Origin of the sequence: Hymenobacter aquaticus, from assembly GCF_004765605.1 — a bacterium.
Taxonomy (GTDB): Bacteria; Bacteroidota; Bacteroidia; order Cytophagales; family Hymenobacteraceae; genus Hymenobacter; species Hymenobacter aquaticus.
The window spans coordinates 1-114,685 of record NZ_SRLC01000003.1 but is presented as its reverse complement, the minus strand read 5'-3'; the positions used below and the strand labels follow the sequence as shown (position 1 = coordinate 114,685).

The 114,685-nt window shown below is 61.0% G+C and carries 101 protein-coding genes and 2 tRNA genes (1 of these 103 cut by a window edge); 64 read left to right on the top strand and 39 right to left on the bottom strand.

Annotated features, from left to right (window positions below; genetic code table 11):
• From E5K00_RS20295 to mazG, 5 genes are all read right to left on the bottom strand, one after another.
• A protein-coding gene (locus tag E5K00_RS20295; RefSeq protein ID WP_245328370.1) for an energy transducer TonB crosses the window boundary here: on the bottom strand, positions 1-795 show its 5' portion. It extends 33 nt beyond the left edge of the window; the window shows 795 of its 828 coding nt (coding positions 1-795); its start codon is at positions 793-795; the stop codon falls past the left edge of the window.
• On the bottom strand, positions 792-1,253 hold the full coding sequence (locus tag E5K00_RS20290) for an ExbD/TolR family protein (RefSeq protein WP_317128887.1): 462 nt from the start codon (positions 1,251-1,253) through the stop codon (positions 792-794). Before E5K00_RS20290 ends, E5K00_RS20295 begins: the two co-directional genes overlap by 4 nt.
• Before the next feature lie 73 nt (positions 1,254-1,326).
• The gene (locus E5K00_RS20285; RefSeq protein ID WP_135465143.1) at positions 1,327-1,950 is read right to left on the bottom strand and encodes an ExbD/TolR family protein; all 624 of its coding nucleotides are present in this window, start codon (positions 1,948-1,950) and stop codon (positions 1,327-1,329) included.
• A 68-nt stretch (positions 1,951-2,018) separates the two neighbouring features.
• Positions 2,019-2,891, bottom strand: a complete 873-nt coding sequence (locus E5K00_RS20280; RefSeq protein ID WP_245328368.1) for a MotA/TolQ/ExbB proton channel family protein — start codon at positions 2,889-2,891, stop codon at positions 2,019-2,021.
• A gap of 263 nt (positions 2,892-3,154) precedes the next feature.
• The gene (mazG, locus tag E5K00_RS20275) at positions 3,155-4,000 is read right to left on the bottom strand and encodes a nucleoside triphosphate pyrophosphohydrolase (RefSeq protein WP_135465142.1); all 846 of its coding nucleotides are present in this window, start codon (positions 3,998-4,000) and stop codon (positions 3,155-3,157) included.
• Positions 4,001-4,144: 144 nt separating this feature from the next.
• Between mazG and glmM the strand changes: the two genes are divergently transcribed.
• The 4 genes from glmM (at position 4,145) to E5K00_RS20260 (ending at position 8,342) form a co-directional block, all read left to right on the top strand.
• A complete protein-coding gene (gene glmM, locus E5K00_RS20270) occupies positions 4,145-5,539 on the top strand; it encodes a phosphoglucosamine mutase (RefSeq protein ID WP_135465141.1) in 1,395 nt (464 codons plus the stop codon).
• Positions 5,540-5,697: 158 nt separating this feature from the next.
• Positions 5,698-6,840 (top strand): cysteine desulfurase family protein, encoded by a 1,143-nt coding sequence (locus tag E5K00_RS20265; RefSeq protein ID WP_135465588.1) that lies wholly within the window; start codon positions 5,698-5,700, stop codon positions 6,838-6,840.
• Between the two features lie 265 nt (positions 6,841-7,105).
• Complete coding sequence (locus tag E5K00_RS22905) at positions 7,106-7,774, top strand: hypothetical protein (RefSeq protein WP_167856971.1); 669 nt, start codon at positions 7,106-7,108, stop codon at positions 7,772-7,774.
• Between the two features lie 46 nt (positions 7,775-7,820).
• Positions 7,821-8,342 carry a PRC-barrel domain-containing protein gene (locus E5K00_RS20260; protein WP_167856970.1) on the top strand — a complete coding sequence of 174 codons (522 nt, stop codon included), beginning with the start codon at positions 7,821-7,823 and terminating at the stop codon, positions 8,340-8,342.
• Positions 8,343-8,605: 263 nt separating this feature from the next.
• Here E5K00_RS20260 and hemH read toward each other — a convergent pair whose 3' ends face one another.
• Entirely contained in the window at positions 8,606-9,649 is a 1,044-nt protein-coding gene (gene hemH, locus E5K00_RS20255; protein WP_135465139.1) for a ferrochelatase, read from the bottom strand.
• Between the two features lie 75 nt (positions 9,650-9,724).
• Here hemH and E5K00_RS20250 point away from each other — a divergent pair, with 75 nt between their 5' ends.
• Positions 9,725-10,744 carry an AraC family transcriptional regulator gene (locus E5K00_RS20250; RefSeq protein WP_135465138.1) on the top strand — a complete coding sequence of 340 codons (1,020 nt, stop codon included), beginning with the start codon at positions 9,725-9,727 and terminating at the stop codon, positions 10,742-10,744.
• Here E5K00_RS20250 and E5K00_RS20245 read toward each other — a convergent pair.
• Positions 10,701-11,399 carry a metal-dependent hydrolase gene (locus E5K00_RS20245; protein ID WP_135465137.1) on the bottom strand — a complete coding sequence of 233 codons (699 nt, stop codon included), beginning with the start codon at positions 11,397-11,399 and terminating at the stop codon, positions 10,701-10,703. The two genes, E5K00_RS20250 and E5K00_RS20245, sit on opposite strands and share 44 nt — an antisense overlap.
• A gap of 208 nt (positions 11,400-11,607) precedes the next feature.
• Between E5K00_RS20245 and era the strand changes: the two genes are divergently transcribed.
• From era to E5K00_RS20230, 3 genes are all read left to right on the top strand, one after another.
• Entirely contained in the window at positions 11,608-12,507 is a 900-nt protein-coding gene (gene era / locus E5K00_RS20240; RefSeq protein WP_135465136.1) for a GTPase Era, read from the top strand.
• 169 nt (positions 12,508-12,676) lie between these two features.
• Positions 12,677-13,999 (top strand): ribosome biogenesis GTPase Der, encoded by a 1,323-nt coding sequence (gene der / locus E5K00_RS20235; RefSeq protein ID WP_135465135.1) that lies wholly within the window; start codon positions 12,677-12,679, stop codon positions 13,997-13,999.
• A gap of 170 nt (positions 14,000-14,169) precedes the next feature.
• On the top strand, positions 14,170-14,448 hold the full coding sequence (locus E5K00_RS20230) for a hypothetical protein (protein WP_135465134.1): 279 nt from the start codon (positions 14,170-14,172) through the stop codon (positions 14,446-14,448).
• A gap of 211 nt (positions 14,449-14,659) precedes the next feature.
• Here E5K00_RS20230 and E5K00_RS20225 read toward each other — a convergent pair whose 3' ends face one another.
• A complete protein-coding gene (locus E5K00_RS20225; protein ID WP_135465133.1) occupies positions 14,660-15,226 on the bottom strand; it encodes a hypothetical protein in 567 nt (188 codons plus the stop codon).
• Between the two features lie 187 nt (positions 15,227-15,413).
• Between E5K00_RS20225 and E5K00_RS20220 the strand changes: the two genes are divergently transcribed.
• From E5K00_RS20220 to E5K00_RS20200, 5 genes are all read left to right on the top strand, one after another.
• Positions 15,414-16,505 carry a hypothetical protein gene (locus E5K00_RS20220; RefSeq protein ID WP_135465132.1) on the top strand — a complete coding sequence of 364 codons (1,092 nt, stop codon included), beginning with the start codon at positions 15,414-15,416 and terminating at the stop codon, positions 16,503-16,505.
• 49 nt (positions 16,506-16,554) lie between these two features.
• Positions 16,555-17,649 carry a hypothetical protein gene (locus E5K00_RS20215; RefSeq protein ID WP_167856969.1) on the top strand — a complete coding sequence of 365 codons (1,095 nt, stop codon included), beginning with the start codon at positions 16,555-16,557 and terminating at the stop codon, positions 17,647-17,649.
• Positions 17,650-18,018: 369 nt separating this feature from the next.
• On the top strand, positions 18,019-18,717 hold the full coding sequence (locus tag E5K00_RS22900; RefSeq protein WP_167856968.1) for a hypothetical protein: 699 nt from the start codon (positions 18,019-18,021) through the stop codon (positions 18,715-18,717).
• A gap of 86 nt (positions 18,718-18,803) precedes the next feature.
• On the top strand, positions 18,804-19,037 hold the full coding sequence (locus tag E5K00_RS20205) for a DUF433 domain-containing protein (RefSeq protein ID WP_135465130.1): 234 nt from the start codon (positions 18,804-18,806) through the stop codon (positions 19,035-19,037).
• Between the two features lie 3 nt (positions 19,038-19,040).
• Positions 19,041-19,382: a DUF5615 family PIN-like protein gene (locus tag E5K00_RS20200; protein ID WP_135465129.1), complete on the top strand. Its 342-nt coding sequence runs from the start codon at positions 19,041-19,043 to the stop codon at positions 19,380-19,382.
• Positions 19,383-19,884: 502 nt separating this feature from the next.
• Here the strand turns inward: E5K00_RS20200 and murQ are convergent.
• From murQ to E5K00_RS20185, 3 genes are all read right to left on the bottom strand, one after another.
• Positions 19,885-20,688, bottom strand: a complete 804-nt coding sequence (murQ, locus tag E5K00_RS20195; protein WP_135465128.1) for an N-acetylmuramic acid 6-phosphate etherase — start codon at positions 20,686-20,688, stop codon at positions 19,885-19,887.
• A 134-nt stretch (positions 20,689-20,822) separates the two neighbouring features.
• Entirely contained in the window at positions 20,823-21,029 is a 207-nt protein-coding gene (locus tag E5K00_RS20190) for a cytochrome b5 domain-containing protein (RefSeq protein ID WP_245328404.1), read from the bottom strand.
• Positions 21,030-21,210: 181 nt separating this feature from the next.
• Positions 21,211-22,359 (bottom strand): formimidoylglutamase, encoded by a 1,149-nt coding sequence (locus E5K00_RS20185; protein ID WP_135465126.1) that lies wholly within the window; start codon positions 22,357-22,359, stop codon positions 21,211-21,213.
• Positions 22,360-22,592: 233 nt separating this feature from the next.
• Between E5K00_RS20185 and E5K00_RS20180 the strand changes: the two genes are divergently transcribed.
• The 6 genes from E5K00_RS20180 (at position 22,593) to E5K00_RS20155 (ending at position 31,335) form a co-directional block, all read left to right on the top strand.
• Entirely contained in the window at positions 22,593-24,371 is a 1,779-nt protein-coding gene (locus E5K00_RS20180) for an AMP-dependent synthetase/ligase (protein WP_135465125.1), read from the top strand.
• A 145-nt stretch (positions 24,372-24,516) separates the two neighbouring features.
• Positions 24,517-24,993, top strand: coding sequence for a MarR family winged helix-turn-helix transcriptional regulator (locus E5K00_RS20175; protein WP_135465124.1), 477 nt, complete (start codon positions 24,517-24,519; stop codon positions 24,991-24,993).
• A gap of 145 nt (positions 24,994-25,138) precedes the next feature.
• Positions 25,139-27,547, top strand: a complete 2,409-nt coding sequence (locus E5K00_RS20170; protein WP_135465123.1) for a 3-hydroxyacyl-CoA dehydrogenase/enoyl-CoA hydratase family protein — start codon at positions 25,139-25,141, stop codon at positions 27,545-27,547.
• Positions 27,548-27,741: 194 nt separating this feature from the next.
• On the top strand, positions 27,742-28,920 hold the full coding sequence (locus E5K00_RS20165; protein ID WP_135465122.1) for an acetyl-CoA C-acyltransferase: 1,179 nt from the start codon (positions 27,742-27,744) through the stop codon (positions 28,918-28,920).
• Positions 28,921-29,031: 111 nt separating this feature from the next.
• Positions 29,032-29,355, top strand: coding sequence for a 50S ribosome-binding protein YggL (locus E5K00_RS20160; protein ID WP_135465121.1), 324 nt, complete (start codon positions 29,032-29,034; stop codon positions 29,353-29,355).
• Between the two features lie 192 nt (positions 29,356-29,547).
• Positions 29,548-31,335, top strand: a complete 1,788-nt coding sequence (locus E5K00_RS20155; protein WP_135465120.1) for an acyl-CoA dehydrogenase family protein — start codon at positions 29,548-29,550, stop codon at positions 31,333-31,335.
• A 79-nt stretch (positions 31,336-31,414) separates the two neighbouring features.
• On the opposite strand, the gene E5K00_RS20150 is transcribed toward E5K00_RS20155, so the two are convergent.
• The 6 genes from E5K00_RS20150 to mutY form a co-directional block, all read right to left on the bottom strand.
• A complete protein-coding gene (locus E5K00_RS20150; protein WP_135465119.1) occupies positions 31,415-31,732 on the bottom strand; it encodes a hypothetical protein in 318 nt (105 codons plus the stop codon).
• Entirely contained in the window at positions 31,732-33,030 is a 1,299-nt protein-coding gene (locus E5K00_RS20145) for a hypothetical protein (protein ID WP_135465118.1), read from the bottom strand. Before E5K00_RS20145 ends, E5K00_RS20150 begins: the two co-directional genes overlap by 1 nt.
• An 876-nt stretch (positions 33,031-33,906) precedes the next feature.
• Complete coding sequence (recG, locus tag E5K00_RS20135; protein ID WP_135465116.1) at positions 33,907-36,000, bottom strand: ATP-dependent DNA helicase RecG; 2,094 nt, start codon at positions 35,998-36,000, stop codon at positions 33,907-33,909.
• A 107-nt stretch (positions 36,001-36,107) separates the two neighbouring features.
• Positions 36,108-36,704 carry a gliding motility lipoprotein GldD gene (gldD, locus tag E5K00_RS20130; RefSeq protein WP_135465115.1) on the bottom strand — a complete coding sequence of 199 codons (597 nt, stop codon included), beginning with the start codon at positions 36,702-36,704 and terminating at the stop codon, positions 36,108-36,110.
• A gap of 163 nt (positions 36,705-36,867) precedes the next feature.
• A complete protein-coding gene (locus E5K00_RS20125) occupies positions 36,868-37,299 on the bottom strand; it encodes a single-stranded DNA-binding protein (protein WP_135465114.1) in 432 nt (143 codons plus the stop codon).
• A gap of 95 nt (positions 37,300-37,394) precedes the next feature.
• Complete coding sequence (gene mutY, locus E5K00_RS20120; protein ID WP_245328367.1) at positions 37,395-38,435, bottom strand: A/G-specific adenine glycosylase; 1,041 nt, start codon at positions 38,433-38,435, stop codon at positions 37,395-37,397.
• 93 nt (positions 38,436-38,528) lie between these two features.
• Here mutY and E5K00_RS20115 point away from each other — a divergent pair, with 93 nt between their 5' ends.
• From E5K00_RS20115 to E5K00_RS20105, 3 genes are all read left to right on the top strand, one after another.
• Positions 38,529-38,987, top strand: coding sequence for an HU family DNA-binding protein (locus E5K00_RS20115; RefSeq protein ID WP_262710100.1), 459 nt, complete (start codon positions 38,529-38,531; stop codon positions 38,985-38,987).
• A 113-nt stretch (positions 38,988-39,100) separates the two neighbouring features.
• Entirely contained in the window at positions 39,101-39,961 is an 861-nt protein-coding gene (locus E5K00_RS20110; RefSeq protein ID WP_167856967.1) for a tetratricopeptide repeat protein, read from the top strand.
• A gap of 326 nt (positions 39,962-40,287) precedes the next feature.
• Positions 40,288-41,898, top strand: a complete 1,611-nt coding sequence (locus E5K00_RS20105; protein WP_167856966.1) for an Rne/Rng family ribonuclease — start codon at positions 40,288-40,290, stop codon at positions 41,896-41,898.
• Positions 41,899-42,076: 178 nt separating this feature from the next.
• Here the strand turns inward: E5K00_RS20105 and E5K00_RS20100 are convergent, their stop codons facing one another.
• Positions 42,077-42,772, bottom strand: coding sequence for a porin family protein (locus tag E5K00_RS20100; RefSeq protein ID WP_135465111.1), 696 nt, complete (start codon positions 42,770-42,772; stop codon positions 42,077-42,079).
• An 84-nt stretch (positions 42,773-42,856) separates the two neighbouring features.
• On the opposite strand from E5K00_RS20100, the gene gldB reads away from it, so the two are divergent.
• Both gldB and E5K00_RS20090 read left to right on the top strand, forming a co-directional pair.
• A complete protein-coding gene (gene gldB / locus E5K00_RS20095; RefSeq protein WP_245328366.1) occupies positions 42,857-43,873 on the top strand; it encodes a gliding motility lipoprotein GldB in 1,017 nt (338 codons plus the stop codon).
• Positions 43,874-43,978: 105 nt separating this feature from the next.
• On the top strand, positions 43,979-45,181 hold the full coding sequence (locus E5K00_RS20090) for a glycosyltransferase family 4 protein (RefSeq protein WP_135465110.1): 1,203 nt from the start codon (positions 43,979-43,981) through the stop codon (positions 45,179-45,181).
• Between the two features lie 50 nt (positions 45,182-45,231).
• Here the strand turns inward: E5K00_RS20090 and nth are convergent, their stop codons facing one another.
• The 5 genes from nth to E5K00_RS20065 all read right to left on the bottom strand — a co-directional run bounded on the left by nth (position 45,232) and on the right by E5K00_RS20065 (position 48,289).
• The gene (gene nth / locus E5K00_RS20085) at positions 45,232-45,921 is read right to left on the bottom strand and encodes an endonuclease III (RefSeq protein WP_135465109.1); all 690 of its coding nucleotides are present in this window, start codon (positions 45,919-45,921) and stop codon (positions 45,232-45,234) included.
• A 163-nt stretch (positions 45,922-46,084) separates the two neighbouring features.
• Positions 46,085-46,315, bottom strand: coding sequence for an anti-sigma factor (locus E5K00_RS20080; RefSeq protein ID WP_135465108.1), 231 nt, complete (start codon positions 46,313-46,315; stop codon positions 46,085-46,087).
• Positions 46,254-46,889, bottom strand: a complete 636-nt coding sequence (locus tag E5K00_RS20075) for an RNA polymerase sigma factor (protein ID WP_135465107.1) — start codon at positions 46,887-46,889, stop codon at positions 46,254-46,256. Before E5K00_RS20075 ends, E5K00_RS20080 begins: the two co-directional genes overlap by 62 nt.
• A 311-nt stretch (positions 46,890-47,200) precedes the next feature.
• A complete protein-coding gene (locus E5K00_RS20070; protein WP_135465106.1) occupies positions 47,201-47,776 on the bottom strand; it encodes a DUF6799 domain-containing protein in 576 nt (191 codons plus the stop codon).
• Between the two features lie 81 nt (positions 47,777-47,857).
• Positions 47,858-48,289 carry a hypothetical protein gene (locus E5K00_RS20065; protein WP_135465105.1) on the bottom strand — a complete coding sequence of 144 codons (432 nt, stop codon included), beginning with the start codon at positions 48,287-48,289 and terminating at the stop codon, positions 47,858-47,860.
• Positions 48,290-48,548: 259 nt separating this feature from the next.
• Here E5K00_RS20065 and E5K00_RS20060 point away from each other — a divergent pair, with 259 nt between their 5' ends.
• The 7 genes from E5K00_RS20060 to E5K00_RS20030 all read left to right on the top strand — a co-directional run bounded on the left by E5K00_RS20060 (position 48,549) and on the right by E5K00_RS20030 (position 58,579).
• A complete protein-coding gene (locus E5K00_RS20060; RefSeq protein WP_135465104.1) occupies positions 48,549-49,850 on the top strand; it encodes an MFS transporter in 1,302 nt (433 codons plus the stop codon).
• Between the two features lie 119 nt (positions 49,851-49,969).
• Positions 49,970-50,551 (top strand): RNA polymerase sigma-70 factor, encoded by a 582-nt coding sequence (locus tag E5K00_RS20055; protein WP_135465103.1) that lies wholly within the window; start codon positions 49,970-49,972, stop codon positions 50,549-50,551.
• Between the two features lie 211 nt (positions 50,552-50,762).
• Positions 50,763-51,491, top strand: coding sequence for a head GIN domain-containing protein (locus tag E5K00_RS20050; RefSeq protein ID WP_135465102.1), 729 nt, complete (start codon positions 50,763-50,765; stop codon positions 51,489-51,491).
• 226 nt (positions 51,492-51,717) lie between these two features.
• Complete coding sequence (locus E5K00_RS20045) at positions 51,718-54,084, top strand: TonB-dependent receptor (protein ID WP_135465101.1); 2,367 nt, start codon at positions 51,718-51,720, stop codon at positions 54,082-54,084.
• Between the two features lie 95 nt (positions 54,085-54,179).
• A complete protein-coding gene (locus E5K00_RS20040) occupies positions 54,180-55,022 on the top strand; it encodes a DUF4249 domain-containing protein (protein ID WP_135465100.1) in 843 nt (280 codons plus the stop codon).
• Positions 55,023-55,192: 170 nt separating this feature from the next.
• On the top strand, positions 55,193-56,293 hold the full coding sequence (locus tag E5K00_RS20035) for a FecR family protein (protein ID WP_135465099.1): 1,101 nt from the start codon (positions 55,193-55,195) through the stop codon (positions 56,291-56,293).
• 114 nt (positions 56,294-56,407) lie between these two features.
• Positions 56,408-58,579, top strand: a complete 2,172-nt coding sequence (locus E5K00_RS20030; protein ID WP_135465098.1) for an STN domain-containing protein — start codon at positions 56,408-56,410, stop codon at positions 58,577-58,579.
• Positions 58,580-58,628: 49 nt separating this feature from the next.
• On the opposite strand, the gene E5K00_RS20025 is transcribed toward E5K00_RS20030, so the two are convergent.
• Both E5K00_RS20025 and E5K00_RS20020 read right to left on the bottom strand, forming a co-directional pair.
• A complete protein-coding gene (locus E5K00_RS20025; RefSeq protein ID WP_135465097.1) occupies positions 58,629-59,177 on the bottom strand; it encodes a hypothetical protein in 549 nt (182 codons plus the stop codon).
• 83 nt (positions 59,178-59,260) lie between these two features.
• Positions 59,261-60,757: an alpha/beta hydrolase family protein gene (locus tag E5K00_RS20020; protein ID WP_135465096.1), complete on the bottom strand. Its 1,497-nt coding sequence runs from the start codon at positions 60,755-60,757 to the stop codon at positions 59,261-59,263.
• Positions 60,758-61,072: 315 nt separating this feature from the next.
• On the opposite strand from E5K00_RS20020, the gene uvrA reads away from it, so the two are divergent.
• On the top strand, positions 61,073-63,910 hold the full coding sequence (uvrA, locus tag E5K00_RS20015) for an excinuclease ABC subunit UvrA (RefSeq protein WP_135465095.1): 2,838 nt from the start codon (positions 61,073-61,075) through the stop codon (positions 63,908-63,910).
• A gap of 145 nt (positions 63,911-64,055) precedes the next feature.
• Positions 64,056-64,403, top strand: coding sequence for a DUF2251 domain-containing protein (locus E5K00_RS20010; protein WP_262710104.1), 348 nt, complete (start codon positions 64,056-64,058; stop codon positions 64,401-64,403).
• Positions 64,404-64,505: 102 nt separating this feature from the next.
• Here the strand turns inward: E5K00_RS20010 and E5K00_RS20005 are convergent, their stop codons facing one another.
• Both E5K00_RS20005 and E5K00_RS20000 read right to left on the bottom strand, forming a co-directional pair.
• On the bottom strand, positions 64,506-65,654 hold the full coding sequence (locus E5K00_RS20005; protein ID WP_135465093.1) for a PepSY-associated TM helix domain-containing protein: 1,149 nt from the start codon (positions 65,652-65,654) through the stop codon (positions 64,506-64,508).
• Between the two features lie 149 nt (positions 65,655-65,803).
• A complete protein-coding gene (locus E5K00_RS20000; protein ID WP_135465092.1) occupies positions 65,804-68,275 on the bottom strand; it encodes a TonB-dependent receptor in 2,472 nt (823 codons plus the stop codon).
• Between the two features lie 180 nt (positions 68,276-68,455).
• Here E5K00_RS20000 and E5K00_RS19995 point away from each other — a divergent pair, with 180 nt between their 5' ends.
• From E5K00_RS19995 to E5K00_RS19950, 10 genes are all read left to right on the top strand, one after another.
• Positions 68,456-69,259, top strand: a complete 804-nt coding sequence (locus tag E5K00_RS19995; RefSeq protein ID WP_135465091.1) for a tryptophan-rich sensory protein — start codon at positions 68,456-68,458, stop codon at positions 69,257-69,259.
• Between the two features lie 72 nt (positions 69,260-69,331).
• Positions 69,332-70,096: a triose-phosphate isomerase gene (tpiA, locus tag E5K00_RS19990; RefSeq protein ID WP_135465090.1), complete on the top strand. Its 765-nt coding sequence runs from the start codon at positions 69,332-69,334 to the stop codon at positions 70,094-70,096.
• A 273-nt stretch (positions 70,097-70,369) separates the two neighbouring features.
• On the top strand, positions 70,370-70,750 hold the full coding sequence (locus E5K00_RS19985) for a DUF6150 family protein (RefSeq protein WP_245328365.1): 381 nt from the start codon (positions 70,370-70,372) through the stop codon (positions 70,748-70,750).
• A gap of 459 nt (positions 70,751-71,209) precedes the next feature.
• Complete coding sequence (gene prmA, locus E5K00_RS19980) at positions 71,210-72,040, top strand: 50S ribosomal protein L11 methyltransferase (protein ID WP_135465089.1); 831 nt, start codon at positions 71,210-71,212, stop codon at positions 72,038-72,040.
• A 152-nt stretch (positions 72,041-72,192) separates the two neighbouring features.
• Entirely contained in the window at positions 72,193-77,436 is a 5,244-nt protein-coding gene (locus E5K00_RS19975; RefSeq protein ID WP_135465088.1) for a hypothetical protein, read from the top strand.
• A gap of 246 nt (positions 77,437-77,682) precedes the next feature.
• Complete coding sequence (plsY, locus tag E5K00_RS19970) at positions 77,683-78,321, top strand: glycerol-3-phosphate 1-O-acyltransferase PlsY (RefSeq protein ID WP_135465087.1); 639 nt, start codon at positions 77,683-77,685, stop codon at positions 78,319-78,321.
• A gap of 540 nt (positions 78,322-78,861) precedes the next feature.
• The gene (locus E5K00_RS19965) at positions 78,862-79,533 is read left to right on the top strand and encodes a hypothetical protein (RefSeq protein WP_135465086.1); all 672 of its coding nucleotides are present in this window, start codon (positions 78,862-78,864) and stop codon (positions 79,531-79,533) included.
• Positions 79,534-79,777: 244 nt separating this feature from the next.
• Positions 79,778-80,206: a hypothetical protein gene (locus E5K00_RS19960; protein WP_135465085.1), complete on the top strand. Its 429-nt coding sequence runs from the start codon at positions 79,778-79,780 to the stop codon at positions 80,204-80,206.
• 81 nt (positions 80,207-80,287) lie between these two features.
• A complete protein-coding gene (locus tag E5K00_RS19955; protein ID WP_135465084.1) occupies positions 80,288-80,701 on the top strand; it encodes a SpoIIAA family protein in 414 nt (137 codons plus the stop codon).
• Between the two features lie 247 nt (positions 80,702-80,948).
• Positions 80,949-82,313, top strand: a complete 1,365-nt coding sequence (locus tag E5K00_RS19950; RefSeq protein WP_135465083.1) for a dipeptidase — start codon at positions 80,949-80,951, stop codon at positions 82,311-82,313.
• 107 nt (positions 82,314-82,420) lie between these two features.
• On the opposite strand, the gene E5K00_RS19945 is transcribed toward E5K00_RS19950, so the two are convergent.
• The 3 genes from E5K00_RS19945 to E5K00_RS19935 form a co-directional block, all read right to left on the bottom strand.
• Positions 82,421-83,014, bottom strand: coding sequence for a porin family protein (locus E5K00_RS19945; protein WP_167856965.1), 594 nt, complete (start codon positions 83,012-83,014; stop codon positions 82,421-82,423).
• 110 nt (positions 83,015-83,124) lie between these two features.
• On the bottom strand, positions 83,125-83,817 hold the full coding sequence (locus E5K00_RS19940) for a porin family protein (protein WP_135465081.1): 693 nt from the start codon (positions 83,815-83,817) through the stop codon (positions 83,125-83,127).
• Positions 83,818-83,960: 143 nt separating this feature from the next.
• On the bottom strand, positions 83,961-84,578 hold the full coding sequence (locus E5K00_RS19935; protein WP_135465080.1) for a porin family protein: 618 nt from the start codon (positions 84,576-84,578) through the stop codon (positions 83,961-83,963).
• A 47-nt stretch (positions 84,579-84,625) separates the two neighbouring features.
• Between E5K00_RS19935 and E5K00_RS19930 the strand changes: the two genes are divergently transcribed.
• The 3 genes from E5K00_RS19930 (at position 84,626) to E5K00_RS19920 (ending at position 86,985) form a co-directional block, all read left to right on the top strand.
• Positions 84,626-84,898, top strand: coding sequence for a hypothetical protein (locus E5K00_RS19930; RefSeq protein WP_135465079.1), 273 nt, complete (start codon positions 84,626-84,628; stop codon positions 84,896-84,898).
• A 129-nt stretch (positions 84,899-85,027) separates the two neighbouring features.
• Positions 85,028-86,131 (top strand): acyloxyacyl hydrolase, encoded by a 1,104-nt coding sequence (locus tag E5K00_RS19925; RefSeq protein ID WP_167856964.1) that lies wholly within the window; start codon positions 85,028-85,030, stop codon positions 86,129-86,131.
• Positions 86,132-86,289: 158 nt separating this feature from the next.
• Positions 86,290-86,985 (top strand): DUF2306 domain-containing protein, encoded by a 696-nt coding sequence (locus E5K00_RS19920; protein ID WP_135465077.1) that lies wholly within the window; start codon positions 86,290-86,292, stop codon positions 86,983-86,985.
• A 53-nt stretch (positions 86,986-87,038) separates the two neighbouring features.
• Here the strand turns inward: E5K00_RS19920 and E5K00_RS19915 are convergent, their stop codons facing one another.
• A complete protein-coding gene (locus tag E5K00_RS19915) occupies positions 87,039-88,076 on the bottom strand; it encodes a quinone-dependent dihydroorotate dehydrogenase (protein WP_135465076.1) in 1,038 nt (345 codons plus the stop codon).
• A 233-nt stretch (positions 88,077-88,309) separates the two neighbouring features.
• Between E5K00_RS19915 and E5K00_RS19910 the strand changes: the two genes are divergently transcribed.
• Positions 88,310-88,385, top strand: a tRNA-Lys gene (locus E5K00_RS19910).
• 94 nt (positions 88,386-88,479) lie between these two features.
• Here the strand turns inward: E5K00_RS19910 and E5K00_RS19905 are convergent.
• From E5K00_RS19905 to E5K00_RS19890, 4 genes are all read right to left on the bottom strand, one after another.
• Positions 88,480-90,018, bottom strand: a complete 1,539-nt coding sequence (locus E5K00_RS19905) for a YifB family Mg chelatase-like AAA ATPase (protein WP_135465075.1) — start codon at positions 90,016-90,018, stop codon at positions 88,480-88,482.
• 126 nt (positions 90,019-90,144) lie between these two features.
• Positions 90,145-90,741 carry a D-sedoheptulose 7-phosphate isomerase gene (lpcA, locus tag E5K00_RS19900; protein ID WP_135465074.1) on the bottom strand — a complete coding sequence of 199 codons (597 nt, stop codon included), beginning with the start codon at positions 90,739-90,741 and terminating at the stop codon, positions 90,145-90,147.
• A gap of 9 nt (positions 90,742-90,750) precedes the next feature.
• Entirely contained in the window at positions 90,751-91,314 is a 564-nt protein-coding gene (locus E5K00_RS19895) for a hypothetical protein (protein WP_135465073.1), read from the bottom strand.
• Positions 91,315-91,504: 190 nt separating this feature from the next.
• The gene (locus E5K00_RS19890) at positions 91,505-93,343 is read right to left on the bottom strand and encodes an ABC transporter ATP-binding protein (RefSeq protein ID WP_135465072.1); all 1,839 of its coding nucleotides are present in this window, start codon (positions 93,341-93,343) and stop codon (positions 91,505-91,507) included.
• A gap of 130 nt (positions 93,344-93,473) precedes the next feature.
• Between E5K00_RS19890 and E5K00_RS19885 the strand changes: the two genes are divergently transcribed.
• Positions 93,474-93,920: a QcrA and Rieske domain-containing protein gene (locus tag E5K00_RS19885; protein ID WP_135465071.1), complete on the top strand. Its 447-nt coding sequence runs from the start codon at positions 93,474-93,476 to the stop codon at positions 93,918-93,920.
• A gap of 83 nt (positions 93,921-94,003) precedes the next feature.
• Here E5K00_RS19885 and E5K00_RS19880 read toward each other — a convergent pair whose 3' ends face one another.
• Complete coding sequence (locus E5K00_RS19880; protein ID WP_135465070.1) at positions 94,004-95,893, bottom strand: hypothetical protein; 1,890 nt, start codon at positions 95,891-95,893, stop codon at positions 94,004-94,006.
• 158 nt (positions 95,894-96,051) lie between these two features.
• Here E5K00_RS19880 and E5K00_RS19875 point away from each other — a divergent pair, with 158 nt between their 5' ends.
• The 4 genes from E5K00_RS19875 to E5K00_RS19860 all read left to right on the top strand — a co-directional run bounded on the left by E5K00_RS19875 (position 96,052) and on the right by E5K00_RS19860 (position 99,820).
• Positions 96,052-97,050, top strand: coding sequence for a GNAT family N-acetyltransferase (locus E5K00_RS19875; RefSeq protein ID WP_167856963.1), 999 nt, complete (start codon positions 96,052-96,054; stop codon positions 97,048-97,050).
• Positions 97,038-97,721 (top strand): uracil phosphoribosyltransferase, encoded by a 684-nt coding sequence (upp, locus tag E5K00_RS19870; RefSeq protein ID WP_135465068.1) that lies wholly within the window; start codon positions 97,038-97,040, stop codon positions 97,719-97,721. Before E5K00_RS19875 ends, upp begins: the two co-directional genes overlap by 13 nt.
• Before the next feature lie 133 nt (positions 97,722-97,854).
• The gene (locus E5K00_RS19865) at positions 97,855-98,262 is read left to right on the top strand and encodes a hypothetical protein (RefSeq protein ID WP_245328364.1); all 408 of its coding nucleotides are present in this window, start codon (positions 97,855-97,857) and stop codon (positions 98,260-98,262) included.
• A gap of 202 nt (positions 98,263-98,464) precedes the next feature.
• Positions 98,465-99,820, top strand: a complete 1,356-nt coding sequence (locus E5K00_RS19860; RefSeq protein ID WP_135465067.1) for a T9SS type A sorting domain-containing protein — start codon at positions 98,465-98,467, stop codon at positions 99,818-99,820.
• Positions 99,821-99,912: 92 nt separating this feature from the next.
• On the opposite strand, the gene E5K00_RS19855 is transcribed toward E5K00_RS19860, so the two are convergent.
• Positions 99,913-101,328 (bottom strand): DEAD/DEAH box helicase, encoded by a 1,416-nt coding sequence (locus E5K00_RS19855; protein WP_135465066.1) that lies wholly within the window; start codon positions 101,326-101,328, stop codon positions 99,913-99,915.
• Positions 101,329-101,493: 165 nt separating this feature from the next.
• On the opposite strand from E5K00_RS19855, the gene E5K00_RS19850 reads away from it, so the two are divergent.
• From E5K00_RS19850 to E5K00_RS19840, 3 genes are all read left to right on the top strand, one after another.
• A tRNA-His gene (locus tag E5K00_RS19850) sits at positions 101,494-101,567 on the top strand.
• A 102-nt stretch (positions 101,568-101,669) separates the two neighbouring features.
• Positions 101,670-102,605, top strand: coding sequence for a PfkB family carbohydrate kinase (locus E5K00_RS19845; protein ID WP_135465065.1), 936 nt, complete (start codon positions 101,670-101,672; stop codon positions 102,603-102,605).
• Positions 102,606-102,751: 146 nt separating this feature from the next.
• Positions 102,752-102,991: a hypothetical protein gene (locus tag E5K00_RS19840; protein WP_135465064.1), complete on the top strand. Its 240-nt coding sequence runs from the start codon at positions 102,752-102,754 to the stop codon at positions 102,989-102,991.
• A gap of 82 nt (positions 102,992-103,073) precedes the next feature.
• On the opposite strand, the gene E5K00_RS19835 is transcribed toward E5K00_RS19840, so the two are convergent.
• Both E5K00_RS19835 and E5K00_RS19830 read right to left on the bottom strand, forming a co-directional pair.
• Positions 103,074-103,886, bottom strand: a complete 813-nt coding sequence (locus E5K00_RS19835; protein ID WP_135465063.1) for a hypothetical protein — start codon at positions 103,884-103,886, stop codon at positions 103,074-103,076.
• Between the two features lie 24 nt (positions 103,887-103,910).
• Complete coding sequence (locus E5K00_RS19830) at positions 103,911-105,644, bottom strand: M61 family metallopeptidase (protein WP_135465062.1); 1,734 nt, start codon at positions 105,642-105,644, stop codon at positions 103,911-103,913.
• A 241-nt stretch (positions 105,645-105,885) separates the two neighbouring features.
• Between E5K00_RS19830 and rpmH the strand changes: the two genes are divergently transcribed.
• The 9 genes from rpmH (at position 105,886) to E5K00_RS19785 (ending at position 114,239) form a co-directional block, all read left to right on the top strand.
• Positions 105,886-106,044, top strand: coding sequence for a 50S ribosomal protein L34 (gene rpmH, locus E5K00_RS19825; protein WP_100338753.1), 159 nt, complete (start codon positions 105,886-105,888; stop codon positions 106,042-106,044).
• 40 nt (positions 106,045-106,084) lie between these two features.
• Positions 106,085-106,501, top strand: coding sequence for a ribonuclease P protein component (locus E5K00_RS19820; RefSeq protein ID WP_135465583.1), 417 nt, complete (start codon positions 106,085-106,087; stop codon positions 106,499-106,501).
• A gap of 28 nt (positions 106,502-106,529) precedes the next feature.
• Positions 106,530-108,236: a S41 family peptidase gene (locus tag E5K00_RS19815; protein WP_135465061.1), complete on the top strand. Its 1,707-nt coding sequence runs from the start codon at positions 106,530-106,532 to the stop codon at positions 108,234-108,236.
• A 77-nt stretch (positions 108,237-108,313) separates the two neighbouring features.
• Positions 108,314-108,847 (top strand): hypothetical protein, encoded by a 534-nt coding sequence (locus tag E5K00_RS19810; RefSeq protein WP_135465060.1) that lies wholly within the window; start codon positions 108,314-108,316, stop codon positions 108,845-108,847.
• Positions 108,825-109,511 carry a tRNA (adenosine(37)-N6)-threonylcarbamoyltransferase complex dimerization subunit type 1 TsaB gene (tsaB, locus tag E5K00_RS19805; RefSeq protein ID WP_167856962.1) on the top strand — a complete coding sequence of 229 codons (687 nt, stop codon included), beginning with the start codon at positions 108,825-108,827 and terminating at the stop codon, positions 109,509-109,511. Before E5K00_RS19810 ends, tsaB begins: the two co-directional genes overlap by 23 nt.
• Before the next feature lie 21 nt (positions 109,512-109,532).
• Positions 109,533-110,048 (top strand): DUF2480 family protein, encoded by a 516-nt coding sequence (locus tag E5K00_RS19800; RefSeq protein ID WP_135465058.1) that lies wholly within the window; start codon positions 109,533-109,535, stop codon positions 110,046-110,048.
• Between the two features lie 140 nt (positions 110,049-110,188).
• Positions 110,189-111,502 carry an APC family permease gene (locus E5K00_RS19795; RefSeq protein WP_135465057.1) on the top strand — a complete coding sequence of 438 codons (1,314 nt, stop codon included), beginning with the start codon at positions 110,189-110,191 and terminating at the stop codon, positions 111,500-111,502.
• A 72-nt stretch (positions 111,503-111,574) separates the two neighbouring features.
• Positions 111,575-112,864: a hypothetical protein gene (locus tag E5K00_RS19790; RefSeq protein WP_135465056.1), complete on the top strand. Its 1,290-nt coding sequence runs from the start codon at positions 111,575-111,577 to the stop codon at positions 112,862-112,864.
• Positions 112,865-112,976: 112 nt separating this feature from the next.
• Positions 112,977-114,239 carry a serine hydrolase gene (locus E5K00_RS19785; RefSeq protein WP_135465055.1) on the top strand — a complete coding sequence of 421 codons (1,263 nt, stop codon included), beginning with the start codon at positions 112,977-112,979 and terminating at the stop codon, positions 114,237-114,239.
• Positions 114,240-114,685 lie beyond the last annotated feature (446 nt).

Sequence of the window (114,685 nt, the reverse complement as noted above, 5' to 3'; positions counted from 1 at the left end):
CGAAACACTTACCGGCCGACCATTCTGCTTACCAGGGGTCCAGTTCGGCATGGCTTTGATGACGCGCATAGCCTCTTCGTCGCAGCCGGCACCGATGCCTTTGGTTACTTTCACATCCGTGATACCGCCCGTTGGGCCTACTACGAAGCTAATGAACACTTTGCCTTCCACCTGGTTGCGCAGGGCCAGCGGGGGGTACTTAATGGTTTTGCCCAGGTAAGCGAGCAAACCTTCCATACCGCCGGGAGGAGTAGGCATCTGTTCTACGTACGTGTAGACCTTATTCTCTACTACCTCTTCTACTACCTTATTGCCTTCACCTTCCAGGCCGGTCAGGTCAGCGGCATTATCCGTGTTGCCTTTTACGGTCACGGTAGCTACCACTTTGTCCTTCAGCTCTTCCTGGTCCGGAATTTCTTCTACCTTCTTAATCTCTTCGTCCTTCTTAACGACGGGCGGCGTGAATTTGATGGTAGACAGCTTCGGCGGCGGTGGTGGCGGGGCCTCCGGTGGCGGGGGCGGTGGTGGGGGCTTGGTTTCGTCCAGGGGCGGTGCTTGCATCAGCTCGTTCACCTTGAGCATCTTGTCGTCCTTCACCACCTCGTCCTTGGCAAACATCCGCGCGATGAGCGGGAAGCTTACCATCAGAGCGAGCAGCGCAATGGCAATGAGAAGAGCCCGGGTAACGTGCTTGTTGTACAACCGCCGGAGGACGTAAGCTCCGTAGGCTTTATTGCGGCCTTCAAAGACGATGTCGTTGAAAGACGCTTGAGCCAATTGCGTGTTATCCATCATAGCCCTGAAGTTTTAATCAGGTCCTCATCAGCCTTCGAGATGTCAACCAGAGCGTACTTTTTCTGGTCGGTGATGTTCATCTCGTCGAGGATGTCAACCATGTTCTTGTAATTGGACTTATCAGCGGCCTTGATCAGCACTACCACTTTGGGGTTAGCAGCGCGGCGCTCCAGTATCGTTTTGCGGATACCGTTGGCGTCGTAGCTCGAGGCTTTCAGCTCCGGTTTTACGTCCTTGTCCAACAAGCCATCATAATAATAGATCTTGTTGTTCTCGTCGAGCAAAACCGTGAAGGCGTCAGAGGCTTTAATCTGCGTCTGCTCCTCCGGATTCTTCTCCTTCACCGGCATCGTAAGTTGCATTACGGTCGGCTTGCTGAAGGTCGTCGTCAGCATAAAGAAGGTCAGCAGCAAAAAGGCCAAGTCCACCATTGGTGTCATGTCGATTTTGGTCGACATTTTTTTGGCCCGCTTCTTTCCTCCTTTACCGGAGTCGGCTTGTTGTTGTATTTCTGCCATTTCTCTGCGTCGGTTATTTCCCGGCTACTGGCTTGGACTCCAAGTCGGTAATCAGGTTGAAACGGTTGATGTTCTTCTCCTGCAGCAGTTTGATGACTTTCTTCACGGTTGGTACGTCCGCGTTGCCGTCGCCTTTGATGGCCACGAAAGCGGGCTTGCCGAACTCCTTGCGGCTGGCGGCCTGCGCTTCTACCACCCAGTCGATAAACTGGTTGTTCAAGGAGTCGGCAGGGATGCCGGGCTGCTTGATGGCTTTGCGCTGCTCGTTGTCGCGGTTCAGGAAGTCGGGAAGCTGTTGTACCGGTACGCCAAAGCTCGACAGGTTGGAGAAGGTCTTCGCCTGAGCAGCCGTGAAGCTTACTCCGTACTTAGCACCTACCCGGGTCAACAGGTCCAGCTTGGGTTTGGCGTCATCCATGCCGAAGAATACCCGCTTGTCCTTGTCTACCGAGATGGTAATAACGTGGCTTTCGGGCAGGCGAATCTCCGAAGTAGATGAGGGCGTATCCACCACTACAGCTTCCTCGGGGGCAAACTTGGTGGTGAGCATGAAGAAGGTCACCAGCAGGAATGCCAAGTCCACCATCGGAGTCATATCCAACGACGGGGACGTTCTATGAGGTTTTACTTTTGGCATTGCGAGCGTGGTTAAAGAGCTTTATTCAGAAACGTTTAGAAACGCTGCTTTAGTGCGGTAACCGCAGACTAGGCAGTATAAGTTTCTTTTTCGCCGTGCTGCGAAGCAAACGTCTGGATAATGCTGAAGCCAGCTTCGTCGATGCTGTAGGTCAGCTCGTCAATCTTGCTGGTGAAGAAGTTGTAGGCGATGATAGCCAGGGCTGAGGTCAAGATACCCAGAGCCGTGTTGATCAGAGCTTCCGAAATACCGTTGGCCAGACCTACGGCGTCGGGAGCACCGGCGTTTGCCAGAGCCGAGAAGGCGTTGATCATACCGAATACCGTACCGAGCAGACCGATCAGGGTAGCTACCGAAGCGATGGTCGACAGGATAACCAGGTTTTTCTCCAACATAGGCAGTTCCAGAGCCGTCGATTCCTCGATTTCTTTCTGGATAGCGGCAATTTTGGAGTCTTTGTCCATGCTACGGTCACGAGCCATCTCCTGGTATTTGCCCAGGCCAGCTTTCACCACGCTGGCTACCGAGCCTTTCTGCTGGTCGCAGGCGGCCAGAGCGCCGGTGATGTCGTTCACGTTCAGTTTCTGACGCACGTTGCGGATGAAGGCTTCGATGCTCTTGGTGCCTTTAGCCTTGCTGATGGTCAGGAAACGCTCGATCGAGAAGGTGATTACCAACAGGAACAGGGTCAGCAGGATGGGTACGATAACACCACCCTTGTAGATGATGCCGAGGTAGTTACCGGGCAGGGGGTTGTTTTCAGGATTGCCGCCTTGGAAGTTACCGGGGCTACCAAACACAAATTTGTAGATGATAATCGATACGATCAACGCCAGTGGAATCACGATGGCGGCAAACGCGGAACCGCCTTTCGCTTCACCCTTGGGAGCAGCGGGAGCGGTGGGCCGCACGTTTTTATTCATGGCATTCTTTTGTTCCATTGTTCCGGAGAATTAGTGGGTTGGTGGTGAAAGGTTGAACTTGAAGGTAAAAGGTGAAGAAATTAACTGCGGCTACCCCAAAGACAGCAGCGCCCCGCTCACCCGCACACTGGCCCGTTTCGAAAACGGAAAGTGTGGGTCTGCTCGTGCGCGGGGCCGTTAGGAATTCAGAGTATCCTTGGCAAACCTAAATAAAAACCTACGTGCTGCCAAATGGAAAATGCGTTTAAACGCTTTAAAACGGGTAGGGCCTTAAAAAAAGGCTATTTCGGTTCGTCGTTTTCTTGCTGACTTAAGTTCAGTTTTTTGGCCTTTTCCCAGTAGGTGTCCATTTGGGCCAGGTTCAAATCGGCTAGTTTGTGCCCGTCGCGGGCCGACTCCGTTTCGAGGTATTGGAAGCGCTGAATGAACTTCCGGTTGGTGCGTTCCAAGGCTTCTTCCGGGTTGATGCCGGCGAAGCGGGCGAAGTTGACCAGCGAAAAAAGCAGGTCGCCAAATTCAGCCGCCGCCCGTTCCTGATGGCGCTGCCCAGGGTCAGTGTGTGCATACTCAACTCCGAATTCTCCTAACTCTTCCTGCACTTTCGCCCAAACCTGCTCGGGCTTTTCCCAATCGAAGCCCGCGCCCCGGGCCTTTTCCTGAATCCGCATTGCCTTAACTAGGGCCGGTAGCGACGTTGGTACGCCGCCCAGCACGGAGGAGTTGCCTTTTTCCTGCAATTTCAGCTGCTCCCAGTTGCGCTTCACGTCCTCTTCGCTCGTCACGGTGGTGTCGCCATAGATGTGGGGGTGCCGGAAGATGAGTTTCTCGCACTGGGCATTCAGGACGTCCGCAATATCAAAATGGCCCGTCTCGGAGGCTATTTTGGCGTAGAACGTGAGGTGCAGCATCACGTCGCCGAGCTCTTTCTTCACATCTGCCAGATCATCCCGCAGGATGGCGTCGGAGAGTTCGTACGTTTCTTCGATAGTGAGATGACGTAAACTCTGCATAGTTTGTTTCCGGTCCCAGGGGCATTCGGCCCGCAGGCGGTCCAGCACGTCGAGGAGGCGGCCGAAGGCGGCCAGCTGTTCGGCGCGCCGGTTGGGCATTGTGGGTTGTGTTTCCATTCGGTCAAATATACGGCACCCACGCCGGCGGGGCTGTACGTATGTAAGGCTACTGGCCCCGGCAGAGCCCGGGCTACTCGGAAATACTTTCGTAGAAAAGCAGGGCCGTTTCTCTACTTTTGCACCTCAAATCAAACATTGCTTGTGGCACTGATCAAATCAATTTCCGGCATTCGGGGCACTATCGGCGGCGCCGCAGGCGAGGGCCTGACCCCCATTGACATCGTGAAGTACGCAGCGGCTTTTGGCACCTGGGTACTGGAGAAAACCCAGAACAACACCATCGTAATCGGGCGCGACGCGCGCATTTCGGGCGAGATGGTCAGTAAGCTGGTAGAAGGCACGCTGCGCGGGCTGGGCATCAACGTCATCGACCTGGGCCTGAGCACTACGCCCACGGTGGAAATAGCCGTGCCGGCCAAGAAAGCGGGCGGCGGCATTATCCTCACGGCCTCGCACAACCCCAAGCAGTGGAACGCGCTGAAGCTGCTCAACGATAAGGGCGAGTTTATTTCCGACGAGGAAGGGCAGGCCGTGCTGGCGCTGGGCGACAACGAGTCGTTCGATTTCGCCCCGGTGAACAAGCTGGGCCAGTATACGGCCGATAACAGCTTCTTCGAAAAGCACATCAAAGCCATTCTGGCGCTGCCCCTGGTAGACGTGGAGGCCATCAAGGCCAAAAACTTCCGGGTGGTGATTGACTGCGTCAACTCGACCGGGGGCATCGTGGTGCCCATGCTGCTCGAAGCCCTGGGTGTGGAGAAGGTAGAAAAGCTGTTTTGCGAACCGACCGGCGACTTTGCCCACAACCCCGAGCCGCTGCCAGAAAACCTGCGCGACATTGCCCGGGTGCTGGAAAAAGGCTCCTTTGACCTAGGTATCGTGGTGGACCCCGACGTGGACCGCCTGGCCCTAGTGAACGAGGACGGCACCATGTTCGGTGAGGAATATACCCTGGTAGCCGTGGCCGACTACGTGCTGCAGCAGAACGGGGGCGGCAACACGGTCAGCAACCTGAGCAGCACCCGCGCCCTGCGCGACGTGACCGAGAAGCACGGCGGCCAGTACGCCGCCGCGGCGGTAGGCGAGGTAAACGTGGTGACCAAGATGAAGGAAACCGCTGCTATTATCGGCGGCGAGGGCAACGGCGGCATCATCTACCCCGAGCTGCACTACGGCCGCGACTCGTTGGTGGGCATCGCGCTTTTCCTGAGCCACCTGGCCAAGTCGAACCTGACCATGACGCGCCTGCGGGCTTCGTACCCGGGCTATTTCATCTCGAAAAACAAGATTGAGCTGACGCCCGAAATCGACACCGACCAAGTGCTGGTGCAGATGAAGGAGCGCTACGCCAAGCAGCCCGTAAACACGATTGACGGCGTGAAAATCGAGTTCGACAAGGAGTGGGTGCACCTGCGCAAGTCGAACACCGAGCCCATCATCCGCATCTACGCCGAGTCGGACTCCAATGCCACGGCCGACCATCTGGCCAACAAGATCATTGCTGACATTAAGGAGATTATCTCGGTAAAGAGCTAGCGAGCTTTTTCGGCTCCCTGGATAAAGGATTCCGGCTGGCAAGCTGGAATCCTTTATTTTTGTGCGGCTATATCACCCTGTTAGCCATCCACCTCTCTATCTCCGTTGCGCGTATGCCTCACCACCCCGATTCGCACGCATCTTCCACGGCCACACCCATGGCCGTGTACTTCGACAATGCGGCGACCACGCCTCTCGATCCGGACGTTCTGGATGCGATGCTGCCCTTCATGCGCGAGCATTTCGGCAATCCCAGTAGCATTCACGGCCACGGCCGTAAGGTGCGGGCCGCCATCGAGAATGCCCGCAAGACCATTGCGCACCTGATTAATGCCGCGCCGGCCGAAATCTCCTTTACCTCCGGCGGTACTGAGGGCGACAACTACGCCGCTTTTGGCAGCATCCGGACGCTGGGGCTGCGCCACGCCGTTACCTCCAAGCTGGAGCACCACGCGGTGCTGCACACCTTGCAGGCCCTGGAAAAAACCGGCGACATTACGCTCAGCTACGTGCAACACGACGAGCAGGGCCGCCTGGATCTGGCGCACCTGGATGAGTTGCTGAAAGCCAACGGCCGCTCGTTCGTGAGCCTGATGCACGCCAACAACGAAATCGGCAACCTGAACGACATTGCCACCATCGGCGACATCTGCCAGGAGCACAAGGCCATTTTTCACACCGATACGGTGCAGACGATGGGCCACTACCAGCACGACGTGCAGCAGCTCAAAAACCACTTTCTGGTGGGCTCGGCGCACAAATTTCACGGCCCGAAAGGCGTGGGGTTTCTGTACCGGCGGCCGGGGGAGCAGGTGAGCCCCCTGATTCATGGTGGCTCGCAGGAGCGCAACGTGCGGGCCGGGACCGAAAACGTGTACGGCATCGTGGGCTTGGCCAAGGCGCTGGAAATTGCCTGTCGGGACATGGATGCCCACCACCGGCACATTCAGACGCTGAAAGACCGGTTTATTGCCCGCCTGACGGCCGAAATCGACGACGTGCAGTTCAACGGCCTTTCGGCCCTGGCCGACCAGAGCCTGTACACGGTGCTGAGCGTGAGCTTGCCGCCGTCGGCCAACAGTGAGATGCTGCTCTTCAACCTAGACATCAACCGGGTATCGGTATCGGGGGGCTCGGCTTGCAGCAGTGGCGCCGATGCCGGCTCGCACGTGCTCAGGGCGCTGGGCTGCGACCCGCAGCGCGGCGCCATCCGCTTCTCGATGAGCAAGTACAACACGGCCGAGGAGGTAGACTACGCCGTGGAGCAGTTGGCCAAAATGTACCGCAAAGTACCCGCGTAAGCTACCGGGTGCAGCTACGCATCAGTATCACGGCTCCGGCCCGGCGTATTTCTCCTCCGGAGAAGCGCCGGGCCGGAGCCGTATCGTTACCGGCTTGTCCTGGCAGTACGAAATGCTTATCAGGCCTGAGGCTTCGGAATATCTTGTGGCACTGCTCCAGCTGGGTGCTTGGTTCGGCAGTCAGCGGCTAGCGGCTCCTATATAGCCTGGGCCTATCTATTTTGCTTTCCTTGCGTACTCACTGGCAAAATAGCTTCTGACTGGTATGGCCGACATTAACATTCAGCGTAAAAAATCTTCTCCCAGCCCCTGGATTCTGGTCTTGCTGGCACTTCTGGTGCTGGGCCTCGTTGGTTATTTTCTGTTTCGGTCGGCCCCGGACGATGAGGCCGGCCGGCCGGCCGCACCAGCCAGTAGCGCAGCTCCCGCCACCGATGCCGAGGCCGATGCTATGGCCCGGGCCACGCCGCCCCCGGCCGATGGAGCCGGCAACAATGCCGCCGTGGCCGATATGGCGGCCGAAGAGGCACCCGCTACGCCCGATGAGTTGGCCAGCTTTGCCACCACCGAAGCCGACAGCCCCGACTACGCCCGCCGGGGCTTACAGATGCTGAGCGCCACCCTGGGTGAGCTGGCCGACCGCGCCGATCTGCGCGACGCGACGGTGAGTGAGCGGCGCAACGACCTGACCAGTGCCATCAGCCGCAGCTCCGAGCCCAATGCCAGCCTGCGGCCCGGCTTTGTGGCGGTGGTGGGCCTGCTGCAGGCCATGCAGCAAAAGGCCTATCCGACCCTGGAAAAACCGGTGGCGGAGCTCAGTGAGCAGGCCCAGCAGCTCTCGGGCCGCGCCACCACGGCCGAGCAGCCCGCTTTACAGGCGTTTTTTACCAAAGCGGCCGAAATCGTGCGCACCCTCAACGAGCCCGCCTCCTAAGCCGGCCAGGGCATCCGCTTATTTACCCTGCTTTCTTTTCCGCATTATGGAACCCACCTCTTCGCCTATTCCTTCCGCCGAAGGAATGCACCTGCGCCGCTTGCGCGACCTGACTGAGTTTGAAGTAGCCGATGGCAGCCCCGACGTGCGGGGCTGGGCCGTGCGCGGCGGCGACGGCCACAAGTTCGGCGACGTCTATGAGCTAATCGTTGAGGAAGAGGCGCTGAAAGTGCGCTACCTCGACGTAGAGCTGGATCCGTCCCTGAACGTGAGCCGGCACGAGCGTCACATTCTGATTCCGGTGGGCGTGGCGGCTCTCGACGAAGACGGCGACAACGTATTCGTGCCCTCTCTGAACAAGGAGCTGGTGCTGGAATACCCGCCCTACCAGGAAATCCAGATTACCCGCGAATACGAGGAAGCCATGCTGCGTAGCCTCAAGCTGCCCCTGCCCGAAGCCCGCAGTGCCAGCTTCTACGACCAGGACTCGTATAACGAGCAGAGTTTTTACCAGAACCGTCGCCCGGAAGCTACCGACGGACTCCGTCGGCGCAGTTCCGCCGGTTAGCGCCGGCATCAGTACCTGGCTGTTGAAGGCAATGTGCAGGAAGTACAGCCCGTCCGGCTGATCAGAGGTCTACCCCCAGGAGGAAAGCGCTCCGACCAGTATGGCTTGGGCGCCGTGGCCATAATGCCGCTCTGGGCCAAGTCCGGAAACAATAGGCGCAGTAAAAAACGCATCCTAGTGGGTGGCAAAAGCCGGGAAGATTTGGCTTTTACCACCCACTAGGATGCGTTAATTGGCCCGTTAGGGCGGCGGCCAACTGGAATTTAGTTGCGGTGAATCATGTTCACAACGCCCTCTACCCACTGCGGGTGCGAATTCAGGCTAGGCACCAGCTGCCAATGTTCCCCGCCGGCTTCCTCAAACATTTCCTTGAACTCCAGGCCCACCTCGATGGTCGTTTCGAGACAGTCGGCCACGAACGCCGGGCTGAAGGTCAACACGTTCTTGATGCCTTTGGCGGGCATCTCTTTTAGGACTTCATCGGTGTAGGGCTGTAGCCACGGGTCGCGCAGGCGGCTTTGCAGGCGGCTCTGGAAAGAAGTGGTGTACTGCTCGGGCGCCAGGCCCAGGCCGGCGGCCAGCTGCCGGGAAGTTTCGTAGCACTGGGCCCGGTAGCAGTAGCGGTTGTTCTTGTTGTAGCTGTTGCAGCAGGTGCCCAGCTTGCAGTAGTTGTTGTGGCTGCCCTTGAGCACGTGCCGCTCCGGAATACCGTGGTAGCTGAATACGACATGGTCGTACTCGCGCTTGGCCATTTCCGCCTTGCCCAGGGTCACGAAGGTGCCGATAAAGCCCGGGTCGTCGGTGAAGGTGCTGATAAAGCTGATGCTGGGCACCACCCACCACTTGCTCACGATGTCCATTACCTTTTCCTGCACCGAGCCCGTGCTGGCCGCTGCGTACTGCGGAAACAACGGCAGCACGATAATCCGGTCGACGGCGGCTGCGCGCAGCTCGTCTAAGGCCTTTTCGATGCTAGGATTCTGGTAGCGCATGCCGAAAGCCACCACGTAGTCTTTGCCCAGCTTCTCCTGCACCAGCTTCTGCAAATCGAGGCCGTGGTAGAGCAGGGGAGAGCCCCGCTCGGTCCAGAGCTGCTGGTAGATCTTGGCTGACTTCGGGGCCCGCAGCGGTACTACCAGGCCCTGAAACAGCGGGTAGCGCACGGCGGCGGGCATGTCGATAACCCGGCCGTCGGTCAGGAATTCGTTGAGGTAGCGGCGCACGTCGGGCGTTTGGGGCGAGTCGGGCGTACCCAGGTTGACAAGCAACACGCCGATGCGGCGCTGCGGAGAGGCGGGAGTTGGCATAGAAAAAGAACGGTCGTCCGTCATAGACAAAGGTAGGGCCTGTAGGGTTTGGGATGGAGGCCGTATTTTTCGCACATGACAAAAGTCACCTTTCCCCAAGCTGTCGATACGCTGTCGGTGGGCCTGCTCAACGTGATGCTCTGGGCCACCACCCAGGCCGGGGCCGACTATGCCGAGTTGTGTCAAAAGCTGGACCTGACGCCGGCCCAGCTCACCGACCCCGACGCCCGGGTACCCATTGCCACCATTCAGCAGCTCTGGGCCGAAGCCGTGCGCGTCACTCAGGACCCGCACTTGTCGTTGCACCTGGGCGAGAAAGTAGGCCTCGGCGACATTGGCATTCTGGGCTACGTCATGTCGCACTGTCCCACGCTGGGCGCGGCCCTGAACCAGCTGGTGCGCTACCAGGACGTGGCTTGCTCCGGCGTCAAGCTCACCGTGCGGCGCGAAGTGGAGCTCTGCTGGCTGGACATGGCCATAACCAGCGCGGCCATTATCTACCCGGAGTACGTCATCAACTCCGAGTTTTCGACCTACCTCACCGCCTTCCGGGCCCTTACCGGTCAGCCGCTGGCCCCGCGGGAGCTGCACTTGGCCTACCCCGAGCCCGCCGACACGCAGGAGCACGAGCGGGTGTTTGCCCCGGCCCGGCTGGTTTTCGGCACCGCCCAGAGCAGCATTAGCTTCGACGTGGCCCTGCTCGACTTGCCCATTATCAATGCCAATCCGGTGCTGTTTCCGCTGTTTGAGCAGCACGCGGCGGCCTTGCTGAGCCGTCTGCGCCAGCCCAGCCTGCCCGACCAGGTAAAGCACGAAATTGTGGACCTGCTCAAAGGCGCCGAGCCTACCTTGGCTACCGTGGCCGACCGGCTCACGATGGGCGTACGCACGTTGCAGCTCAAGCTCAAGGAAACCGGCCATACGTATCAGCAGCTGCTCGATTCGGTGCGGCACGAGCTGGCCTGCCGCCACCTGCGCGACGCCCAGTTCAGCACCACCGACATTGCCTTTCTGCTCGGCTATTCCGAGCCCAGCGCGTTTGTGCGCTCCTTTAAGAAATGGACGGGACAGACGCCGGGCGCGTTTCGGAAGTAGCCGGCCCAGCGGGGCGGCTGGCGCGGTTCCGGTCGGCCCACCAAGCCCACAGCACCGGCAGCCACATGAGCTGCCCCAGCCAGCCCAGCTCGGTGACGCTGGTGGGCGTGGGGCTGAAAAAGTTGCTGAAGTGTACCAGCAAGAGAAACGCCACCAACGACCACAGCGCGTAGCGGCCGGTCTTGTTCAGGGCCTGGGTGCGCTTCAAATACAGGTAGAGCCCCGCCCCGAAAATCGGCACTTCTACCACCTGGCTCAGCAGCAGATTATTCCACAGCCCCAGCCCAACCAAAGGCGAGTTGCCGGGAAACAAGGGCAAATCGGGGCCGTGCACGACCACGTCAAGCAACCAGTGGCTGAACACGGCCAAGCCCAGCAGCAGGGCCGCCGGCTTGTCGCGCCGCCGCATCCAGTAGCCCAGTCCCAGCAGCACGCTCCACACCCCGCTCATCAGCAAGCTGTGGGAAATGGGGTAGTGGGAAAACGTAACGGCCTGCCCGGCGCTGGGCAGCAGCTCTACCCGCTCGGCACCCACTAGCAGCAGCGTGGGCCAGAGCAGATCGGCCAGCTGCACGGCCATAAACAGGATTCCCAGGGAAAGTTGGGGCTTGGCGGCTTTGGCCCCGAAGGCCAGCCCATAATGACCAATGAACATCGGAGTAGAGAGTAAAAGGTGAAGTAGCCTGAGTACCTCACAAAGGTCCGGTTCAACACCGCCCGCCTTGCTGACCGTTTCCGCATTCCGATTGACCAAAAACGAAAATCTGTAGTCGATCTACTCGCCTCAGCTACTTGATTTTACCAGATACCGTGCGCGTCTGCCGGTAAAGCGGTACCTTTGCAGACTTATTTAGAAAACCTCCGTGAATCCCGAACCTAAACCGCACCGCGCTGGCTTTGTGAGCATTATCGGCAAGCCCAACGTGGGCAAGTCGACGCTGATGAACGCCCTGATGGGCGAGCGGCTCAGCATTGTCACCAGCAAGGCCCAGACCACGCGCCACCGCATCCTGGGCATCCTCAACGGCGACGACTTCCAGCTGGTCTACTCCGACACGCCCGGCATTATTCAGCCCAAATACGAGCTGCACAACGCCATGATGTCGTTCGTGTACAGCTCCCTGGAAGACGCCGACGTCGTATTGTTCGTCACCGATATCTACGAAAAGCACGACGAGGAGCCCGTGGTGGAGCGCCTGCGCAAAATGGTGAACACGCCGATTCTGCTGCTGGTCAACAAAATCGACCAGGCTGACCAGGCCGAGGTGGAAGCCAAAGTAGAGTACTGGCGCGAGCAGCTGCCCAACGCGGCCCGCGTGCTGCCCATTTCGGCCCTTGAGAAGTTCGGCACCGGCGAGTTGCTCGACCTCGTGCTGGGCTACCTGCCCGAGCACCCGGCGTACTACCCCAAGGATGAGCTCACCGACAAGCCCGAGCGGTTCTTCGCCGCCGAGATGATTCGGGAGAAGATCTTCAAGCTCTACAAGAAGGAAGTTCCCTACAGCTGCGAAGTCGGCATCGAGGAGTTCAAGGAGGAAGAAGATATCATCCGCATCCGGGCCACCATCTACGTGGAGCGGGCCAGCCAGAAAGGCATCATCATCGGCAACAAGGGCGAGGCCCTGAAGAAAGTGGGCACCTGGGCCCGCGAGGAAATGGAGAAGTTCTTCCAGAAGAAAGTCTTCCTCGAAACCCACGTCAAAGTCAACGAAAACTGGCGCACCGACCCCAAAGCCCTGAACCGCTTCGGCTACAGCCAATAGGTGAGTTGGTGACTTAGTGATTTAGTGAGTTTGATGTTCTGCTTGCGCAATCTGAACGACAACTCACTAAATCACTAAGTCACTGAATCACACTCTTTCCGACCTCACATTCACTTAACTACTCCGGGCACTGCCGAAACTGGTCGGGCCGGCGGCTGGAGTCAGACGCATGAAGAATACCATTGCAATTGTGGGCCGCCCCAACGTGGGCAAATCCACCCTGTTCAACCGCCTCGTGGGTCACCGCAAGGCTATTATGGACAACCAGAGCGGCGTCACCCGCGACCGGCACTACGGCTACGGCGAGTGGATCGGCAAGCACTTTACCGTGATTGACACCGGCGGCTACGTGCACGGCTCCGACGACGTGTTCGAAGAAGGCATCCGCCGCCAGGTGAAGCTGGCCATCGACGAGGCCGACGTGGTCTTGTTCATGGTCGACGTGGACGCCGGCATGCACGGCCTCGATGAGGAGTTTGCCAACGTGCTGCGCCGCTACCAGGGCAAAAAGCCGATTTATCTGGTCGGCAACAAGGCCGATACCAACGCCCGGGCCCACGCGGCCGGCGAGTTCTACGCCCTGGGCGTCGGCGACGGCGACATCTTCACCATCAGCTCCCAAAGCGGCTCCGGCACCGGCGACTTGCTCGACGCCGTGGTGTCGCACTTCGAGGATCCGTGGGAAGAAGTTACCGAAACCGAGCTGCCCAAGATTGCCGTGGTCGGCCGCCCCAACGTGGGCAAGTCGAGCCTGGTAAACCTGCTGCTGGGCGAGGAGCGCACCATCGTCACCGACATTGCCGGCACCACCCGCGACGCCATCAAGACGCGCTACAACGCCTTCGGCAACGAGTTCATCCTGATTGACACGGCCGGTTTGCGCCGCAAGACCAAGGTGAAAGAGGACATCGAATTCTACTCCGTGCTCCGCTCGATTCGGGCCATGGAAGAGTCCGACGTCTGCATCGTGATGCTCGACGCCACCCGCGGCGTGGAGGCCCAGGACGTGAACATCATTGCCCTGGCCGACAAAAACCGCAAGGGCATCGTGATTCTGGTGAACAAGTGGGACCTGGTCGAGGACAAGGAAACCAACACGACCAAGAAAATCGAGGAGCAGATTTACGAGAAGATAGCGCCCATTGCCTATCCGCCCATCATCTTCACCTCGGTGCTCACCAAGCAGCGCGTGCACAAGGCCATTGAAACGGCCATTACGGTGTATGAGAACAAGACCAAGAAAATCCCGACTTCCCAGCTCAACGAGGTGATGCTGCGCGTGATTGAGGAGCACCAGCCGCCGTCCACGAAGGGCAAGATGGTGCGCATCAAGTACGTCACCCAGCTGCCCACGCACAACCCGGTGTTTGCCTTCTTCTGCAACCTGCCCCAATACGTGAGCGAGTCGTATACCCGCTACCTGGAAAACCGCCTGCGCGAAAACTTCGACTTCGGCGGGGTGCCCATCGGCATCATCTTCCGCAAGAAGTAAGCGGGGCCACCGACCCCCGGAAAAAAGGAAAAATATTTTTTTACTGTCGGGTTACCTTCTGCCCAAGCCGGTATAAAGCCCTGAATTTCGCGCCGCGCTGCGTATCGTGCGGGGTAAAATTCACCCTCAACTGACTTGAATTTTTCAACAACACTCACATTCCTCTCAAGATGAAAAAGGTTCTGTTCCTCGCTCTGGCTGCTGCTTCGTTCACCTTCGCTTCGTGCGACAGCAAGAAAGAAAACGCTATGGAAAACCAGGCTGACGCCGTAGAAGAAGCTGGCGAAGCCAAAGCTGACGCTATGGAAGATGCTGGCAACGAAGCCGGTGCTGACTCGGTAGAAGCTGCTACCGAAGCTAAAGCTGACGCTATGGAAGACAAGGCTGACGCTATGCCCAGCCAGGCTACCCCCGCTCCCGCCGGTGGTGCTACCACGACCCAGCAGTAATTGCTCGGCCTACAAAGGCCAAAAAGAGGCTCCCCAATCCGGGGAGCCTCTTTTTTTTGCGCGTTGTGTTCCTGGGGAAGGAAGAACATATTCAGAACGTCATTCCGAGCCCCGCGAGGAATCTCGCTTGGCTGACGTTGCCAGAGTAACAGATTACCATTGCCCGCGAGATTCCTCGGCTTTGCTCGGAATGACGTTCATAGTATCTCGCTTAGCCCAGGCGGTAGCGGATCAGCTTGTCGACCATCTTGAAGAGCTTGCGGGGCTCGTAGGTGCGCCAGGGTAGCTCGTCGAGTTGTCCACCGAAGTTGACGTAGTTATCCACATTGAACTGGTGCATTTCCCGGATGACGTGCTCCTGGAAGTTGATGCCGGCAATCCAGCCGTCTTCCACGTCCTCGAACCACTCTTCGTAATAGGAGTCGTCGGAGCCGTGGAAGTTGAAGACGTTTTCGCCGACGAGGATGAATTTGCGGATGCCTTCGTGGACCATCAAATCAATGATGTTGCGCTTCAGGCTCATGATGTCGTTTTCGATGGCGTCGTTCCACTCCCCGATAAACTCGATGATACCGATGCCCTCGTCGTAGTCGACGAAGAGGATTTTGAGGAACAGCGTGTCGGAGTCGAGGCTGTCCCACTGGGGGTGGATGTAGTACCCGTAGATGGTATTGGTAAAGGTATCGAGGCTGTTTTCGGCTTCGAACAGGGGGGAGCGGGGGTCTTCGGAAGCGGAATACTGGTCAATCCAGTTGTAGTGGGGCTCGATGGTATGCACGGGCGGGCAGCGGTTGGTAGTACAACAGATCAACAACGGGCGGCGGAAAAAGCTCCGGGGCCGGCCGGGAATATGCCCGGGCGCTACGCCCAGGCGGGGCGGGCCTATGGCGTAGGAAATGTACGGGCGCGGGGTTATTTTCGCTGCTTCATCGTGGTTTCTTAGGCGTTAGCACGGCGGTTTGGTTATGATAAAATACTACGGGCTCCTGGGCGTGGCGGCCCTGCTGGGCGGTAATCCGGCCGCGGCGCAGAGCGTCGGCATGGGCACGACCCAGCCCAACGGGCGGGCTATTCTGGATATTTCCTCGCCCACCGGCAACCAGGGCCTGCTGATTCCGCGCCTGGACTCGGTGCAGCGCGTGGCTATTGCCAGTCCGCCCGACGGGCTGATGGTGTTCCAGAAAGACGGGCGGCCGGGGCTGTGGTACGCTTTCGGGGGACAGTGGCTGTACCTGCCCCCGGCCGGCAAGCGGCCCGACAACCTGGGCTCCCACGCGGCCAGCCAGAACCTGAACCTGGGCACCAACAAGCTGCTGGGCAACGGCGGCACGGTGGGCGTGGGCGTGAACAGCAAGGGCGGAATAGATATGGGCAGCGCCACCAGCAACTTCATCGTGGGCTCGGGCGGCGAGTCGCTGACGACGGGCAGCACCAACGGGCTGGTGGGCGACCAGGCGGGCTGGCAGCTGACGACGGGCAGCAGCAACGAGTTTTGGGGCAACAACAGCAGCTACTCCATCCAGACCGGCGGCAGCAATGCCTTTATCGGCGACAATGCCGGCACTACGGTGCTGGGCTCCATCAACGACGTGGGCGGCAGCGTGGCCATCGGGTCGTATGCCCGCCTGGAGATTCAGCCCACGGCCCAAACGCCCAACCCGCGCAACATGATTGCCGTGGGCTATACCAGCATCGGGAACGTGCCCAATACGCTGGTGCTGGGCAACTATTACCCCGGCAGCCCGCTCGACAACGTGGGCATTGGGACGACGGGCCCGCAGCGGGCCCTGGACGTGAACGGCACCATCCGGCAAACCACCTACACCGCCGGCTCCTTTACGCTGGAGCCGGGCGAGGCCACCTCCTACGACTGGAACCACGGCCTGGGCTACCGGCCCATGATTATCGTCGGCCGGGACCAGACGGGTGGGGGCTCGGCTGAATACGTGGGCGTGAGCTACGAGCACGCCGACAACAACCTGCTGCGCTTCCGGCTGCGCAACAACAGCGACGCTTCTACCGCCACGTTCGTGCTGCGCTGGATTCGGGTGGACTAACCACCCGTTCGGCGGCTTCCTTATTCCTGCTTTTATGCTCCGTTTTGCTATGTCTTTTTCGCGTGTTTTCTTTCCGCTGACTGCTTCCCGGCTTGGGCTGGGCGCGGCCCTGCTGCTGGTGGGGCTCAGCCACTGCCCGGCCCAGGCCCAGAGCGTGGGCATTGGCACTACTACTCCCAATAGCAAGGCCGTGCTCGACATTGTGGCGCCCAACAACAACCAGGGCCTGTTGATTCCGCGCCTGGACTCAGTGCAGCGGGTGGGCATTATCAACCCGCCCGACGGGCTGATGGTATTTCAGAAAAACGGTCGGCAGGGGCTGTGGTACGCCTTGGGCGGGCAGTGGCTGTTTGTGCCCGACCGGCTGCGCGGGGGCGACAATCTGGGCAACCACACGGCCACCAGGAACATCAACCTGGGTACTTACAAGATTGTAGGGAACGGGGGCACGGCGGGCGTGGGCGTGAGCAGTAAGGGCGGCCTGGACCTGGGCGCCACCGGCAACGTGCTGGTGGGCACGCAGGCGGGGGCCAGCCTGGCCTCGGGGGCCAATTCCAACACGTTGGTGGGCTACCAGAGCGGGCAGAACGTGACGACCGGCTACAGCAACACGCTGGGCGGCTTTCAGAGCGGCGCCAACGTGACGACGGGCCTCAATAACACGTTTTTTGGCTACCAGAGCGGGTTTGCCACCACTATCGGCAGCGGCAATACGGCGGTGGGCGCCTTTGCCGGGCCGACCAGCTTCAACCTGGAAAACACCACGGCCATCGGGTTTCGGGCCCAGGTGAGCCGCAGCAACTCGGTGGTGCTGGGCGGCACGGGGCCCTTCGCCGTGAACGTGGGCATCGGGACCACCAACCCGCAGCGGACCTTGGACGTGAGCGGCAGCATCCGGCAGACGACCTACAACGCGGGCACCACCCGGCTGCCGGCCAACAGCAGCCTCTCCATCGACTGGAACCACAACCTAGGCTACCAGCCCACGCTGATGCTGTCCTTGGACCAAACCAACGGCACCGGGGCCGAATACGTGGGCGTGAGCTACGAGCACGTGAACAGCAACACCGTGCGCTTCTGGCTGCGCAACACCCAGACCTTCAACACGGCCACCTTCGTGCTGCGCTGGATTCGGGTGGACTAGGTGGCGGGCGGGAGCTGCTCCGTCGGGGTTGGAACCTTCTCCGCCGGGGTTGAAAGCTTCTCCGGCATGGTGAAAACCTGCTCCGTGGCGGTTGGAGCCTGCTCCGTCGGGGTTAGCAACGTCTCCGTCGGGGTTAGCAACGTCTCCGTCGGGGTTGGAAGCTTCTCCGTCGGGGTTGTAAGCTTCTCCGTTGGGGTTGGAAGCCGCTCCGCCGGGGTAGAAGGTTGCTCCGTGCGGGAGGCCGGCGTGGCAGCGCGTAGCGCAGGGCGGGAGAAAACGGGGAGGCTTGTAGAGGGTAAAAATTCAGTTGAAGCGGAAGGTAAATAGTTATAGCTTACTGGTATTATCCACCTTACCTACTTGTTTGATATGGGAGTGAGCAATGCCGATTTTAGTTTTCGCAACGAGGAGCTGGTGCCGTTGGCCAAGCTGCTGCGCGACCAGTACACCCAGGACGAGGCCGACTTCGTGGACCTGCTGCCGAAGGTGTACACCAAGGATTTTTTGCCCGACTACGATGCCCGGCTGACGGCGGCCGACGCGGTGGTGAGTGCCCGGGTGGGGCAGGGGCAGGCCGCGGCCCTGGGGGCCCGGATGGCCGAGACGGGGGCGGCGCTGCCGGCCCTGCTGAACCGGCTGGAGGCGCGGGCCCGGCGGGCCGAGGGCCTCACGGTGCCGCTCAAGGCCCTGGGCCTGCAGGCCGCGCGCGCCGCGCTGAAGCTACAGGACCGGGAGCGGCTGGATACGGCCCTGAAGCTGCTGCTGCGCAACCTGGACGACAACGCGGCGGCCCTGGCCGAGCAGGGCCACGCGGCGGCCGAAACCGCCCGGCTGCGCACGTTGCACCAGTCGCTGATGCAGGACAGCGCCGCCCAGGATGCTACCCAGACCAACAGCCAGCGCCTGACGGCGGCCAACGTGGCGGTGCTGAATCACCTCTACGCAGCCATGCAGCACGTGCTGGCCGATGGCAAAAGCCTCTACCGGGGCGTAGACAAGGCCCGGCTGAAGGGCTACACGGTGAAGGAGCTGCTGAAGCGGGTGCGGCAGGAGCGGAAAGCGGAATAGCGCGGGCCGCGTTTGGAATGGAAAAGGGCGCCCGGTGGGCGCCCTTTTTTGGGTATATTTGGAGACTCCCGCTTATTGCTGCTGCTATGGATACTGCCGCTATTACCGCTTTTATCGAACTGAACCCACAGGTGCGCTTTGGCAAGCCAGTGGTGAAGGGTACGCGCACGACGGTGGCGGAGGTGCTCGAAATGCTGGCCAACGGCATGAGTGCGGCTGATATTCAGGAGGATTTTCCGGCTATCGGGGCGGAGCAGGTGCGGGCTTGTTTGCTGTACGCGGCGTACAAGGAAAGCGTGGTGCTGCTGTCGGTGGCGTAGAGGATGCGGCTGCTGCTGGATGAGAATGTCTCGTGGCGCCTGGCGGCGTATCTGCGCCCCTACTGCGCGGCGGTGGTGCACGTGCGGGAAGTTGGAATGGAAAACAGCCCGGACACGACTATCTGGCGCTACGCCCGGCAGCACGGCTATGATATCGTGACTAAGGACGAGGATTTTCTGCGGCTGGTAGTTACGGAGGGATTCCCGCCGCGCGTAGTGGCGGTGCAAAACGCGCAGGTGCCGGTCGCGAGGCTGGCGGAGTTTCTGTTGGCCCGGCTGCCGCAGCTGCAAGAGTTTCTGGGGGAGCAGACGGAGTTTGGGCTGTTGCTGCTGCGGGTGGGGTAGGCTGCGTTTTTTGTTGCAGCGGTTTGCTCTCGGCGCGGTTCCGGCTTGCCGCTGGCGCGGCAGTGGAGTTGCAAACTCCCCCTTACTGGCACGAGTTACGGCTGCGCCTAAACTCGCGCCAGTAAGGGCCAGTAAGGAGGCTGGTGAGGAGACAGCCAGTACATTTTCTTTGACGAAATGGCTCAACCTTAGCTGAGGGATGAATACCTCAGTAGTGTAGTAAATAAATTGATAAGGAGCCTATTGTAACAGCTGGGAGGGTGAAAAGCATTGTGGTGGAAGCCAATATCCAGCGCCGTTCCCGGAACGCGTAGAAAGATATCAATAACAGTAGGCTGCAGAGAGGCAGCAGCAGAAATCCTCCCGTAGCCAGACTATCAAGTACGTCGTCGGCTTCCAGTGACAGAATAAAGCGCAGTAGTAATAGCTGACAGCCAACAAGGGCTATGGCCGTTTTGCCCAAGTGGGGCCGCATTAACCTACTAAGCATGTCAATCTGCAATTAATTCCGCCCGGCCTCAATGGCGGCCCGTACCGAGCCGTGCTTCCGGAGTAGCTCGGCGGCTTCGGGCTGTTCGATGCCGAGCTCGTCCATGATCATCTTTTCGCCGCGGTCGACGAGCTTGAGGTTGCTGAGCTGCATGTCGACCATCTTGTTGCCTTTGACGCGGCCGAGGCGAATCATGGTGGCGGTGGTGAGCATGTTGAGCACCAGCTTCTGGGCGGTGCCGGCCTTGAGGCGGGTGCTGCCGGTCACGAACTCGGGGCCCGTCACGACTTCAACGGGATAATCGGCCAGGGCGGCAATGGAGGAGCCGGGGTTGCAGACGATGCAGCCGGTGGCAATGCCGTGGCGGCGGGCAATGGCCAGGCCGCCGACGACGTAGGGCGTGCGGCCCGAGGCGGCAATGCCGACGAGCATGTCGTTGGGGTTGATGTCGTGGGCCTGCAAATCGCGCCAGGCCTGCTGGGCGTCGTCCTCGGCGTTTTCCACGGCCTGGCGGATGGCGGAGTCGCCGCCGGCAATGAGGCCGATAACCAGGCCCTGGGGCACGCCGAAGGTGGGCGGACACTCCGAGGCGTCGAGAATACCTAGCCGCCCGCTGGTGCCGGCCCCGATGTAGAACAGCCGGCCGCCGCGCTGCATCCGCTCCACGGTAGCTTCGACCAGGGGCTCAATCTGGGGCAGGGCCTGGGCCACCACCTGCGGCACCGTCTGATCCACGCTATTGATGCCGGCCAGCAGCTCGCGGGTGGAGAGGGTTTCGAGGTCGTTGAAGTGGGAAGGACTTTCGGTGGTGCTCACGGTGAATGAGTGAAGGAGTGAATGAGTGAAGTGGGCGGTGAGGGAAGCAGTGAATGAGGGAATGCGTGGGAGAGGAGTTCAACTGGCCCATTGTGGGGTCGTAGGCTACTTCACTCATTCACCACTTCACTCATTCACCGCAGGCGGCCGATGGCGGGGAACTTGTCGAAGACGTGCTCGGTGTGGGGGGCGTCCTTTTGTAGCTCTTTGGTCAGGTCCTGGCCGGCCCAGTGCTCGTAGTGGTTGCCGCGGCGCCAGAGGCGGGAGCGGGTCACGTCGTAGATCAGCCCGTTGTAGCCCACCCAGATTTCGTCCCGGTCCTGCCCGTTGCGCAGGGCCAGCTGGGCGCGGGAGTAGGTTGGGAGCTGATTGTTGGGCGTTGATTGTTGATTGTCAAGGGCTGAATGTTGGTCGTTGTTTGACTCAGGTGGTAGCGTATTCATTGGTTATCAACTGACTTCAGAAATAGGACTGGCACGAAGCACAGGCGAAAAACAATCAACAATCAACACCCAGCAATCATCAACCCAACAGCGCCTGGGTCAGAATCCAGCGGTTGGGCAGGTCGCCCTGGGCGGCTTTGAAGTAGTCTTCGTAGCTGCAGGGCACGATGCGCTTGATGGCGCTGTCGGCCAGGCTTTCCACTTCCAGCCACCACTTTTCGGTGCGCTTGGCTTTGTAGAACACCAGCTTGGCCGGGGAGCCGGGCAGGCCCACGGCGTAGCGGATAAAGCGGCGGCTCTGGAAGTCGGTTTCGTTGCGGCGGTGGTAGAAGCCTTCGATAAAGTACCACAGCATGGTGGCCAGGGCCGAGGCGGCCAAGCCGTGGGTGTCGTGGTCGGGGCGGTAGCCGTAGAGGCCGAAGGAGCTGAGCTGGTCGTTGTGGCCCGCGTACCAGGCCAGCTTGGCGGCTTCCTCGTTGGTGAGGCCGAAGGGGTTGGCGGGGCAGTAGGCCGGCGCGTCGTTCCAGCGCAGGGCGGCCACGTCGAAGCTCACGAAATCGGCCTGGCGCAGCAGGGGCTCGGCCTGGCGGATATCGTCGCGCACCTGGCCCAGGCGCAGGGTTTCGAAGTGCAGCTTTTCGAGGGCGGCCAGCACGTCGGGGGCCACCAGGTACTGCTGGTGGGCCAGCTGGGCAAAGTTGAACACGAAGTTGGGCTCGTGCATCAGAATGCGGCGCAGGTGGGCGTCTTCGGGCGGGGCCGTGTCGTGCTCGGCCATGTCCACCCGCGAGTCGACCATGGCAAAGCTCACGGGCCGCTCCAGGGTTTCGTAGGCCAGAAACTGCCCGTAGTCGAGGTCCTGGCTGCCGCCGAGCAGGATGGGCACCGTGTTCTGTTCCAGCAGCGCGGCCACGATTTCGCGCAGGCGCAGGTAAGTGTCTTCCAGGGTGAGGCCGGGCCGCAGGTTGCCTAGATCAGCAATGCGCAGGCTACCGGTGCCTTTCTGGAGCTGGTAGAAGCGGCGGCGCACCTCGTCGGCCCCGTGCACGGCGGGCTCCCCGCCGGCGCTGCCCCGCCACTCGTTCAGCCCGATCAGGGCAAGGTCGGCCGTGCGCCAGTCCGGAAACGAGTCCAGAAAGCGCGTCGCGTAGTTGGCGAGCGTAGTAGAGGCAGCCGAGGCGGCGGTAAGCTCCTCGCGGAGCGGATCAAAGAAGATGGCCAGATTCATCGGGCGCGGACAGTGCAGGCAGACAAAACTAAGGAAAACCCGCCAGCCCTTCCATTTTTTCGGTTTCAACCTTACCCCCAAGCTGAGCCGTAATAGGGTTTGCGCTAAAAAATCTATTTATTTAAGCAGTCTTGGCTACCCAGCCCGGACTGCTTTGCCCAGCTTAACGTTATAGAACCGGGCTTTTCGCTCTCTTTTCTCCGCGTTTCCCACCTCTTCGTACTCACTCTACAATGGAAGTCCGCCGCTCGTTTGATATTCTCTCGCACCAACTCGCCACCGCCCCGAAAGCCGACTCCCTGGCGGCCAAAATCGACGGAACCTGGCAAAAAATCAGCACCCAGCAGGTCATCGACCACGCCAACCAGGTGAGCCTGGGCCTGCTCCAGCTCGGCCTCAAAAAGGACGATAAAGTCGCCATCATTTCGATGAACCGGCCCGAGTGGATGTTTGCCGATTTCGGTATCAGCCAGATTGGCGCCACCAGTGTGCCGATGTACCCCAGCATCACGGTCGAAGACTACAAGTACATCTTTACCGATGCCGGCGTGAAGGCCGTATTCGTGGCCGATGAAAAGCTCTACGCCAAGGTAAAGGAAGCCACCGCCGATTTGCCCGAGGTTAAGCACGTGTTTACCTTCGATAAGGTGGCCGGGGCCCGCCACTTCAGCGAGCTGCTCGAAATGGGCAAAAAAGGCGACGTGGCCACCCTGGAGCCGCTCAAGGCCGCCGTGCAGCCCGACGACCTGCTCACCCTGATTTACACCTCCGGCACCACCGGCAACCCCAAAGGCGTGATGCTCACCCACGACAACATCCTGAGCAACTGCCGCAACTCCCAGCGCTTCGTGCCCGTCACCAAAGACGACAAGGCCCTGAGCTTTCTGCCGCTCTGCCACATCTTCGAGCGGATGGTGACCTACCTCTACATGATCAACAGCGTGAGCATCTACTACGCTGAAAGCATGGAGGTCATTGCCGACAACCTGCGCGAGGTGAAGCCCGAAATCTTCACCACCGTGCCCCGCCTGCTGGAGAAAGTCTACGATAAGATCGTGGCCAAGGGCCACGAGCTGGAAGGGGTCAAGAAGAATCTGTTTTTCTGGGCCCTGGATCTGGGCCTGAAGTACGACACCCAGAAAGACCAAGGCTTCTTCTACAACACCCAGCTGGCCCTGGCCAACAAGCTCATCTTCAATAAGTGGCGCGAGGCGCTGGGCGGCAACCTGAAGTGCATCGTGAGTGGCGGCGGGGCCCTGCAGCCGCGCCTGGCCCGGGTGTTCTGGTCGGCCGGCATTCGGGTGATGGAAGGCTACGGCCTGACCGAAACCTCGCCCGTTATTGCCGTGGGCGGCTTCGAGCCCGAAAACAACATGATTGGCACCGTCGGCCCGCTCATCGACAACATGGAGGTGAAGATTGCCCCCGACGGCGAAATCCTGACCAAGTCGGCCTCGGTGATGAAAGGCTACTACAACAAGCCCGAGCTGACGGCCAAGGAAATCGACGCCGACGGCTGGTTCCACACCGGCGACATCGGCGAGTTTGTCAATGGCAAGTTCCTCAAGATTACCGACCGGAAAAAGGAGATGTTCAAGACCTCGGGCGGCAAGTACATTGCCCCGCAGGTCATTGAGGGCAAGCTCAAGGAGTCGCCGCTGGTGGAGCAGTGCATGGTGGTGGGGGCCGACCAGAAATTCCCCGCCGCCCTGGTTATTCCCTCGTTCGACGACCTGAAGGGCTGGTGCAAGCGCAACGGCGTGGATTGCAACTGCTCCAACGCCGAACTGGTCAAGAACGAGAAGGTGGTGCAGATGTACGAGGACCTGGTGAAGAAGTACAACCAGAACTTCGCCCAGTGGGAGCAGGTCAAGAAAATCGTGCTGCTGCCCAACCAGTGGACCGTGGAAACCGGCGAGATGACGCCCACCATGAAAGTGAAGCGCAAGATCATCACCGAGAACAACAAGGACCTGATTGAGTCGCTCTACAACCAGGAGGCGCACCGCTAAGCACTAGGCAGTACCGCCGAAATACGTTTGGGGCCGGGCGCCATCTCCGGAAAGGAAATGGCGCCCGGCCCCAAACTTTTTTTCTGGTTATTTAGTATGCAAGCATAACATATTCTTTGTATGTTTACCGGACTTCACCACCCCCATGACACCGGAAGAAACCGTCGATTATAACATCAAAGTTGCCTGGCACGCCATTTCGCGCATGTACAATACGCAGGCCGCCAAGCACGACATTACCACCAGCATCGGCTTTGTCCTGCTCAATATAGACCAGGAACTCGGTACTCCGGCTACCAAAATTGCGCCCTTGCTGGGGCTCGAAACCCGGAGCCTGACGCGCATTTTGCGCTCGATGGAGGAAAAGGGCCTGATCTACAAGCAGGCCGATACCCAGGACAAACGCTCGGTCCGCATTTTCCTGACCGAGGAAGGCCTGCGCAAGAAGGAAGTTTCGCGCCAGACCGTGCGGCATTTCAACCAGAAGGTGCGGGAGAAAATCCCCCAGGCCCAGCTGGACGTCATGTTCAAGGTCGTGGGCCAGATTACCGGCATGATTGAGGGTAAAACCCTCTTCGACGATTTTAAGCTCAAACCCCTGCGCTCCGAATCCGCGGCTTAACGGCTGGGGGCTCGGAGTGTTTTGCTTCCTGACAGCCAACCAAGTAGCGTGCCTGCGTGTTCTGATTAACTCGGCATGACGAGTAGTTGAGCGCCAGGCTTTCCACCTGAATCTTTCATTTCTCACCCACCTCATTCCTTCCCGAATGAATCGTATTATCAAAAAAGTAGCCGTATTGGGCTCCGGTGTGATGGGCTCGCGCATTGCGCTGCACTTCGCCAACATCGGCGTGCAGGTGTTATTGCTCGATATTGCTCCCAAGGAGCTGACTCCCGACGAGGAAAAGAAGGGCCTCAAGCTCGACGCGGCGGCGGTGAAAAACCGCATCGTCAACGCCTCGCTCGACGCGGCCGTGAAGTCGAACCCCTCGCCGCTCTACCGCAAGGCCGACGTCTCGCGCATCAAGACCGGCAACTTCGACGACAACCTCAAGGACATTGCCTCGTGCGACTGGACGATTGAGGTAGTCGTGGAGCGCCTCGACATCAAGAAGAGCTTGTTTGAGCGGATCGAGCAGTTCCGCAAGCCCGGCACCCTGATTACGTCGAACACTTCGGGTATTCCGATTCATTTGATGGCCGAAGGTCGCTCGGAGGATTTCCGCAAGCACTTCGCCGGCACCCACTTTTTCAACCCGCCCCGCTACCTGAAGCTGCTCGAAATCATCCCGACCCCCGAAACGGACCAGTCGGTAGTTGATTTCCTGATGCACTACGGCGACCTGTACCTGGGCAAAACCACGGTGCTGGCCAAGGACACGCCCGGCTTTATTGCCAACCGCGTGGGCGTATTCGCCATGCTCGACGTGATGCAGACCATGCAGCGCCTGGGCCTCACGGTAGAGGAAGTCGACAAGCTGACCGGCCCGGTTATCGGCCACGCCAAGTCGGCTACCTTGCGCACTTCCGATGTGGTGGGCCTCGACACGACTATCAACGTAACCAACGGCCTGGCCCAGGGCCTGCCCAACGACGAAGCCAAGGACGTATTTGTACTGCCCGACTTCGTGAAGAAAATGGGTGAGAACAAGTGGCTCGGCGACAAAACCGGCCAGGGTTTCTACAAGAAAGTAAAGGGCGCGGGCGGCAAGTCCGAAATCCACGCCCTGGATCTGAACACGCTGGAGTACAAGCCCAGCCAGAAGGTGAAGTTTGCTTCCCTGGAAGCTACCAAGGCTATTGACAAGGTCGCCGACCGGTTCAAAGTGCTGGTAGCTGGCAAAGACAAAGCCGCCGACTTCTACCGCCAGAGCTTCGGCAGCCTGTTTGCCTACGTCTCGAACCGGATTCCGGAAATCACCGACCAGCTCTACAAGATTGACGACGCGCTGCGTGCCGGCTTCGGCTGGGAGCTGGGTCCGTTCGAAACCTGGGACGCGCTGGGCGTGCAGAAAGGTTTGGAGCTGGCCCAGGCCCACGGCAAAACCGTAGCGCCCTGGATTGAGGATATGCTGGCCGCCGGCAACTCGACCTTCTACAAGGTGAATGAGCAGGGCGTGAAGCAATTCTACGACCTGGAGTCGAAGTCGTACCAGGCGATTCCCGGCGTGGAGAACTTCATCATCCTCGACAACCTGCGCGCTACAGGCAAAGTCCTGTGGAAAAACGCCGGCGCCTCGGTTATCGACCTCGGCGACGGTATCCTGAACGTGGAGTTCCACTCCAAGATGAACACTCTGGGCTCCGACGTCATCCAGGGCCTGATGAAGGGCGTGGACATGGCCGAGCAGGGCTACCGCGGCCTGGTGGTCGGCAACGACGCGCCCAACTTCTCGGCCGGCGCCAACCTGGGTTTGGTGTACATGTACGCCCTCGACCAGGAGTTCGACGAGATTAACATGATGATTGCCCAGTTCCAGAATGCCATGATGCGCATGCGCTACAGCAGCATTCCGGTGGTGGGCACGCCCCACGGCCTGGCCCTGGGCGGCGGCTGCGAGCTGAACCTGCACGCCGATAAAGTAGTAGCTGCCGCCGAAACCTACATGGGTCTGGTGGAATTCGGCGTGGGCCTGATTCCGGCCGGGGGTGGCACCAAGGAAATGACCCTGCGCACGGCCGCCAAGTACGAAGAGGGGGAGCCCGAGTTCAACCTGCTCCGCAACGCCTTTGTGACCATCAGCACCGCCAAGGTTTCGACTTCGGCCGCGGAGGCCTTCGACCTGGGCTTCCTGCGCCGCGGCGACGAAGTGGTAGTGAACAACAACCGCCTCATTGCCCAGGCCAAGGCCGAAGCCATTGCCCTGGCCGAAGCCGGCTACACCCAGCCCGTGCAGAAAACCGACATCAAGGTGCACGGCCGCGGCGCGCTGGGCATGTTCCTGACGGGCGTGCACGCCATGCGGGCCGGCAACTACATTTCCGACCACGACGTGAAGATTGCCAACAAGCTGGCCTACGTGATGACCGGCGGAGACTTGTCGTCGCCGACGCAGGTGAGCGAGCAGTACCTGCTGGATCTGGAGCGCGAAGCATTCCTGAGCCTGACCGGCGAGCGGAAAACCCTGGAGCGTATCCAGAGCATCCTGACCACCGGCAAACCTTTGAGAAACTAGAGGTAGAAAACTAGTTCCCTCCTCAGATGAGGAGGGGTGCCCGAAGGGCGGGGTGGTTGACCAACGTTGAACGATTTTAGAAATAAAACTAAAAACTGTTCTACCGTCTCAACCACCCCTAGCCCCTCCTCCTCTGAGGAGGGGAACTAGAAAAAAGTAGCTCTAATCCCACCTCTTTCTAAGACTTCACTACAATGAACGCATATATCGTAGCCGGTTACCGCACTGCGGTTGGTAAGGCAAACCGCGGCGGCTTCCGCTTCACTCGTCCCGACGATTTGGCCGCGGACGTCATCAAACACCTGGTGGCCTCCGTGCCCGCCCTCGACCCCACGCGCATCGACGACGTGATTGTGGGCAACGCCGTGCCGGAAGCCGAGCAGGGCCTGCAGATGGGCCGCTTGATTTCGCTGTTGGCGCTGCCGATGAACGTATCGGGCCTGATTGTGAACCGCTACTGCGGCTCGGGCGTGGAAACCATTGCTATGGCCGCCGGTAAAATTGCCGCCGGCATGGCCGACTGCATCGTGGCCGGGGGTACCGAAAGCATGAGCATGGTGCCGACGGTAGGCTGGAAGACGGTGCCCAACTACAACCTGTCCCAGAAGCACCCCGACTACTACCTGGGTATGGGCCTGACGGCCGAAGCCGTAGCCAACGACTACAAGATTTCCCGCGAAGACCAGGACCAGTTTTCCTACAACTCGCACCAAAAGGCCATCAAGGCCATTGAGGCCGGCAAGTTCAAGGAGCAGATTGTGCCGATTACCGTCGAGGAAACCTACCTCGACCCGGCTTCCGGCAAGAAGAAAACCCGCTCGTTTGTCGTCGATACCGACGAAGGCCCCCGCGCCGACACTTCGGTAGAAGCCCTGGGCAAGCTGCGCCCGGTATTCGCCGCCAACGGCACTGTTACGGCCGGTAACTCGTCCCAGACCTCCGACGGCGCGGCTTTCGTGATTGTCATGTCGGAGCGCATGGTGAAGGAGCTCAACCTGGAGCCCATTGCCCGCATGGTGACCTACGCCACCGAAGGCATCGACCCGCGCATCATGGGCATGGGCCCCATCAAGGCCGTGCCGAAAGCCCTGAAGCAGGCCGGCATGAAGCTCGCTGACATCGACCTGTTTGAGCTCAACGAGGCCTTTGCTTCCCAGAGCCTGGCCGTGATGCGCGAGCTGGACATGGACCAGAGCAAGGTAAACGTGAACGGTGGCGCCATTGCCCTGGGTCACCCGCTGGGCTGCTCGGGCGCCAAGCTCAGCATTCAGCTGTTCCATGAGCTGCGGGCCCGGGGCCAGAAGTACGGCATGGTAACCGCCTGCGTGGGCGGCGGCCAGGGCGTAGCCGGCATCTACGAGCTGCTGAAGTAACTCTCCCTGCTTCGACCCGGGCCGGGCTGGCCGGAAAGCGTGGCAGCGTCTTTCCACCAGAAAACTCAGGCCGCGCCCGGCCCGAGTCGAAGCTCTTGCTTAGCTTAGGTCATGAAAAAACGCCTGCGTAAGAAAACCCACCGCCAGGAATTCAAGGAATTCAGCTGGAACGTGTCCTACCGTCTCACGGACGACAAGCCCGACAGCTACCTGGATTTTTCGGACGTGCTGCTCGAACAGATTGAAACCTTCGAGCTGATTATCGGCGGGGCCCTCGACGATTTCGCGGCCACGCCCGTGAAGCGGCTGACGCAGGAGCAGGCCCGGGAAAAGCGTGACCAGCTCCAGCAGTGGCTCACGGCCCGCCCCGAAGTAGCCCAGGCCACCAGCTCCGAGCTGACCGACGCCTACTACGGCCCGTTTCGCGACCAATAAGTGAATTTGGAAGCCTCAGTGCGCTGGGGCTTCTTTTTTTCGGGCAAAGTACTCGGCAAGCATAACATTATTTCGTATATTTCGGTACGAATGTATTCGGGCTGCTTAGCGTTATAAATAGTAGGCAAGCCGAGTACTTCGCCCTCAGACTTTCGACTCAACACATTCCTTAACCCAACTCTCACCCTGGCCATGGAAGTATCCCAAAAGCTTGTTAAAGGCGGCGAATTCATCATCAAGGAAACCGACGCCCACGACGTATTCACCCCCGCCGACTTCTCGGAGGAGCAGAACATGATGCACCAGACCGCGCTGGACTTCGTGGAAAAAGAAGTGCAGCCCCTGCTGGAGCGCCTCGACAACCACGAGGAAGGCCTGATGCGCGGCCTGATGGAAAAAGCCGGTCAGCTGGGCCTGTTCGGGGTGAGCATCCCCGAGGAGTACGGCGGACTGAACATGGACTTCCCCACCTCGCTGCGCGTAACGGAAGGCGTGGGCGGTGGCCACTCGTTCCCCGTTGCCTTTGCCGCGCACACCGGCATTGCCATGCTGCCCATTCTGTACTTCGGCAACGACGAGCAGAAAGCCAAGTACCTGCCCGGCCTGACCAGCGGGGAGCTGATGGGGGCCTACTGCCTCACCGAGCCCGGCTCGGGCTCCGACGCGCTGGGGGCCAAAACCAAAGCCATCCTGACCGAAGACGGTGAGCATTACGTGCTCAACGGCCAGAAGATGTGGATTACCAACGGTGGTTTCGCCGACGTATTCGTGGTATTCGCTCAGGTGGATGGTGACAAGTTCACCGGCTTCATCGTGGAGAAAGGCACGCCCGGTTTGAGCCTCGGCAACGAGGAGCACAAGATGGGCATCAAAGGCTCGTCGACGCGCCAGGTGTTTCTCTCGGACGTGAAAGTGCCGAAGTCGGCCGTGCTGGGTGAAATCGGCAAGGGTCACCTCATTGCCTTCAACATTCTGAACATTGGCCGCATCAAGCTGGCCGCTGCCTGCCTGGGCGCTACCAAAATGGCTTCGACGCTGAGCGTGAAGTACGCCAACGAGCGGGTGCAGTTCAAGATGCCGATTGCCAAGTTTGGCGCCATCAAGTTCAAGCTGGCCCAGCAGGCCGTGCGGATTTACGCCGTCGAGTCGGCCATCTACCGCGCCGGTATGGACATTGCCCGCATGGAGCAAGAGCTGCTGGCCAAAGGGCAGAGCCACAACGAAGCGTTGCTGGGGGCCGCCCGCGAGTTTGCCGTGGAGTGCGCCATTCTGAAAGTAGAAGGCTCGGAAGTGCTGGATTACGTGGTGGACGAAGGCGTGCAGGTGTACGGCGGCTACGGCTTCTCGGCCGACTACCCCATGGACCGCGCCTACCGGGATTCGCGCATCAACCGCATCTTCGAGGGCACCAACGAAATCAACCGGATGCTGGCCGTCGACATGATCCTGAAGAAGGCCCTGAAAGGCGAGCTGGATCTGATGGGCCCCGCCCAGGCCGTGCAGCAGGAGCTGATGGCCATTCCGGACTTCAACACCGAGGAAGAAACCGGCCTGTTTGCCACCGAGAAAAAGACGATTGCCAAGCTGAAGAAGGCCATTCTGATGGTAGCGGGTACGGCCGTGCAGAAGTACATGAACTCCTTGGCCAAAGAGCAGGAAGTCCTGATGAACATTGCCGACATGGCTATCAAGGTCTACACCGCCGAAAGCACTATTCTGCGCGTGGAGAAAGAAGCCGGCGTGAAAGGCGAAGAGGCCGTAGCGCCCCAGATCGACATTGCCCGCATCTACCTCTACGACACCGTAGACCAGGTGAACAAGTTCGGCAAAGACGCCATCGGCACCATGACCGAGGGCGACGAGCAGAAGCTGCTGGCTATGGGCCTGAAGCGCTTCACCAAGGCCGACCTCTACAACGCCAAGGAAGCCCGCCGCCGCGTAGCCGACGTGCTGATTGCCGCCAACGAGTACAGCTTCTAAGCAGTATTTAAGTAACAAGAAAGGCCGATCCTGAGCTCAGGATCGGCCTTTCTTATGTATGAATGTATCAGCAGGGGGCTTACTCTGCGCTTGCCACTAGCCCAGCTTGTTGGGCTGAGGCATTCAGCAGAATAAGAAAAAGCGTATGCTCCGGAGTCGCAAGTGCCGCCGTTGACGGCAGTTCCGGCTGCTGGTGCAGCAGTAGTTGCATCTTTATCTTGACTACACTGCTGCTCCAGCGGAAGTCATCATAATAGCTCAGGCGGCTTTCGATGATGCGCACCTGCTGCAAATGCTCAAAATCGGCCTCCGACAGCTGCCCGGCCAGGGTCAGATCCGACAGCTCAGCCGGCCGGGGGGTGGGCTTGGCGTCGGCAATGCAATAGAAGTCCAGCATTACTTCACTACAATCTTGTTCAGCATCAGCGCCGCCGACTTCTTGCTGGGCCGGCTCACCCCAATGATGGTTTTCGCGTCGAGCCAGCCGGTGAAGTCCTTCACGTAGGCCAGATTCTGGTCACTGGCCACGCTCAGGCCGAGGCCCTTGGGCGCCGACACCACGCCAGTCTGCACGTTCACCTGACGCACGTACAGGTCCGATTTGCCCTTGATTTTCTCCTGAGTCAGAATCTGCACCTCGGGGCCGAAGACGGCCGCGCGGAAGCCAATGCCGGTGAAGGACTCCGCGGGTGGAGCCACTTGGTCTTTGGCGATGATGCTGTGCCAGGTCGGGCTCTGAAACTCGTTGTAGCCGAATACGTGCAGCTCCCGGGCGTGCACCGGCGACTCGTCGCCGCCTTCCTCATACTTCTTCTCGGCAATAACGACCAGCTGCTTTTCACCCGTCAGCAGCAGCTCGGAGAGGTACACGTCTTCCAGGCGCTTGGCGCTGGTCTGGCCGGCTTTGTTGACTTCGGCCAGGTACTCGGGGGTGAAGCGAAACTCGGGGGCAAACTTCATGTCGCCTTCGCCGGCGAAGTCAAACTTGACCACTTTGAGGCTGTAGTACTGGCCCGTTTCCCGCTCGGTGCAGATGGCCGCGGCGTACAGCGTGTTGTCGGGCTGCAGACCGAATTTGGCGTCGAACACCGTTACGGCCTTGCCCCCGAACGTGCCGCCCACGGCCACCGACATGATTTTGGTTTCGGGCTTATCGTTGAGGTAGCGGCGCACGGTGAGCTTCTTCATCTGGTCGCTGATGAGGGCCACGTACTGGGTACCGTCGTTGCCGACGTGCACGGTAGGGGAGAAGAAGTCGCCCAGGTCGTGGAAGTCGTAGGTGCGGTCCTTGAGCTTGGCGAGCTTCTGATCGTACACCACGGCGCTAATGGCCCGGATCTGCACGTCGCGGGTGAGGTAGCGGAAGGCCACCAGCTTCGAGCCGTCGGGGGAGACGGCCACGCCGGGGCGCCGGTCGCGGGCCGAGGCGTCGATCAGCTTTTTGGGCGCGGCCTTCTGACCGGTACGCAAATCAACCAATACGGCCGAAAGGTTCTGATTGGCATTGTCTTTCTGATGAATCACGACGTAGGCCTGCTCAGACCCGCGCCCGAAGGCTTCCACACTTTCGCCTTCAGCCACCGGAACGGCCGCCGTCCAGAGCTGCTTCAGCTCCGCATCGTAGCGCTCCACGGCGTACTGCGTGGCGGCTTTGTGAGCCAGAATCACGAAACCACCACCCGCCAGTGGCAGCATTTTGCGCGTTACCCGTTGATTGTAACGGTCTTCCGTGCTTTCGGGTAAGTAGGTGAAAGGGGCTGACTTTACCTTTTGGGCGAAGGCAGCGAGAGGTTGCGCCGACAGGCCAGCCAGCAATGCGCCAACCGAAAGAAGATATTTAAAGCGCACGTAAAAAGGTAGTTAAGTGGGAGAAAGTGCAAAGAACAAAAAATTGTACTGTCTATCGGTATCCAATTTCGGCCGGCGCCCGTAAAGGCCACGCTCCCCGATGGCAACCGGCCTGGGTCATCCCGATTTGTTCATGCTATCATAACGTTTCGATAGCCGCTACTGAGGGCATTGCTGCGTTACTTTGTCAAAAGTAACGACTGGCAAAAGGCTCTTCGCACCAAAATGCCCGAGGCCACGCCCAGTTGGCGCGTATTCTGGCCCGAACAACCCGGAGTTATACGCCCGGTTGCTGACTTCGTGTAAAGCGTACACGAATGTTGACTAAAAATTTTCTCTTTTTCGCTGTAAATCCGGCTTTTGGCTCAAACTTTGTGCTGTCGGCGCGGCTTGCTGCTTAGTACCCCATCCCTATGAAATTTCTACTTAAGTTCGTTCTGCTTTTTGCTCTGATTGTAGTTGGAAAGTTGGCCAAAGGCCCTGCTGCACCCGTTGCGGCGGCTAAAACCGGCTCCCAGGAAACGCCGGTTCAGGCTGCTTCCTTTTTTGCCCGACAGGTAAGGCTAGCGAATACCTCGCACGGCGGCGGCAGCCGACTCTGGCAGGCAACGGCCCCCACTACCTCTTCCCGTTCAGCGGAATCATTCGAATAAATCGGCAGGCGACTTTGTTAAGTCGCCTTTTTTATGCGCAAACGTTTGGGCCCGACGGGTAGCTACCCGCTTAGCTGATCCGGCTCCAGTTGACGGCCGTGGCGGGCAACGACTCGATGTGGCGCCGGATGTTCAGGTTCTGGGGCTGACTTAGGCTGGGGTCTTCGGCCAAAAGCTGCTGGGCCGCCGCCCGGCTTTCGGTCAGGATGCGGCCGTCCTTGGCCAGATCGGCAATGAGCAGGTCGAGCACGCCGCTTTGCTGGGTGCCCATCAGGTCGCCGGGGCCGCGCAGCTTCAGGTCGATGTCGGCAATTTCGAAGCCGTTGTTGGTCCGTACCATGGTTTCGATGCGGATGCGGCTGTCTTTGCTGAGCTTGTAGCCCGTCATCAGGATGCAGTAGCTCTGGTCGGCGCCCCGGCCCACGCGGCCCCGCAGCTGGTGGAGCTGGGAAAGGCCAAACCGCTCGGCGCTTTCAATGACCATTACCGAGGCATTGGGCACGTTTACGCCCACCTCAATGACGGTGGTAGCCACCATAATCTGGGTTTCGCGCTTCACGAAGCGCTGCATCTCGTAATCTTTCTCCTCGGCCTTCATGCGGCCGTGCACGATGCTGATTTCAAACTCCGGAAAGGCCCGGGCCACGCTTTCGTAGCCGTCGGTCAGGTCCTTGTAGTCCATCGTCTCCGACTCCTCAATCAGCGGGTACACGATGTAGACCTGGCGGCCGAGGTTGATCTGGTCGCGCAGAAACTGGAATACCTTGAGCCGGTTGGCGTCGTAGCGGTGCACGGTCACGATGGGCTTGCGGCCGGCCGGCAGCTCGTCAATCACCGACACGTCCAGGTCGCCGTAGAGCGTCATGGCCAGGGTCCGCGGAATGGGCGTGGCCGTCATCACCAGCACGTGGGGAATTACGTGGGGGTTTTTCTGCCACAGCTTCGAGCGTTGGGCCACCCCGAAGCGGTGCTGTTCGTCCATGATGGTCAAACCCAGGTTGCGGAACTGCACCACGTCTTCCAGCAGGGCGTGGGTGCCCACGAGCATGTGCATGGTACCGTCGCGGAGCTGCTCGTGCAGCACACGCCGCTCGGAGGTGCGGGTGCTGCCGGTGAGCTTGCCGAGCTTGATGCCGAGCTGGTCGGCGTAGGCTTTCAGGCCCACGTAGTGCTGGTCGGCCAGGATTTCGGTGGGCGCCATCAGGCAGCTCTGGGCCCCGTTGTCGGCGGCCATGAGCATGCTGATGAAGGCCACAATGGTTTTGCCCGAGCCCACGTCGCCCTGCAGGAGGCGGTTCATCTGCTTGCCGGCGCAAAAATCCTTGTAGATGTCGTGGATGACCCGCTTCTGGGCCCCGGTCAAGTCAAACGTCAGGTGGTTTTTGTAGAAGTCGACCAGCGTGGGCACTTCCTTGAAGATCTGGCCGGCCAGGGTCACTTTGCGCTGGTCACGCTGGCGCAGCAGCTTGAGCTGCACGTAGAAGAGCTCCTCAAACTTGAGCCGGAACCGGGCCGCCTGCAATAGCTCGGTGCTCTGCGGAAAGTGAATCTGCTGGTAGGCGTCGGCCTTGCCCATCAGGTTGTAGTGCCGGATCAACTCCGGCGACAACGACTCCTGCACATGGGGCAGCGCGATTTTGAGCAAGTCGCTCGTCATCCGCGCAATGGCCTTGCTGTCGATGCGGTGGTAGTTCTTGAGCTTCTCGGTGGTGTTGTACACCGGCTGCAAATAGCTCTGGCCGGGCTTGGCTTCCGATACTTCCTCCAGGTCGGGGTGGGCCATCTGGGGCCGGCCGTTGAACATGGTGGGCTTGCCAAAAACGATATACTCCTGGTGGTTTTTAATCACCTTTTCCAGGTAGTTCACGCCCTTGAACCAAACCAGGTCCAGCTCCGCGCTGCCGTCCGACACCTTGGCTACGATGCGCTTCTTGGGGCCTTCGCCGATAACCTCGCGGTTACGCAGCACGCCCTTCACCTGCACGTAGGGCAAATCCTCAGTCAGGTCTTCAATCTTGTAAAACTGGGTGCGGTCGAGGTAGCGGAAGGGGTAGCGCTGGATCAGGTCGCCGTAGGTGAAGATGTTTAGCTCCTTTTGCAGCAGCGTGGCGCGCTGGGTGCCCACCCCCCGTAAACTCTCGATTTTAGTATTGAAAAAACTCATTTCATTTAACAATCAACATTTATCATTTAACAAGTTCTCTTGCCAGGCAGTCCGGCTCATACGTGAGCAGCAAGGCTGTTAAATGTTAATTGATAAATGTTAAATGACTACTTGAATTTCAGGGTGTTGAGCAGGTGTGCCACGTCCTTCTTTACGTAGTCGATAACCGGGGCCAGCGAGTCGTTGGCCGTAGCCGTACGAAAATACAGGGCCCCGCGGAAGAAGTGGGTGGTACTGTCGGTGGTGTAAAACTGGAACTGGCTCGGCACTTCCCCCGACAACTCGAAAACCGCCGCCCGCAGGCCGCTGGGCATCTTAATCACGCTTTCGTCAATAGCGGAGGCCTTGATCTGGTGCTTGGCCGTGAGCTTGCGGGCGTCTTCCAGGAGCTTGTTGAACAGCTTCTGGTCGTGCCTGATAGGCATGTAGGTAATCTGGACGTTGGCCTGCAGCTTGGGGTAGTAGATGTTAATCCAGTGCGGCTGGGCTAGATACGACGAGTCGCGCAACACCTTGGCCTGCCGCGAGTACTCGAAGGCATACGGATGGCCGGGGCCGAGCGGCTGGTAAGCTGCGGCGGGTAAGTCGATGCGGTTATAGCCCTTGGGCTTGGGCGTATAATCGGCCGGCGACGAGCAGGCCGACAGCAGGAGCCCAAAGGCCAAAACAGCGCTCAGACTGCGCAGGAGGGAAGAATCAGGCATGGAGCGCAAGGCATGTTTACTGTTTCCAAAGGTAACCAGAATCGGCTACGCGGGCAGGTGGCCGGAATGCTAGGGCAAAGCCTACTACTGCCGGCCGTAGCAACCAACGCAAAAAGCCCCGGCGACGTGCCGGGGCTTCACAAAAACCGCTCTTAACGGGCCCTTAGAAAGGCAACTGGTCAATTTCGGGCTCCTGGCGAAAGGTCTGGACTTCGGCGGGCTGCTCGTGGCCCTGGCCATTGCCGGCCTGACCATCACCTTGCGGCCGGCCGCCAAGCATGGAAATCTCATCCGCCACGATTTCGGTAATGTAGCGGGTCTGATTGTCCTTGTCCTGATACTGCCGGGTGCGCAGCTTGCCCTCCACGTAGATCTGCTGACCCTTTTTGAGGTACTTCTCCGCCATTTCGGCCAGACCGCGCCAGGCCGTGATGTTATGCCATTCGGTCCGCTCCACGCGTGTGCCGGATTTGTCTTTGTAGTAGTCGTTTGTGGCCAGGGTGAAGTGGGCCACGCTCGAGCCGCCTTCCAAATGCCGCACCTCGGGGTCTTTGCCCAGGTTGCCTACCAGAATTACTTTGTTGATGCCAGCCATTGCTTGGTTATTAAGTAGTTGAAGGGTGTGGATAGAATATCTTTACCTCTTATAAAAATAGACAATCCTGATTATATAACCAAATATTTTAGTTTTTATTTCCATGATTTGTCAATGTAATTAGCAATTAGCACCGGCTTAGGCAAATCGTGGGCTTGCTCAAGGGTAAAGGGCGCCAGCCCGGACGCGGCCAGAGCAGCCGCTGGCAAGGGTTGCGTCAGCTGCACCGGGTGAAAACGGGCCTCTACTTTCTGGTGGCTCAGCACGTGCCGCAAGGCCAGCACTGGTTCTTCCGCCCGGCTCGTATCGATAGTGCCACCCAGGGCCGTTACGGCAGCAGCTAAATCCAGGGCGGGCAGCTCGGCGGCTTCGGTTTCGGTCAGGGCAAAGTCGTAAAGGCCCTGCCAGATGTCCTTGGCGCCGCGCTTTTTCAGATACAGCGTGTCGTCGTGGCGCAACACCAGGTAATGAAAGTAGCGGGTGCGGCTGGCCTTGGCCTTGCTCTTCACCGGCAGCTCCTGCACCATGCCGTGCTGAAAGGCGTAGCACTGGCTCTGCAGCGGGCAAAACAGGCAGTCGGGCTTCACGGGTGTGCACTGAATGGCCCCAAACTCCATGATGGCCTGGTTGAACTCGTCGGGAGCCGCGGCCGGAATCAGCGTGTCGGCCAGGGCCTGGAACTCCTTGCGCGTGGCCGGCGCGGCTATATCGGAGGTGATGCCGAACACCCGGGACAACACCCGGTACACGTTGCCGTCGAGCACGGCCACTTTCTCGCCGAAGGCAAAGGAGGCAATGGCCGCCGCCGTGTACTGCCCCACGCCCCGCAGCTTGAGCAGCTCATTGTAGGTGTCGGGAAACACGCCCGCGTACTCGCGCACGACCTGCTGGGCCGTGTGGTGCATGTTGCGGGCCCGGGAATAGTAGCCCAGCCCCTGCCAGTGCCGCAGCACCTCATCCTCGGGCGCGGCGGCTAAGTCGTGCACCGTGGGATAGGTCGTGATGAAGTCGAGATAGTAGGGCAGGCCTTGCTTAACCCGGGTTTGCTGCAGAATAACCTCTGAGAGCCAGATGGCATACGGGTTGCGGGTGTGGCGCCAGGGCAGGTCGCGGCGGTGCCGTGGGTACCATTCCAAGAGTGCCTGGGCAAAATAGGGGTGAGCCGGAGCGAGAACAGAAAGAGGCAAAGATTTGATATATAGAGGTTTGAAGAAGAAATGGCACCCTAAATGGATTGTGGAAAAAGTATTGCAAAACCAAAAAAGGGGGCTACCTTTGTGGCCCGATTTCTTAAGCGAACAGCCTACCGGGCAAGGGCTTACGTTTTGAACCGGGAGATTTTGCCCAGCATACATTTTTCACACCTTAGTACACATACCAGCGTGACTAAAGCAGAAGTAATCGCCGAAATCGCCGACAAGACCGGCATTGAGAAGACCGACGTATCGGCTACCGTTGAAGCATTTTTCAAAGTGGTAAAGGATTCGATGGCCGACGGCAACAACATTTACGTGCGTGGCTTCGGTAGCTTCGTAAACAAAAAGCGGGCAAAGAAAGTCGCCCGTAACATCTCAAAAAACACTTCGATCATCATCGACGAGCACTTCATTCCGAGCTTCAAGCCGTCGAAGACCTTCATCGGTAAGATCAAAAACAGCAAGAAGATCAAAGAGACGGCTCAGGCCTAATTTTCTTTCTTCGTAACATTGTCGGCCGAGCCGCCGGGGATTCCACGTTTGGGAGCCCGGCGGCCTGCTTTTTCCACATGGCTTCACGTCCTTCTTCGCATCAGCTTCTTGTTTTGGCCGTCGCCCTGGCGCTGGTGGCCGGCTTGTTTTTGCTGCCCAAGGGAATCGTAAAGCCCAAGGAAGGCAAAAAGGAGCTCAGCCAGCAGGACGCGGCCCGCACGGCCAACCGCGACAACGGGGCGGCGGCTCCCTCCACGGCTTCCGTGGAAGGCGGAATGCCGGCCGGCGCTACCCCAGAGCAGCCGCACATGGCGGTAGCGCCGGAGCAGCGCCGCGAAATCAACGGCTTGCTGGCCAAGTACTCGGCTGAAAATGAGTTGGGTGCCAAGCTGCGGCTGGCCACCGATCTGGCCGCCAAGTACCGGGCCGTCGAGAAGTTCGATAGCGCCGGCTACTACCTCGAGCAGGTGGCTATGACCCGGCCCGGCGAACAGACGTTGCAGCGCGCCGCCGATGCGTATTACGAAGCCTTCAGCTTTGCTACGACCGAGGAGCGGGCCAAGTCGTTGGGTGCCAAAACCCGGGAGCTGTACGAGCGGGTGTTGAAAAACAACCCCGACAACCTCAAGGCCAAAACCAACCTGGGTATGGCCCTGATGGCCAGCGACAACCCCGTGGCGGGCGTAAGCCTGCTGCGCGAAGTACTGGCCGCTGACCCCAAAAACGAGGAGGCTATCTACAACCTGGGTATCCTCTCGCTCAGGAGCAATCAGAACGACAAAGCGGTAGAGCGGTTCCGGGAACTGACGGTGGTAAATCCCCAGAATGCCAACGGACAATTCTACTTGGGTGTATCTTTGGCCCTGACCGGCGCCAAGGAGGATGCCCGCAAGGCCTTCACCAAGGCCAAAAGCTTGAGCACGGACCCCGGCTTCACGGCTTCGGTGGACGAGCAATTGCAGAAATTGAATTAAGTTTTTTTACAACCCTAACCTCATCAACATGCCCTGCGGTAAAAAGAGAAAGCGTCATAAGATTGCCACTCACAAGCGGAAGAAGCGTCTGCGCAAGAACCGTCACAAGAAGAAGTAGGCCCTTCCCGGGTTTGCTGGCGGCCGGTTAATTGCGTTAACCAAGAAGGCCGTCTATCTCTCACGTAGAGTATCTCGAGAGTGGCTAAAAGTTCGCTTTTCCCGTGGCTAAGAAGGGAAGCTGGTGCCTCGTGCACCGGCTTCCCTTTGCCGGTTTCGGGGGATACGGCTGCGGCTGATTTCGGTGCTCACTTAACTTATCTGACCCATTGAGTAACGAATTAGTCATTAATTCTACTCAGGAAGGAGAACGGATTGCCCTGCTCCAGGATAAGCGGCTCATTGAATACCACTTTGACCGCAACGACACCAACTACTCGGTTGGTGACATCTTCCTGGGCACGGTCAAGAAAGTTATGCCCGGTCTGAACGCCGCGTTCATCGACATCGGGTATCAAAAAGACGCGTTTCTGCACTACGGCGACCTGGGGGAGAATTTCCCCTCGCTGCTAAAGTGGAGCAGAGGCGTACAATCGCAGAAAATTACCGTCGGGGCGCTTAAGAACTTCCAGTTCGACGGGCAGCTCGACAAAGTCGGCAAGGCCGCCGACGTCTTCAAGAAGGGCCAGCAGCTGCTGGTTCAGATTGTGAAGGAGCCGATTTCGACCAAGGGGCCGCGCCTGAGCATGGATATTTCCATGGCGGGCCGCTACCTGGTGCTGGTTCCTTTTTCGAATACGATTAGCGTATCCAAAAAAATAGTCAGCAAGACGGAGCGGGAGCGGCTCAAGCGGCTCATTGCCTCCATCAAGCCCGACAATTTCGGCGTAATCATCCGCACCGTGGCCGAAGGCCGGGAGGTGGCTGAGCTCGACCGGGATATGCAGAGCATGACGGCCAACTGGGAACAGCTCTTCCAATCCTTGCGCGCGGCCAAGCCGAACGACAAGGTGCTGGGCGAGCTGGGCCGCACCAGCTCGATGCTGCGCGATATGCTCAACGAAAGCTTCGACTCCATTACCGTGGATTCGGCGCCGATGTATGAGGAGATGCGCAGCTACCTCCAGAAAATTGCGCCCGACAAGCTCGGCCTGCTCAAGCTCCACACCGGCAAGGTGAAAGTGTTTGAGCATGTGGGCATTGAAAAGCAGCTCAAAACGCTGTTTGGCAAGACCGTAACGGTTCCCGGCGGCGGCTATTTGGTGATTGAACACACCGAGGCCCTGCACGTTATCGACGTCAACTCGGGCAACAAGAGCAACCAGGAAAGTGACCAGGAGGCTACGGCCCTCATGATCAACATGCTGGCGGCCAAGGAGGTAGCGCGGCAGCTGCGCCTGCGCGACATGGGGGGCATCATCGTCGTCGATTTTATCGACATGAAGAGCCCCGAGAGTCGTAAAAAGGTGGAGGATGCCGTGAAGGACATCATGAAGAACGACAAAGCGCGCTTCACGATTCTGCCCATTACCAAGTTCGGGCTGCTGCAGATTACGCGGCAGCGCGTGCGCCCCGCCGAGAACATCGTGACCGGTGAAGTGTGCCCCACGTGTGGCGGCACGGGCAAGATTTCGGCCTCTATCCTCGTAACGGACGAAATCGACAACAGCATTGAGGACCTGCTGGTTACCCAAAACCAGTCGGGCATCACGCTGTACGTGCACCCCTTCCTGCACGCTTATTACACCAAGGGATTGGTGTCGAAGCAGATGAAGTGGTATTTGAAGTATTATAAGTGGGTCAAGATCATGAAGGATACGTCCTTGGGCCTGACCGACTACCGCATCGAGGATGAGCGGGGCGAGGAAATTGAAATACATTCCCCCGCCGCCGCCATGAGCCGCCTCCAGGACCGGGAGGTGGAAGAAATTACTGATTGACGGTTTTTCTGCGAAAACCTTCCTGATAAGAAGAAAGCCCTTGCTGCTCGGAATGAGTAGCAAGGGCTTTTTCGGTTAATGTGCTCAGGTGCTCAGGTGGGTAATGTGCTAAAGGTGGAGAATGCGGGAACGATGACACCCGCATTAGCACATCAGCCCATTCTGACGCATTAGCACCTTAAAACTTGAGTCCGAGGTCGAGGGCTATTTCGTTGTTTTTGAGGCTGACATCCTGAAAACCCCGGTCCTTGTCGAAGTATTTGTCGATGTTGACCAGGCCGCGGTGATAGGAAAGGCCGCCGAAAATCTTGGTGCTCTGGCCCAGCTGGTACTCTACGCCCCCCCCGATGAGGGCCGACAAATCCGGGATGATAACGTGTTTGGAGGCGGTGGTTTCGGTGTTGCCGTTGCTGGGGTCCTGGTACCGCTTCTCGCCGTTGATGCGGGTGGCAATGACGCCGCCGGCCGTGCCGCCGAGTTGGAAATACAGCTTGGTATCGGTGGCAATGTCGTTGGTAAACAGCTTCACCGTCACGGGCACTTCCAGGTACTGCAGGGCAATTTTCTGCTCCCGCCGCACGCTGGGAGTCGTGGAGGTAGAGTTCGGGTCCCGGTCGAGGTAGCTGATGGTGCCGCCTTTGCTGGTGAGCCAGACCCCGGAGCTGAAGGCGTAGTTCTGGCCGAAGAAGTAGTCGACCACCAGGCCGCCCCCGAGGCTGAGCTTGCTCTTTTCGTTCTGAAAGTTCAGATTGGAAGGCGAATCAGCGCGCAGATACGTAATGGAAGGAGACAGTTTGAGGCCGATTTCAACCTGGGCCGAAGCCGTGCCGGCCGAGGCACCCAGAACCAACGCTGCGAGAAGCAATTTTTTCATGAGAATGGGAAAAGAGTCAGGCTTTAGACGAAAGTCAGCCACGCGGCGTTTCGTTTTGGCTATTTTCGCCCTAAAGATAGAAGCGTGACTTACATTCCTGCCTCCCTGCGCCTTTTGCTGACCGGCTTGCTGAGCACCGTGGTGCTGCTGAGCGGCTGCACGTCCACCGAAACCTGCCAGCCCGACCCGGAAGTGGCCAAGGTGCCCGTGACGGTGCAGCTGCAGCGACTGGAGCAGCCCTTCTTCCAGATCCGGAACGTGGCCCAGGCCCAGCAGTTTCTGCAGCAGCAGCCGGCCTTTGCCACCTATTTTCTGGGCCGCAAGCAGTTTCCTTCGGAGGATATTCTGGCCGAAAAACTGGTCAGCCTAGCTACCAACCAAGGCTTGCAGAAGCTGGGCCGGGAATCGGCGGCCGAGTTCAAGGATCAGGCGCTGCAAGCTGAGCTGAAGCAGCTGTTTCAGCACGTGCGCTACTATTTCCCGGCGTTTCCGGTGCCGCCCGTCAAGACCTTCGTGAGCGGGCTGAGTCAGGACCTGTTTGTGAACGACAGCCTGATGGTGCTGGGCCTCGACTTTTTTGCCGGCTCCAAAGCCAGCTACCGGCCCAACGTGCCCGAGTACATTCTGCGCCGCTACGAACCCGCCTATCTGATTCCCACGGCGGCCCTGGCTATTTCCAGCAAGTACAACCAGAAGAAGCTCACCGACCAGACCATGCTCAGCGAGATGGTGCAGTTTGGCAAGTCCTTGTACTTCGCCGAAAAGGTGCTGCCCTGCACGCCCGATACGCTGCTGGTGGGCTTCACCAACAACGAGCTGGCCAACCTGCAGTATAACGAAGGCAAGGTGTGGGCCCACTTCATCGAGAAAAACCTGCTTTACAACACCAGCCCGTTCACCATCCAGAAGTACATCGGGGAGCGGCCCAACGTGCCCGAAATCGACAAAACCTGCCCCGGCCGGGTAGGGGCCTGGGTGGGCTGGCAGATCGTGCGCAAGTACATGGCCGACCACCCCAACGTGACGCTGGCCCAGCTCATGGCCCAGCAAGACCCGCAGCGGATCCTGAACGAGTCGCGCTACCGGCCGAAGCGGAAATAATTGGTAGTTAATAAGTAGGACTACAGCCCAGCTTCCGGCATTTCGTGCTTTCAGGAGTAGGAGCAAATTCCTAATTCTTAATTCCTAATTCTTAATTAACGAGCCGTGCACATTGCCGTTTTCAGCCAGTACCACACCAATCCTGACTGTCCGGCAACGAGCCGCCACTACTCTTTGCTGGCCCACCTGGCCCAGTCGCACCGCGTCACCCTGATTACGACCCGCACCTGGGAAACGCAGCGCCTGACGCAGCAGTACCCCTGGCTGCCGGCGGGCGTGGAAATGCGGGCCGCCGAGGTGCCCTACGAAAACAAGATGGGCGTCGCCCGGCGGGTGTTGTCGTTTGGGCAATACGCGGCCTACGCCGTGCGGGAAGGCCTGAAGCTGGAGCGGCCCGACGTCATCTGGGGCATCTCCACGCCGCTGACGGCTGCCTGGGCCGCCGCGCAGGTCGCGAAGCGCCGCCAGATTCCCTGGGTGTTTGAGGTGCAGGACCTGTGGCCGTCGTTTCCTATTGCCATGGGCGCCGTGCCCACGCGCTGGGCCCAGAATCGGCTGTTTGCCCTGGAAAAAAGCCTGTACCAGAGTGCCCGCCACATCCTGCCGCTGTCTCCGGACATGACCCGCTACGTGGAGAACTTGGGCGTAGCTGGTGAGAAAATTACCACGGTCCTCAACGGCACCGACCTGGACCTGGCGGCCCGGGCGACTCCGGAAGCCGTGGAAAAGCTGCGGACGGAGCAAGGATTGGCCGGCAAGCAGGTTATCCTCTACGCCGGTACCTTCGGCCGGGCCAACGACATTCCGACGCTGGTCGCCGCCGCCGAGCAGCTGGCCCTCGTCAGGCCCGAGGTGGTGTGGCTGTTCATGGGGCTGGGTTTTTACGAGCCGCTGGTCCGGGCGGCGGCGGGGCGTTGTGCCAGCATCCGGGTGGTAGTGCCCCAGCCCCGGCACGCGGTTTTTGCCTGGTTCCGGCTGGCCGACGTCTCCGTGGTTTCTTTCCTGAACCTGCCGGTGCTAGATGCCAACTCCCCCGCCAAGTTCTACGACAGCCTGGCCGTGGGCACGCCGGTCGTCGTGACTAATCGGGGCTGGACTAAGCAGCTGGTAGAAGAGCACGGCTGTGGCTGGTACGCCCCGGCCGGCGACGCCGAAGCCCTGCGCAACAAGCTCCTCGAAGTGCTGGCTCAACCCAATGTGCTCCGCGAAGCCGGGCGCCGGGGGCAAGCCGTAGCCACCGCGGACTTCGACCGCCAGCAGATTGCCCGCACCATCCAGACTATTCTGGAAGAAAGCGCAAGAGTTTAAACTGTAGAGAACTGGTTTTGTACTAGGTTGTACTAATTGAGCACTGATATTCAGATTTCCACGTTATTTTCCGGGCTCTTTGCTTCGGCATTCGGCTTGCCAAAATGCGTGGCGTAGTACTTGCAAAAGCCCTTTAGCGGGCAAATAGCGCACTTTGGCGTCCGGGCTACGCACACGTAGCGGCCGTGCAGAATCAGCCAGTGGTGGGCCTTCGGGATCAGCGCCTCTGGTATATACCGCACCAGCTCCTTTTCCACGGCCAGTGGCGTCGTGGCTTTCTGCGGCACCAGCCCCAGCCGGTGCGACACCCGGAACACGTGTGTATCGACGGCCATAGCCGGCTGGTTGTAAATCACCGAGACGACGACGTTAGCCGTTTTGCGCCCCACGCCCGGTAGGCGCTGTAGCTCTTCGATGGAGCTGGGTACTTCCGAGTTAAATTCCTCGACCAGCAGCCGGCCCAGCCCCGCCAGGTGCTTGGCCTTGTTGTTAGGGTAGGAAACGCTGCGGATAAACGGAAAAATCTCCTCGGCCGAGGCCAAAGCCAGATGCGCCGGCGTGGGAAACTGCTCGAGCAGCGCGGGCATAATCTGGTTGACGCGCTTATCGGTGCACTGGGCGCTGAGCACCACGGCCACGATCAGCTCGTAGGGGTTGCCGTAGTGCAGCTCCGTTTTGGGCTCGGGAAAGTGCGTGGTAAAGTAGTTCAGAAAGTGGCGGAACCGCTCGGGCTTGCGCATGGCAGAAGGCAAAGAGACGCTGGAGAAGCGGCAAAATACGGCCAAAAAAAGTCATCCTGAGCGTGGCCCGAACCGCCCACCGCTGGCCTGGCTGCCACTAAGGGCAAGCCGGGCAGGCCGCAAGGGTTCTTGCACGCTCAGGATGACAGTTGTAGTGTACGCTTTACCCAGCCTTGAGAAAGGTGCGGGAGTACTGCAAAATCGAATCGGTGGTACGCGGGCTGGGGGCACTTTTCAGGCCGTCCAGGCAGCGCTGGGCCAGTAGGAGGTCGGCGCACACAGTAGCCAGTTCGGCGTCGTGGAGCAGGGCCTGCTCTATCTCCTGGTGCTCATTAGCCGGCAATTCGTTGTATACGTACCGGAGCAGTTTCTCGTGGGTAAAGGTTTTGATCATAGAAAACGGGTTGTGCGGCCATCTTCTTCCGCAGGTTGATCAGCGCGTAACGCATACGCCCCAGCGCTGTATTGATGCTCACCCCGGTTGCATCCGCAATTTCCTGAAAGCTCATGTCGCCGTAATGACGCATGATGAGCACTTCTTTCTGTACGGCGGGCAGCTCCTGAATCAGCTCGCGAAGACGGGCGTGGGTTTCCTCTCGGGTGATGGTTGCCTCGGCTCCCTCTTCTGCCAACGACAACGAGTTGAACGCATGACTTGTTGTATCAAGGTTCAATAAAGGGCTACGTTTTTCGCGACGGAAAAAGTCGATGGCCAGATTGTGGGCAATCCGGCAGATCCAGGAGGAGAACTTACCTTCCTCGTTGTAGCGCCCACTCTTCATGGTGTGGATAGCTTTGATGAAAGTATCCTGCAGCAAATCTTCGGCTACGTCCTCATCGCGCACAATCAGCATGATGGTGGTGAAAACGCGGCTTTTGTGCCGATCTAACAATAAAGCAAAGGCATCTTCCTTACCGGCGATGTAAAGGGATATGAGAGCGGAATCGCTCGGCTGCATGGTGTCCATAAAGGCTACGGGTTAGAGGAACGTAGAGCTTTAGGCCATAGAGTGCAGTTGCCGGTGAGAATGAGAACGTTTCTGAAGGAGAGATGAAGTTTCCAAATGTAGAAAACGCCGACCCCATTCGCAATGCGTAGTTGCTTCGAAAGCAAAATAATTTCTAATTTTTATAATAATCTACTCAATAAGTACTATCAACTATTTAGTATTGAGGCAGAAGGCTGCAAAATTTAAGGGCCCTTATTTCGTTCGCGCGCAAATCTAGCCCAACAAAAAAGCCCGCCTAGGTGGGCTTGCATACAGGCTGGCTTCCGGGCTCAGCGCCGTAGTTGGGAATCAATTTCCTGCAGCTGGCGGTCGAGCGGGGCCGCGCTGGCATTGGAGCCTACCGCGGCGGCGGTGCGCTGGGCCAGACGGTCGGCGAGCTGCTGGAGCAGCGCCAGACGCTGCTCGGTGCGGCGCAACTCGGTGGCCAGGCGCTGGGGCACCAGGGCCTGCGCGGGGCCGGGCAGGCGGGTTTCGGTAGGCTGCCCCGTCACCTGCCGGGCCCGCTGCTCAATGGCCGGGGCCGACATCATGTCATCCGTGAAATTGACGACTACGCCCTGCATATTCACGGCCTTGCCCTCGGGCAGCATCTGGCGGGAGCCGTCTTTGCCAATCATAATGCCGTCGGGGCGCACCACCAGGCCGTTGTCCATCGTGACGGGGGCCGACAGGCGGGTGCTCTGCCCGGCCTGTAGCCGCAGCGTGACGCCGCCGCGCCGCACGACGCCATCCTTGAGGGCCGCCGTCTGCGTGGCGGCGGCCGGGGCCGTTGTTTGGGCCAGGGCGGGAGCGGCGGTCAGCGTTAGGCCACCGAAGGCGAAGCAGGCGAGGACGAGGTAGCGCATGGCGGGAAGAGGTTGGCAGGGGTGAGGCGAAGGGCGGGCGGCCGATCTGCTTTCCTGCTGACGCGCTTTGCCGGGTGAAGGTTACGCGTTGGTTTCGTGGGCGCGGCGGCGGGCCAGCCACTCGGCCGCCGCCCCTTCGTCGCTGAAGAGGCGTACGTGGCAGTCGGCGCTGGAAACCAGCGGGGCGCCGTTTTCCTGGTCGACGTTGCTCAGGTGGGCCGGCGACATGAGAAAGGCCAGGTACACGCGCCCGCCGAGCAAGTTCGCCAGCCGGGGCAGAAACGCGGACAAGACCCACTCCGTGGACTCCTCGGTGATGGTGCCGCGGCGGCGCAGATCGAGCAGCCAGTAGCGCACCCGCTGGGGGGCGGCGACCCGGAGCGTGGCCTCGTAGCCCTGCCGCACTTCCTCGCCGCTCACTTGCCGCAGCCAGCGGCCTAACAGCGTACCCAGGTCTTCGCGCAGGGTCAGCTCCACGAAGTCGGCAACGGTAGTAACGGTAGGTACGGACATCGGCGGAGAGGGGGATTAGCGCGGGGTAAGGAGCACCAGGGCAGGCTAGTAAGATAGATATTTTGGCCCTGATTCCAAAGCGGGGCCGCGGCATTCGGCCGCACGAGAGCCACCGAGGCCGGCGGCGCTGAACTGTTGGGCGCAGAGGCGGTTGTAGGAACCGGCGCTGCCGGCTGCCCCGGGCCTTTGGTAAGCAGAACCGTGCCGGCGGCCCGGCTTTCGGCTTACCTTTGCGCCTTGCTATTCTGTTTGCTACCGTATGTCTGCTGATACTGCCCTGACTCCCCACGACCCCTACGCCGCGCTGCGGATTCCTGATTTTCGCCGGCTGATTTCGGCCCGGGTGTGCTTTACGGTGGCTACCCGGGTGCAGGGGCTGGTCGTGGCCTGGCAGATTTTTAGGCTCACTAACGACCCGCTGGCCCTGGGCTTTATCGGGCTGGCCGAGGCGCTGCCCAGCATTGGCGTGTCGCTCTACGCGGGGCACGTGGCCGACTCGGTGAAGCGCAAGAACATCATCATGGTGACCGTGACGGTGCTGCTGCTGTGCGCGGCGGCGCTGTGGGCCCTGGCTTCGCCGGCGGGGCTGCCGCTGCTGGCCAAAGGTGCGCTTTACACGCTGCCGCTCTACGTGGTCATCTTCATCAGTGGCATTGCCCGGGGCTTTCTGGGGCCGGCCTTGTTTTCGTTTATGCCCCAGCTGCTGCCCAGCCGCGAAAAGCTGGCCAACGCCATTACCTGGAACAGCACCACCTACCAGGCTTCGGCCGTGCTGGGCCCCGCCATTGGCGGCTACCTGGTGGCCCATCTGGGCGTGGCCAATTCCTACGCCGTGGCGGCGGTGCTGCTGCTGCTGGCCGTAGTGCAGTTTGCCGGCATTGCCTCCCGGCCCCTGCCCGCGCGGGAAGGCGAAAAGCTGAGCTTGCAGGAAAGCGTGCTGAGCGGCCTGAAGTTTATTTTCAGCAACCAACTGGTGCTGGCGGCCCTGGCCCTGGATATGTTTGCCGTGCTCTTCGGGGGGGCCGTGGCCCTGCTGCCCGTGTTTGCCGTCGATATTCTGCACGTGGGGGCGGCGGGCCTGGGCCACCTGGAGGCGGCCCCCGCCGTGGGCTCGGTGCTGATGGCCGTGGTGCTGACGTATTTCCCCCTGAAGCGCCACGCCGGCCGCAAGCTGCTGTGGGCCGTGGCCGGCTTCGGGGCCGCTACCATTGCCTTTGCCTTGTCCACCAACTTCTGGCTGTCGTTGGGGCTGCTGTTTCTCACCGGCGTGTTCGACTCGGTGTCGGTGATTGTGCGCTCCACCCTGATTCACACCTACACCCCGGAGTACATGAAAGGCCGGGTGTCGGCCGTGAACAACATCTTTATCGGGTCGAGCAACGAAATCGGAGCCTTCGAGTCGGGGGCGGCGGCCAAGCTGCTGGGCGTGGTGCGCTCGGTGGTATTCGGCGGCATCATGACCATCGTGGTGGTGCTCGTTACCACCTGGCGGGCCGATAAGCTGCGCAGCCTGGATATGACCCCGAAAAAGCCGGAACCCGCCCCCGAGCCGGTGGCGTAGGCCCAAATTATGTAGCATAAGTGGGCTAAGAGAGAGTAGGGAAAACGCTATATAGTGTAGCTTTGCCCCCGAATTATGCCACTCCCGGGCCGCTCCTGGCCGGGCGGCCACCCCGCGCTATGGCTACTTCTCCTCCCGCAGATGCTTTGGAAGCCCGGCTCGCCCACCTGCGCGAGACGGATGCCGAGGCATTCATGGAGGTGCTGTTCAAGGAATTTTACCGGCCGCTGGGCAACGTCATTCAGCGGGTGGTGCACGACCGGGACGCCACCGAGGACCTGTTGCAGGACGTGTTTCTGCGCATCTGGAACGGGCGCGCCACGCTGGTCATCAGCACCACCTACCGGGCTTACCTGTACCGGGCGGCCCTGAACGCGGCCCTGCGCTACCAGGAGCGGGGCCAGCGGCAGGTGGCCTGGGACGACGCGCCGCCCGCGGCCGAGCCCCGCACCGACGATGCCCTGCACGCCCTCTACCAGCAAGAAGCCGAAGACTCGGTGGAAGCCGCCCTGGCCCGGCTGCCGCCCCAGTGCCGGGTGGTGTTTACCATGAGCCGCTACGACGAGATGAGCTACCAGCAGATTGCCGAAACGCTCGATATTTCGCCCAAAACCGTGGAAAACCAGATGGGCAAGGCCCTGCGCATCATGCGCCAGCAGCTGAGCGGCCTGCTCAAAAACCTGTATTCGTTTTTGTTGTAGAGACGCGTATTCGCGTCTAATCGGTGGACGATACGTGCAACGGTAGCCGGCGGAAACAACGTCAGCAACGATTGAGACGCGAATACGCGTCTCTACACCTTGCAGGCCGCCGCCGGAAAAAATATTTCCCAACGGCGTAGGGGTCGGGGCCGGGCAGCGGATCAGAGAGGGGAAAGCCAATCCTTTTTTCTGACCTGAACTGACTACGGCTATGAACAAACTTCTCTTCCTGGGGCTGCTGCCGCTGGGCCTGCTGCTGGGCAGCTGCGACTGCGCCGACATCTTCCCCGACAAAGTAACCGGCGCGGGGCCGGTGGTAACCGAAAACCGCACCGTGCCGGGCTTCTCCCGCCTCGAGCTGGCCGTGGATGCCGACGTGTACCTAACCCAGGGACCCACCCAGGCCGTGCGCGTCGAGGCCCAGCAAAACATCCTGGACGTGCTGCAAACCAACGTGAGCGGCGAGCGGCTGGCCATCGGCTACGGCCGGGTGAACGTGCGCGGCCACGAGCCCATCCGAATCTACGTGACCACGCCCAGCCTGAGCAGCGTGGCCGTGTCGGGCTCGGGCAAGGTGCTGGGGCAGACCCCCTGGCGGGCCGCCAGCCTGAGCACCACGGTGTCGGGCTCCGGCGGCATCGACCTGAGCGTGGCGGGCGGGCAGAGCCTGAGCACGGATATTTCGGGCTCGGGCTGGGTGCGCCTGGCCGGCGACGCCGCCCGCTACGACGTGCACCTGAGCGGCTCGGGCGAGGTGCAGGCGTTTCCGCTGACGGTGCAAGCCGCCGAGGTCAGCATCAGCGGCTCGGGCAGCGCCCGCCTCACCGTCGCGCAGAGCCTGCATGCCGCGCTCAGCGGCTCGGGCACGGTGTACTACAAAGGCCGCCCCACTATTACGGTGCACACCTCCGGCTCGGGCCGCGTAGTCGACGCCAACTAAGCCCGCCGGGGCTGTAGCCCGGACATACCTATGTCCGGACCAAAACATAGTTATGTCCGGGGTAAGACATAGGTATGTCTTGCCCCAAAGCCTCCGAGAGTTTTTAGAAACGGAGCCGTCGACTGGCCCAAACGGACGGGACGATTTTCCAAATCGACGGGTCCGTTTCCGACGGGCCGGCGCAGTACCCTTTTTTTCCTTTCGCCTTTCCTCAGACCTACTTCCTATGCTGCGTTTTATCACCCTTCTTACCCTGTTATTCCTGGCGCTGGAGCCGCTGGCCCGGGCCCAGTCGGCGGCGGCGGCCGGCAGCAAAGTCACGGTGAGCGGCTACCTGCGGGACGCCGCCAACGGCGAGGCCCTGGTGGGTGCCTCGGTCGTCGTGAAAAGCCTGGGCGTGGGCGCCACGGCCAACGAGTACGGCTTTTACTCCCTGACCCTGCCCCGCGGCACCTACACCGTGACCTACACCTTTCTGGGCTACGAGCCCCAGAACCTGACCCTGACGCTGACCGAAAGCCAGACCCGCTCGGTGCGCCTGGCGGTGCAGGGCGTGCAAACCGGCGAAGTGGTGGTGACGGGCACGAAGCCCGACGAAAACGTGAAAAGCACCGAAATGAGCACCAACCGCCTCGACATGAAAACCGTGAAGCTGGTGCCGGCTTTGCTGGGCGAAGTCGACGTGATTCGCAGCATTCAGCTCTTGCCGGGCATCAGCACGGTGGGCGAGGGGGCCTCGGGCTTCAACGTGCGCGGCGGCGGCGTGGACCAGAACCTGATCCTGCTGGACGAGGCCCCGATTTATAACGCTTCCCACCTGTTCGGGCTGTTCTCGACCTTCAACCCCGATGCCGTCAAGGACATCAAGCTGGTGAAGGGCGGCATCCCGGCCCAGTACGGCGGCCGGCTGTCGAGTCTGCTCGACGTGCGGATGAAGGAAGGCAACACCCAGCGCCTGGGCGTGTCGGGCGGGGTGGGCCTCATCATGTCGCGCCTAGCCGTGGAAGCGCCGATTGTGCAGGACAAAGGCTCGTTTATCGTGGCCGGGCGGCGCTCCTACGGGGATTTGTTCCTCAAGTTTGTGCCCGACCAGAAAGACAATCAGGCGTATTTCTACGACCTCTCGGCCAAGGCCAACTACACCCTCGGCGAAAAGGACCGGCTGTTTGTATCGGGCTACCTGGGGCGCGACGTGTTTGCCTTCGGCAAGGCTTTCAAGAATACGCTGGGCAACCGCACCGGCACCGTGCGCTGGAACCACGTGTTCAACTCCCGGCTGTTTGCCAACGTGACGGCCTTAGTGAGCAAGTACGACTACGGCCTGGGCGTGCCCGAGGGCAACCAGTCGTTTGAGTGGAAGTCCAACATCGTGAACTACAGCCTCAAGGCCGACTTCAACTACTACCGCACGCCCCAGAGTACGCTCAACTTCGGCGTGAGCAGCATCTACTACACCTTTCTGCCCGGGCAGGTGACGCCGCTGAGCGCGACGTCTATCTTCCGGCCCATTGCCCTCGACAACCAGCAGGCCGTGGAGTACGGGGCGTATATCGACAACGAGCGGACCTTTTCGCCCCGGCTATCGGCCCAGTACGGGCTGCGCCTGAGCATGTTTGACTACCTCGGCGGTGGCACCGTGTACGACTACGAAGGCCCCAACGGCCGCCAGAAAACCCCGGTGAACCCCCGCCAGTACGACAAGGGCCAGCTCATCAAGCGCTACCCCAACCTGGAGCCCCGGGCCTCCTTGCGCTACGCCCTGACGGATAACAGCTCCCTGAAAGCCAGCTACAACCGCATGGTGCAGTACATTCACCTGGTGTCGAACACCACGGCCTCCTCGCCGCTGGACGTCTGGACGCCGAGCACCAAGAACATCAAGCCCGAGCACGCCGACCAGCTGGCCGTGGGCTACTTCCGCAACCTGCGGGATAACGCCTACGAGGCCTCGGTGGAAGTATTCGGCAAGCGCATGGACAACCAGATTGACTACATTAACGGGGCCAATACGCTGCTGAATAAAAACCTGGAAGCCGAGCTGCTCTACGGCCGGGGCCGGGCCTACGGGGCCGAGTTTTACCTGAAAAAGAACGAGGGCAAGCTCACCGGCTGGATCAGCTACACGCTGAGCCGCTCGGAGCGCCGCATCGACGGTATCAACAACGGCAACTGGTACGTGAACAAGTACGACAAGACGCACTACCTCTCGGTGGTGGGCATCTACGCGCTGTCGGCGCGCTGGACGGTGTCGGGCACGTTCAACTACAGCACCGGCATTGCCACCACCTTCCCCGACTCGCGCTACGTGTACCAGGGCCTGGTAATACCCAACGTGAACGGCGACGTGCGCAACAACTACCGCGTGCCCGCCTACCACCGCCTCGATTTGGCCGCCACGCGCGAGGGTAAGATTGACCCCAACCGGCGCTGGCACAGCAGCTGGACGTTCTCGGTCTACAACGCCTACGCCCGCCGCAACGCCTACAGCATCTATTTCCGGCAGAACGAGGACAACCCGGCCAAAACCGAGGCCGTGCGCCTGGCCGTGTTCGGCTCGGTGCTGCCCTCGGTGTCTTACAACTTCAACTTCTAAAGTTGTCAGTTGCTCGTTGTTCGTTGTCAGGCTCTTGTTAAAATATTGACTAACAACGAACAACGAACAACTAACAACGAACAACTACTCCGCGTATGAACCGCATTGTCCCTTTTCTGCTCTCTGCCGCCGGCCTGCTTGCCCTCCCTGGCTGCGTGGATGTCGTGCCCGTGGATATTCCCGAAGGCAAGCCCCTGCTGGCCGTGGAAGGCGAAATAACCGACCAGCCCGGCCCCTACTACGTGACGCTGACCAAGACCGCGCCCTACTTCGACGAGGCCGCGCTGCCCCGCGTCTCGGGGGCCGTGCTGACCTTGCAGGACAGTGAGGGGCGCAGCGAAACGCTCCGGGAAGTCAGCCCGGGGCGCTACGCCGCCAGCACGCTGCGGGGCAAGATCGGCAACCAGTACGTGCTGACCATCCGGGCGGAAGGGGAGGAGTACCGGGCCGAAACCGAAATTCGGCGCACCCCCGAAATCGACAGTATCCGGGCCGAGTTCCGGGCCAAGTCGCCGACCGAGGACGAGGGCTACTACATCCTGTACTACGGCAAGGAAACGCCCGGCGTGGGCGACTACTACCGCTTTAAGGTGTACCAGAACGGCAAGCTGCTCAACCGGCCCAACGACCTGATTGTAACCAACGACGAGCTGGTGGACGGCAACTACATCGGCGGCGTGGAGCTGACCGATGAGGAAGGCGCGCAGGGCCCGTTCCGCAAGGGCGACAAAGTGCGGGTCGAGGCCCTGTCCATTCCGCGCGACTATTTCTACTTTCTCAACGAAATGGCCACCCAGCTCAACAACCTGGGGCTGTTTGCCACGCCGCCGGCCAACGTGCGCACCAACGTGCGCAACGTGCAGCCCGGCTCCGACAAAGCCGCCGTGGGCTACTTCGCCGGCCACACCGTGCGCGCCGATTCCCTGGTGATTGAGTAGGTTTTTAGCTGTCAGGTGCTGGTGGTCAGTTGCTGGTTGTCGGGCGGCCGTTACGGCTGTGCTTATCAGGTAGAGTTCTTCAGGAAATCAATGGCATATTTGCGCTCCGCTCATTGCTGAGCCCCGGGCTAATGCAACGAACAACTAACAACTAACAACCAATAACTAAAATGCTCCAGCCCGAAGCCGAGGCCCCCTGGGAGTTGCTGGCCAAGCACTTGGCGGGCGAAGCCACGCCCGGCGAGCTGGAGCAGCTGCGGGCCTGGTTCACGGCCGACCCCAAGCGGCTGGGGCTGCTGACCGATGCCACCCGGGCCTGGGAGCGGGCCGGCGCGCCCCCAGTGGCCGAACTCTTCAGTGCCGCCGACGTGGAAGCGGCCTGGCAACGGTTCCGGCCCCAAATGGTGGGAGCGAAGCCTACGGCCCGCCCCACCATGCGGGTCAGCCCGCCCGAGCCGGCCGCCGAAGCTGCCGAAGCCCGGGTTGTTGCGCTGCGGCCCCGGGCCCTGCCCACGCTGCTGCGCATTGCCGCCACGATTCTGCTGCTGGTCGGCGCCGCGTATGCCTTCCGCGGCTACCGGCGCCAACTGCTGCCCACGCCGCCCGTGGTGGTAGCGGCCGGCACCCAGAAGCGGCTGGTAGCGTTGCCCGACGGCAGCCAGGTGTGGCTCAACCGGCATTCGACCCTGGAATACGCGGCTGATTTCCGGGGCGGCGCCCGGCGGGTGCAGCTGAGCGGGGAGGCCTTCTTCGAGGTGCGGAAAGACCCCGCCCACCCCTTCACCGTGCTCAGCGCCGAAGCGCGCACCCGGGTGCTGGGCACCTCGTTCAACGTGCGCGCCTACCCGGCCGAAGACTCGGTGGAAGTGTCGGTGGTGACGGGCCGGGTGGCCCTGGCCCGCCGCGCCGGCCCGCCCGACTCGGTGCTGCTGACGCCCGGGCAGCGCGGCGTGCTGCTGGCGGCTCGCCAGGCTAAAAAGCCGGCCCCGGTGCGCCGCACCTCGACTGCCGACGCCAACTTCCGGGCCTGGCAAACCGACGAGCTGACCTTTGATAATGCGTCCCTGGCCCATGTCATCCGGACGCTACGCACCACCTTCGGCACCAACATTCTGGTGGCCGACAAAGCCCTGCTGAAATGCCGCTTCACCGGTACTTTCCGCCAGCCCACGCCCGCCCAGGTGCTGCAGGTGGTAAGCCTGGCCACCAACTCCACGCTGACCGGCGACGCCGTCAGTGGTTACCTGCTCGGCGGCCCCGGCTGCGAGTAGCTGCTGCGCGGGCAACCGATGTAGCCGGCCCCGCATCCTTCGTTTACTGAGAAGTGGCGGCCGGGCTGCCCGGCCGCGTCAGCTTTCAGCTTCACTCTGATTTTCCCCGCGGCTATGCGGTACCTGTCCGGTCTTGTCGTATGCTTGTGGCTGCTCAGCGGCGGTAGTTGGGCGCAGTCGGCAGCCGGGCTGCTGGCGCGGCGCGTCAGCGTGGCTGCCACCGAGGCGCCCTTGCAGCAGGTGCTGCGCGACATTACCCGCCAGAGCGGCATTCCCTTCAGCTACAGTAGCACTTTTATTCCTCTGCAAAAGCGCGTGACGCTGCACACCAACGGCCCCCGGCCGGTGGGCGACGTGCTGCAAAGGCTGTTTCAGGGCCGCGGGGTTTCCTACCAGGTTATCGGGGGCCAGATCGTGCTGTGGCGCACCGGCGAAAGGCCGCCCTTCGCGCCACCCAAAACGCCCAAGCCCGCCACGGAAGCCGCTCCCGCCGCCGCCGCCGCCGCCGAAGTAGTAGCCCTGAAAAAGGCTCGGCCTGGCGGCCCGGGCCATGCAGCAGCAGCAACGGGCAGTGCGGCCGGGACTGCCAAACGGCCTGCTCTGGCTGGGTACAAAACCCGGCCGCTGAACCCGGCCGGCACCGTTACGGCCAGCACCCAAAAAAGCGTAGCCCCGAAGCTGGCCCCGGCCGCCGTTCCGGCTGCGGCGCCGGTTTTGCCCCGGCGCCTGCCCACGCTGGCCGATACCATCCGGCAGTTTTCCGCCACCACCGATACCACCACCCGGGCCGCGCAGTCGGTGCTGGCGCGGTGGCGGCAGAAGGCCCGGCGGGCGGCCCGCGCGGCTACCGGTGCCGTGGCCCACACCGCCCGGCGCACCGGCCAGGTAGTGGGCAAAGGGGCCGAGCTGCTGGCCGGTGAAACCAACGCCCTGCTCGACACACTGACCGCCGCTACCGCCGAGCTGAAACAACCCCTGCGCCAGGGCATCGGGCGGCTGGCCCCCGGCGCCCGGCGCGATACGCTGGCTGGGCGGGTCGTAGCGGTACACAGCGGCCTGCCCGGTCGGGATACGGTGCTGGCGCCGGTGTCCGTGGCGCCGGCCAGCCTGCGGAAAGACAAAGAATATACGCGCCACCGGGCGCAGGTGTCCTTTATTACGCCGCTGGGTTCCAATGGCCTGCGCAGCGGCCGCAGCATCAACGACCTGTCGTTGAACGTGCTGGCGGGCTACTCGGCCGGAGTGCGCGGGGCCGAGGTGGGCGGGCTGGTGAACGTGGTGCGCGACACGGTGCGGGGCGTCCAGGTAGCGGGCTTGCTGAACGTGACGGGCACCGAGGTGCAGGGCCTGCAAGCGGCCGGCCTGGTCAACATCACCGGCGGCTCGGTGGGGGGCGGGCAGGCGGCGGGCCTGGTGAACATGGTGCGCGACGACGCCCGGGGCCTACAGGTGGCGGGCCTGGTGAATATGGTCGGGGGGGCGGCCCGCACCCGGCGCGGGGGTAGCCGGCCCGCCCTGGCCCGGCAGCTGCTGGGGCTGCCCCGCCTGCTGGCCACCGACTCGGTGGCCGGGCACCCGGCGGCTCCCAGTGCCACTTCGTTGCCGGGGCCGCTGTTGCAGGCGGCCGGCGTGGCCAATCTGACCGGCACCGACATCCGGGGGCTGCAAACGGCGGCCGTGCTCAATTCGGCCCGGCGCGTGACGGGCCTGCAGTTTGGCCTGATCAACGTGGCCAAGCACGTGAAGGGCGTGCAGCTGGGGCTGATTAACGTGGCCGATTCGGTGGACGGTGCCACGCTGGGCATCATCAACGTGGTGCGGCACGGCTACCTGCACGGCGAGGTCTGGACCAGTGAAACCCTGCCCCTGAATGCCGCCCTGAAGCTGGGCGTGACGCGCTACTACACCATCCTGGCCGCCGCGACTCAGCCCTTCGGCAACCGGATTCGCTGGGCCACGGGCTTCGGCGTGGGCACGGCCAGCCGGCAGCACGGGCGCTTCAGCTGGAACCTGGACGTGCTGGGCTGGTACCTGCTCAAGCAGCCCGGCACGGAAGGCACGCTGCTGTCGTACAACCAGCTGCGGCCCTCCCTGGTCTGGCAGATTGAGCCCGGGGGGCACCTGGGCCTCGTATTTTCCCCCACGCTGAACCTGGCTTTGTACGAAAACGACGGCAACGGCACCAATTCGGACTTTGGCAAGAACCAGCTGCTGCTCACGGACACCCAATGGGGTGGGACGCCCGTGCGGCTGTGGCTGGGTGGCCAGATTGGGCTTCGGTTTTAAGAAGCTGGTACGCTTCACATCAGCGGATAGCAAATGAGCTTCAACTCTGCTAGGCCCGCATCGGAACCAGAATGAAGGTGCCGCGCAGGCACTGCCGGAAGCCCTGGCGCTGGTTGTCGCGCTTCAAATCGGCGGTGCGGTAGCGGTGGTTCAGGCCCCGCTCACTCAGTATCATGATGGTGTAGCCGCGGCTGCGCACCAGGTAGCGGCGGGCGTTGGCGGGCTTCACCGGGTCGTCGGAATCGGGGGCGGGGCCGGCGGCGGCAAAGGCGGAGTCGGAATAGTGCGCCGGCCAGGTGGTGCGGGCAACAATGTCGTGGGCCTGCCAGAGGTGGCGCATGGCCGCCCGCACCCCAATAGCCTCGCCGCAGTGCCGGCAGATGCGGGCATCGGTGAGCATGGCCTGGCGTTTCTGCTGTAGCTCCCGCAGCATCTCGGGCTGCTCGGCCAGGGCCCGGCGGCGGCGTACCACCTGGGTCACGGCCGAAAACAGCTCCCCCTCACTCACGGCGTACTTGTGCTGCAGAATATCCAGCGTGTGGGCGCTGAGCATTCCGAAGCCGAGCAAATCTTCCAGATCGGTGAGCAGGGTGGGCATGGAAGAGTTATAAACCGCAGCCCCGCCGACAAGTTCCCGGGGGGGGAAGCGTGCCGGCGGGGCTGCTTTGCGAGGAGCGGGGCTTACCGGCCCGTCTTCTGCACGGCGGCGGGCTTCGAGGGTCGTTGCAGGGTCGTCTTCGGATTGGAGCGCGGCGTGGGCGCAATGGCCAGCGGCGCCGGGCGGGCGTGCTCATCCAGCCAGGTTTGCATCAGGGCCAAGGCCTTGGGCGAAAAGTTAGGTTTCTGCTCCCCGTTTACCAGCGGCCACTCCGACTGGTCGGGCTGGAAGGAATGGTTTACGCCGGTCACTTTATGTACCGTTACGTTGCGGTTGCCGTTGGCCTTCAGTCCTTTCTGCAGAATCGTAAGGTTTTTGCCGGCCGTTACCTGCAGGTCTTCGTTGCCATTCAGGGCCAGCACCGGGCAGCGCACTTCGCCCAGCTTCATTTTGGGGTCAAAGTCGAGGTAGTAGCGGTACCAGGGCGAGGTGAGCTGGGCGGCCCGGGCCCGGGCCATCAGGGGGTCGATGTCGGCGTTGTTGAGCCGGATCATGGCCGCTACCTTGCCCCGCGCCTGGTTATTGTTGGGCGTCTGCCGGATGATGTTGATCATCTTGTCGTGCAGCTTCAGGGCCGCGTCGACCTGAGTGGAGTTGGCCCCGATCATGCGCATGATTTCTACCTGTTGGCGGCGCAGCACGTCGCGGCCCGGCAGGCCGTAGCCCGCCAGCGAAATCACGAAGTCCGGGGATTTCAGCTGCGTGGCGGCCAGCAGGGCAATATTGGCACCCTCACCGTGGCCGATCATACCCACCTTCTTCTTGTCGACCCGGTAGTGCGCCCGCAGAAAGCCCATCGCCGCCTGCGCGTCGGTGACCAGGTCGGCGGTGGTTGCAATGGCGTAGTGCCCATCCGATTTGCCCACGCCCCGGTCGTCGTAGCGCAGCACCGCAATGCCGTGGCGGGTAAGGTAGTCGGCCAGGATGGCAAACATGTGGTACTCTTCCTGCGAGGCGTCGCGGTCCTGCGGGCCCGAGTCGGAAATCAGCACCACGGCCGGGAAGGGCCCGTTGCCGGTGGGCATCGTCAGAGTGGCGCCCAGGCGCAGCTTGGCGGGTTTGTTGGGCACGATTACCTCTTCCAGCTTGTAGGGCAGGGCCGGTTTGAACGAGGGCGCGCTGACGACGGAAGCAACGGCCTGCACGAACGTCACCTGCTCTTTCAGGCCCGGCTGCTCCCAGGTGCCGGCAATAGATTTCTTGTCGTCGCTGAGCGTGCCGGTGAAGCGGCTGCCGGCCTGCTCAATCTTGAGCAGCACATCATCCTTCTTGAACTCCACTTCCACCGGCATCCGGCTGATTTTCTGCTTGGGCACGTCCAGGGCCGCGTAGTAGGTGCCGCCGGTGAGGGGCACGATGGTAATAATCAGGTCGAGGCTGCCGCCGGGTACCTTCAGTTGGCCTTTCCACTGCCCGTTCAGGGGAGAAGGCTCTACGCCAGCGGCCAAGGTGAAAGTGCTACTAAGCGCAAAGGCAAAAAACAATAAATGGATAACTGCAACGTGTAATAATTTCTTCATAAATTCCTGTTTGAGGGGCGTTGTAGTTAGCTTGAGAGCAAAAAAGGGTCCGAAAATACCAAATTTACGTGACTCTGGCCGCAGAAGATTCAGCGGCTCCGGTGGGGTGGTGAATATAGAAAAAAACTTATTTTAAGAAGATGCGGCGGCAGTTGTCGGTTCGGGGTAAGCGCGCTGCTGCTGCCCGAACCAACCCGGGGCCGTTTCCGCTAATTTCCGCGGCGGCTCGTCTTTGCCCCGCATTCCGCCGTACCTTCGCTGGTCTAATTGCCGGGGCGGAAACCTTACGGGCCGCCTTGGCTGTTTACCGTTTCTATGGCCCAAGATTCTTTACAAGTAGCCGCCCCCGCGGCCGACCCGATTGACCAGCTCGACCCGCGCGAGTTCATTCTGATTAAGAATGCCCGGGTACACAACCTCAAAAACCTCAGCGTGGCCCTGCCGCGCAACAAGTTTATCGTTGTCACGGGCTTGTCGGGCTCGGGCAAGTCGAGCCTGGCCTTCGACACGCTCTACGCCGAGGGGCAGCGCATGTACGTGGAAAGCCTGAGCTCCTACGCCCGGCAGTTTCTGGGCCGCATGGACAAGCCCGACGTGGACTACATCCGCGGTATTTCGCCGGCCATTGCCATTGAGCAGAAGGTCAGCATCAAGAACAACCGCTCGACGGTGGGCACCAGCACCGAGATTTACGACTACCTCAAGCTGCTTTTCGCCCGGGTGGGCCGCACGTTTTCGCCCGTCAGCGGCGAGCAGGTGCGCAAAGACACCGTGGCCGATGTCGTCGATTACCTCTTTGGCCTGGAAGACGGCACCCGCGTTACGATTCTGGCGCCGTTGCAGCCCTCGGCCGACGGCCGCCCCATGAGCAAGGAGCTAGATCTGCTCCTGCAGAAAGGCTACAGCCGGGTGGTCATCAACGGCGACGAAACCGCCTTTATCGAAGACCTGATTGGCGAGGGCAAGCCCGAGGTGAAGGGCGACGTGCACATCATGATTGACCGCGCCGTTATCCGCCCCGGCGACGAAGACCTGCACTTCCGCCTGTCCGACTCGGTGCAAACCGCGTTTTTCGAAGGCCACGGTACCTGCCTGGTCCGCCTCGACAACGAAACCCGCACCTTCTCCGACCGATTTGAGCTTGACGGCATGGTGTTCGAGGAGCCCAACGTCAACTTTTTCAGCTTCAACAACCCCTACGGCGCCTGCCAGACCTGCGAAGGCTTCGGCTCGGTGCTGGGTATTGATGAGGACCTGGTGATTCCCGACAAGAGCCTGACCGTGTACGAGGGGGCCATTGCGCCTTGGCGCACCGATAAGCAGAGCGAGTGGCTCAAGCCCCTGCTCAAAAACGGCATCCGCTTCGACTTCCCCATTCACCGGCCCTACAACGAGCTGAGCGAGGCCGAGCGCACCCTGCTCTGGAAAGGCAACAAGTACTTCGACGGCCTCGACGAGTACTTTAAGTGGGTAGCCACCCAAACCCACAAAATCCAATACCGGGTGCTGCAAAGCCGCTACCGGGGCCGCACCACCTGCCCCGACTGCCGCGGCACCCGCCTGCGCAAAGACGCCCAGTACGTCAAGATTCAGGACCAGAGCATCACCGACCTCGTGCTGCTGCCCATCAGCAAGGCCCTGGATTTCTTCGAAAACCTGGCCCTGACCGAGCACGAAATGAAGGTGGCCGAGCGCCTGAGCACGGAAATCACCAACCGCCTGGGCTACCTCAACCGCGTGGGCCTGGGCTACCTGACGCTGAACCGCCTGAGCAGCACGCTCTCCGGCGGAGAGAGTCAGCGGATTTCGCTGGCTACCTCGCTCGGCTCGGCCCTGGTGGGCTCCATGTACATCCTCGACGAGCCCAGCATTGGTTTGCACCCCAAGGATGCCGAGCAGCTCATCGGCGTGCTGCGCTCCTTGCAGAAGCTCGGCAACACCGTCATTGTGGTGGAGCACGAGGAAAAGATGATGGAGGAGGCCGACCAGATTATCGACATCGGACCCGAAGCCGGCAGCGGCGGCGGCAACCTGATGTTCCAGGGCACTTACCCCGAAATTCTCAAGAACACCACCACCTACACCGGGCAGTACCTGAGCGGCAAGATGGAGGTGAAAGTGCCCCAGATCCGGCGGCCCTGGCGCAACGCGCTGGAGGTAACCGGGGCTCGGGAAAACAACCTCAAGAACGTCAACGCCAAGTTTCCGCTGGGCGTGATGACCGTCGTAACGGGCGTGTCGGGCTCGGGAAAATCCACGCTGGTGAAGCGCATTCTTGCCCCGGCCGTAGCCAAGCAGCTCGGCGGCGGCGCGGGCGAAGCCACCGGCAAGTTCGACCGCCTGATGGGTGTGCAGGGCCAAGTCAGCCACGTCGAGTTCGTGGACCAGAACCCCATCGGCAAGAGCAGCCGCTCTAACCCGGTGACCTACGTGAAGGCCTACGACGCCATCCGGACGCTGTTTTCGGATCAGCCCCTGGCCAAGGCCCGGGGTTTGAAACCTTCCCATTTCTCGTTCAACATCGAAGGCGGCCGCTGCGAGGTGTGCCAGGGCGAAGGGCAGGTCAAGATTGAAATGCAGTTCATGGCCGACATCTACCTGACTTGTGAAAGCTGCGGCGGCCGCAAGTTCAAGCAGGATATTCTGGACGTCAAATTCCAGGACAAGGGCATCGACGAAGTGCTGGAAATGACCGTGGCCGACGCCGTGGAGTTCTTCAAGGGTCAGCCCAAAGTAGCCGAGCGCCTCAAGCCGCTGGACGACGTGGGGCTGGGCTACATCCGCCTGGGGCAGTCGGCCAATACCCTCTCGGGCGGCGAGGCCCAGCGCGTGAAGCTGGCCTCCTTCCTGACCAAGGGCGCCACGCTGCAGCAGGATAAAATTCTGTTCATCTTCGACGAGCCCAGCACCGGCCTGCACTTCCACGACATTGCCAAGCTGCTCAAGGCCCTCAACGCCCTGATTGAGCAAGGCAACTCGGTGCTCATCATCGAGCACAACATGGACATCATCAAGTGCGCCGACTGGATTATCGACCTCGGCCCCGAGGGCGGCACCAACGGTGGCCACCTGCTCTTCGAGGGCACGCCCGAGGACATGCTGGCCCACAAGGACACCAACCACACGGCCCGCTTCCTGGCCGAAAAGCTGTAAGGCTTTCGGGCCAAATTAGCCGTACACGAAAGGAGCCGCCCGTAGCAGGGCGGCTCCTTTTTTACTGCAAAAGACCGTTATGCTACTAGGTGCCGAAGAACAGATAAAAGTAGGCTAGCCTGAGCCCGGCCAGGAAAACCAGCTCATCAGCAGCACGGCCGCCGGCCACGAGTTTGAGGTGATGTTCGAGGACGACGGCGAAACCGGCTACCTCTACGCCCTGCGCAACGGCGCGGAGCTGGAAATCCTCGACGCGCTGCACATCTATAATGTAGCCGACGTGCAGGACCGCGAAACGCCCGTCACCGTCCAGGTTTTCTGGGACGTGGCCCAGACGACGGCCGCCCTCATCATTGCCGGCTACTGCCACGCACTGTATGACTTTCAGCGCCAGATGGGCTTTTGCCGCAATGCCTTCCCACCCGCCAAAAACGGCCAGACCGGCTCCCGGGAGCTGACCGACGAGCTGGTCGATAAGTACTTCGCTGCGTAGCTTCGTTGCCCGGTGTAGAGACGCGTATTCGCGTCTCAATCGTTGAACGATAATCGGTAGGGTAAACATCATCAGCAACGATTGAGACGCGTATTCGCGGCTCTACATCGTTCGAATGGCTGCTACTTTGCCGCGCTGCTTCTTAGGCTTCTGGCGGCGGCCCCACCACACCAGAAAGCCCGTGACGGGCAAGCTGGCCGAAATCAGGCTGCCCAGGAAGGCCAGAATTTTGCCGCCCAGACCCAGCGCCTGGCCCGTGTGCAGGTCGTAGTTCACGTCGGCTACCTTCTGCCCGTTGCTCTTGCTGGCGTGCGGAATGGCCTTGAGCAGCTGCCCCGATACCGGGTGGAAGTAGTATTCGTCGCGGTGGTAGTAGTACAAAGCCCGTTCGTAGGCAACGCTGTAAACCGGCTGCTTGGGTGAAGCCGGCAGGCCCAGGAAAATCATCTTGGCCGTGGGGGAGCTGCGCCGGATTTGCTGGTAGTACACGTCGGCCACGGGCCGGGGCGCGGCGGCCACGGTTTGCAGGGTGTCTACCGTCGGCGGCGTTTTCTCCTGCGGGTAGTCGTGGCCGGCGTTGGCGGCGAAGTACACCGACTTGAGCACCCACTCAAAGCTCATCATCAGCCCGGTCAGGGCCAGAAGCAGGGCAATGCTGGCCGCGTAAAAGCCCAGCACGTTGTGCAGGTCGTAATTCACGCGCCGCCACCGGGCGCCCCACTTGATGGTAAAGCTGCGTTTCCGGTCGGTTTTGCGCTTGGGCCACCACAGAATAATGCCCGTCAGGAGCATCACCACGAATACCAGCACCGAAATGCCCACCACCCAGTGGCCAACTTCAACCGGCAGCAGCAAGTACATGTGCAGGTCCTGTACGATGCTGAAAAAGTCTTTTCGCAGGTCGAGGTGGCCCAGCTCCTGCCCGGTATAGGGGTTCAGCGCGGTGGCAAAGTACGCGTCCTGCTTGTCGGTGCTGTACAGCACCGCCGACCGGTCGGGGCCCATGTACATAAAGAAGGCGGGCTTCAGCTCCGGGTGATTCCGCTTTACTACGGCCTGCAGGCGGGAAGGCAGCAGTTGTTCCGTGGGCTGGGCTGGCGCTTCCACCTTGCGCCACGAGGCCTGCGTCGCGTCCCGGATTTCGTCCTGAAACGTGAAGATGGCCCCGGTCAGGCTCACGATAAACACCACCAGCCCGGTGGAAAGCCCGAGCCAGAGGTGCAATGTGCCGACGACTTTCCTGAACGTCATAGCAGATTGTTGATAAAGCCTTGTTACTGGCCTGTCATCCTGAGCCAAGCGAAGGACCCTATCACGCCAGAACGAGTCATTGTCACGACCATCGTTCAACTGGTATAAGGTCCTTCGCTTGGCTCAGGATGACAGGCGTTTCAGACGAGTTAGAACTTGTAGGCCACGCTGCCCACCACGCTGCGCAATTTCTGCGGGCTGAGGGTGGTGTAGCCTACCCAGTATTGCTTATCGGTGAGGTTGTCCACCTTGGCCGAAATCCGGAAGCGGGGCTGGTCGTAGAAAGCCGAGGCGTTGAGTACGGTATACGAGGGCAGAATGAAGGCGCCGGCCGTCGTGTTCTGTACCTTATTCTCGCTGGCGTAGTTGCCCCCGAAGCCGAAGCCCAGCCCTTGCAGCAGGCCTTCGGGCAACCGGTAGCTCAGCCACAGGTTGGCTACGTAGGGCGAGGAAGCCGTGTTCGGGCGCAGGCCATTGGTGATTTCGGCGGTTTTCTGCAGCTTCGAGTCGTTGTAGCTGAAGCCGGCCACCGCGTTGAAGCCCGCGAATGGGTTGGCAATCAGGTTTACTTCCACGCCGTTGCTCACCTGGTTGCCGTCCTGGGTTTGGGCGCCGGGCAGATCCAGAGTGGGAGTGGGGCGCAGCACGTCTTTCACCTTGATGGCGTAGTAGCTCACCGTCGCGCTGAACCGGCCATCCACGGCGTCCAGCTTCACGCCGCCCTCCAGCTGGTTGGCGCGCTCGGCCTTGGCCCGCTGCTGCTGGTTGTTGACGTCGATGTAGGCGCCGTTCTGGTTATTGAAGCTGTTCTGGTAGTTGGCAAACAGCGCCACCCGGTTCAGCACCGGCTGAAACACCACCCCCAGCTTGGGCGACAGGTTGGTTTGGGTGTACGGGTCCACGGCCCCGTACAGAATACCGCCCTTGTAGTCGTACCGGTCGAGGCGCAGGGCGGCCAGCACGCTGAGGCGCTCGGTCAGGTTCAGCACATCCGACACGAAGGCGCTGTAGGTGTTCGACTTGGTGTTGTTGATGTAGGCCGGCGGGGTCTTTCCGGCGTAGAAGGCCTCCACGTTGGGGCCGCTGAACGTTGAATAGTCGTAGTTGGGCTGGTTGAGCGGCACGGTATCCACGACGCCGCCGAAAAACTTGATGTTGTTGTCGAGGCGCAGGAAGTCCAGGCCCACCACCACGCGGTTGCGCAGGTTGCCCAGCGTAAAGTCGCCGTTGAAGAGCTGCTGCACCTCGTAGGTGTTCAGCGTGCTGTTGCGCGTCGACTGGTCGGCCCGAAGCAGGGAGTGCATGCCGGGCGCGGGTACCGGGGCGCCTTTCTTGGCCAGGGCCGCGTCCGAAACCAGGTAGAAGTAAGGACCGAAGCCGTCCGAAAAGCTCTGGCCGGCGCTCAGGTTGGTCGAGGAAGTGAAGGCAGGCGAAATCCGGTAATTCACCTGGCCGAAGACGTTGGCGCTGCGCGAGGATTGCACCAGGCCGTTGCCCGCGTACGATTTGCGGTAGTCCAGGGGCAAATCCTCGGCCCGCGACACACCCAGCTCCGAAACCGGCGAGTAGAAGAAGAACAGCTGCTTGCCCATGTTCTGGCCCTGCATCAGCTCGGCATCCAGGTTAATGGTCAGCCGGTCGGTGGGGCGGTAGGTGAGGGTAGGAGCCACGGCGATGCTGCGGCCAAAGCCCTTGTCCTGGAAGCTGTCTTCGTACTGATAAGCCGTATTCAGGCGGAAAGCCAGGGTTTTGGGCTGGTCACTGGGAGCGTTGGGGTCCACCAGGTTCACGTCGGCGCTGATGCGGTGGAAGCCGTAGCTGCCGCCCGATACGCTGACCTCCCCGCCGAAGGTGTCGTAGGCTTTCTTCGTGACGCGGTTAATCAACCCGCCGTAGGAGGTCAGGGAGCTGCCAAAGAGCGTGGCCGACGGGCCCTTGATAACTTCGAGCTTCTCCAGGTTCACCGCGTCGATGTCGCTCGTGACGCCGCCCACGATGCCGTTGCGCAGGCGGCTCTGCAGAATAAAGCCCCGGCTGCCGTAGAAGCCGCCCCCGTCGCCGGCCCGGCCCGTCGCGTCCCACATCCGCTGCACGCCCGGGGCGTTGCGCAGGGCATCATCCACGGTAAACACCGACTGCTCGGTCAGCAGCTCCTTGCCCACGGTGGCGTACACCTGCGGGTTTTCCAGGTTCTGGAGCGGCATCTTGCCCACGTACTCCGACTCTTTGCGGGCAAACTTGTTGGTGCTTTTGCCTTCCACGACCACCTCCTGCAATTGCTCGGTGCTTTCCGTCAGCACGAAGTTCTGGGTGCTGGTTTCGCCGGCGGCCAGCTTCACGCGCCGCTCCTGGGAGCCGAAGCCGACCAGCCGCACGTGCAGCGTGTAGCTGCCCGCCGCCAGGCCCGCAATCTGAAAGTTGCCTTCCGCGTCGGTGTTGGCACCCTGCGCGGTGCCCTTGATGCCCACGCCCGCCCCGGCCACGGCCTGTCCGCCCGGATTAGTAATTCGCCCCTGAATGGTAGCCGTCTGGCCCTGGGCGGCCAGGGCCAGCGCGGAAAATAACAGCGTCAGAACAGCCAGGAGCAGCTGCCGGAATATAGGAAGAGAAGAGTGTTGCATGGGGTAACAGTGGTTTGAACGCTGCAAACCTCCGACGGGAAGCCGACTTATCCAAGCTTATTTAGACTTAATATAAATAATATTTAGAATTAATTCAAATAAGTCTAAATCTGAGTGTCTTATTAATTCCGTAATTGCGATGTATCCTGCCTCGGGCGGCCGCCCGTCTTTTTCACCCCTATGGAATTGAGCAACTCTACAGTCCGGGTGCGCAGCCACACCCCGGTTTCGGCCTGGCGCTGGCTGACCACGCTGAGCATCCTCGGCAACATTGGCCTGAACTACTGGGCCAACGCGCGCCCGTTCAACGGGCAGACAATGGGCATGGTGTCGGAGCAGTACCCCACGCTGCTAACCCCGGCGGGCTACGCTTTCAGCATCTGGGGGCTGATTTTCCTGACCCTGACCATCTACGCCGCGTGGCAGCTGCTGCCCGCCCAGCGCCAGACTTCCCTCCCCGACGCCATTGCCCGCCCGCTCACGCTGGCCAGCGTGGCCACGGCCCTCTGGGTGGTGCTGTTTGCCTACGAACTGATCGAGATGAGTGTGGTGACCATGCTGGTAATTCTGCTGGCCCTGATGCTCACCTACGGGCGGGTGCGCCGCTACGTGCAGGCCCGCAAGGTGCCGCGCTGGGTTAGCGTGCCCTTCTCCCTCTACCTGGGCTGGATTTCGGTGGCGACGGTGATTAACGTGACCATCGGCCTGCGGGAGCTGGGCGTGCAAACCGACCTGAACATCTCGGTGCTGCTCACCCTGCTGCTGCTGGCGGTGGTGGTCGGGCTGGCCCTGACGATCAGCAACGTGTTTCGCGACCTGGTGTACCCGGCCGTGGTGGTGTGGGCTCTGGTGGCTATCTGGGCGGCGCAACGTATGGAGTATCCCGAGCTGGGCTGGGCCGCGCTGGGCGGGGCCGTGGTCGTGCTGGCCGGCAGCATCGGACTGGCCCTGCGCAAGTCGCGGCGCCGGGGCAGTCAGTCGTAACGCGCGCCGTTGCTCGCCCGATTTATTGTTTCTTTGCGGGCAAACGATTCATTTCTCTCCCAACTTTCTCTTATGCGCAAGAACATCGTCGCCGGCAACTGGAAAATGAACATGACTTACCAGGACGGCCTCGCCCTGGTTTCGGAAATCACGAATATGGTAGCCGACGAAACGCTGGGTGCCAACGTGGAAGTGGTCATTGCGCCGCCCGCGCCGTTTCTGCACTCCATCGGCAAGCTGCTGAGCGAGGGTGGCCGGATTCATCTGGGCGCGCAAAACTGCCACCAGAAGGAAAGCGGCGCGTTTACCGGCGAGGTATCGGCCAAGCAGCTGCAGTCGGTGGGCGTGGAGTACGTGATTCTGGGCCACTCCGAGCGGCGCCAGTATTTCCACGAGGACGACGAGCTGCTGAGCCAGAAGCTCAAGGCCGTGCTGGCCGCCGGCCTGAAGCCCATCTTCTGCATCGGCGAGTCGCTGGAAACCCGGGAAGCCGATGAAACCTTCGACTTTCTGGCCGCCCAGCTCAAGAACGGCCTGTTTCACCTCTCCAATGAGGAGTTCGACCAGGTAGTTATTGCCTACGAGCCCATCTGGGCCATCGGCACCGGCAAAACCGCCACCAGCGAGCAGGCCCAGGAAGTGCACGCCTTTATCCGGGAGCAGATTGCCCGCGCCTACGACGCCGAAGCGGCTCAGAACACGACCATCCTGTACGGCGGCTCGGCCAACGCCCAGAACGCCCGGGAGCTGTTCGGCCAGCCCGACGTCGACGGCGGCCTCATCGGCGGCGCCTCCCTCAAGTCGCGCGACTTCACCGAGATTATCAAGTCGTTTTAACGGCTGATTGCTTACTGCTAGAACGTCATGTCGAGCAAAGCGAGACATCTCGCGTGCTGAGGTTGCCGGAGTAATCTGATTACCATTGCACGCGAGATGCTTCGGCTGCGCTCAGCATGACGTTCTTCTGTTTTCGTAGTTTTCCAAAACAAGTTGGCTGGGATTATAACGTGCTGGCCATGTCGTAGCCGAACTTCCCCGCCGGTTGCCGTTGTTTAGCTGGCAGCATCTTTGCCTTCTGCCGCTCTCCGAATCAGGCTTTACTTTCGACTTATGCTCCTCTCTCTGTTGCTCTCCAGCTGGCTGGCCCTGAATCCGTTCCGGGCCGCGCCCCGCGTGCCTTTTGTGGCTTCGGCCGCGCCGGTGGGCTCCATCGACCCATGCCTGATTTACGGCTCGGTGTACCTGGAAACCGACCCGTACCGGCGCAGCTACTGCTTTGCCACCGTGTACCAGGAGCCCGAGGAAGCCTTTTCCGATTTGCTGGTCTTTCAGGAAGAAAACAAGCTGTTTGCCGATAAAGCAGGCTTCTGGTACCAAACCTCCGCCCGCGACTTCGCCGACTACGTGCTGTTCGTGACCGACAAGCGCGCCCTGGCTGACTTCTCCATTCACTACACCAAATCCCGCTCGTTTGCCGGCTGCCGCAAGTAGCAGGCTGGCTGCTCAGATACAAAAAAGCCCGATCCAAGCAACTGGAGCGGGCTTTTGCTTTGGAGGAGAGGTTTATGGCTTTACCAGCTTCATGCGGGGAGCTGGCTTTGGTATCATTCCCGGTGGTGTCGCCGGCTTTCGCTGGGCCTTGCAGCCCAGCAGAGCCGCGTCAGGCAGGAGAGGAAAGGATAGTTTGTCTCCTGAAAAAGGGTAGCAGGAATGGCACGGGCCCGCTACTCCAGTGGCGCGGTAAATAAATGAGCATTTATATTATTAAATGTTTTTAGCACCATTCTGCCCTCGGCCCGCCGGGCCCGCCGGAACCCGGAACCGCAATGCTGCTGTTGCCCAGCACTGGTAATAAGCGGCTTGGTTGCGGCGCACCGGTTTTTTCGTGCGAACTTGCCCTCTTAATCACCAAAGCCCTTGTGGCTTTTTCCGCCTCAACAACTGAATAAGATGGATTTTGTAGAAGTACGCGTACAGGCCCCCCGTGAACTTGCTGATATTCTGGTAGCCGAGCTGGCCGAAGTCGGCTACGACACCTTCGAGGACAACGACGAAGGTTTCTGCGCATACATCGGCGAGGGCGACTTCAACCCCGACGCCGTGGCCGAGGTCATGGCCCGCTACGAGGGGATGGGCGAGCTGGGCTACGAGCACCGCGTGATTACGCGCCAGAACTGGAATGCCGAGTGGGAAAAGAACTTCCAGCCCCTGATTATTGCCGACCGGGTGTCGGTGCGGGCCCCGTTCCACGAGAAGCCCGAGGGCCTGGAGTACGAAATCGTGATTATGCCGCGCATGTCCTTCGGCACCGGCCACCACGAAACCACCGCCCTGATGATTGAAAACCAGCTCGACATCGACCACCAGGGCAAGCGGGTGCTCGACATGGGCTGCGGCACCGGCATTCTGGCCATCATGGCCGTGCACCTGGGCGCCCAGGAAGTGCTGGCCGTGGACGTGGAGCCCTGGACCGTGGAAAACGCGGCCGACAACGCCGCCGAAAATAATTGCACCAATATTGAGTGCCGCCTCGGTGGGGTAGAAGTGCTGGCGGGCGAAGCCCCGTTCGACATTATTCTGGCCAACATCAACCGCAACGTGCTGCTGGAGGATATGCACGCCTATGCAGCCCTGCTGCCCCAGGGCCGTCCTATCCTATTCAGCGGCTTTTATCAAGAGGATTTATCCAAGATTGAAGCCGAGGCGACGAAACACGCATTGGTCTATCAGTCACACCGAACCAAGAATAACTGGGTTTCGGCGATTTTCACGAAATTGTAGCCGTCGTATCAGGTCTTGACGGAAAAAGTATGAAGCAACTTGCTTTTGGGTGGCTATGCGCGGTGGTGTTGGGACTCAGTACCCCCGCCTGGGCCCAACAAACGAAAACTCCCTCCAAACAGCCCCCGGCCGCCGCGCCGGCTGCCCCGGCCTTGCCCAAATTCACGGGCAAGCTCTCCAAGGAGCCGGCGCAGTTTATCATCGACGTGCAGTCGATGATGGTGGCGGCCAACAACGCCCAGGCCAAGGTCGTGGGGGCCCGGCTGCAGCAGCTGTGGGCCAGCAACAAGCTCACGGCCACTCAGCAGGCCCGCATCGTGGAGATTTCGCAGCAGATGCTGCTGCGCAAATACAAGCCGCATCCGGCCATTGAGGGCTTCTACCAGGGCGTGGTGGCCGGCGCCACGGTGCACAGCTTTTCCGACAAGCAGATGGACGACTTCCTGGAAGTGGTGGTGAAAACCGTCAACCGGGAGCAGCTGGCCAGTGCCGAGAAGTTTCTGGTCAGCGCGGGCCAGTTCCTGGATTCCAAGACCCTGTACCAGTCGCGCTACAACACGCTGCGCGTGATTGGGGGCACGTTCGACTTCGCCTACAACGAAACCGACATGCCCCAGCCCGCGCCGGCCCCGCGCCCCGCGCCGCCCGCCGCGGCCGTCGTGACGCAGCCGCTGAAAACTACTACAACGCCCGCCGCTAAACCGGCCGCCAAGCCCGCGCCCAAGAAAAAGAGCAGCGGCTGGGACACCGGCGACGTGTGGGACACCGGTAGCGGCTGGGGCGACGATGGTTGGGGCGCTCCCAAGAAAAAAACGGCGGCCAAAGCCCCGGCGGCGAAGGGCACCACGGCTCCGGCCGCGGCTCCCGAGCCCGAACCCGCCTTCGAGCCCGCCCCGGCCTACTACGACTCCTACGTGGCCCCCGCCACGCGCGGCCCGGTGATGCTCATCAAGGACGCGGACCTGTTTATGGCCACCGCCGGCGACTCTATTTTCCTGCGCAAAACCAGCGGGGTAGTGGTGCCCGGCACCAACCGCTTTATCGGGCGCGGCGGCCAGTACACGTGGTCTATCAAGCAGAACTTGGTGACGGCCGAGTTCGTGAACTACGACTTTGACATGGGCAAGGCCGAGTTTACGGCTGAGCCCGTGACGCTGACTTACCCCGCCGTGCTGGAGGCCCCGATTCAGGGCGCTTTCTCCTACAAGAGCGTGAAGAAGAAGACCGGGGCCACCGATACCGGCTACCCGCGCTTTATTTCGCTCACCAACGACGCCCGCGTCAAGAACATCGGTGAGAACATCCGCTACTTCGGCGGTTTCTCGCTGGCCGGCAGCCGTACGCTCTCGGCCTCGCTCGATGGCAGCCTTTCGCGCATCATCGTGGACGTGGACGGCAAAACCAAGTTCCGGGCTTCGTCGCGGGCCTACCTGCTCGGCGATACGCTGATTTCGGCCGACCGCGCCGCCGTGACCATCTTCCAGGACAAGAGCGACTCGCTGACCCACCCCGGCGTGAAGCTGCGCTACTCCAAGACCCGGCAGGTACTGCAGCTGGCCCGCGAGGATGGCCTCTACAAGACCACGCCCTACACCGACTCGTACCACCAGATGGAAATTGCGACGGAGCTGCTGACCTGGCCGCTCAAGACGCCCTACATCAACCTGGCCATCCTGACCGCCAAAAACCAGGTGACGGCCAACTTCGAGTCGAAAGAGTTCTACACCAACACCCGTTACCAGCAAATCAAGGGCATCAACAAGCTGCACCCGCTGCAGCTGGTGGTGGGCTACAGCCAGCAGAACGGCAACGCCAAAACCTTCACGGTGCAGGACGTAGCCACGGCCCTGAAAGTGAAGGAGCCCAACGTGCGCTCGGCCGTGGCCGGCCTGGCCAAGGACGGCTACGTGCAGTGGAACCCCCAGACCGAGCAAATTGTGCTGCTGCCCAAGGCCATGCACTACGTCAACTCGTCGCGCGGCAAGAAGGACTACGACCACATTGCCATCCGCTCGTTGTCGCCCTCGGGCAAGAACGCCACGCTCAACCTGGCCACCAACGACCTGATCGTGCGGGGTGTGGACCGCTTCAACTTCTCCGACGACTCCGTGACGGTGTTCGTGAAGCCCGACAGCAGCGTTATCAAGATCCAGAAAAACCGGGGCGTGCTCTTCAACGGTACCGTGGTGGCCTCGGCCTTTATTTTCAAGGGCAAGGAGTTCCGCTTCGACTACGACGGCTTCTACGTGGACCTGGTCAAGATTGACTCCATCATCGTGAAAGGCAAAGGCTCGAAAGGCTCGGTGATGAAGGCCCGCAAGGAAACCGACTTCGCCCTGACCAACAAGAACAAGACCTCGGCCGGCCGCCTCTACATCAACGCGCCCAACAACAAATCGGGCCGCAAGAAGCTGGGGGCCTTCCCCTCGTTCGATGCCAGCACCGGGGCCTACGTGTTCTTCAACAAGCCCGAAGTACTGGGCGGCGCCTACGACACGACGGTGTACTTCGACATTCCGCCCTTCAAGCTCGACTCGCTCAACAACAAGAACCGCTCGGCCGTGGGCTTCAAGGGCACGTTCGTGTCGGGCAATATTATGCCCGAGTTCAAGACCAAGCTGAGCTTGCAGGAAGACGGCTCCCTGGGCTTTGTCTACGACCTGCCCAAGGAGGGCTTCCCGCTGTACGGCGGCAAGGCCAAGCTCTACAACAAGGTGATGATGAGCAACCGCGGTATTCAGGGCATCGGGGAGGTGAAATACCTGACCGGCGACCTGTTCAGCGACCAGTTCATCTTCTACCGCGACTCCGTCGTGACGGTGGGCAAAACCGCTACCATCGCGCAGGGCCCACTCAACGGGGTGGAGTTTGCCAAGGTGTCGCTGTTGCCGGGCTACCAGATGAAGTGGGTGGTGAAAGCCGACTCGATGTACCTGAGCACCCAGCGCGACGGGCAGCCGATGAAGTTCTACGCCGGCGACTACAACTACAAGGGCACGGCCATTCTCACGCCCGGCGGCCTCTACGGCGACGGCCGCATGGACGGCCCCCAGTCGTTTATCCGCTCCCGCGCCTTTGTGTTCAAGCCCACCAGCTACTCGGGTAAGAAGTCCACGCTGAGCATCAAGTCGGCGGAGGCCAACAAGCCCGCCCTGACGGCCAACGAGGTGGCCTTCCAATACGACATCAAGCAGGGCTTCGCCGACTTCTCCCGCGAGGAGGGCAGCAAGGCCAGCATCGACTTGCCGTACTCCGACTACCGCACCACGCTGAGCGGCGGTAAGTGGGACTTCAAGAAGAAAATCGTGCAGATGCGCGTGGCCGCCGGCGCCGACTCGTCGCGCTCCTACTTCTACTCGACCAAGCCCGAGCAGAAGGGCCTGAAGTTCCGGGCCAGCACCGGCCAGTACGACTTGAGCCGCTACCGCCTCATTGCCGGCGGCGTGCCCTACATTGCCGCCGCCGACGCCTGGATTGAGCCCGACAGCAACAAGGTCTACGTGCTGGCCGGTGCCCAGATGCGGGCTTTCCAGAACGCCCGCATCACGATGGACACCCTGGCCAAGTACCACAACCTCTACAAGGGCGAAATCAAGATTCAGTCGCGCACCTCGTTTATGGGCAACGCGCTGTATAGCTACAAAAACGCCTCCGCCGACTCCTTTGCCATCAAGTTCACCAACTTCGCCGTCGATTCGGCGGCCGTGGCGGGCTACACCCGCAAGGGTGGCGGGGGCAAGGGCAGCAAAGGCATCCTGAAGAAAAAGGACGACGACGACACGCCCTTCGCGCCGCCCACCACGGCCGTGGCCACCATTCAGGCCACCGACAAGTTCCACCTCGCGCCCCGCATTGCGTACCGCGGGGCCGTGAACCTGAACTCGCAGAAGCGCGGCTTCACCTTCGACGGGCAGAGCCGCCTGGAGTTCAGCAAGAGCGCAGCGGCGGCCGAGTGGTTCCCGGTGCAAGACAGCATCGACCCCAAAGGCATCCGCATCAAGCTCATGGAGCCCAAGACGGACGACGGCACCCCGATGGTGTCGGGCTTCTACCTCTCCGATGCCACGGCCAAGGTGTACCCGCTGTTCGTGGCCGCCAAGCCCGGCATTACCGACATGAACCTGTTCCAGGTCGACGGGATGCTGAGCTTCGACGCCAAGAAGGGCGACTACACCATCACCCGCAACGACCTCTCGGACCCCAACGTCTACGAGGGCAGCGTAATGACCCTGCACGACTCGACCGGGGCCCTCGACTTCCGCGGCAAGGTGCAGCTCATCAACTCCAACAAGGACTACACCCTGCAGTCGGCGGCCGTGGGCTATGCCAAGCCCGACAGCAGCATCTACCGCCTCGATACCTTCATGACCTTCGACATTAACCTGCCCGAAAAGGCCGTCGAAGCTATGGGAACCGATATGGCCACCAACTCCAAGGGCCTCACCGAAGCCCTGGACGGTTCGCCGGCTCTGATGTATAAGATGGGCGAATTCATCGGCAGCAAGGGCGTGCAGAACTACATGGACCGCAAGGGCGGCTACACCCCGCTCCAGAAAGTCTCGCCGAAGTTCCTGCACACCCTGGTGCTGAGCAAAGTGGATCTGCGCTGGTCGGAGAAGTTCAAGGCCTGGTATTCGGTGGGCAAGATTGGCCTGGTGAGCATCGGCAAGAAGGACATCAATGCCCAGATTGACGGCTACATCGAAATCAAGAAGGAGACGACCGGCGACGCGGTGGAAATGTACCTGGAGGCCGAGCCCCAGACCTGGTACCACATCCGCTACGCCAACAACGTGCTGCTGACCAAGGCCCAGCACGGCTCCTACGACGAAATCGTGGGCTTCAAGGCCAAGGGCGACTACAACACGGCCACCGAGTACGGCTTCTACCTCGGCGACGAGCAGGAGAAGGACCTCTTCACCCGCCACTTCCGCAAGGATTACCTCGGCGACAACAGCAAGCCCAAGGCCGCCCCGGCCCGCCCCGTGAGCACCGGCAACTTCGACTTCATGGAAGACAACAAGAAGAAGAAAAAGAAGGAGAAGGACGCCGCCTTCGACGACGGCAGCCAGCCCGCCGCCGATGCCCCGGTAGAGGATACCTCGTCTAACAAGAAGAAGAAAAAGGACAAGGAAGCCGCTGCCGCCGACGACGCCGCGACGGACCCCGCTGCCGCCCCGGCCGAGGACACCGGCAAGAAGAAAAAGAAGGAGGACGCCGCTGCTACTCCCACCGATCCGCCGGTAGACGAAGGCAAGACGGCCGCCCAGCTCAAGAAAGAGGAAGCGGCCAAAGCCAAAGAGGCCGAAAAGCTCAAGAAGGAAGAAGAGAAGAAGGCCAAAGAGGCCGAGAAAAAGAAGAAAGCCAAGGAAGACGACCCCTTCGGCGACTCCTAAGCTTCTCCGCTCTTAACCGCAACACAGCCCCGCCCGGACCCCGGCGCGGGGCTGTTTTTTGGCGGGAACCCCACCCCAACCCCACCCCAACCCCTCCCCTCTGGGAGAGGGGCTTATTTTACTTTGGCAACGACATCGTTGCAGCAATTGCAATGCTAACCTAAGCCCCTCTCCCAGAGGGGAGGGGTTGGGGAGGGGTGCCGCGGCGAGGGGTTTCGCGTAAGAGGGGTTTCTTATCTTCGCCCCATGAACCTACCCCTCGTCCTGGCCCTGCTCGTGGCCGCCTACCTGCTCGGCTCCATCCCGACGGCCCTCTGGGTCGGCCGCCGCTTCTTTGGCCTCGACATTCGGGAGCACGGCTCGGGCAACGCCGGGGCCACCAACACCTTCCGGGTGCTGGGCAAAAAGCCCGGCTCGGTCGTAATGGCCATCGACGTGCTCAAGGGCTGGGCCGCCACCATGATGGCCTCGGTGATGCTCAGCCAGGGTGCCATCCGCCCCGACCAGCTGCTCTACTTCCAGCTCGCCTGCGGGGTGCTGGCCGTCGTGGGGCACATTTACCCCATCTTCGCGCAGTTCCGTGGGGGTAAGGGCGTGGCCACGGTGCTGGGCATGATGCTGGCCATTGCCCCGGCTACGGTGGGGGGCTGCATCCTGGTGTTCCTCCTGATGCTCGTGCTGTTCCGCTACGTGTCGCTGGCCAGCATGTCGGCCGGCGTGGCCTTTGCCCTGCTCCAGCTGCTGCCCCCGTTCCGCCCCCAGAACCCGCTGCTGCTGTACTTCGGCTTTATCCTGGCGGCCCTGCTCATCTACACCCACCGCGCCAACATCGGCCGCCTGCGCGCCGGCAACGAAAGCCGCGTGCCGCTGTTTGGGCGGAAGTAGAGACGCTGCCGCCAGCCCGGCGGCGCGGCCTATCGGTAGCAAGTCCCCCCAGGCAGTCGCTCGGCTATGCCGAGTGACCCCTACGCCGGAGCGGCTCTGCCGCGAGCGTCCCGCGTCATGTGATATGTTCTGGCGACCCCTACCAATTCGCAGCACAGCTGCTCACACGTAGTCGTCACTCGGCACAGCCGAGCGACTGCGGCGACTGAAACCGCCCCCGTAGCCGCCCAAGCCCCGGCCGCCTCCCCCGAAGCTTTGGAAATAGCTCTTTTTATTGCTTCGGTCGTTCTTTCCAGTGCTTCGGGCATGCTGAGTGGAGCTTCGGCCGTTCTTTCCAGTGCTTCGGATGAGCTGTCTGGGACTTCGGTCGTTCTTTGCAAGGTTTCGGTGGTGCTGGATGGCGCTTCGGTCAGGCTTTCCGGGGCTTCGGGCGGAGTGGAAAGGCTAGGATAGACGGATGAAAAAGAATAGTTTAGGCCCCGCCGACTATCGGCAGGATAGCCGGATTATTCTTTTTCTAACCCTATTAACTGTTGCCCTATGAATGCCAAGAATCCCGTGGCCGAGTATCCCTTTACCCAGGCCGAACTGTGGCAGCGCTGCCTCGACCTGCAACCCTCCCTGGACCGCGACGCGGCCGCGCTGGCCGGGCGCGGCGTGACGGCAGCCCGCATCAATAAGCTGAAAGCCGATACCGCCGAGTTTGGCGAGATGGAGCCCGACACGGTGCTGGTGCAGGAAGGTGCCGCCGTGACGGAGGAGAAAGATGAGGTGGCCGAGGCCTTGAAAACCGCCATGCAGCAGGTGATGAGCATCATTGCCCTGCGGGATGAGCCCCGCACGGCTCGCTACAAGCGCTTCGGCGTGTCGGATGTAATGAACCTGCCGGAAGCCAAGCTGCACCTGGCCGCGACCATGCTCGTGAAGCAGGGCCGCAAGTACCTGGATGAGTACAAGGCCGAGGGCCTGACGGCGGCCCTGCTCGACGCGGTGGCTGCCAACAACGAGCATTTCGTGGAGGGCCTCACCGAGCGCAAGGAGGCCGAAAACACCCGCGCCGGGGCTACCCGGGCCCGCCTGCTGTTTGCCAACGGTCTCTACCGGCAGCTGGTGCAGCTCTGCGCCGCCGGCGACTCCTACTGGCGGCTCACCGACGCGGCCAAGGCCCGCGAGTACGTGGTGGATGCGGCCCCGGCGGCCCCGGCCGCCTAGCCGGGGGTATTGTCGGGCCAGTAAAAAGCCCCGGTTGCCGCAGGGCAGCCGGGGCTTTGTGCTGTCTGATGGGCTCTGGCGACTCTGGCGCGGGTTTGGGCAAAGCCCTGACTCGTGCCGATACACGACGTGGAGGTGGTAATTCCACTGCCGAGCGACTGTGCCGACGCGTCTTGACCAGCTATTTTCAAACCGTAGCGCCTTTTGGCCGGTTAGGAGCCGGAGTTGTCTTACCTTTCCCCTGATGTCTGATATCACCTTGCTGACGGAGTCCTACGGCTCGATGCTGTTTGCCCCGGAAGTACCCTGTCTGATCGTGCAATGGCACGGCTTTGCCAACCGCCAGCAGTTCCAGTCGCTGATGGACCGGGGCCTGGCCCTCTACGAGGCGGAGGCCCGGCGCACCCAGCCCCTGGGTTGGCTGGCCGATACGCGGCTGGTGGGCGCTACCACGCCCGCCATCCAGGAGTGGCTGGCCCACGACTGGAACCCCCGGGCCTACGCGGCCGGTATCCGGCACTGTAGCTTCGTGTCGCCGGAAAGCGTGTTCGGCCAGATTTCGGTGCAGCAGTACACGGCCCACACCACCGACGCCACCGGCTACTACATCGAGCCGGCCCACCACCATACCCTGGCCGAGGCCAAAAGCTGGCTGCGGCAGGCACTGCGCTAAGGGTATCCGGGCGGGGTTGTTCTTTTTTCTTATTCTGCCGGCCTGCGGGCTGGTTATTGTTGCCGGGAGGTATTTTAAGCTATGAAACAAGAACTGCGAAGCTCCCTGGGGCGGCCCTACATTACCATCGAAACCGACCCGGCTACTCCTTGGGTAGCGGTGGAGTGGGTGGGCTACCTCACGGCCGAGAGCATCAAGGCCGGGGCCAAAGCCTACATCGAGGCCGTGGCTGCCTCGGGGCGGCACTGCGTGCTGAACGATACGCGCCGGGTGCTGGGCCCCTGGGACCATTCGATGGAGTGGGTGCTGAACGAGTGGGCCCCCAGCGCCACGGCCGCCGGCGTGCGCCACTTCGCCATGATTTCGGTGCCCGACTCGATGGCCGATGCCTCGGCGGCGACCTTCTACGCCCAGCTCAAGGGCTTTGAGGTGCGGATCTTCGGCAACGACGACGACGCCAAAGCGTGGCTGCGCACCGCCTGCGGCCCGAAGTAAAAGCTACTAAAAGCTATTAGAAGCTAGTTCCCCTCCTCAGATGAGGAGGGGTTAGGGGTGGTTGACCGGAGTGTTGAACGACCTTTAGAAACTAGCTCTAATACTTGTTCTACCGTTTCAACCACCCCTAACCCCGGTCGGCTTTATTCGCCGAGTCAGCTGAGGAGGGGAACTAGTTTCTAGCTACTGGCTTGTTATCGGGCGTTAGCTATTTTTACGGCCACACTACCCCCAAACCCCATCCTGCATGGCTTCCTACCTCGAAAGTAACCAAGAACGTTTTCTGAGCGAGCTGCTCGACTGGCTGCGCATTCCCTCGGTGTCGGCCGACCCGAAATTTCACGGCGACGTGCTGCGGGCCGCCGAATACCTCAAAACCCGCCTCGAAGAAGTGGGCGTGGAGAACGTGGAGCTGTGCCCGACGGCCGGCAACCCCATCGTCTACGGCGAGAAAATCGTGGACCCCAGCCTGCCCACGGTGCTCGTGTACGGCCACTACGACGTGCAGCCCGCCGACCCCTACGAGCTGTGGACTTCGCCGCCGTTTGAGCCCGTTATCAAGGATGGCAAGATCTACGCCCGCGGCGCCTGCGACGACAAGGGCCAGGTCTACATGCACGTGAAGGCCTTCGAAGTGCTGATGCAGGAAGGCGGCGTGCCCTGCAACATCAAGATCATGATTGAGGGCGAGGAGGAAGTGGGCTCCAACAACCTGGGCATCTTCGTGCGCGAAAACAAGGAGAAGCTCAAGGCCGACGTCATCCTGATTTCCGACACCGGCATTCTGGCCAACGACACGCCCAGCATCGAAGTGGGCCTGCGCGGCCTGAGCTACCACGAAGTGGAAGTAACGGGCCCGAACCGCGACCTGCACTCGGGCCTCTACGGCGGGGCGGTGGCTAACCCCATCAACATCCTGTGCCAGATGATTGCCTCCCTGCACGACGAGAACAACCACATTACCATCCCCGGCTTCTACGACAACGTCGACGAGCTGAGTGCCGAGGAGCGGGCCGAAATGGCCAAAGCCCCGCACTCCGACGAGGAGTTCAAGCAAAGCATCGGCCTGACCGACATCCACGGCGAGAAAGGCTACAGCACCCTGGAGCGCACCAGCATCCGGCCCACGCTCGACGTGAATGGCATCTGGGGCGGCTACACCGGCGAGGGCGCCAAGACGGTTATTGCCTCCAAGGCCTACGCCAAAATCTCGATGCGCCTAGTGCCCCACCAGACCTCCGACGAAATCACCGAGTTGTTCCAGAAGCACTTCGAAAGCATTGCCCCGGCCAGCGTCACGGTGGTGGTGAAGCCCCACCACGGCGGCGAGCCGGTGGTAACGCCCACCGACTCGGTCGCCTACAAAGCCGCCGCCGACGCCATGGAAACTACCTTCGGCAAGCGCCCCATCCCCACGCGCGGCGGCGGCTCCATCCCGATTGTGGCCATGTTCAAGACCGAACTGGGCCTCGACTCCGTGCTACTCGGCTTCGGCCTCGACTCCGACGCCATTCACTCGCCCAACGAGCACTACGGCGTGTTCAACTTCCTGAAGGGCATCGAAACCATTCCGCACTTCTACCGCAACTACGCGGCGGCTATGAAGGCTTAAGTACCTACTCGGCTCTGACACGAAAAGGCCGGCTCCATCCCTGGAGCCGGCCTTTTCGTGCTTGATACCGACTGGGTCTGATGGCATCAGCCCCGTAGCAGACGGGCCTACTTGCTGCCGAACAGGAAGCCCGCGTACAGCTGGAAAGCCGAGTTGCGGACCTCACCGGCTTCGATGGTCACGGAGCCGATCTTGGTATCCTTGCCGATGCGGGTGATGCCCCCGTTGTAGCGCAGCCCGACCATCAGCCCGCTGGCCGCCTGAAAGCCCAGCCCGGCGGCATACCCCAGGTCGAACCCCTTGAACTCGTCTTTGACATCGACCGACAGATCGTCGGCCTTGAACCGGGAGGTTAGCAGGATGCCTGCCTGCGGGCCTGCTTCGAAGAACAGCCCGTTGGCCTTGATTTTGAGCAGCACAGGAAAATCGACGTAGCTGGAGTTGTAGCTAAAGTCGGCATCTTCCGCCTTGGCGCCTTTCATCGAGAACAGTACTTCGGGCTGAATGGCAATCCGGTCATTGACGTTCAGCTCGGCGACGCCACCGGCGTGAAAGCCGAACTTGTAGGCCGCGTCACGCACATCATCCCCGGTGAAGGAAGTCAGGCTCGGACCTAGTTTCAATCCCAGGCGGGTGTTTTGGGCCTGGGCCGCCGCGCTGATACCCGCGGCCGCAATGAACAGGAGAATACGTTTTTTCATGAATTGAATAGTTAACGAAACGGCAAAAGTAGCACTCATGCAGCGCAAAACACGGAACGACCCGGCGCCCCTGTGGGCGCCGGGTCGTTCTATCAGGGGTGAGCCTACCCTTACTTGCCCGGAATCAGGTAGCCCAGGGAAAGCTGCAGGGCCGAGTTGCGGGCGTTTTTCAGGTCGCCGTCGAAGTACGTGTCGTTGTTGCTCTTCACGAAGTCGCTGAAGGCCCCGGTGTAGCGCAGGTTCAGGCTCAGGCCGTTGCTGGCCTGGTAGCCCACGCCGGCCACGTAGCCCAGCTCGTTGCGGTTGAGCTGGTCGAGGTTTTTCTGGTCGTGGGTGGTGCTGGTGCTCGTATTGCCGGTGAGGCCGGAGGTGGTCGTCACCCGGGTTTCGTCCTTGATGCTGAGCAGGTAGGAGTACTGGGGGCCGGCTTCGAACACCAAACCGCCGGCGTTGACCTTGACGAGCACCGGCACGTCGAGGTAGTTGTAGTTGACCTTGCCTTCGCGCTTTTGGGTGGTGCCCAGCAGGTTTTTGTACTCGGTGGGCTTGTTTTCGAAGCCTTTCTGCGAATACAGAATCTCGGGCTGCACCGACAGGAACCCGTCGCCGACCAAGGGGGCGTTGAGGATGATGCCGCCCATAAACCCGATTTTATTGTTGTAGGTGCTTTCGTTTTGCACGTCGCCGGCCAGGTTGGAGTAGTTAGCCCCGGCCCGCAGGCCCAGGCGCACGCCCTGGGCGCGGGAAGCACTGATGGTGGCCACCGAGAGCAAAGAAGCCAGCAGAATTACGGTCTTTTTCATCGTGTGTGGAGTTGAGGGAGGAGAAGCGTGTGTCCGGAGCCGGGCGAAAAATATGCCAGTTTCGGGGTGCTCCGGCCGCTTGTAAACGCAAAAAGGCCCCGTTCCGACTCGGAACGAGGCCTTTCTCAGATAGTTAGCTCGGGCTATTTGCCGCCGAACAGGTAGCCTACCTGGAACTGGAATACCGAGTTCTTGGCATCCGACTGGGGCTGGCCGGCTACTTCTTTTTCTACCTTCAGCAGGCCGCCGTTGTAGCGCACGCCGAAGCCCAGGCCGCTTTCGAGCTGGTAGCCCACGCCGGCCACGTAGCCGAAGTCGAAGCGGTTCACGCCGTCGAAGTCGCTGTCTTCAGCCGTTACGCCGCCCGCGGTGAGCGTGCCCTTGCGCGACACCATGTAGCCCAGCTGCGGGCCGGCTTCGAAGATGAAGCCATCGGCGTTGATCTTGGCCAGAATCGGCAGGTCGAGGTAGTGCATCCGGTCTTCCGACTCGAAGCCGTCGCCTTTGAACTTGATGCCTTTGCCGGAATACAGCAGCTCGGGCTGCACGGAGAAGAAGCCGTCGCCGCTCAGGTCAGCGTTCATCATCACGCCAGCGTTGGCGTTTACCAGGTTCTCGTCAAACTTCTTTTGCTCGTCGGTCAGGCCGGAGTAGTTCGACAAGTTTACGCCACCCTTCACGCCGAAACGGACTTGAGCATGCGCGGTGGTCGAGAGGCCAGCGACAGCTAAGAGGGACAACAGGACAGTGGTCTTTTTCATGAGAGAGAAAGTGAGGTACGCTAAATGTGTTTCCTGAAAAGCCCAGGATGAGCCCTCAAACGCAGCAGAGCCCAAGAAGGTATGCGCAAAGGCAAAATATTCTGGTGATAATTCAATATTTGCCAGAGTATCAAACACTTAAAAATATTATTTCACTAATAGAAGCCGGTGGCCGACCAGCCGGCTGGAAAAGTCAACGGAGGCCTAGCCTCGCCGGAAAACCTGCCCCCGTCGGCAGGACCGCCACCAGCATTATTACTGCAGATCAGCCGGAATTTGTTGCGGCTGAGCAGGAGTTTTTTTCAGGAGTAACGAAATGATAATTAGGGTGTTTGCTGCAATCTATGCCGTCGGTAATGACTTGCGGGCCGCCCTCAGTCGGCGCGGTTTCGTGGCGGCGTCGGGGCCTTTCCCTATTTTTGGGGAGCTTGGCTTTTACTGCTTATTCAATGATTCGTTACGGGTTGCTCTTTATTCTGCTGCTAAGCGCCGCCCCCGGCCGGGCCCAGCAATCGGCCGCCGCGGGTAGCCGCCCCCCACTGGTGGTGGGCCTCTATGGGCAGGGCAGCTTTATCATCGCCCATACACCGTCGGTGAAGCACCTGGTAAAGTCGCACCCGACGGGGCTGGAGCTGAACGTGCAGCGCCAGACCAACGGCTCGGAGCCCTGGCATGGCTGGTACAAGTACCCGAAAGTGGGCCTGGCGCTGGTGTATTACGACTACCACAACCCGGTGCTGGGCAAGTCGTACGCCGCCACGGTCTACATCAACAAGGCTTTCTTCCGCACGGCGCGGCAGGAGCTGAACTTCCGCATCGGTACCGGCATCGGTATTTTCCCGATCCGCTACGACCAGGAAACCAACCACAAGAACAACATCGTCAGCTCCCGGCTGAACGCCACGCTGCAAACCCGCCTGGAATACGACGTGGCCCTCGCGCCCCACTACGGCCTGCTGCTGGGCGTGGGACTGAACCACTACTCTAACGGGGCCACCACCAAGCCTAATTTCGGCATCAACCTGCCCACGGTATTTGTGGGCGTCAACTACCACCAGCAGCGCCCGTTCCGGCCCCTGAGCCCGGGACCCACGGCTGAACCCGCCGAAATCGGGCACAATTTCCTGGACCTGAGCACCAGTCTGGGCTTCAAGCAGCGCAACGAGTCGGACCGGCGCAAGTACTCCGTGCAGTCGGTTTCGGCGGCGGTGGGGCGGCGCGTCAACCGCAAGAGCAACCTGCTGCTGGGCGCGGAAGGCTTCTACGACCGGTCGTTGCTGGTGCAGCTGCGCGACACCTCCCGCACCGGCGAAAATCTGCCCGACGTGAAGAAAGCCGGCCTATTCGTGGGCCACGAGCTGCTGTTTGGCCGCCTGGCCTTCGTGTCGCACTTGGGCTTCTACGTCTACAATCCCTACAAGTCCAACAAGTTCTACTACGAGCGGCTGGGGCTCAAATACCACTTCACCCGGCAGCTCTGGGCCGCCGCCGACCTGAAAGTGCACCGCGGGGCCGCCGACGTGGTAGAGCTGAAAGTGGGCGTGCGGCTGTAAGGTGAAGTGGTGAAATGGCGAGTTGTTCGGCGGCCGGGTTAGGGGCAGCAAATGACGATTCAGGCGCCTTATCCGACGGTTGAGTAACAGAAAGTAGCACGCTGCCGGCTTTCCGGCTTGTTTTGGGGCATATGTTTTTCTCCCCCGATTCTCCCGCCATGGAAACCTTCCTTCTCGCGAACCGCTGGCTGCATATTACGGCCGGGTTTATTGGCTTTTTCGTAGCGCCGGCGGCGTTGTACGTGCGCAAGGGCGGCCCGGCGCACCGGCGCTGGGGGCAGGTGTTTTTCTGGGCTATGGTGGTGGCGGGCAGCACCGCGCTGGTGGCGGCCTCCCTCAAGGGCCTGACTTTCCTGCTGCTGACGGGCATTTTCAGCCTGTATCTGGCTTGGTTCGGCTACCGCTCGGTGTACCACAAGCGCCTGAGCCGGGGTGAGGCGCGGGCCGGCCTGTTCGACTGGGCCGGGGTCGGAATCGGTACGGCGGTGTTTGCCGGCACCTTGCTCTACGGCCTGCTGAACCTGCAAACCAACCCCGTGCCGGTCGTTTTTGGTGGCATCGGCCTGATGACGACGCTGCGGCAGGCCCGCGCCTTCCGCCGCGTGGGGCCCTGGCCTGCCGGGCAGTGGCTGCTCAACCACATTTCCGGTTTCGTGGGCTCATACATAGCGGCGGTTTCAGCTTTTTCGGCCACTACCCTCACGTTTATTCCCTTTCCCCTGAACTTCCTGTGGCCTACGCTGGTCATGGTGCCGCCCATGATCTGGGTGCAGCGGCGCTATAAAAAGCAGTTTGCCCAGGGCCAGCACCCCGAAAAGCTAGTGGAAGTACGCATTCAGCCCGAATTGGCTTAGCTGCTAGCCGCAGTAAAGCGGCTACTGTTTTGCATCGAGCCGCAGAATACCGCTTACCGACGGCCCGCCACTACCGCCTGGTTGATGCGCTTGACCAGCGCCGGGCCTTCGTAGATAAAACCGGTGTAGAGCTGCACCAGCGCCGCGCCGGCCGCCATTTTGTCCAGGGCATCCTGCGCCGAGGCAATGCCGCCCACGCCGATGATGGGCAGGCCGCCGTCGGTGCGGCGGTGCAGGTAGCGGATAACGTCGGTGCTGCGCTGCCGCAGGGGCTTACCGCTCAGCCCACCCGCGCCAATGGCCGCCAGCTGGGTTTGGTCGGTGCGCAGCGCGTCGCGGGCAATAGTGGTGTTGGTGGCTACTAGGCCGCTCAGGCGGGTTTCGGCGGCAATGGTCAGGATGTCGTCGAGCTGGCCGTCGGTGAGGTCGGGGGCTATTTTGAGCAGCAGGGGCTTGGGCCGGGGCTTGCTCAGGTTGCGTTCCTGCACCTGCTGTAGCAGCCGGATCAGCGGCTCCTTTTCCTGTAACTGTCGCAGGTTGGGCGTGTTTGGCGAGCTAACGTTGACCACGAAGTAGTCCACCGTGTCGAACAGCGCCTCGAAGCCTGCCACGTAGTCAGCGGCCGCCTGCTCGTTGGGCGTGTCCTTGTTCTTGCCAATGTTGCCGCCGATGATAATGTCGGAGCGCCGCTGCCGGAGCCGCCGGGCCGCCGCCGCCGCGCCCTCGTTGTTGAAGCCCATGCGGTTAACCAGGGCCTCGTCCTGCGGCAGCCGGAACAGGCGCGGGGCCGGGTTGCCCGGCTGGGCCCGCGGCGTCACCGTCCCGATTTCCACGAAGCCAAAGCCCAGCGTAGCCAGCTCGTCGGTTAGCTCGGCGTTCTTGTCGAAGCCCGCCGCCAACCCCACTGGATTGCGGAATTTCAGGCCGAATACTTCCCGTTCCAGGCTTGGGTGGGCAAAGTCGTAGAGGCTGCGCAGCAGGGCCCGGGTGCCGGGCAGGCGGCAGCTGCGCCGCAGGTTGTCGAAAACAAAGTGGTGGGCCTGCTCCGCGTCGAGCTGAAAAAGCAGGGGTTTGAGCAAGGCTTTGTACATGGCGGGCCACAAGGTATCCGGCCACAAAGCTCCTACTTATTCCGGTAGGATATTGCCTTCCTGCTGCGCCGTAGCAGGAAGTTTTTTTGATAATTTATCTGCTTGAAAATAAGCTTAATAAAGATTTGTTGGTAAAAAATATGCGCGAATAGTCTCCGTAAGTTTGGACAATAGCCGTGTTTCTGCCACTTTTGCAACCCCGAAACGCGAAACTCGTTTGGCCATCGGGAACTGATTCTGTAGCTCAGCTGGTAGAGCAGTACACTTTTAATGTACGGGTCCTGGGTTCGAATCCCAGCGGGATCACCAAAACGCCTCCCTTGCGCTCTGCAAGGGAGGCGTTTCTGTTTCAGGCGGGTCCAGTGCTGACCAGATTCGGCATAGCCAAGCCTCGGGCGGGCGTTTAACCTGCCCAGCCTTCCCGGTCCAGGCTGCGGTACTGAATGGCCTCGGCCAGGTGTTCCAACCGGATTTCCCCGGAGCCCCCCAGATCGGCAATGGTGCGGGCCACTTTGAGGATCCGGTCGTAGGCGCGGGCCGAGAGGCCGAGGCGCTCCATCGCCGTTTTGAGCAGCGCCCGGCCGGCCTCATCAATCAGGCAGAGCTCCTTGACCATCTGCGAGGGCATCATGGCGTTGGAGTGAATCTCGGGAAACTCCTGGAAGCGGGCGGTCTGCACTTCCCGGGCCTGCTCCACGCGCCGCTGAATATGCTCGCTGGTTTCGGCCTTGCGCGTTTCCGTCATCTGGTCGAAAGTGACGGGCGTGACCTCCACGTGCAGGTCAATCCGGTCGAGCAGCGGGCCACTGACCTTGTTGAGGTAGCGCTGCACCACGCCGGGGCCGCACACGCACTCTTTCTCGGGGTGGTTGTAGTAGCCGCAGGGGCAGGGGTTCATGCTGGCAATGAGCATGAAGTTGGAGGGAAAGTCGATGCTGACCTTGGCCCGGGAAATCGTGACGCGGCGCTCTTCCAGCGGTTGGCGCATCACTTCCAGCACCGTGCGCTTAAATTCGGGCAGCTCGTCCAGAAACAGCACGCCGTTGTGGGCCAGGGAAATTTCGCCCGGCTGCGGATTGCCGCCCCCGCCCACCAGGGCCACGTCGGAGATGGTGTGGTGCGGGGCCCGAAACGGCCGGGTCGTCAGCAGGGAGGCATTGGCGCCCAGCTTGCCGGCCACCGAGTGAATCTTGGTCGTTTCCAGCGCCTCGCCGATCGACAGCGCGGGCAGAATGCTGGGCAGGCGCTTGGCCAGCATCGTCTTGCCCGCCCCGGGCGGCCCGATCATAATAACGTTGTGGCCCCCGGCGGCGGCTATTTCCAGGGCCCGCTTGATGTTCTCCTGCCCCTGCACGTCGGCAAAGTCGGCGGCGTACTGGTTGGCGGCCGTTTGAAACACCGTGCGCGTATCCAGCTGCAGGGGCTCAATTTCGAGGCGGCCCTCGAAGAAGTCGATGGCCTGCTGCATGTTTTCCACCGGAATAACGTCGAGGTTATTCACGATGGCCGCCTCCTGGGCGTTGGCCCGGGGCAGAATGAAGCCCTTAAAACCCTCTTTGCGGGCCTGAATGGCAATGGGCAGCACTCCGCGCACCGGCCGTAACTCCCCATCCAGGGCCAGCTCGCCCATGATGATGTAGTCGCCGAGCCGCTCGGTATTCAGCTGCTGGGAGGCGTGCAGAATGCCCAGGGCAATGGGCAGGTCGTAGGCCGAGCCTTCCTTGCGGATGTCGGCCGGGGCCATGTTCACCACCACTTTGGTGCGCGGCATGCGGTAGCCCCTGATTTTCAGGGCTGCCTCAATGCGCTGCTGGCTTTCCTTAATGGCATTGTCGGCCAGGCCCACCACGTAAAAGTTGGTGCCCTGCGAAACGACGACTTCGATGGTAATGGTATTGGCGTTGACGCCCTGTACGGCCGAGCCATACGTTTTGGTAAGCATGGATGTAACGGATAAGACGATAAGAAATAAGAACCTGGGAGCTAAGATAGGAGAGTAATGGTGGAGTAACACAGAAAAAGCCAGCCCCTGGCGGAGCTGGCTTTAAACTCGGTGGAAAAGCCGGAACTACGAAGCGTGCTCGGCTACCAGCTGCTCAATCAGCAGAATCAGAATGTGGATGGCCTTGATGTGGATTTCCTGCACCCGGTCGGCGTAGCCGCTGTGCGGGGCCCTGATTTCCACGTCGCTGAGGCCGGCCAGCAGGCCGCCGTCCTTGCCGGTGAGGCTCACTACCTGCATGCCGCCGGCCTTGGCGGCTTCGGCGGCGCGCAGCACGTTGGGCGAGTTGCCGCTGGTGCTGATGGCCAGCAGCACGTCGCCGGGGCGGCCCAGGGCTTGCACGTAGCGGCTGAACACGTGCTCATAGCCGTAGTCGTTGGCTACGCAGCTCATGTGCGAGGCCTCGGTGAGGGCAATGGCGCCCAGAGCGGGGCGGTCCTGGCGGTAGCGGCCGCTGAGCTCCTCGGCGAAGTGCTGGGCGTCGCAGAGCGAGCCGCCGTTGCCGCAGCTCAGGATTTTGCCGTGTTGCCGGAGGCTGGCAGCCATCAGGCGGGCGGCTTGCTCGATGCGCGACAGGTTTTCGGGGTCGGCCAGAAAACGGTCGAGCACGGTGCGCGCTTCGGTCAGCTCGGCGCGAATCAGGTCAGTTAGGGGTGCAGTCACGCCGCAAAGTTACAACGTAGTCCGGTTGTCGGGGTTCGGACTGGTATTGGGATGAATAATCGTGTTGGGCTGTTGCACCGGCGCATTCATCAGGCCGGGGTCCGACTGCGGGAACGTGGGATGCTCCACGTCGTGGCCGGGCGTAGCAGTGCCGCCGTGGGCCGGGGGAATAGCCGAGTCGATGTAAACCGGCGCGGGAGCTGCCGGGCCCGGCTGATACGCCGCGGCCGGAACCACGGGCGCCGCGGTGGTAGCGCGCTGCTGAAACTCCCGCTCGCGCTGGTCAATCTGCTGGTCGTAGAGCTTGGCTTTCAGCTCGTTGATTTTGCCGTTGAGCACCGAGGTTTCGCGGCGCAGCAGGGCGCTGTCCATGTTTTCGGTGATGAGGTGCAGCGCCAGCAGCGCGGCCCCGACGATGAAGAGCGTGTTGTAGAACGTGGCCAGGCCGGCGTCGCCGCTGAGGTTGAAGGCCGAGGCAAAGGTGTCGCGGGTGGCGGGGCTGAAGATGAACAGCAGCGCCAGCAGCAGGTACACCATCACCAGAATCGTTACCAGGCGTTTGAGAGCAAGCATAGGAGGGGAGAAGCTAGGGTGTGGGAAAAGCCGGCAGCAGTGCCGCGCGGCCGCCTCGTTGGCGCACTAAATATATCGTTTTGCCAATCTAGCGGCGGCGGAATATAGCCGGCGGTGTGCGCATAAACGCAAAGAACCCCGGCACAGTTGGCCGGGGCTCGTTTTCTGGCTTGCGGCGGGCAGCGAAAGGCTACGGCAGCACGCCGTTGGTTTGCATCGTGTTCAGGCGCTGATACACGCCGCCTTCGCGCCGCAGCAGCTCCTCGTGCGAGCCGCGCTCCACGATGCGGCCCTGCTGGAGCACCACGATTTCGTCGGCGTGCTGAATGGTGCTCAGACGGTGGGCAATAACCAGGGACGTGCGGTTCTGCATCAGGCGCGTCAGGGCCTCCTGCACCAGCTTTTCCGACTCGGTGTCGAGGGCGGAGGTGGCTTCGTCCAGAATCAGGATGGGCGGGTTGCGCAGGATGGCCCGGGCAATGCTCAGGCGCTGGCGCTGCCCGCCGGAAAGCCGGCTGCCCCGGTCGCCGATAAGCGTCTGGTAACCGTCGGGGCTTTGCATGATGAACTCGTGGGCGTTGGCAATTTTGGCGGCCTCTATCACCTGCTCGTCGGTGGCCTGGGTGTTGAAGCGGATGTTGTTGAAAATCGTGTCGTTGAACAGGATGCTTTCCTGGGTCACGATGCCCATCTGGTCGCGCACGGAGTGAATGGTGCAGTCGCGCACCTCGTGGCCGTCGATGAGCAGCTGGCCGCCGGTGGGGTCGTAGAAGCGGGGCAGCAGGTCGGCCAGGGTGCTTTTGCCCCCGCCCGAGGGCCCTACCAGGGCCACGGTTTTGCCCTTCGGGATAACCAGGTTGATGTCTTGCAGCACGGGCGTGTCGCCGTAGCTGAACTGCAGGTTGCGCAGCTCAATCTGGTGCTGGAAGGCGGGCAGCAGCTGGGCGCCGGGCTTGTCGCGAATGGCCGGCTCGGTGTCAATGATGCTCAGCACCCGCTCGCCGGCGACCAGGCCGCGCTGGATGTTGCCAAACGACGACGACAGGGACTTGGCCGGCGTGAGCACCTGCGAAAACATGATGATGTAGGTGATGAACGGGGCCGCGGCCAGGTCGGAGTTGCCGCCCAGAATGAGCGTGCCGCCGAAGTAGAGCAGGCCGGCTACCACCAGCACGCCGGCAAACTCGGAAAAGGGCGAGGCCAGGTCCCGGATGTTGTCGATGCGGCGGGAGGTGCGGGCGTACTGGTCGTTCTGCTCCTCAAACTTGCCCTTGATGTACTCCTGGGCATTGAAGGCCTTGATGACGCGCAGGCCGCCCAGCGTTTCGTCAATCACCGACAGCATGGAGCCCAGGGTGCCCTGGCTGGTTTTGGCCTGGGTGCGCAGGCGCTTAGCCAGGGCCGCAATAATGCCGCCCGAAATCGGCAGCAGTACCAGGGAAAAGAAGGTGAGCTTGGCCGACATGTAAAACAGCACCACGAAGTAGGCCACGATGTAGAGCGGGTCGCGCACGACGCCTTGCAGGGTATTCACCACCGAAATTTCCACTTCCTGCACGTCGTTGGTGAAGCGCGACATCATGTCGCCCTTGCGGCCGGTGGAAAAGTAGCCCAGCGGCAGCTGAATCACGCGGTGGTACAGGTCGCGGCGCAGGTTGCGAATCACCCGGGACCGGACGCGGGCCGCGATGCGCAGGCTCAGGTAGCGGAACACGTTGCTGAAGAACACCGACGTAATGAGCACCAGGCACACGAACAGCAGGGCCCCGAGCTTGCCGTAGCTGGCAATGACCTGGGCGAAGTAGTAGTTGAACGTGCTGGTGACGTAGTCCAGCGTGAGGGCAAAGTCGGGCAGCGCGGCCGGGGCGTTGAGCGTGCTGGTTTTCTCGAACAGCACGTTCAGCATCGGGATGACCAGGGCCAGGTTGCCGATGCCGAAAAAGATGCCCAGCACGGTGTAGAGCAGGTATAGCGGCAGAAAATCGGCGAAGGGCCGCGCGTATTGCAGGATGCGGAGGTAGGTCTTCATGGAGGCCGCAAAGGTAGCCCCGATTCTGGTGGCGCGCCCAGGCAACCTTTTGCCCTGCCGCTTCCGAGTGGAAGAATAGAACAACAACTATTCTTCCACGGCTTTTCCGGCCATACCTGCTCTAACTCGGATGGAACGCAAAGAATTTATTCAGCTTTTCGGCATGGGCGCCGTTGCCGTGCTGGCCACCGGCTGCCTGGGCGGCTGCTCCAGCAAGGGCGGCGACCCGGCCCCCGACAACGGCGGCACCGGCGGCGCTACCGGCGTCGACTTCACCCTCGACCTGACGGACCCGGCCAACGCGGACCTGAACAACCCGGCCATCGGCTACGTCTACGGGGCCAGCCGCCGCGTTATCGTGGCCAAGCTCACCGACGGCACCTACATTGCTGTGCAGGCCCCCTGCACCCACGAAGGCTTTACCATCGTGTACCAGGCCAGCGCCAGCAACTTTCTGTGCCCCAACCACGGCTCCCTGTTCAACAGTGACGGCACCGTGGCCGGCGGCCCCGCCACCCGGGCCCTGAAAAAGTACACCGTGACGCAGACCGGCAACACGCTGCGGGTCACGGGCTGAGGGTTGGCCCAGCAAAAAAGCCCGGGGCCGCTTTCCGCAGTTGGGAAGCAGCCCCGGGCTTTTTTGCTGGTAAATCGGTCGGCTTAAAACTCGTGCAGGCGCTGGGCAATGTTCCAGCGCAAGGCTACCGAGAAAAAGGCTTCGGTGCCGTTGCCCATGGCCGTGGCGGCCCCGGTCTGGCGGCGCACGATCTGCTTGGCGTCGAGCCACAGGTTGTGCTTCACCATGTAGCTGGCCGTCAGGTCGGTGTGCAGCAGCTGGGTGGAGTTGCCCTGGCCCACGCTGTTGCCGTACTCGCTCACGCGGGTGGTGTAGGGCTTCAGCACGTTGCCGCCGTAGTTGGGCTCGGGGTCCACGTTAGGCACGTTGTCGAGGCCCTGCTTGGTGTAGAAGCCCTTGGCCACCACGTTCAGGCGGGGCAGGGGCTGGTAGCTGACGATGCCCAGCAGCTCGTAGAGGTTGGCGCCCATCGGGTGAGCCAGGGGCTGCTGGTAGTGCTGGTAGTTGCGGTACTGGTCTTCGTGCTGGTAGGTGTAGGGCCGGATGTAGTTGAACTCGGCCTGCAAGTCCAGGTTCTTGATGCCGGCCACGTCGAGGTACTTGCCGCCCAGCTGGAAGGCCTGCTTGTTGGCCCACCAGCCGTTGCCGGAGCGAATCTGGCTCACCACCAGCTCGTCGAGCACCACCTGCCCGTAGATCTGGCCCCGGCGCAGAATGTTCCACTTGAAGTCCAGGCCCAGCAGGGAGTTGTCTTCCGAGCCGATCTGCTGCTCCACGCTGCGGTAGAAGATAATCGGGTTCAGGTATTGCAGCTCAAAGCGGCCTTTGCCGCGCGAGAACATCACCGACTCGAACACGCCCACGTTGAAGGTCGGCGTCACGTCGAGGCTCAGGTGGTGCAGGGCCATGTACTTTTTAGGATACACCTGGTCGGCTTCCCGGCGGTCGGCGGTCAGCTCGGCAAACAGGTTCTGGTAGTTGAACTTCCAGATGCGGGTATTCAGCTTCAGAAAGAAATAGGGCGCCGAGTAGTCCGACAAAATCAGGGAGCGGTAGCCGTTGCCGATGAAATTCCGGTCGTGGCCCAGCTGCACGTTGATGTGCTTGGTGGCCGCGTAGGTCAGGTAGCCCCGGGCCGAGAGGAAGTCGTACTGGTCGGTTTTGCCCTTGAAATACTTCCAGTAGCCTTCGTGGGGCACAATCGTGTCGCGCACCACGCGGTTCTGCACGTAGGCGGGCACGGCCATCTGGTTGTCGGCCACGAAGGTGTAGAAGCCCAGGCGGCCATCCACGGTGCCTTCCACCTGAATGCCGCGGGTGTTGGTGTAGCGCAGCCCGTCACTGTCGGTATCCTTACCGGCCTGGAAGTACACCACCGGATTCACGCGCAACGTGAAGTCCTTCGTCTCGACGTGGAACAGGTCCGACTGATTGCGGTAGAAATACGTCAGAAAGCTCTTTTTGCTCTCGTTCAGCGCGGTGCCCTGCGCCGAGTAGTTCCAGTTGTCGCGGGCCAGGTATTCGGCGTTGAACCGGTCGGCGGCCGACAGCGGGCTGGCCGCGCCGTTGTCGTTCAGCACCCGCTCGGCCAGGCGCGCCACGCCGGCCCGGTGGTAGGGCCGCACGGCCGTGTAGGGGTCGCCGAGCGAATCGGGGCCGTACTTAATGGCGTACCGGTCGATGAGGCGGTAGGTGTCCGGGTCGAGCGGGACGTAGGTGCTGCCCTGGGTGGTTTTGGCCGGGTTGAGGCCGGGGCTAGGCGCGGTGGCCGGCACTACGGCCGCCGACGGCGCGACGGTGCTGGCCGGCGTTTCGGCCGGCTTGGGAGCGGCGGGCTGCTTGGGGTCGAGCGGATGGTCAAAAATCAGCCAGACCGCGTCGGGGTCTTTGGCCGGGGGCGGCGTGGTCTGGGCCGAGGCGCGGCTGGCCAGCAGGCTCAGGGCAGACACTACAAGGATTAGCGGTTTTTTCATAAGAACGGGAGGCCGCGCAGCTGGTAAGGGCCCCCGGCGGGGCAAACCTACGCAGTTCGACGGTGGGAGTTGGGACCAGACCGAAAACTAACGCCGCCCGCTTCTACTTCGCGCCCGACGACCTGCTTACGTGGCAAACGGCAGAAAGCGGGAAACCCGTGCGGATTGCCCTACTTTTACGCCTCCGACTCTCGCCTGATCCGTACGCCTTGCCGCTGCACTACCTGCCGTTTTCCGCCCTCGACCTGGCTGCCTGGGATGCCTGCGTGGCCGCCGCCGAGCAGCCCGTGCCCTACGCCCAGGCGGCGTGGCTGCAGGCCACGGCCGGCCGCTGGGCTGCCGTGGTGGAGCTGGATGAAGCGTCGGGCCGCTACCTGTCGGTGCTGCCGCTGCCTACTAAGTGGCGGCCCTGGGGCCGGGAGGCGTACCAGCCCGCCTTTACCCAGCAGCTGGGCCTTCTGACCACCGCCGGCAGCCGGCACCGCGCCGTAGAAGAGTACCTGGCCTTGGCGGTGGGGCACTTCGGCCGCTTCTATACCCAGCTGAACACCGCCAATCAGCTGGCCGCCCCGGTTTCCGGTCTGCGCGCGGCTACGCGCCAAACCTACTGCCTGCCACTGGAGGCCAGCTACGAAGTCCTGCACCAAGGCTACGCCGCCGACTACCGCCGCCGCCTGCGCCTGAATCAGCAGCTGGCGCAGCCCTTGCAGGTTACCGAAACTTCCTCGCCGTCCACGCTGCTGCGCCTGTTTCAGGAGCACAAGGGCGGAGAGGTGGCCAGCCTGAAACCGCGCCACTACCGGCAGCTGACCCAGCTTATCACGAATTTGCAGAGCCTGGGGCAGACACGGATTCTGGAAGTGGCGGCGCCGCACACCGGCGAACTGCTGGCCGGCGCGCTGTTTGTCGTCACGCCGCGGGTCATCATCTACCTGTTTGCCGCCGCCTCGCCGGCCGGTAAGAAAGCGGCGGCCCCGCTGCTGCTCGTCGACCACCTGATTCAGCAGTACGCCGCCTCGCCGGGCCTCGTGCTCGACTTCGAAGGCGGCATGATTCCGTCCATTGCCCGTTTTTTTGCCAACTTCGGGGCGCGGCCCGTGCCCTACGCGGCCCTCACCCAAACCCGTCAGCCCTGGTATCTGTCATGGAAACGCTAAAGTCCTCCTCCTCCGCAAGCCCCGCCGACCGCGTGCACATTGTGTGCGCCGAGCCCTCCATTGCCAATCATTTCCTGGCCGAGCTCCGCGACGTGGACGTGCAGCGCGACAGTCTGCGCTTTCGCCGCAACCTGCAGCGCCTGGGCGAAATCATCGCCTACCGCATCAGCTCCCAGCTCAGCTACACCGATAAAGTGGTGCAGACGCCCCTGGCCAGCTCCAGCAGCAAGCAGCTGCGCGACTTTCCGGTGCTGGCCACCGTGCTGCGCGCCGGCCTGCCGTTCCACCAGGGTTTCCTGAACTACTTCGACCAGTCGCCCAGCGCCTTTGCCGCCGCCTACCGCATCGAGGGTACTTCGCAGGTGCGGGTGCAGGTCGACTACCTCTCGGCGCCCAACCTCGACGAGCGGGTGCTGATCCTGGCCGACCCGATGCTGGCCAGCGGCAAGTCCTTGGTGCAGACTTACCGGGCCATGCTGCGCTTCGGCCAGCCCCGGCAGGTGCACATTGCCGCCGTTATTGCCTCGCCCGAGGGAGTGGAGTACGTGACGCGCGAAATCCCGGAAGCCACGCTCTGGGTGGCCGCCGTGGATGACCACCTCAACGAGCAGGCCTACATCGTGCCCGGCCTGGGCGACGCCGGCGACCTGTCGTACGGCAGCAAGTTGTAACGGGCTGGTAACGCGTCGGAACTAAACCGGGCGGCGCTTACCTGTTATCTTTGCGCTTTGCCGATTACTCATTAGCCCCGAAAACGCCGTGTTGCCTCATCTTGCGAAATACGCCTCCGTTTTCCTGCTCAGCATGGTCAAATTCTTCGGCGGTCCGCTGGCGGGCGTGTCGTTGGGGCTGGGCTTCTTCCAGATTCTGGCCCTGACCGTGGCGGGCATGATGACCACCGTGGTGGTGGTATCGGGCGTGGGCCGCATGTGGGCCCTGCACCAGCGGCAGCGGCGCGAAGACAAGGGCAAGCCTTTGTTCAGCAAGCGCAGCCGCCGCATCGTGGGTATCTACCGGCGCTTCGGCATGCCCGGCATTGCCTTTCTCACGCCGGTGCTGTTCAGCCCCATCGGCGGCACCGTTATTGCCACCCAGCTGCACGTGCCGCGCTGGCGCATCCTGGTGCACATGCTCTGGAGCGCCCTGTTCTGGGGCTCCGTCATGACCACGCTGACCGTGCGCTTCAGCCACCTGCCGTTTTTTCACCACTAGCGCTGCCTTTCGAAGGAAACAAGCCCTTACTGCCGCGGTAGTAAGGGCTTTTCGGTTAGCATCATAAGCTACATACCCACTTCTGGGTATTGTGGTAGCGGCCGTCGGCCAGTAACTTTGATAGCAGCACTGCTCTGCCGGCTGCTTACTGCCGGCAACCTGCTCCGCTGCCCTATCATGTCACTCTAACCCATCTTGCCCTATGCCCACTTCTCCGCAAAAGATCTTCCTGAGCCTGCTCGGACTTCTAACCCTGGCCGCCACCGAGGTCCAGGCCCAGACGGCCCCGGCCAAGCACAGCAGCCCGCTCACGACCTTGCTCACCCAAAAGCACCCAACGGCCGACCGTGGGGCTGCCGCCCGCGGCATTAATGCCACCGTGGTGCGTCCGGGCCAGCACGTTGCCTACTACTGGGATACCACTGCCAGGCGCTGGATCGTCAGCAGCAAGCAGGTCAATACCTACAATTCCCAGGGCTTAATAGCCCAGCAGGTCGACCAGGATTCGGCGACGTCAGTGCCTTACGGCCGCTACCTGTACACCTACAATGCCCAGGGCAAAGAAACCAGCTACACCCGCCAGTCCTGGAACAACAACACCTGGGTCAACAGCAACCGCAGCCTGGTTACCTACGATTCGCGGGGCAACGAGACGCTGTATGAATCCCAGGACTGGAGCGGCAACGCCTGGGTGACGACCAACGGCTATCAGTCGGTGTATACCTACAACGCCGCGGGAGCCATGACGGAAGAAGTTCGCAAGGAGCTGCTGAACGGGGTTTACGTGAATACCGACCGGATTACATACACCTACACCAACGGCCGCCTGAGCGCCTTGCTCTACGAGGAATGGAATAATACCGCCTGGCAGAACGACGGCCGTATTCTGGACATCGTGTGGTATGACTACGCCAATAACCAGCCCGCTTCGTACCGGGAGCAGACCTTCAACGGCACCAGCTTCGTCGACGACAGCCGCTACACGATAACCTGGGGGGCTAATGGTAGCAACGTAACAATCAGAGAGGCATACAACATCAGCGCCTGGCTTAACTACCGCCGTTACACCGATACCAAGGACAGCCAGGGCAATGACCAGCTCTACACCACGGAAAGCTGGACCAATAACGCCTGGAAGCAAATCGAGGGCTCACGGTACATCAGCATCTACAATGCCAGCAACAGCCTGCTTCGCCGGGTGGCGCAGGACTTCGATGATGTCACGAGTCAGTACGTGAATACCTACAAGGACACGTACTCCAACTTCCAGACCATCACGCTGGCGGCCCGCAATGCCGCTCTGGAAGCCCAGAGTGCCCTGTATCCCAACCCGGCCAGCGGCATCGTGACCCTGGAAGTAGCCGGCCTCTCAAAGGCGGAAGCGGCTACCGGTGAGGTCCGCAATGCCCTGGGCCAGCTGGTGCAGCACTTCAGCGTGCAGCCCCAGGCCGGCAAGCTCAGCACCCGCCTCGACGTGAGCAACCTGCCATCCGGCGTGTACACCGTGCGCCTGCAAACGGCCGAAGGTGCCATCGTGAAGCGCGTGGTGCGTAACTAAGCTGCCCTTTTACGCGCCTGTTGCAATCAAAAGGCCCCCACCAATGCTGGCGGGGGCCTTTTGGTATTTCGGGGCCGCTGGCCCGGCTGGCGCTACCGGCTGCGGCGGGCGTTGCGCAGCTTGGCCGCGCCCTTCGCCGCCGGCGACTGGCTCTTGCCCGGCGAGGCGCGCTTCTTCTTGCCTTTCTGGCTGCGGTTCGGGCCCTCCACGTAGGGCAGGCCCGTGCGCTTGTCGATGCCCTTTTGCAGCGGCGTTACCTTGTCGTGGAAAGCGCCCTGAAACTCGGGGTCGAGGCGCTTGCGGCGGTCGTCGATTTCGCGGGCCATGCTCTGCTTCTCGTCAAACATGGTCGGCATCACCTTCACGTCCTCGGGCAGGGGCAGCTCGGGAATGGGCTGGTTGATGAGCTCCTCGATGCGGCCGATGTGGTGCATTTCGGCCTCGTTGGCGAAGGTAATGGCCGCGCCCGTGTGCTGGGCCCGGCCCGTGCGCCCAATGCGGTGCACGTAGTCGTCGTAGACCAGCGGCACGTCGAAGTTGATAACGTGGCTTACCTGGGGCACGTCGATGCCGCGGGCGGCCACGTCGGTAGCCACCAGGAAGCGCAGCTCCCCATTGCGGAAAGCCTCCATGGCGTTGATGCGCACGTTCTGGCCCTTGTTGCCGTGAATGGCCCGCACCTCGCCCTCCACCTTGCGGCCCAGGAAGTGCGACACGTTTTCGGCGTGCTCCTTGGTCCGGCAGAAAATCATCACCCGGTTGAAGGTCTCCTTGTCCTTGAGCAGGTAGCCCAGCAGGTTGATCTTGGTCAGCAGGTTGGGCACGCGGTACAGGGTCTGCGACACGTTCTGGGCCGAGGTAGCGGCCGGCGTCACCTCAATGCGCATCGGAAACTCCAGGAACTCCTCGCTCAGCTTCACCACCCGCTCGGGCATGGTGGCCGAAAACAGCGCGTTCTGGCGCTTGCGCGGAATCACCTCCAGAATGGCCCGGATCTGGGGCATAAAGCCCATGTCCATCATTTTGTCGGCTTCGTCCAGCACCAGGGTTTTCAATTCCTTGAATACCAGCGCGCCCTTGAGGTAGAGCTCCATCAGGCGGCCGGGCGTGGCAATGAGAATATCGACGCCGGCGGCCAGGGCTTCAATCTGGGTTTTGGGGCCCAGGCCGCCGTAGATGGCCAGAATGCGCAGGTCGGTATACACGGCCAGCTTTTTCAGGTGGGTTTCAATCTGCATGGCCAGCTCCCGGGTGGGGGCCAGGATCAGGCCGCGCGGGTGCGTGCCCTGGGCGTATTTCACCTTCATCAGCAGGGGTAGGCCGAAGGCGGCCGTTTTGCCGGTGCCGGTCTGGGCGACGCCCAGCAGGTCGTGGCCGGCCAGCAGCAGCGGAATGGTTTGCTCCTGCACGGGCGTGGGCTGCTCGAAGCCGGCTTCCGCCACGGCGTTGAGGAGCTGTTTGTTGAGCTTGAAATCGGCAAAAGTGAGCGGCTGCGGCGTATCAGACATGGCAAAATTCCTAATGGGAGCGCAAAGGTACGGGGAATATAGCCAGCAAACTGCCTGAACGTCATTATATAACTCGCTGACTGGTAGCAACGAGACAAAAAAACGTGGCGAATTATTTGCAAATAGCCCCGCAACCTTTACTTTTGTGCCTACAATACCAACCTGGTAGATATAGCTCAGCTGGTTAGAGCGTCGGATTGTGATTCCGAAGGTCGTGGGTTCGAACCCCATTATTTACCCAGACGGAAGTCCCCGGAGAGAAATTTCCGGGGACTTTTTTTGTTCTTTGTACCGTTGTACTCCCGGCGGCATTCCGCTGAAACCCACTTATTCCTCTGACTATGAGTCTGGTCGTAATCGGTTCCGTAGCGTTTGACGCGCTGGAAACGCCCTTTGGCAAAACCGACAAAATCATTGGTGGCGCGGCCACCTACATCAGCCTGTCGGCTTCGTATTCGCTGAAGCCCGTGAAGCTGGTTGCCGTTGTTGGCGACGATTTCCCGCAATCCGACATCCTGCTGCTGCAGGAGCACGGCGTCGATACTGAGGGCCTGCAGATCAAGGAAGGGGAGAAGTCCTTCTTCTGGTCGGGCAAGTATTCCACCGACCTGAACTCGCGCGAAACCCTGACCACCGAGCTCAACGTGCTGGCCGATTTCGACCCCATCATCCCCGATTCGTATCAGGACTGCAGATACCTGATGCTGGGCAACCTGGCCCCGGCCGTGCAGCGCCTCGTGATTCAGCGCCTCGTGAACCGGCCCAAGCTCATCGTGATGGACACGATGAACTTCTGGATGGACGTGGCCCTGGATGATCTGATGGCGACCATCGAAATGGTGGACGTGCTCAGCATCAACGACGAGGAAGCGCGGCAGCTCAGCGGCGAGTACTCGCTGGTGAAGGCCGCCAAGAAAATCATGGGCTTCGGGCCTAAGTTCCTCATCATCAAGAAAGGGGAGCACGGCGCGCTGCTGTTCCACAAAAACAAAATCTTCTACGCCCCGGCCTTGCCCCTGGAAGAAGTATTCGACCCGACCGGCGCCGGCGACACCTTTGCGGGCGGCTTCATCGGCTACCTGGCCGCCACCGACGACATCAGCTTCGACAACATGAAGCGCGCCGTGATTCACGGCTCGGCCATGGCTTCGTTCTGCGTGGAGAAATTCGGCACCGAGCGGCTGTTGAACCTGACCAAAGAGCAGCTGGAAGCCCGCGAGAAGCAGTTTGCCGACCTCGTGGAAGTAGTTCCGGCTACGTCGGCCCAGCCCGCCTAAGCGCGGCTTACCGGCACGAAAAAGCCCCACCGACCACCGTGCTGGTCAGTGGGGCTTTTTCGGGCCCGGATTTTTACGGCAACCAATTGGCAGCGGCCGGGGTACAACAGCTATCCACCACCCTTAACCGTTCGACCGCTATGAGCATGAGCAAAAAAGAAACGGATCTGACCAACGACAAAACCTCGGTTAATCCGGCTGCCAATACCAAAAAGAAAAGCACGCAGGTGCAAAGCCCTAACACCACCGACGTATCGGCCCACGGCAACACGACGGATGGGAACTCCACCGGCCACGGCGTAGATAACATCCGCAACAACCCGCAAGGCAACCGGCCTATGTCGGTAGACGGCGGCCAAAAAGGCCCCGGCAAGCAAGGCGACTAGTACGCTGGTTTTATAAAGACGAAAAAGCCCCTTCAGTCTGTATGAAGGGGCTTTTTCTATGAGTATTTGAACCCTGTGGGCGCTACGGCACCACCTTCATGCGTACCACCCGGGTGTCCACGTCGCCGTTGTCGAAGAAGTCCTGCTCAAACAGGATGGTCTTATTGTCGAGCCAGCGCGGACCCGTGACGCCCCACTCGGTTTGCCGCTCCCACACTTTCTCCAGCTTGGTGCCATCCACGCTCCAGACCTGCAGGCCGCTGGGCTCGTAGCGGGCCAGCACGTCGGAGTTGCCGCACACGAAATGCTTGCCGTCGGGAGCTACGGCCGGGGGGCTCCACACGCGGGTGCGGCGGCCGGTGCGCTGATCCACGAGCAGAAAGTAGCCGCCCTCGTAGAGGTGCACCGAAATCAGCCACTGCTTGATTTCGGGCAGGCTGCCCACGTACTCGTAGCTGATGTTTTTCTCGTAGTCCTCGGCCGGGTTATTCGTCAGGCGCAGGGGCTGTTTGGTGGCCGTGGGGCGCAGCAGCAGCGTGCCGCCCAGGCGCCTGACCGTGGGGCCGGCCGTGCGCAGGCGCCGCCGCTCCTCGGCCTCCAGGTCTATTTCCTGCTCCTCCGACTGGGGTTCGGCCGGCAGCCAGGTTTTGTAGGGTAGCCGCTCATACACGTTGCGGGAACCCTGATGAATGCTCAGCACCCGGCCCGGCAGCTGCACCAGCGTATCAAGGTGGCCGAGGCGGTAGATGCGCGGCGGCACCGGGCGCGGCAGCGGCGCTACCGGCGCCGAGGTGGGCACGCTGGGCTGCATCCGCTCGGCCGGGCCACGAAACGTACAGCTCCCCGCCAACAGCAGGGGAGTAGAAAGCAAAAGCAGGGCGCGAAGCCGTAACATGGTATTCGGGGGTAAAAGCGCCGCTTAAAATTCCTGCTTGAGCCACTCACGGAAGCTGGCCTGCTGCTCGGGCGTAGGTTCGGCCAGCTTCTCCACGGTGTATTTGGGCCAGAACTGCTGCCCGGGCTGGCCGGTCAGGGTCACGGTCAGCAGGCGGTTTTGCCGGAACACGCTGATTTCGTAGCTGGCCGCGTGGTCGTTGAGCAGGCTTTGCAGGTTCATATCCACGCGCCGCCCGTTCACGGCCACGATTTCGTCGTCCACGGTCAGGGCCGCCGCGGCCGGGGAGCCGGGCAGGATGTCGGTAACTTCCGTCCGCTCGTTCTTCACCACCGAGCGGAACCCGAACACGCCTTCCGCCACCGACACGTTGGGTTCCAGGTGCAGGGTGCAGCCCACGAAGCTCAGGGCCTTGTCCAGGGGCTCTTCCAGCGGGGCCGTGCCGTAGATAAACTTGTCGAAATACGTGTGCATGTCGCGCCCGGCCACTTCCGTGACGATGCGCAGGTAGTCGTCCTCGGTATACCCGATGCCGGTGAGGCCAAATTCCTCGTAGAGGCGGCGCATCACGTCGTCGAGGCTGCGCTGGTGGTGGCTCAGGCGGCGCAGCGTGAGGTCGAGCAGTAAGGCCACCAGCGCCCCCTTGTGGTACACCGACACCTTGCGGTCGGGCACGCCGGGCTTGTAGCCATCCAGCCACAGATCCATGGAAGCATCGGCCAACGAGAGGTTGTAGCGGCCGTAGTCGTCGTAGTGCTTGCGCAGCACGATGTTAAGCTCGGCAAAGTACTGCTCGGCCGTGCGCACGCCGGCGCGGGCCAGCAGGTATTCGCCGTAGTAAGTCGTGATGCCCTCGGCAATAAAGCAGGTGCGGAAGTAGTTTTCCCGGGTGAAGTCGTACGGCTGCATTTCGGCCGGCCGGATGCTCTTGATGTTCCAGGTGTGAAACAGCTCGTGGCAGCTCACGCCCAGCAGCTCCTTGTACAGCCCCTCGGTCATCAGCAGCTCGGCCGGGCCCAGCACAATCACCGTCGAGTTCATATGCTCCACGCCGTGGTAGTGCTTGTAGGGCAAGATCTGGTTCAGGAAATGGTAGTCCTGCACCGGAAAGCCCCCGAACAACGCCAGTTGCTCCTGGGAAAACGCCGCGAAGTCGCGCAGCAGCCGGGGCCAGTCGGGCGCGCACTCACCCTGCACCCAGATGGAAAACGGAATGCCCTGCACGGCGTAGGTCTGCTGCACCAGCGTGGGGCTGGCAATCAGCGGAGCATCTACCAGCTCGTCGAAATTCCGGGCCTGTAAGGTGTTGGGCGCGCTCTGGGGCAGGCCGCAGGCAATCTGCCACCCCTCGGGCAAAGCCAGCTGCAATTGGCACGTTTCGGCCTGCCGGCCTTCCACGTACATAAAGCACTGCACCCCGTTGATGTAGAGCTGGGATTCGTCGAGCCAGGAGCCGCCGGCGTCCATCTGGTGGGCGTAGAAGTTGTAGCGCACCCGCACCGTGCGGCCCGCCGCGCCGCTCACCTGCCACCGGTCCTTGGTCAGCTTGCGCAGGGGCAGAACTTCGTTGGTGGCGGCGTCTTCTGCCACTACGCGCTGCACTTTCTGGGCAAAGTTCTGGAGCTCGTAGCGGCCGGGCCGCCAGGCCGGCAGTTGCAGCTCCAGGGCCTGCGGGGCCGTGGCGGCCACCTCAAAAGTCATCTGCACCTGCAGGTAAAACGTGAGCGGGTTGTCAAATGAAACGTAGTAGTGAATCATAGCAGGCAGGGCAGGGGAGAGGCCGAATCGGGTACAAAGCTACGGGGTATCGGGCGGGAACCGCTACGCCGGATAATATCTGTTTTACGCGAGAAAACCGTGCGGGTAGATGCGTATCTTTGCCGCTTCCGTACCGGTATTTTTGCCCCTAATCCGGAAAAAGCTGCTATAAGCATTGCCTTTTCCAAATCAAGGTCTTACCTTTGCCGGCCTTACCTGTCACTGAGTCTCTTACAATATCATGAAACGTACTTTTCAGCCCTCGCAGCGCAAGCGCCGCAACAAGCACGGTTTCCGCTCACGTATGGAAACCGCTAATGGCCGCAGCGTGCTGGCCCGTCGTCGTGCCAAAGGCCGTAAGCGCCTGACCGTATCCGACGAAGGAAAACATAAGCGCTAAACCGCTGACGGCTCCTGCCGTGTCGCCTGCCTCGGCTCAGATGCCGGGGGCGCGTTCGTATTCGTTTCCGAAAGAAGAACACTTGTGCCGCAAAAAGCTCATTGAAGAGCTTTTCGGCCGGGGTTCTTCTTTTGGTTTATATCCCCTGCGCCTCGTGTGGCTGCCGGCTCCCGCGCCCACCTCGGCCCCGCCGCAGGTGCTGGTCAGCGTGTCCAAGCGCAGCTTCAAGCGCGCCGTCGACCGCAACTACCTCAAGCGCCTGATGCGCGAAGCCTACCGGCTCAATAAGTACCGCTTGGTGGAAGCGCCCGGCGGGCACCCGGTGGGCACGATGGCCATTATCTACACCGGGAAGGAAAAAAAGCCTTTCGCGCTGGTGGAAAAAAAATTAATTTCAGGGCTGGAGCGTTTGTTATCCGATGCAACCCCCGCGCCGGCGGCCGGGTCTGTCTCGTAGGCTACTTTTCTCGCTTCTAGTCCTTTATATGCGCAAAACTACCGTTGCTGGCTTGCTCCTCGGAGGCGCCGCGCTGCTCGCATCCTTTCGCTCTGCTTCGGACAACGAGCGGTACTTCGAAATTGCCAAGAACCTCGACATTTTTGCCACCCTGTTCAAGGAGGTAAACACGTTCTACGTGGACGAGGTGACGCCCGCCAAGCTGGTCAAGACCGGTATCGACGCCATGCTCAAGTCGCTGGATCCGTATACCAACTACATTCCCGAGGACGACATTGAGGACTTCCGCACCCTGACGACCGGGCAGTACGGCGGCATCGGGGCGGTGGTGGTGAAGCGCGCGGGTAAGACCATCGTGCAGAGCGCCTACGAAGGCTACCCCGCCCAGAAAGCCGGCTTGCTGCCCGGCGACGAGATTCTGAGCATCAACGGCGTCAACGTTGAGAAGAAGAATAACTCCGACATCAGCAAGCTGCTGAAAGGCCAGGCCAACTCCACCGTCAAGCTCGAAGTAACGCGCTACGGCCAGGAAAAGCCGATGGAGGTCAACATCACCCGCGACAAAATCCAGGTCGACAATGTGCCCTATTACGGCATGCTTTCTCCGGAGGTCGGCTACTTTCAGCTGAACAGCTTTACGGTCGATGCTGGCAAGGAAGTGCGCATGGCCGTGACCAAGCTCAAGGAAATGGGGGCCAAGAAAATCGTGTTCGATATTCGCGACAATCCCGGCGGCCTGCTCAACGAGGCGGTAAATATTTCCAACGTCTTCGTGGAGAAGGGCGTGGACGTGGTGAGCACCAAAGGCAAGGTGTCGGACTGGAACAAGACCTACAAGGCCCTCGACGCCCCGCTCGACACCCAGATTCCGGTGGTGATTATCACCAGCAGCCGCTCGGCCTCGGCCTCCGAAATCGTGTCGGGGGTGTTGCAGGACTACGACCGGGCCGTGGTGGTCGGGGAGCGGACGTTCGGCAAGGGCCTCGTGCAGGCGACCCGGCCCCTGAGCTATAACTCCCAGTTGAAGGTGACGACGGCCAAGTACTACATTCCCAGTGGCCGCTGCATTCAGGAAATCGACTACGCCCACCGCGCCGACGACGGCACGCTGGGCAAGTTTCCGGATTCACTGCGCACGGCTTTCAAAACCCAGAGCGGCCGGATCGTGTACGACGGCGGCGGCGTAGCGCCCGACGTGGAGGTGCAGGAAAAGGAAATTGCCGACATCACCCGGGTGCTGCTGCAGAAAAACTACCTGTTCGACTTTGCCACCCGCTACCGGTCTGAGCACCCCACCATTGCCTCGGCCCGCGAGTTTCAGCTCTCCGATGCCGACTACCAGAAGTTCGTGCAGTACCTCAACGGCAAGGACATCAACTACAGCACCGACGTGGAAAAAAGCCTGACCGATCTGACCAAGAAGGCCAAGGAGGAAAAGCACTACGACGACGTGAAAGCCGAAATCGAAGCTATCCGCAAAAAGGTGTCGACCAACAAGAGCAACGATTTGACCCGCTTCAAGCCCGAAATCCGGGAGCTGCTGGAGCAGGAAATCGTGTCGCGCTACTACTTTCAGAAGGGCAGCATCGAGGCCAGCTTCGACGACGACCCGAACATCCTGACGGCCATGCAGGTCATCAACGACGCGCCGCGCTACGCGGCCCTGCTGAAGCCCGGCACCCCGGAAGCCAAGACCCGGCCCGAAGCCAACCGCAAGACGGCGGGAGGGAAGTAGGAGTTGTATATTTGCAAATAGAAAGCAGGCTCAGTTTTGAGCCTGCTTTTTTATATTCCTTAATAGTATTCAGCCAAATGGGTGATTTTTTACTCCGAGCAAAGCATTGGCAAATATTCCTAGTACTCAGCTCAACGCATGTCATACCATGGTTTGTTAAAGATCCAGTCGTTGTTGAGTTTTTTGTTCTGCTTAATTCGCTGCTATTTTTTGGGTGGCTTGCACTGCTGGGCAATGCCCTTTACAAGTCGGGGAGTGGGTTTGACTATTCACTTTTCTGGTTTCTGGTTGATGTATTTCTACTCCTTCTTGCAGTAGGTATCAGTTCAATCATGGATAGTGATGATTTCCGTATTACTACCAGCAGCTTTAAAGCGCACAATGCTGGGTTTTTGCCAATGATGTATGTGCTCTTTGCGGCTGTACATGCACATTGGTTTGTCGCGGCAATCTTGGTTGCCATCGAACAGCGTGAAACGCCAACTGTTAGCCAGTACCTAGGTACATTCGTGCTACTCTTTTTCTGGCCGATTGGAATTTGGTTTATCCAGCCTCGCTTGAACCTTATACAAGAATTTTCTCAAGCTGATGACGCTCATCCTCTCTCTTGAAACCTCGTCCCCGGTTTGTTCCATTGCCCTACACCGCGACGGGCAGCTGCTGAGCCAAACGGAGCTGCGGCTGGAAAAGTCGCACTCCTCGCACTTGAGCCTGCTGATTCAGCAGCTGTTGGACAATACCAGCACCACGCTGCAGGAGCTGGCCGCCGTAGCTGTATCCGACGGGCCGGGCTCCTACACGGGTCTGCGCATTGGCGGGGCGGCGGCGAAGGGATTGTGCTACGCGCTGGACATTCCGCTGATTGCCATTGGTACGCTTCCGGCTATGGCCCGGCAGGTAGCCGCCTACACGCCGCCGGCCGAGGATCTGCTGTTGTGCCCCATGCTCGACGCCCGCCGCATGGAAGTATACAGCGCCCTGTACGCTCCCGACGGCCGGGAAGTGCTGGCCCCGGCCCCGCTGATTCTGGATTCGGAGACGCTGGCCGAACAATTAGCCCACCACCGCTTGTTATTCTTTGGCAACGGCGCGGCGAAGTTTGCCCCGCTCGTAGATTCTGCCAACGCCGGTTTTCTGACTGACGTCGAGCCTTCGGCAGTTGCCGTCGGGGCGTTGGCCTACGAGGCTTTTCTGCGGCAGGATTTCCGGGACGTAGCCTACTACGAGCCGTTTTATCTGAAGGAAGTACACACGACAACCCCGAAAGCCAAGTAGCGCGAACTACTCTATAAGTATATGGAAGACCTCATCAACCGCGTCGCGCAAAGCGCCCTGACCTCGCTGAACCTGGAAGAGTTTATCCACCCCGGCGAGCGGGTAGTGTATGACATCAAGGACAACCTCTTCCACGGGCTGATGCTGCGGGAAAAGGATTTCCGGGAGTTCATCAAAACCCACGACTGGAGCCAGTACGACGGCAAAAACGTGGCCATCGTCTGCTCAGCCGACGCCATTGTGCCCACCTGGGCCTACATGCTGCTGGCATCCAAGCTCCAGAACCACGCCCACCGCTACGTGTTCGGCGACCTGGAGGCGCTGGAGCAGGAGCTGTTTCACGAGGCCATTGCCGCCATCAACGCCGAGGATTTCCGCGACGCGAAAGTGGTAGTGAAAGGCTGCGGCAACATTCCGGTGCCGACCTACGCCTACGTGGCCATCATGCAGAAGCTGCTGCCCGTCACGTCCAGCATTATGTACGGCGAGCCGTGCAGCACGGTGCCGCTCTACAAGCGCCCGAAGGTGCAGGCGTAGAAGTTGTATTTGCCCTGTCCGAAAGAAGCTCATTGGCCCCCGCTGATGAGCTTCTTGGCGTTTATAAGTACCACTGAAATGCCGCGCGGTGGTCTGCGGCGGCCAGAATATGCATCTTTGGGCCTCGTTACGACTACTGCATGCCCGAGCAAACCAGCGCCCAACCCTACAAAATCAGCTTCCTGACCGGTACCGCCATTGTTATTGCCAACATGGTCGGCACCGGAGTGTTTACCAGTCTCGGGTTTCAGGTGCTCGGCATTCAAAGCGGCTTTGCCCTGCTCATGCTCTGGGCCGTGGGCGGCCTGATTGCCTTGTGCGGAGCCCTGTGCTACGGCGAGCTGGCCGCGGCCATGCCCCGCTCCGGCGGCGAGTACCACTACCTGTCGCAGATTTACCATCCGGCCCTGGGCTTTCTTTCCGGCTGGGTGTCGGCTACGGTCGGGTTTGCGGCCCCCACGGCTCTGGCGGCTATGGCCCTGGGAAAATACGCGGCCAGCGTCTGGCCCGCCGTGCCGCCTCAGGCGTTGTCGGTAGCGGTAGTGCTGCTGCTGACGGCCGTGCACGCGGCCAGCAGCAAGGCCGGCAGCCGGCTGCAAGTGGTGGTTACGGCCGTGAAAGTGGCGGTGCTGGTTGTTTTTATCGGGGCTGGCTGGCTAGTAGCCGCGCCCCAGCCCATTGCGTTTCTGCCCCAGGCGCCCGACTGGCAGCAGCTGCTGAGCCCGGCCTTTGCCGTTTCGCTTATCTATGTCTCGTATGCCTATTCGGGCTGGAATGCCGCCGTCTACCTCACCGGCGAGGTGGCCGATCCGCAGCGCAACCTGCCCCGGATTTTGCTGGCGGGCACGGCCGTGGTACTCTTATTATATGTAGGGCTCAATTTCGTCTTTCTCTACGGCACGCCCATTCCGCGCCTGGCCGGCCAGCTGGAAGTAGGCTACGTGGCCGCCAGCCAGATTTTCGGCCCAGCCATTGGCCGCCTGATGGGTGCCGTTATTGCCGTGCTGCTGGTGTCTACCGTCAGCTCCATGATTTTTGCCGGCCCCCGCATTATCCAGGTGATGGGCGAAGACCTGCCCGCGCTGCGCGGCCTGGCCGTGGTTAGCCGCAACGGCATTCCGGTGCGGGCCCTGCTGCTCCAGACCTTCCTCACCCTGGTATTCATTCTGACCTCCACTTTCGAGCAGGTGCTGCTGTACGCGGGCTTTATCCTGAGTTTGTTCACCTTCCTGACGGTGCTGGGCCTGTTCGTGCTCCGGGTGCGCCGCCCCGACCTGCCCCGGCCCTACCGCGCCTGGGGCTACCCCGTTACGCCGCTGCTGTTTCTGGCCCTCAGCGGCTGGACGCTCGTCTTCATTCTGCGCGACAAGCCCACCGAGTCCCTGTATGGCTTGGCCACGCTGGCAGTAGGGGCGGGAGTGTATTTCCTGGGTCGGCGGCTCAGGGCGGTCTGAAGGCCAGCAGCTATCCGCCCGAACTATTTACATTTGCCCCCGCTGATATTCTTCCGTTTTCTCCACTACTCCATGCGTTTATCCCGTATCCGGTTGCTGCCGGCCCTTATCGTATTGCTGGCTTCCTGCTCCGAGCAAAAAAAGCCGGCCGTTGAGCAATCCGCCGCGGCCAAAGTAGCTGCCCCCGCCGCCCCCGATTCAGCCGCGGCGGTGGCCCCCGCGCTACCTGCCCCCGATACTACTCGCCTGCAGGATATTGCCGCGTACATGGCCGGCAGCCGGGTGAGCCGCCAAAGTGAGCTTCGTTCCCTGACGTCTTCCGCCGCCTGGCAGGCCTTTGCCGCCGACGCCGATAAGAGCTGGGTCACCTACCACCAGACCCGCACCAGCAAGATTCAGCAGTGGGCAGCCACCGAGCTGGATTCGGTGCGCGCCGGCAGCCCCACGGTCTTCTACCCCTTCAGCGGCCCCGACCTGCTGAACGTCGTCACGATGTTTCCCACCAGCCAGACCTACGTGCTGATGGGCCTGGAGCCGATTGGCACGGTGCCCAGCCTAAGCACGTTGGCCAACCCGAAGCTGTACCCGGCTCTGAAGGCGTCGTTGTGGTCGGTGCTCAACTTCAGCTTTTTCCGCACCAACGACATGGCCGTGGAGCTCAATAATAAAAAGCCGGACAGCAATGCCATCAGTAAGGCAAATTCCATCCTGAAAACGGCCGCTAAAACCAACCAGCGGGTCAACATCGGGGGCGTAGTGCCGCTGCTGCTGCTGTTTGCCTCCCGCACCGACCACCAGGTCGAGGCCCTGCGCTACGTCCAGCTCTCGCCCGAGGGCCAGCTCACCGACGCTGATTCGGCAACGGTGCAGAAGCCCGGCCTTAAGGTGGTGCCCGGCGTGGAAGTGAAACTGCGCAGCAAAGAGGGAATCGAAAAAACGGTGGTCTACCTTTCCGCCGACCTCAGCGACTGGAAGCTGGGCGTGACCCAGGAAGCCGCCCTGAAGTACGTGCGCAGCCTCGGCCCGCTCACGACCTACGTCAAATCGGCCACTTACCTGATGCACAAAAGCTACTTCTCCAAGGTGCGCAACCTGATTCTGGAGCGTAGCAACTACGTGCTGCAAGACGACTCGGGCATTGCCATGAAGTATTTCCGTCCCGCCGATTGGCGCTTTACCTACTACGGTACCTACAAGCGCCCCATCAACCTGTTTGCCAAGCAGTATCAGCCCGTCCTTACCCAGGCCTATGCCGATTCGCTGCACCGGCCCCGCCCTTTGCCGTTCGGCACGGGCTACAACTGGCGCCAGAACGACTCAAACCTGCTGCTGGCCAAACGCCGCACGGCCCCGGCTATTTAAGCACGACACTATTAGTATTCATCTGGGCGAGGCTCCAACCACTAGGGTTGGAGCCTCGTTTGGGTAAGTAGCCAGTCTCAAACAGCGTCGGGCGAGTATCTTTCCTGCACTTATGGCCCGTCCTTTCCCCACCTTGCGCTTCCTGTTTCTCGCCTTGAGTTGTCTGGGGCTGCTTGCTCTGCTGCCGGCCGGGTCAGCCGTGCCGCCAGCTTCCCGGCAATCTGCGGACAGCCCTTTGCTGGACAGCCTGCTCCGTTCCGACCCGAAGTTGCTGCCCATCATCGGGCGAGCGGACGATTACGAGGTCCAGATCATCTACACCCAGATAAAGCGCGACGCCCAAAACCGTCCGGAGTTCACCCAGCATAATTTTCGCCTCAACGCCCGACAGTATTTCAACCCCGCCAGCCTGGTCAAGCTGCCCGTGGCCGCGCTGGCGCTCGAAAAGCTCAACCAGCTGCGCCAGCCCGGTCTCACGCGCAACAGTCCATTGTCAATTGGCGCGGCCTTCCGTTGCCAGACCGCCGTGCCCTACCAAATCCCCGCCGACTCCGACCAGGTCAATACCGTAGCCAATTACGTCAAGCGGATGCTACTGGTCAGCGACAACAGCGCTTACAACCGGCTGTATGAATTTCTGGGTCAGCGTCCTCTCAACGAGCGGTTGTGGTCCCTCGGGTATCCCGAGACGCGCATCGTCCGTCGTTTTGCCCCCTGTGATACTAGCGCCAATCGCCATACCAACCCGTTTACTTTTTACGACAAAAGCGGCCATGCTATTTATCAGCAGCCGGCGGTGGTTAATCCCAGCCCTTTGGGGTTTCCTTTGGGGCGCATCAGCAAGGGACGAGGCTACCAAGCCGGCGGCCAGATCATCTACAAGCCTTACGACTTCACTACTGCCAATTATCTGCCCCTGCAAAGCATTACGGATATACTTCGCTCCGTCCTGTTTCCCTCGGCCACGCCAGCCAGTCAGCAGTTCAACCTATCCGCCGCCGACTATACCTTCCTCCGCCAGTACCTGCATCAGACCCCGCACGGCTCCGGTTTCTCCCTCTATACTGCCCCGCGTTTCTACGACGCGTATAAAAAGTACCTCTATTACGGCCGCAATCCGGAGGCAATTGCCCAAGGGAGCCTGCATATATATAATATAGTAGGCATGTCCCACGGCTATCTAGCCGATGTTGCCTACTTCACCGATTCAGCCCAAAACGTAGAATTCATGTTAAGCGCCGTCATATATGTAAACAAAGACGGTATTCTAAACGACGGGAATTATGAATATGGGTCCATCGGCTTGCCTTTCTTAGCCCACCTAGGCCAAAAAGTTTACCAGTTTGAAAGGCACCGGGTACAAGCCACAAGATGAAAGGGGCTTAGCTACCCGCTATATGACGCAATATATCCTGCACTAAAAATAAGAACAGCGACTTTTGCGTCTGTGCTTGGTGAAAAGCAAGCTGCTGTTTTACAGTATTTTGGAATAATCAACAGTAAAAACAGCCTTGATTTAACGGAAAAGTGGGGGAGCAGGTTTGGAAAAGCGAATCGTATCCTGCACTTTTGCACTCCCAAATCGAACGGAGGCGGGGCGACAGACACTGGAAGAACCGCTCGAAAAAAAAAGTTTTCAGCTGGTTTGGAAAGTAGAAAACGAAGTACTTACCTTTGCACTCCCAAATCGAACGGATGCGGGCTACGAACCACGAAAGAAAAAGTTTTCTGGTTTGTTTGGAAGGTACGAAAAAAGGTTCTTACCTTTGCAGCCCGCTTCGGAAGGAAGGGGACGGCCGCTGAGACCAACAGACGAAAGCA

Excerpts from the sequence above, each read along its gene's own strand:
- E5K00_RS19790 (WP_135465056.1), top strand. The coding sequence starts at position 111,575 with ATGCGTTTATCCCGTATCCGGTTGCTGCCGGCCCTTATCGTATTGCTG.
- E5K00_RS19890 (WP_135465072.1), bottom strand. The coding sequence starts at position 93,343 with ATGAAGACCTACCTCCGCATCCTGCAATACGCGCGGCCCTTCGCCGAT.
- E5K00_RS19945 (WP_167856965.1), bottom strand. The coding sequence starts at position 83,014 with ATGAAAAAACGTATTCTCCTGTTCATTGCGGCCGCGGGTATCAGCGCG.
- E5K00_RS20025 (WP_135465097.1), bottom strand. The coding sequence starts at position 59,177 with ATGCCCACCCTGCTCACCGATCTGGAAGATTTGCTCGGCTTCGGAATG.
- E5K00_RS20265 (WP_135465588.1), top strand. The coding sequence starts at position 5,698 with ATGGCCGTGTACTTCGACAATGCGGCGACCACGCCTCTCGATCCGGAC.
- plsY (WP_135465087.1), top strand. The coding sequence starts at position 77,683 with ATGAACCTACCCCTCGTCCTGGCCCTGCTCGTGGCCGCCTACCTGCTC.
- E5K00_RS20165 (WP_135465122.1), top strand. The coding sequence starts at position 27,742 with ATGAACGCATATATCGTAGCCGGTTACCGCACTGCGGTTGGTAAGGCA.
- E5K00_RS20065 (WP_135465105.1), bottom strand. The coding sequence starts at position 48,289 with ATGTCCGTACCTACCGTTACTACCGTTGCCGACTTCGTGGAGCTGACC.
- E5K00_RS19830 (WP_135465062.1), bottom strand. The coding sequence starts at position 105,644 with ATGATTCACTACTACGTTTCATTTGACAACCCGCTCACGTTTTACCTG.
- E5K00_RS20080 (WP_135465108.1), bottom strand. The coding sequence starts at position 46,315 with ATGATCAAAACCTTTACCCACGAGAAACTGCTCCGGTACGTATACAAC.
- E5K00_RS20115 (WP_262710100.1), top strand. The coding sequence starts at position 38,529 with ATGGATTGTGGAAAAAGTATTGCAAAACCAAAAAAGGGGGCTACCTTT.
- E5K00_RS22905 (WP_167856971.1), top strand. The coding sequence starts at position 7,106 with ATGGCCGACATTAACATTCAGCGTAAAAAATCTTCTCCCAGCCCCTGG.
- E5K00_RS20075 (WP_135465107.1), bottom strand. The coding sequence starts at position 46,889 with ATGGACACCATGCAGCCGAGCGATTCCGCTCTCATATCCCTTTACATC.
- E5K00_RS20230 (WP_135465134.1), top strand. The coding sequence starts at position 14,170 with ATGAAAAAGGTTCTGTTCCTCGCTCTGGCTGCTGCTTCGTTCACCTTC.
- nth (WP_135465109.1), bottom strand. The coding sequence starts at position 45,921 with ATGCGCAAGCCCGAGCGGTTCCGCCACTTTCTGAACTACTTTACCACG.
- E5K00_RS20160 (WP_135465121.1), top strand. The coding sequence starts at position 29,032 with ATGAAAAAACGCCTGCGTAAGAAAACCCACCGCCAGGAATTCAAGGAA.
- E5K00_RS20155 (WP_135465120.1), top strand. The coding sequence starts at position 29,548 with ATGGAAGTATCCCAAAAGCTTGTTAAAGGCGGCGAATTCATCATCAAG.
- E5K00_RS20200 (WP_135465129.1), top strand. The coding sequence starts at position 19,041 with ATGCGGCTGCTGCTGGATGAGAATGTCTCGTGGCGCCTGGCGGCGTAT.
- E5K00_RS19795 (WP_135465057.1), top strand. The coding sequence starts at position 110,189 with ATGCCCGAGCAAACCAGCGCCCAACCCTACAAAATCAGCTTCCTGACC.
- E5K00_RS19985 (WP_245328365.1), top strand. The coding sequence starts at position 70,370 with ATGCTCCTCTCTCTGTTGCTCTCCAGCTGGCTGGCCCTGAATCCGTTC.
- E5K00_RS20000 (WP_135465092.1), bottom strand. The coding sequence starts at position 68,275 with ATGCAACACTCTTCTCTTCCTATATTCCGGCAGCTGCTCCTGGCTGTT.
- E5K00_RS22900 (WP_167856968.1), top strand. The coding sequence starts at position 18,019 with ATGGGAGTGAGCAATGCCGATTTTAGTTTTCGCAACGAGGAGCTGGTG.
- E5K00_RS19950 (WP_135465083.1), top strand. The coding sequence starts at position 80,949 with ATGGCTTCCTACCTCGAAAGTAACCAAGAACGTTTTCTGAGCGAGCTG.
- E5K00_RS19820 (WP_135465583.1), top strand. The coding sequence starts at position 106,085 with ATGCCGGGGGCGCGTTCGTATTCGTTTCCGAAAGAAGAACACTTGTGC.
- E5K00_RS20045 (WP_135465101.1), top strand. The coding sequence starts at position 51,718 with ATGCTGCGTTTTATCACCCTTCTTACCCTGTTATTCCTGGCGCTGGAG.
- E5K00_RS19940 (WP_135465081.1), bottom strand. The coding sequence starts at position 83,817 with ATGAAAAAGACCGTAATTCTGCTGGCTTCTTTGCTCTCGGTGGCCACC.
- E5K00_RS19785 (WP_135465055.1), top strand. The coding sequence starts at position 112,977 with ATGGCCCGTCCTTTCCCCACCTTGCGCTTCCTGTTTCTCGCCTTGAGT.
- E5K00_RS19930 (WP_135465079.1), top strand. The coding sequence starts at position 84,626 with ATGAGCCCTCAAACGCAGCAGAGCCCAAGAAGGTATGCGCAAAGGCAA.
- mazG (WP_135465142.1), bottom strand. The coding sequence starts at position 4,000 with ATGGAAACACAACCCACAATGCCCAACCGGCGCGCCGAACAGCTGGCC.
- E5K00_RS19885 (WP_135465071.1), top strand. The coding sequence starts at position 93,474 with ATGGAACGCAAAGAATTTATTCAGCTTTTCGGCATGGGCGCCGTTGCC.
- E5K00_RS20050 (WP_135465102.1), top strand. The coding sequence starts at position 50,763 with ATGAACAAACTTCTCTTCCTGGGGCTGCTGCCGCTGGGCCTGCTGCTG.
- E5K00_RS19815 (WP_135465061.1), top strand. The coding sequence starts at position 106,530 with ATGCGCAAAACTACCGTTGCTGGCTTGCTCCTCGGAGGCGCCGCGCTG.
- rpmH (WP_100338753.1), top strand. The coding sequence starts at position 105,886 with ATGAAACGTACTTTTCAGCCCTCGCAGCGCAAGCGCCGCAACAAGCAC.
- upp (WP_135465068.1), top strand. The coding sequence starts at position 97,038 with ATGGAAACGCTAAAGTCCTCCTCCTCCGCAAGCCCCGCCGACCGCGTG.
- hemH (WP_135465139.1), bottom strand. The coding sequence starts at position 9,649 with ATGCCAACTCCCGCCTCTCCGCAGCGCCGCATCGGCGTGTTGCTTGTC.
- E5K00_RS19880 (WP_135465070.1), bottom strand. The coding sequence starts at position 95,893 with ATGAAAAAACCGCTAATCCTTGTAGTGTCTGCCCTGAGCCTGCTGGCC.
- E5K00_RS20290 (WP_317128887.1), bottom strand. The coding sequence starts at position 1,253 with ATGTCGACCAAAATCGACATGACACCAATGGTGGACTTGGCCTTTTTG.
- E5K00_RS19860 (WP_135465067.1), top strand. The coding sequence starts at position 98,465 with ATGCCCACTTCTCCGCAAAAGATCTTCCTGAGCCTGCTCGGACTTCTA.
- E5K00_RS19865 (WP_245328364.1), top strand. The coding sequence starts at position 97,855 with ATGGTCAAATTCTTCGGCGGTCCGCTGGCGGGCGTGTCGTTGGGGCTG.
- E5K00_RS20185 (WP_135465126.1), bottom strand. The coding sequence starts at position 22,359 with ATGAATCTGGCCATCTTCTTTGATCCGCTCCGCGAGGAGCTTACCGCC.
- E5K00_RS20245 (WP_135465137.1), bottom strand. The coding sequence starts at position 11,399 with ATGTTCATTGGTCATTATGGGCTGGCCTTCGGGGCCAAAGCCGCCAAG.
- E5K00_RS20205 (WP_135465130.1), top strand. The coding sequence starts at position 18,804 with ATGGATACTGCCGCTATTACCGCTTTTATCGAACTGAACCCACAGGTG.
- E5K00_RS19920 (WP_135465077.1), top strand. The coding sequence starts at position 86,290 with ATGGAAACCTTCCTTCTCGCGAACCGCTGGCTGCATATTACGGCCGGG.
- E5K00_RS19895 (WP_135465073.1), bottom strand. The coding sequence starts at position 91,314 with ATGCTTGCTCTCAAACGCCTGGTAACGATTCTGGTGATGGTGTACCTG.
- E5K00_RS20285 (WP_135465143.1), bottom strand. The coding sequence starts at position 1,950 with ATGCCAAAAGTAAAACCTCATAGAACGTCCCCGTCGTTGGATATGACT.
- E5K00_RS19925 (WP_167856964.1), top strand. The coding sequence starts at position 85,028 with ATGATTCGTTACGGGTTGCTCTTTATTCTGCTGCTAAGCGCCGCCCCC.
- der (WP_135465135.1), top strand. The coding sequence starts at position 12,677 with ATGAAGAATACCATTGCAATTGTGGGCCGCCCCAACGTGGGCAAATCC.
- E5K00_RS20040 (WP_135465100.1), top strand. The coding sequence starts at position 54,180 with ATGAACCGCATTGTCCCTTTTCTGCTCTCTGCCGCCGGCCTGCTTGCC.
- E5K00_RS20055 (WP_135465103.1), top strand. The coding sequence starts at position 49,970 with ATGGCTACTTCTCCTCCCGCAGATGCTTTGGAAGCCCGGCTCGCCCAC.
- E5K00_RS19995 (WP_135465091.1), top strand. The coding sequence starts at position 68,456 with ATGGAATTGAGCAACTCTACAGTCCGGGTGCGCAGCCACACCCCGGTT.
- E5K00_RS19810 (WP_135465060.1), top strand. The coding sequence starts at position 108,314 with ATGGGTGATTTTTTACTCCGAGCAAAGCATTGGCAAATATTCCTAGTA.
- E5K00_RS20250 (WP_135465138.1), top strand. The coding sequence starts at position 9,725 with ATGACAAAAGTCACCTTTCCCCAAGCTGTCGATACGCTGTCGGTGGGC.
- E5K00_RS20035 (WP_135465099.1), top strand. The coding sequence starts at position 55,193 with ATGCTCCAGCCCGAAGCCGAGGCCCCCTGGGAGTTGCTGGCCAAGCAC.
- tsaB (WP_167856962.1), top strand. The coding sequence starts at position 108,825 with ATGACGCTCATCCTCTCTCTTGAAACCTCGTCCCCGGTTTGTTCCATT.
- E5K00_RS20030 (WP_135465098.1), top strand. The coding sequence starts at position 56,408 with ATGCGGTACCTGTCCGGTCTTGTCGTATGCTTGTGGCTGCTCAGCGGC.
- E5K00_RS20150 (WP_135465119.1), bottom strand. The coding sequence starts at position 31,732 with ATGCTGGACTTCTATTGCATTGCCGACGCCAAGCCCACCCCCCGGCCG.
- E5K00_RS20180 (WP_135465125.1), top strand. The coding sequence starts at position 22,593 with ATGGAAGTCCGCCGCTCGTTTGATATTCTCTCGCACCAACTCGCCACC.
- E5K00_RS20145 (WP_135465118.1), bottom strand. The coding sequence starts at position 33,030 with ATGCTGCCACTGGCGGGTGGTGGTTTCGTGATTCTGGCTCACAAAGCC.
- E5K00_RS19845 (WP_135465065.1), top strand. The coding sequence starts at position 101,670 with ATGAGTCTGGTCGTAATCGGTTCCGTAGCGTTTGACGCGCTGGAAACG.
- prmA (WP_135465089.1), top strand. The coding sequence starts at position 71,210 with ATGGATTTTGTAGAAGTACGCGTACAGGCCCCCCGTGAACTTGCTGAT.
- gldD (WP_135465115.1), bottom strand. The coding sequence starts at position 36,704 with ATGCCTGATTCTTCCCTCCTGCGCAGTCTGAGCGCTGTTTTGGCCTTT.
- E5K00_RS19905 (WP_135465075.1), bottom strand. The coding sequence starts at position 90,018 with ATGCTTACCAAAACGTATGGCTCGGCCGTACAGGGCGTCAACGCCAAT.
- E5K00_RS20100 (WP_135465111.1), bottom strand. The coding sequence starts at position 42,772 with ATGAAAAAATTGCTTCTCGCAGCGTTGGTTCTGGGTGCCTCGGCCGGC.
- E5K00_RS20020 (WP_135465096.1), bottom strand. The coding sequence starts at position 60,757 with ATGAAGAAATTATTACACGTTGCAGTTATCCATTTATTGTTTTTTGCC.
- E5K00_RS20125 (WP_135465114.1), bottom strand. The coding sequence starts at position 37,299 with ATGGCTGGCATCAACAAAGTAATTCTGGTAGGCAACCTGGGCAAAGAC.
- E5K00_RS19855 (WP_135465066.1), bottom strand. The coding sequence starts at position 101,328 with ATGTCTGATACGCCGCAGCCGCTCACTTTTGCCGATTTCAAGCTCAAC.
- E5K00_RS20220 (WP_135465132.1), top strand. The coding sequence starts at position 15,414 with ATGATAAAATACTACGGGCTCCTGGGCGTGGCGGCCCTGCTGGGCGGT.
- E5K00_RS19835 (WP_135465063.1), bottom strand. The coding sequence starts at position 103,886 with ATGTTACGGCTTCGCGCCCTGCTTTTGCTTTCTACTCCCCTGCTGTTG.
- E5K00_RS19915 (WP_135465076.1), bottom strand. The coding sequence starts at position 88,076 with ATGTACAAAGCCTTGCTCAAACCCCTGCTTTTTCAGCTCGACGCGGAG.
- tpiA (WP_135465090.1), top strand. The coding sequence starts at position 69,332 with ATGCGCAAGAACATCGTCGCCGGCAACTGGAAAATGAACATGACTTAC.
- E5K00_RS19965 (WP_135465086.1), top strand. The coding sequence starts at position 78,862 with ATGAATGCCAAGAATCCCGTGGCCGAGTATCCCTTTACCCAGGCCGAA.
- uvrA (WP_135465095.1), top strand. The coding sequence starts at position 61,073 with ATGGCCCAAGATTCTTTACAAGTAGCCGCCCCCGCGGCCGACCCGATT.
- E5K00_RS20070 (WP_135465106.1), bottom strand. The coding sequence starts at position 47,776 with ATGCGCTACCTCGTCCTCGCCTGCTTCGCCTTCGGTGGCCTAACGCTG.
- E5K00_RS20060 (WP_135465104.1), top strand. The coding sequence starts at position 48,549 with ATGTCTGCTGATACTGCCCTGACTCCCCACGACCCCTACGCCGCGCTG.
- E5K00_RS19935 (WP_135465080.1), bottom strand. The coding sequence starts at position 84,578 with ATGAAAAAGACCACTGTCCTGTTGTCCCTCTTAGCTGTCGCTGGCCTC.
- E5K00_RS20175 (WP_135465124.1), top strand. The coding sequence starts at position 24,517 with ATGACACCGGAAGAAACCGTCGATTATAACATCAAAGTTGCCTGGCAC.
- E5K00_RS20260 (WP_167856970.1), top strand. The coding sequence starts at position 7,821 with ATGGAACCCACCTCTTCGCCTATTCCTTCCGCCGAAGGAATGCACCTG.
- E5K00_RS19800 (WP_135465058.1), top strand. The coding sequence starts at position 109,533 with ATGGAAGACCTCATCAACCGCGTCGCGCAAAGCGCCCTGACCTCGCTG.
- E5K00_RS19840 (WP_135465064.1), top strand. The coding sequence starts at position 102,752 with ATGAGCAAAAAAGAAACGGATCTGACCAACGACAAAACCTCGGTTAAT.
- E5K00_RS20215 (WP_167856969.1), top strand. The coding sequence starts at position 16,555 with ATGTCTTTTTCGCGTGTTTTCTTTCCGCTGACTGCTTCCCGGCTTGGG.
- recG (WP_135465116.1), bottom strand. The coding sequence starts at position 36,000 with ATGAGTTTTTTCAATACTAAAATCGAGAGTTTACGGGGGGTGGGCACC.
- E5K00_RS19955 (WP_135465084.1), top strand. The coding sequence starts at position 80,288 with ATGAAACAAGAACTGCGAAGCTCCCTGGGGCGGCCCTACATTACCATC.
- E5K00_RS20280 (WP_245328368.1), bottom strand. The coding sequence starts at position 2,891 with ATGGAACAAAAGAATGCCATGAATAAAAACGTGCGGCCCACCGCTCCC.
- E5K00_RS20005 (WP_135465093.1), bottom strand. The coding sequence starts at position 65,654 with ATGACGTTCAGGAAAGTCGTCGGCACATTGCACCTCTGGCTCGGGCTT.
- E5K00_RS19960 (WP_135465085.1), top strand. The coding sequence starts at position 79,778 with ATGTCTGATATCACCTTGCTGACGGAGTCCTACGGCTCGATGCTGTTT.
- E5K00_RS20170 (WP_135465123.1), top strand. The coding sequence starts at position 25,139 with ATGAATCGTATTATCAAAAAAGTAGCCGTATTGGGCTCCGGTGTGATG.